This is a genomic window from Bradyrhizobium sp. Ken64, assembly GCF_055807555.1.
Genome location: NZ_JBVVPA010000005.1, coordinates 113,589 through 224,904, shown reverse-complemented (window position 1 = coordinate 224,904; position 111,316 = coordinate 113,589). Strand labels below are relative to the sequence as shown.

The window sequence follows — 111,316 nt, the reverse complement described above, 5'->3', positions numbered from 1 at the left end:
CATAGCGGTTGAACAGCGGCGGGAAAATCCGGAGCGGGATCGCGGCCGCGATAAAGCGGGGATTCGACGTCAGCGCCGAAATGATGCGGTTGCCGAGCTTGCGCGCGACCTCGCTGTCCGGCGCCAATTGCTCGTTGCGCTTGACCATCGCCGACTGCGAGCCGGCGGTGGAGCGCCCGTCCTCCCACTCGCTGGCGTCCATGGTGCGGCGGAAATCCGCCACATCATCCTTGCTCAGAACGCCAGGCAGGCAGGTCAACATGATCAGAACTTCGCCGTCGTGATGAGGTAGAACGCCCGCCCCGGCGCGACCGCGACGAACGGCACCGCGCTGCGATAGAGCGTGTCGTAATAGAGCTTGTTGGTGAGGTTCTGGGCGTAGAACTTCATCGTCCAGTTCTTGTCGATCTTCTTCTCGACGAACGCGTCGAAGCGCCAGTAGCTCGGCAGCTCGTTGCCCGTATTGGCAGCGAACGTGCCGCCATACACCTTCGAACGGTACACCGCCTGACCGCCAAGCTCCCAGCCGTCGTCGAACTTGTACTTGGTCAGCATGCTGAACGACTGATGGGCCACGTTGGCAAGCTGCAGGCCGAGATTTGAGGCAACACCGCTCTGCGTGACCTTCGATTGCATCAACACCAAGCCGCCGAAGATGCTCCAGCGATCGGTGATCTTGCCCTCGGCCTCCATATCGATGCCTTGGATCCTGTAGGCAGCGCCCGAAGTCAGCAGGCCGCTGACGGTTTCGCGCGCATTGTCCTTCGTGGTCTGGAACAGCGCGGCGCTGACCAGCAAATGGCGATCCGCCAGCTCCCATTTGGTGCCGAGCTCGGCTGCCTTGTTGCGCTCCGGCCCGAGCAGGATAGCCGTGTTGGCGGGAATGCCGCCGTAATCGGTGCCGGTCGCGTCAAGCTCCGATCCGAACGGATTGGCCGAGGTCGCATAGGCCGCATAAAGGCTGCCGATCGACATCGGCTTGTAGACCAGGCCGACGTTGTAATTCACGAGATCGGCGTTCTGCTTCAGATAGGCTGCGTTGGTCGACGAGCTCTGGCTGTAGCCATCGTAGCGCACGCCGCCATTGACGATGATCGTGTCCTGCCAGTTCGCGGTGTCCATGACGTAGACGCTGCTGGTGTTGACGCCATAGCGCGTCGGATTTCCGACCAGCGACGGCGTGTTGCTGAAGGGAATGTAGGTGTACTGCGGCGAGTAGAGGTTGACCCCCGTGACCGCCCCGCTGCTGGTCGAGCCGCCGCCGAACAGTTCCGATGAGAGGCCGGTGTAACGATCGATCGAGATGTTCTCGTTCGAATATTCGACGCCGAACACCGCGGTGTGCTTGATCCCGCCGGTGTCGAGCTTGAACGTGGCCTCGTTCTGGTTGGCCCACACGTCCACGTTCTGGTAGCGGCTTTGCGCACTGGCCGTCGTGGTCCAGAGCAGCGGATTGGAGCTGGTCGTGTTCGGGTTCTGCGGCAGCGTGCCGATATAGTTCAGCAGCGAATGCTCGCCGCGCACCTTGCTGCTCAGCGTGATGGCCTCGTTGACCTTGTACTCGATCGTGCCGGTGCCGAAATCCTGCCGCGCGGTCTGGAAGTCGCGGTTGAGGAAGCCGTACCAGTTGCCACGCGGAATGCCGGCCGAGGTCACCGGCACGTTGCCCTGCTTGTAGTAGGGCACGCCGAAATCAGGGTAGCCGCTGAGGTCGGTGTGGACGTAGTTCGTCGTGATCTTGATGTCGTTGGTCGGGGTGTACTTGGTGGAGATGAAGCTGCCCCAGCGATTGTCGGTCACGTAATCGCGGCCGGCGACGTTGGCGTCCTGAAACAGGCCGCCGGCGCGCACCGAAAAGGCGGGATCGATGACCTGGTTGACATCGAGCGTGACCCGCTTGGTCCTGTCGGTGCCGAACTCGGTATCCATTCGCTTGAAATTGACGTCGCCAGCCTGCTTGGTGACGATGTTGATGGCGCCGCCGGCAGTGCCGCGGCCGGCGTAGGACGACGCCGGGCCGCGCAGGATCTCGATCTGCTCGGTGAAGAAGTTCTCGCGGATCGAGACCGCGGGATCACGGATACCGTCGATGAAGACGTCGTTGCGTGCATCGAAGCCGCGAATGAAGAAACGGTCTCCGAACGCGTTGCCGCCTTCCCCCGATCCCAGCGTCACGCCGGCGGTCGAGCGCCCGATCTCCTTCAGCGTCGTGGCGTTCTTGTCCTCGAGCACTTCCTTGCTGAGCACGGTGATGGTCTTCGGCGTGTTCAGCATCGGCTCGGGAAATTTGCCGGAGGCCTGGACGTGGTCGACCTTGTAGGGCGCCGCCGGATCGGAATACGGATTGCGGTCGACTTCGCCGGCGGGGACGGTAGGAGCGGTCTGCTGCGCCGCCTGCTGCCGCTGCGCGGCGCGGCGAAGCGCGTTGCGCGCGCGGACCTGATCCGCCGTCGGCTTCGAAGCGACCGGACGCGGACGCGCGACCGGCGCATCGACCGTTACCGGCGGCAGGTTCGACTGCTGCGCCTCCGCGCCGCTCGACACCGATGCTGCCGCGATCAGGCCCGCGACAGCGGAGACCTTCTTGCCGGAAACGCTCGTGAACTTTTCATCGAATGCTGCGACCGAACGCAACGACTTCGGTGCGACCACCTGCCCCATTACCAAACACGCCCCATATTCCTGTTCGCCCATTCACTTCGATGAGCGATTGGAGTGTTGGTATCGGCCGCAAAATAGCGGGTCAATGCGAGTAAGCCGCGAGAACCCTTGAATAAGTCCAGATCAAAGCGATTCTAAATTGCAGTTTCAAACCGTTCTAAATCGAGATTGGATTAGTTCTAAAGAGAGCGCGAAAATGCTGCGAAATCCGGCGGTCGCGCGCGCATCGTCAATCGCTGCTCGGCGGCTTCATCAGCGAGAACAATTCATCGACGGTCTTCCGCGCCACCGCGCGCACGCGATCGCTATCGTCCATGCCAGCGATGTTGACGCCGTTGACGACGGCTCTGATCTCGTCGCGGAAGTCAGTGAGAAAGCGCAAGGGATCACGCTGCTCGTTAGCGACGCGTGCGATCAGTCCCGTGATCAGGATCTGACACGCGATCAGCTTGCCGTTCAGTTCGTCCATTCTGCGCTCCCGTTGTGGCGCGCCGATATGACCGATGCCGGTTTTCCTGACAACCGAAACGACCTCCGCACGATTTAGAACCGTTCTTGCGAGCCGTCGCCTCGCGGCCCATGCACGGCGCCGCTCAGTCCAGAGCACACCGCTTTCGAGCATTGCACAAACTTTGCACGCTGATCGTTCCTGACGGGAGAATGCAGCACTGCACACCGTAGTGACACGGAGCTGCCTAACCGGTGCAAAGCTTTCCAATTGTTTAGGATTCTCAACCGATAGTGCTGTTTACACTGGAACTTGGCGTGTATTATACAGGCGCGCTGGAACCCTATGATTGCCCCATAATTCGTAGTTTAAGGCATAAGAGCCGACACGAGACGATATGAAAAAGTCCCGGCCGATCCTCTGGATTCTGATCATCGCGGCCGTGGCCTCCGCGGGTTACTATGGTTGGCAGAAGTTCGGCTCGCCCGACGCCGGAAAAACCCAGACCGCGCAGAAGGGGCCGCAGCGCCCGCCCGCCGTCCCCGTGAGCGTTTCGCCGGTCCAGACGGTGGACTTTCCGGTATATCTGACCGGTCTCGGCACGGTTGCGGGCTTCAACACCGTCCAAGTCCGGACCAGGGTGGACGGCCAAATCGACAAGATCGCCTTCACCGAAGGCCAGATCGTCAAGGAGGGCGAGCTCCTCGCCTCGATCGATCCCCGCCCCTATCAGGCCACGCTCGACCAGGCCAAGGCCAAGAAGGCCCAGGACGAGGCAAATCTGGCCAACGCCAATCTCGAGCTCCAGCGCGCCATGAAGCTCGGCGAATTCGCCACCGCGCAGCGGGTCGATACCCAGCGCTCCACGGTCGCCCAGCTCACCGCGCAAATCGCGGCCGACGAAGCTTCGATCTCCAACGCGCAGACCCAGCTTGACTACACCCAGGTCAAGGCGCCGATCACCGGCGTCGCGGGCCTGCGCCAGGTCGACGTCGGCAACATCGTCAATTCCTCGACGCAGACCGGCATCGTCACAATCTCGCAGGTCGAGCCGATCTCGGTGATCTTCACCGCGCCGGAGGATCAGCTGCCCTATATCAGCGAGGGCCAGAAGGCCGGCGCGCTCAGGGTGATCGCCTTCACGACCGACGGCAAGAAGACGCTGGCAGATGGCAAGCTCGCAGTCATCAACAACCAGGTCGACACCAGCAGCGGCACGATCCGGCTCAAGGCGGTGTTCGACAACAAGGACCATGCGCTGTGGCCCGGGCAGTCGGTGTCGACCCGCCTGCTGGTACGCACCCTGAAGGATGCGACCGTTGTCCCGGATGACGCGGTCCAGCACTCCACCAACGGCCTCTACGCCTATACCGTCAATCAGGACAACAAGGCTGAGGTGCACAAGATCAAGGTCAGCTACGCCATCGACGGACGTTCGGTCGTCGACGAAGGGCTCACGCCCGGGCAGCAGGTAATCACCGGCGGCCAATTCAAGGTCCAGCCCGGAAGCCTCGTCTCCACGGCCGTGGCGAGTACGGATCCGGCCCAGAACAAGGTTCGACGGGAATGAACGCGGGCGGGATTTCGGCACCTTTCATCCGTTATCCCATCGGCACCTCGCTGCTGATGGCCGGCATTCTCTTCGTCGGTCTCGTCGCCTATCCCCTGCTGCCCGTCGCGCCCCTGCCGCAGGTGGACTTCCCGACCATCCAGATCACCGCCAATCTGCCGGGCGGCAGCCCGGAGACCATGGCCTCGTCGGTGGCCCAGCCGCTCGAACGGCAATTCGCCCAGATCCCGGGCATCGCCCAGATGACCTCGACGAGCTATCTGGGCACCGCGTCGATCACCATCCAGTTCGACCTCAACCGCAGCATCGACGGCGCCGCCAACGACGTGCAGGGCGCCATCAACGCAGCGAGCGGTCAGCTGCCGAAGAACCTGCCCTCGCCGCCGACCTACCGCAAGGTCAACCCGGCCGACGCGCCGATCCTGCTGTTGTCGGCAACCTCCGAGACAATGCCGCTGACCAGCGTCAGCGACGCGGTCGATGCCCAGCTCGCCCAGCAGATCAGCCAGCTCTCGGGCGTGGCGCAGGTCTTCATCGGCGGCCAGCAAAAGCCCTCCATCCGCATTCAGATCGACCCGGCGAAACTCGTCGCCAAGGGCCTGTCGATGGAGGACGTGCGCAGCCAGATCGCGATCACCACGGTCGACAGCCCCAAGGGCAACATTGACGGCCCGAAGCGTGCCTACACGATCTACGCCAACGACCAGCTCACCCAGGCCAAGGACTGGAACGACGTCATCATCGCCTATCGCAACGGCGGTCCCTTGCGTATCCGCGACATCGGCCAGGCGGTCAGCGGCCCCGAGGACGCCAAGCAGGCGGCCTGGGCCAACGGCAAGCGCGGCGTGTTCCTGGTGGTGTTCAAGCAGCCCGGCGCCAACGTCATCGAGACCGTCGATCGGATCAAGGCGACGTTGCCTCGCCTCGTCGCAGCGATCCCGCCCGCGATCAAGATCGAGGTGATCAGCGACCGCACCACCACGATTCGCGCCGCGGTCGAAGACGTCCAGTTCACGCTGCTACTGACCATTGCGCTGGTGGTCATGGTCATCTTCATCTTCCTGCGCAGCTTCTGGGCAACCGTCATTCCCACCATCACGGTGCCGCTGGCGTTGCTGGGCGCCTGCGCGCTGATGTGGGTATTCGGCTATTCGCTCGACAATCTGTCGCTAATGGCGCTCACCATCGCGGTCGGATTCGTCGTCGACGACGCCATCGTGATGCTCGAGAACATCACGCGCTACATCGAGGAAGGCGAATCGCCGATGGCGGCGGCCTTCAAGGGCTCGAAGGAAATCGGCTTCACCATCGTGTCGATCAGCATCTCGCTGGTTGCGGTCCTGATTCCGCTGCTGCTGATGGGCGGGATCATCGGGCGCCTGTTCCGCGAATTCGCCGTCGTGCTGGCGATGACGATCTTCGTCTCGATGTTCGTGTCGCTGACCCTGACCCCGATGATGGCCTCGCGCTTCCTGCGCGCCCATGGCGAAGTCACCCACGGCAAGTTCTACCAGTGGAGCGAGCGCGGCTTCGATGCGATGCTGCGCGGATACGAATGGGTGCTCGACCACGCCCTGAGCTGGCGCCGCACCACGCTCGCGATCTTTTTCGCGACTCTTGCCCTGTCGGTCTATCTGTTCGTGCTGATCCCGAAGGGCTTCTTTCCGCAGCAGGACGTCGGCCTGATCACTGCGACTTCCGAGGCCTCTCAGGATATTTCCTTCAAGGCCATGCAGGAGCGTCAGGAAGCTCTCGGCAAGGTCATCATGGCGGATCCGGACATTGCCAGCGTCGCCATGGCGATCGGCGGCAGCGGGAGGGCCGGTAACAATGGCAACCTGTTCATCACGCTGAAGCCGCGCAACCAGCGCGATGCTTCCGCGCAGCAGATCATCGCGCGGCTGCGTCCCAAGCTCGAGAAGGTGTCCGGCGCCCGCCTCTACATGCAGGCGGCCCAGGACGTCCGGCTCGGCGGCCGGCCGACGCGTACGCAGTTCGAGTTCACCCTGCAGGACGCCGATCTCGCCGAGCTCAACGACTGGGCGCCGAAGATCCTCGCCAAGATGCAGACCTTGCCGCAACTGCGCGACGTCGCGACCGACCAGCAGACCCAGGGCACCACGGTTCAGCTCAAGATCAACCGCGATACGGCTGCGCGTTACGGCATCCAGCCGCAGCTGATCGACGACACGCTGTACGACGCCTTCGGACAGCGCCAGGTCACGCAGTATTTCACCCAGCTCAACACCTACAAGGTGATCCTCGAGATCCTGCCGGAGATGCAGGGCAGCCTCGAGAGCCTGAACAAGCTCTACCTGAAATCTCCGCTGACCGGCGACCAGGTGCCGCTGTCGACGTTTGCGACCTGGAGCACCGATCCGGTTCGCCCGCTCTCGATCAGCCACCAGGGCCAGTTCCCGGCGATCACGATCAGCTTCAACCTCGCCCAGGGCGTCGCGCTCGGCCAGGCCACCGAGGCCGTGCAGAAGGCGATGGCCGATCTCGGCGCGCCGCCGACGCTCAATTCGAGCTTCCAGGGTACGGCACAGGCGTTCCAGCAGTCGCTCGGCACCGTGCCGCTCCTCATCCTCGCCGCGCTGGTCGTGGTCTATCTGATCCTCGGCATCCTCTACGAGAGCTACATCCATCCGATCACAATTCTGTCGACCCTGCCCTCGGCAGGCGTCGGCGCGCTCGCGATCCTGATGGCGGCGGGCTTCGAGTTCAGCCTCATTGCTTTGATCGGAGTCATTCTGCTGATCGGTATCGTAAAGAAGAACGGCATCATGATGGTGGACTTCGCCATCGCCGCTGAGCGCGATGAGCACAAGACGCCGGCGGAATCGATCCGGCAGGCGGCGCTGTTGCGCTTCCGTCCGATCATGATGACGACAATGGCTGCCCTGCTCGGCGGCGTGCCGCTGATGCTCGGCCACGGCACCGGCGCCGAAATTCGCCAACCGCTCGGCTACGCCATGGTCGGCGGTCTGATCGTCAGCCAGGCGCTGACGCTGTTCACCACCCCGGTCGTCTATCTCTATCTCGACGAGCTCAACAACTGGTTCTCGGGCTGGGGCCGTAAGGGTGACGGCGAAGGCGACGAGACAGTCGAGCACGGCACCGTTAAGGAGGCTGCCGAGTAGCAGCTTGCACCGCGCGTCTCACGACGTTACAGCGAGGCCCCCGGTTGACGTGAACGCGGTCTTGCCATGCCCATGCAATCCAGACTTGTCGCCCTTGCCGCAGCTGTCCTGTTGTCGGCGAATGCCGCGCATGCCCAGCAGGGCGCCAAGAAGAGCGCGGCTCCCTCTGCCCCGGCGGCACAGCCCGCACCGGCTCCGACGCAACCGCAGGCTGACGGCGCTCCGGCGCAGCAGCCCGGCTGGGTCGTGCGCTGCACCAGCGTCAGCCGCGACGCGCCGCTCGAATGCGCGATGGAGCAGAACGCGGTGCTGACCAAGACCGGCCAGACCATCGTCCTGATCAACATCCGTGTCGCGCCCGACACCCGCACGCCGGTGGCGCTGCTGCAATTGCCGCTCGGCCTCAACCTTCCCATCGGCGCCAAGCTCCAGGTCGACGAGGGCAAGACGGTCGATCTCCAGATCCAGACCTGCGAGAACCGCGGCTGCTACGCCTCCACGCCGATCGCGCCGGACCTTCTTGCGACCTTGCGGTCGGGCAAGCAGCTCAAGGTCTCGTTCCAGAACATGGCCAAGGAAACGATCGCGATCCCGATGCCGCTCGGCGATTTCGCGGCGGCCTACGATAAGATCAAGTAGCGCCGCTAGAGCCATTTCCGTTCCGACGGAACGGAACGGAGCTCCAGCCTCTTCTTTTGACGCTTTTTCTCGACGCGAACCTGACGGCACCTTGCGCCCAGGCGGATGATCTGGTGACTGCCGCCGATGTTGGGGCATGCACGAGATGGCCCTAGCCGACGTAGAAGCTGCGCGCCATCCCTCTTCTGCTGCAGGCCATGGGCGGAAATCAGTCAGTCCACGCCGAGATAAGCCTTCTGCACCTGCGGGTCCTCCGCGAGCGCCGCCGCCGTGCCTGACAGCACGCTCTTGCCGACCTGGAGCACCGTGGCGAAGTCCGAGACTTCAAGCGCGAGCTCGATCGACTGCTCGGCGAGCAGTATGGTCAGGCCCTCGCGATGCAGGCGCCCGAAGGTCTCGTACATGGACTCGACCACCGCCGGCGCGAGACCGAGCGAGGGTTCATCCAGCATCAACAGCTTCGGGTCGCTCATCAGCGCGCGCCCGACCGCGAGCATCTGCCGTTCGCCACCGGACATGGTGCCGGCACGCTGGTTGCGGCGTTCCTTCAGGCGCGGAAAGATCTCGTAGACACGTTCGAGCAGCGTGGCCTGGCGCGACTTGTCGCGCAGTGGCGTTGCGCCGAGCATCAAATTATTTTCGACGCTCTGCTGCACGAACAGCCGCCAGCCTTCCGGCGACAGCGCCAGCCCCTTGCGCACGATCGCAAAGGCTCTCTCGCCGGCGATGTCATCGCCGCGAAAGCGGATCGATCCGGAATGCACGGGAATGAGGCCGGCGATCGCGTTCAGCGTCGTGGTCTTGCCGCCGCCATTGGAGCCGAGCAGCGCGACCACGCTGCCTTCGGGAACCTCCAGCGAGACGTCGGACACGCCGATGAGATCGCCGTAGCGCACCTCGAGGTGCTCGATCCGCAGCAACGGCCCGTTCATAGGTCCGGCCCGCTCATCAGTTCGACCGGCGTGTGGCCGGCGGCTGCCTTGGCTGCGCGCTTGCCGAGATAGGCCTCGATCACCGCCGGGTTGGATGTGACCTCGCGCGGCGAGCCGCGGGCGATCTCCTTGCCCTGGTGGAACACCATCACGCGGCTGGCGAGCGACATGATCACTTCCATGATGTGCTCGACGATCACGAGCGTGATGCCGGAACGATGAATGTCGCGCACGAGGTCGATGGCGAGCCTCACCTCATGGGCGTTGAGGCCGGCCATGGCTTCGTCGAGCAGAAGCACCTTCGGTTCGGTTGCCAGCGCCCGCGCGATCTCCAGCCTCTTGCGACCGGGCGTGCCGAGCGAGCGCGCCGGCGCATCCGCAAGCCTGATCATGCCGACGCGCTCGAGCACCGCGCGCGCTCTGGTCTCGGCGTCCTTGCGATGCGAGGTGCGCAGGAACGCGCCGATCATGACGTTTTCCAGCACCGTCATGCCCTCAAAGGTCTGCGGCACCTGGAAGGTACGGGCAAGCCCAAGCCCGGCGCGCAGCTCCGGCGTGAAGTCGGTGATGTCGCGACCCTCGAACAGGACACGGCCCGAAGTGGTCTTGAGATCGCCAGTCAGGCAATTGAAGAAGGTGGACTTGCCCGCGCCATTCGGGCCGATCAGGCCGAGGATGTCGCCTTGCTCCAAAGTCACGGAGGCGTCGTCCACCGCCTTGAAGCTGCCGAACGCTTTTGTGATTGCGCGTGCCTCAAGGAGCATGGCCGGCTCCGGTGTCCTTTGTCGGCTTGCTGCGCCGCGTGAACAGGCTGAGCAGACCGCCGGGCTGGAAGCGCGCGATCACCACGATAATCGCGCCATAGAGCACGAAGGTGAGCCCGGCGCCCTTGCCGCCGAGCCAGCTGTTTGAGATCTCCTCCAGCGGCACCAGGATCGCGGCACCGACCAGCGGCCCGAACAGCAGCCCTGCCCCGCCCAGCGCCGCCATGATCAGGATTTTCACCGAGATCAGGATGCCGAACCCGGACTCGGGATCGACGAAGCCGAACATCATGGCATAGAGCGCGCCAGCGACGCTCGTCAGCGCCGCACTCAGCATGTAGGCGTAGAGCTTGGTACGGCTGGCGGGTGCGCCGAGCGAGCGCGCCGCACGCTCGGAATCCTTGATCGCGCGCAGGTAAAATCCCATGCGGCTGTTGGTCATCCACCAGGTGATCAACAGCGTGATCACGAGGATTGCGAGGAAGAGATAATAGTACGGCAGCGACGACAGGAACGAGAGATCGAAGATGTTGCGCGGCACGGTCGGCCCGGAGAGCCCGACGGCCGCACCGAGCCAGTCGGTGTTGGTCACGATCAGCCGCATCGTCTCGGCAACCGCGATGGTCGCCATGCTGAAATAATGGCCCGACAGGCGCAGCGTCGGCACGCCGATGATCGCGGCCAGGCCCACGGCGAGCACGATCCCACCGGGAATGCCGAACAGGGGCGACAGGCCGAACTTTGCGTAGGATCCCATCGCGGCATAAGCACCGCAACCGAAGAACACGACGTGGCCGACCGAGACCTGGCCCGCATAGCCGCCGACGATATTCCACGCGGATGCCGCAATCGCATAAAGCAGCACCAGCGCGCCCAGGCGCTGCTGGAACGGCGAGGACAGTAGCAGCGGATAGGCGATCGCAATCGCCGCGACAACCGAGAGCCAGATCAAGCGCCGCATCACAGCTTGCTCATCACATCTTCCCCATCAAGCCCTGTGGCCGGAACCAGAGGAAGAGCAGGAACAGGACATAGACGACGATGTCCTTGTAGATCGCGCCGATCAGATAGCCCGACAGCGACTCGATCACGCCGATCAGCAGGCCTGCGACAAGGGCGCCCGGCACACTGCCAAAACCGCCGAGCGACACCGTGACGAAAGCGACGATGCCGAGCGTCTCGCCGACGGTCGGCACGATGTAGAAGAAGTTCGCGATCAGCGCGCCGGCAAGCCCGGTGGCGCCGGCCGCAATCGCCCAGGCGATTGCCTGCATGGTGTCGGGACGGATGCCCATCAGTTGCGCCGCTGTTTGATCCTCCGCCACCGCCAGCATCTTCGAGCCGAGCGAGGTCCGCGTCAGCAGCAGATGCAGGCCAAGGGTGACGAGCAGCGCAACCACGCCGGCAAGCAGCCGCGAGGCCTCGATGCGCAAGCCCGCGAACGCATAGGTGCCGCCGACGATGTTCGGAGGCATCGACAGGAAGTTGGCGCCGAACCACCAGAACACGGAATAACGCAGCAATAGCGCAAGCCCGAAAGTGCCGAGGATCTGCGCCAGCATCGGCCCTTTCATGATGTCGCGGATCAGGGTGAAATAGACCAAGACGCCGACGGTCGCGAGCACCAGAGTCGCCAGCGGCGCGCCGAGGATCGGCCCTCCCCCCAACAGCGTGTAAACGACATAGGCCACGTACATGCCGAGCATGACGAAATCGCCATGCGCGAAATTGACGATGTTCATCATGCCCCAGACCAGCGTGAGGCCTGAGGAAAACAGGGCGTAGACGGCGCCAAGCAGAAGTCCGCCGACGATCACCTGCACGAGGACAAAGGACATGAGCCAGCGTTGCTCTGATCAAATCATTTCGGGAGTGGCGGGGCGCGCAGCCCCGCCTTCAAATCTCACCAGCCCTTGTAGGGCAGCACCGGCGCCTTCGCGGCGTTGGCCTTCGGCCATACCGCGGTGTAGTTCTCGCCGTCCTGGAGCTGGATGATGAGCCCGGAGGCGAGGATATTCTGGCCCTTGTCGTCGAACTTCACGCCCTTGTAGCCCATCATCAATTGCTCGGGCTTCAGATCGGTCGCCTTCAACGCGGCCTGGATCTTCGCCGGATCGGTCGAGCCGGCGCGGTCGATCGCGTCGGCCAACACGAAGAAGCCCTGCATCTGGCGGCCGACGGTGTCGTCCATCTCCTCGCCGCTCTTCTTCTTGTACATGTCGGCGATAATGGCCGATGGCGAGCCGGCCGGCCCCACCGACCATGACGAACGGTTGAAGACGCCTTGCGATATCTTGCCGACCGCCTTGATGAAGGAGGGATCGGAATAGCCGGCGTCGTCGGCCAAAAGCACCGCCGGCTTGTAGTCGAGCGACTGCATGGTCTTGGCGAACAGGATCGCATCCGACGTGTAGCTGATCATGATGATCACGTCGGGCTTCTTGTCCTTGAGCTGGAGGACCTGGCCCTGAACATCGGTCGCGTTGACGGGATAGGCCACGTCAACCGCGATGGCCTGGCCCTTCTCCTTGAAGGCGGCGCTGATCGTGTTGGCGACCGAGGTGCCGTATTCGGTGTTGTCGTGAACCAGCGCGATTGCATCGGTCTTGGCGCCTTGCGCCTTGATGTCGGCGAGGAAATCGACATAGGCCTTGGCGAAGTCGGTGGCGATCGGCGTGGTGCGGAAGAACCATTTGAAGCCGCGCTCGGTGAGATTGGCGGCGACCGACTCGGAGTTCAGGAAGGGAATGCCGTATTTCTCGGCGATCGCGCTCGAGGTCAGCGTGACGCCGGACTGATAGGAGCCGAACACGGCGGCCACCTTGTCTTCCGTGATCAGGCGCAGCGCCTGGTTCTGGCCTGTCGCCGGGTTGCCCTGGTTGTCGGCGAACACGATCTCGATCTTGGCGCCGCCGAGGCCCGCAAGGCCTGCGTTCTTGGCCAGCGGCAGAGTGCCGAGCTCGGGATGAGCGCTGTTGATGATGTCCATGGCGACCTCGAGCGCCGCCTTGGCGTGCGCCCCGATCGAGGCGGTGCCGCCCGACATCGGCAGGATCGCGCCGATCTTGACGACCTTGTCCTGGGCCTGCGCGGCTGAAGCGAGCGCAAGGGACATCGCGGCCGCGCAAAGCAGCCCGGTGACGTGCTTCAATCTCATGAAATCAGACCTCCCAAAGGGTTTCCCCAACCAGATTTTTTGGAAGCCCGGCTAAGCGCCCGCTTCCGTTTGTTTATGCCTGGCGATGAGAGGATGGCATGCTGGCCCGGTACCGGCAAGTAAAACGGCTTGCCACGATGCTGCATGGACAAGCACCGATATGTGGGCCGGATCAGCGCCCTCACCCCACGGGGTCGCTCGCCCTCAGCAGCGTCGTGAAGCCGCCATGGATCATGCGCTTGCCGTCGAACGGCATGCTGTCCAACTTCAGGCGAGGGTCCGCCATCACCTTCTTGTTGACGGCGTCGCGAGTCTCCCGGTCGCGATAGACGATCCAGGAGAACACCACGATCTCATCTTCCTTGGTCATCACCGCGCGCGGAAACGAGGTGAGCTCGCCATAGGGCACGTCGTCGCCGATGCACTCGACGTAATCGAGCGCACCGTACTCCATCCAGATCGCGCAGGCCGTTTTCGCCAGCGCCTTGTAGGCCTCGATGTTGTCCTTCGGCACGGCCAGCACAAAACCATCGACATAGGGCATCAGGGATCTCCTTGGATCGTGTGTCCGAAGGACGATGCGGTGCGTGACGATCCGACCATGAAACGTGATTTTCAGATGAGGCAAACGGTCGCGCGCCGCCGCGGCGCTCCGCCGGAGCCCACGATGCCACGGCCCGCAGGTCCCATGTGGACCGCAAAACATCCCTGCGTCGCAGCGCTTGCCAGCCCACAGCCGAGCGGGTAGAAACCCTCCACGCCTGAGCCGTGATTTGCGCGATAAGTGCCATCGGCCGCAGCCGGACAAATCAACAAGTCTTTGAATTTGTTCGGCTATTCCGTTGGGGAATGGTGTAACGGTAGCACAACAGACTCTGACTCTGTTTGTCTAGGTTCGAATCCTAGTTCCCCAGCCACCGCAGGTTAAGCAGCTCACAATCAGACCGTCAGAGGTTGCGCTCTCTTTGAGCGGTGCCGCTAAATCACGATGCGATCGAAGTCGGCGGCGATCCGCGTGTTTGGAAAAACGCTTGTCGCTTCGGCCAGAATCTCTTCGTCGCGATACCGCCCGGACATGTGATTCAGCACGAGTTGCCCGACGTTGTTCGCGGCGGCAAATGAAGCCGCCTCGCGTGCGGTGAGGTGGCCATAGTCCCGTGCGGTCGCGGCGTCGCGCTCGAGGAAGGTCGCCTCGATCACCAGCAGATCGGCGTCGGCTACATGTTTGGACAGACCGTCGGTGGTTTCGGTGTCGCCGATCAGCACGAGTTTCCTGCCGCCGCTCGGCGGCCCCATGACGTCTTCGGGATCAATCGTGCGGCCGGCGATCACGACTGGTCGTCCCGCGGCCAGTTCTCCGCGCATCGGCCCATCGGGAACACCGAACTCGGCGAGGCGCGCCCGCTCAAGATGGCGGCGTGCCGGACTCTGGAAGCAAAAACCAAAGCTGTCGGTGTCGCGGTGGCGAACCGGAAAGCAATCGATGGTGAAGTCGCCGGCGTCGATAACCTGTCCTTCGGCCAGCGGTGCGAATTCCACAGGGATCGGCGCCCTGCCCGCGCCCCACAGCCCGGCAAGCATGCGGATGACGATGTCGAGCGTGCCCTGCCCTCCATGAACGGTCATCGCGTCGGATTGCTGGCGCAACCCCAGCGTCGAGAAGAGACCGGGGATGCCAAGCACGTGATCGAGATGGGCATGCGTCAGCAGGATGCGGTCAAGCCGCCGAAATCCCGTGCCGCTGCGGAGCAACTGGCGCTGCGTGCCCTCGCCGCAATCGATGAGGACGCGCTTGCCCCCTGCCTCCACGAGGAGAGCGGGATGGTTGCGCTCCGCCGACGGAACGCTAGCCGAAGTCCCAAGGAATGTCAGGGCGAACATGCTCGTCAGTATCCAGGCTTCACCGCCCCCAATGCCACGTGAGCAGCAGCGCGTACAGAGCCCATCGATCCCGCATAGACCGCGGCAGGAAGCGCGTATCCCGCGATCTGATGGCCAGGCGCCGCCTCCGGCCCCCGACCGGCGGACAGATCTGGTTCCCGTTGCGCGGCCTCCTCATCCTATCCGCCAAATTGCATGCTCGATATTCGGATCGATTTGCAGCCGAACGACATCGACGCGGCGATGCAAGACAATGGAGATCGTGATGCCGCCCGGATTGACCGCCACTGACTGGGACTACGGCTCGATCAGCACATTGCTGAGCGCCCTGCACGCGCGCAAGCTTTCTGCGTCGGAGTTGATCGAGCATACGATCGCGCGCATCGAGGCGCTGGACGGGCGGATCAATGCCGTCATCGTTCGCGATTTCGATCGCGCACGAGACGCCGCGCGCGCCGCCGATACCGCGCTTGGCCGGGGCGAGCGCCTGCCGTTGCTCGGCATCCCCGTGACCTTGAAAGAACCGTTCAACGTCGCCGGCCTGCCGACGACATGGGGCTTTCCGCATTTCAAAGATTTCCAACCGGCGGGGGACGCCCTTGTCGTCTCGCGGTTGAAGGCGGCGGGTGCTGTCATCATCGGCAAGACCAATATCCCGATCGGCCTCAGAGATTTCCAGAGCTACAATGAGATCTACGGTACGACGAACAATCCGTGGGATCTCGGCCGATCGCCCGGCGGCTCTTCAGGCGGATCGGGCGCGGCGCTGGCTGCGGGATTCGGACCGCTCTCGATCGGCTCTGATATCGGCGGTTCGATCCGGGTGCCCGCACATTTCTGCGGTGTATTCGGACACAAGCCGACCCTCGGCCTGGTCCCGCTGCGCGGATACAGCCTGCCGCCAGCGCCGCCCGTTGCCGGCCAGGGTGATCTCGCCGTCGTCGGACCGATGACGCGCACCGCCTCGGATCTTGCGCTCGCCCTCGACGTGATCGCCGGCCCCGACGAGACGCGCGACGGGATCGGCTATCGTCTTGCGCTGCCCGCCCCGCGACACGACCAGCTCAGGGATTTCAGGATTCTCGTGATCGATACGCATCCGTTGATGCCGACGGGCGATCCCGTCCGTTCCGCCATCGGGCGGTTGTCCGAACGGCTCGAACGATCAGGCGCACGGGTTTCGCGGTCGAGTGCGTCGCTGCCCGACCTCGCTGAATCCGCACGGCTCTACATGAAGCTCTTGAACGCGGCGCGAAGTCCGCGCCTGACACCGGCCGCCCTCGCAGAGGCGCAAGGAGTTGCCGCGGCACTCTCGCCCGACGACCGCAGCCTGCAGGCCGAGCGCGCGCGCGGCTGGGCCATGGTTCATCGTGAATGGCTGGCGACCGATGCGGCGCGCTTGCGGCTGCAGCAACGATGGCAGGAGCTGTTCCGCGATTTCGACGCAGTGATCTACCCGGCCGCGGCCGTCCCGGCCTTTCCACAGGACCAGTCCGAGCCGTTCGACGCGCGGCAACTGGATATCGACGGACAGCTCTACAACTATGCCGATGCGTGCTTCATCTGGGCAGACCCCGCTTCGACCTGCGGACTGCCTGCAACGGCCGTTCCGATCGAGCGCACGCCATCGGGCCTGCCGATCGGCGTCCAGATCATCGGACCTTATCTCGAGGACCGCACCACGATTGCCCTCGCCGGACTGATCGAACGCGAGTTCGGCGGCTTCGTCCCGCCGCCGTCGTTGGCTGCCACGCAACCCGTCAAATGATCGGGGCGAAGACGCCAACGGTCGTCATGTTCTTTCAGTCGACTGCGCCTCGACCGCCTGCACGGCGACACTCGCGACCTGCTGCAATGCCTCGCGGTCGGTGCCCGAGGACGCCATCACGCCCATGCCGACCGAGACGGCCGAGACGTAGCGCGCGAGTGCCGCGGGATCCGAGGTCGGCTTGAGATCGCCTTCGGCCTTGGCGCGAACAAAACGATCGCGAAGCTGGTCCTCGTTCTGGGCGCGACGGGCGGCGAGCTCGAAGGGGACGCTCTCTGATCCGGTGCCGCATGCAATGCCGCCCTGCACGAGCAGGCAACCGGGCGGGTTGGCGGGATCGGTCTGCTTGTCGGCGATGCCCATCAACATCCGCTCGGCGACTTCGCGGGCGGTGGGTGCCGCGACCACCTCGTCCATCCAGACATTGCGCAGTTTTGTATAGCGGTCGAGCGCGGCCTTCAGCAGCCCTTCCTTGTTGCCGAAACAGGCATAGAGGCTGGGCGGATTGATCCCCATGGCTTCGGTCAACTGAGCGATCGTGGCACCCTCATAGCCATGGCGCCAAAACACTTCCATCGCCTGATCCAACGCCCTTTCGGCGTCGAATTCGCGGGGGCGTCCCATGCCCATGTGCCTGTTCTCCTCGAAATCGGCGTCGTCGCTGACCTAACGCCTGATCCTATCTATTTGTTCTCGCTTTATTTTCTCTTCCGCTTGCCAACTCTTGCGGTAAGGGGCTACAATTTTCTTAGTGAATGGTACATAAGTATCTTGCGCTGCGGTATCCAGCTCCACATCTGTAGTGAACACTACATATCTGGAACGCGCAAATGCATCCCTCCCAAAACACTGCCCAAAATGCTCGCCGCACCGGCCGTTTCCGCCGCCTCCTCGGCGGCGTGGCCATCGTGGGCGCCCTCGCCGTGGCCGGTTCGATTGCGACCGGCCATTACTTTCGTGCCGCCCAGGCGACCGCGACGGCCGCCGCGGCCGAGCAAGCCGTCCCTGTCACGATCGCGCTGATCGAACCAAGGCAGACCGTGCTGTGGGACGACTTCTCCGGCCGGCTCGAGGCCATCAACCGCGTCGAGCTTCGCCCGCGCGTCGCGGGTGCGATCCTTGCGACCAACTTCACCGAAGGCGCGCTGGTGAAGGCAGGCGACATCCTGTTCAAGATCGACCCGGCACCCTACGCGGCCGAGGTCGACAAGGCCGCGGCGCAGCTCGAAGCTGCGAAAGCGCGCGTGGTGTTCACGCAGAATGAACTCGAGCGCGGCGCGCAACTCGTCGGCAACGCCGTCGTGACGCGGCGCGACTATGACCAGCGCGACAACGCCAACCGCGAGGCCATCGCCAACGTGAAGGCGGCCGAAGCGACGCTCCAGACCGCAAAGCTCAATCTCGATTACACCGAGGTGCGTGCGCCCGTGGACGGCCGCGTCGGCAAGATCGAAATCACCGTCGGCAATCTCGTCGCCGCCGGCACCGCCTCTCCGGTGCTGACTTCGCTAGTCTCGGTCAACCCGATCTATGCGTCATTCGATGCGGATGAGGAGCTGGTGGTGCGGGCGTTGAACTCGATTTCCGAGGTCTCCGGCAAGCGCGGCAATCTCGACCAGATCCCGGTCGCGATGGCGACCTCCGGCGGCCTCGCGGCGAAGGGCCACATCCAGCTCATCGACAACCAGGTCAACGGCCAGAGCGGCACCATCCGTGTCCGCGCGGTGTTCGACAACGAGGACGGGCGCCTCATCCCCGGCCAGTTCGCCCGCGTGCGCATGGGCCAGCCCAAGCAGCAATCGCTCGTGATGATCGATGAGCGCGCGATCGGCACCGACCAGGACAAGAAGTTCGTGATGGCGGTCGGCGACGACAGCCGTGCGGTCTATCGGCCGATCACGCTCGGCGGCGCGGTCGATGGCTTGCGCATCGTCACCGCGGGCCTGAAGTCCGGCGACCGTATCGTGGTCAACGGCCTGCAGCGCGTGCGTCCCGGCGCCCTCCTCAAGACCGAGGTCGCGGCGATGGGCGCGCGTGGGCCGCAGCAGGCCTCCAACCACAGCAACCAGGACGTGGTGCAACGCTAGCATTCTCCGCTTCCGGAGCGCGCGGGCAGCGCGAACCGGAATGTCGAATTCGTTGAACTACCAGGACATCACTTCTGGATTTCCGGGTTTGCGGGCTTGGGCCCGCGCCCGGGAATGACGGGAGAGCTGTCTCTCGCGCAGGGGCAAAGCCATGAATCTCTCGAAGTTCTTCATTGATCGTCCGATTTTTGCCGGTGTGCTGTCGGTCCTGATCTTTCTCGCGGGCCTGATCTCGCTGTTCGCGATGCCGATCTCGGAATATCCCGACGTCGTGCCGCCCTCCGTCCTCGTGCGCGCGACCTATCCCGGCGCCAATCCCAAGGTGATCGCCGAGACGGTGGCGACTCCCATCGAGGAGCAGATCAACGGCGTCGAAGGCATGCTCTACATGTCGAGCCAGGCCACCACCGACGGCGCGATGACGCTGACGGTGACGTTCCGCCTCGGCACCGACCCCGACAAGGCGACGCAGCTGGTGCAGAACCGCGTGCAGCAGGCCGAGCCGCGCCTGCCGGCCGTGGTGCGCCAGCTCGGCATCATCACCAAGAAGTCGTCGCCCGACCTCACCATGGTCGTGCATCTCTTGTCGCCCAACGGCCGCTACGACATGACGTATTTGCGCAATTACGCCGTGCTCAACGTAAAGGACCGCCTTGCACGGATCGACGGCGTCGGCGACGTCCAGCTCTATGGCGCTGGCGACTATTCGATGCGGGTCTGGGTCGATCCGCAGAAGGCCGCCGAACACGGACTGACTGCGAGCGACATCGTCAAGGCGATCCAGGCGCAGAACGTCGAGGCCGCTGCCGGCGTAGTCGGCTCCTCCCCGAACATCAAGGGCATCGACCTGCAACTGTCCGTCAATGCCGAAGGGCGGCTCGCGAATGAAGAGCAATTCGGCGACATCGTGGTCAAGACCGGTACGCGTGGCGAAGTCGTGCGCTTGCGCGACGTCGCCCGCATCGAGCTCGGCGCGTCCGAATACGGCCTGCGCTCGCTGCTCGACAACAAGCAGGCAGTGGCGATCCCGATCTTTCAGGCGCCCGGCTCCAACGCGCTGGAGATCTCCGATCACGTCCGTGCCACCATGGCCGAGATCAAGAAGAACATGCCGGAAGGCGTGTCCTACCAAATCGTCTACGACCCGACCCAATTCGTCCGCTCGTCGATCGAGGCGGTGATCCACACGCTGCTGGAGGCGATCGCGCTGGTGGTGCTGGTGGTGATCCTGTTCCTGCAGACCTGGCGCGCCTCGATCATTCCGCTGCTGGCCGTGCCCGTGTCGATCGTCGGCACCTTCGCCGTGATGCACGTATTCGGCTTCTCCATCAACGCACTCAGCCTGTTCGGCCTCGTGCTTGCAATCGGCATCGTCGTCGACGACGCCATCGTCGTGGTCGAGAACGTCGAACGCAACATCGAGGGAGGGCTGTCGCCGCGCGACGCCACCTACCAGGCGATGCGCGAAGTGTCGGGGCCGATCATCGCGATTGCGATGGTGCTGATCGCGGTGTTCGTGCCGCTCGCCTTCATCTCCGGCCTCACCGGGCAATTCTACAAGCAGTTCGCTCTGACGATCGCGATCTCGACGGTGATTTCCGCCGTCAACTCGCTGACGCTGTCGCCGGCGCTGTCGGCCTTGCTGCTCAAGGGACACAACGAGCCGAAGGACCGGCTGACGACCATCATGGAAAAGGGCCTCGGCTGGTTCTTCCGCGGCTTCAACAAGGTGTTCACACGCTCGTCGGAGAATTACAGCGGAACCGTCACCAAGGTGATCTCGGGCAAGGCCGCAGTGATGGGGCTCTATGTGGTGTTGGTCGGCGTGACCGCGCTCCTGTTCCAGCAGGTGCCGAGCGGCTTCGTGCCGGGCCAGGACAAGCAATACCTGGTCGGCTTCTCGCGGCTGCCCGACGGTGCATCGCTCGATCGCACTGAAGAGGTGATCCGCAAGATGAGCGACATCGCGCTGACCCAGCCCGGTGTCGAGAGTTCCGTCGCCTTTCCGGGCCTGTCGATCGCCGGCTTCACCAACTCCTCCAATGCCGGCATCGTGTTCTCCACGCTCAAGCCGTTCGACGAGCGCAAGAATCCTTCGCTCAGCGGCCCCGCGCTCGCGGCTGAGCTGAACAAGAAATATGCCGGCATCCAGGAAGCCTTCATCGCCATGTTCCCGCCGCCGCCGGTCAACGGCCTCGGCACCATCGGCGGCTTCAAGCTGCAGATCGAGGACCGTGCCGGTCTCGGCTATGAGGCGCTGAACGAGGCGACCAAGGCGTTCATGGCGGCGATGCAGAAGGCGCCGGAGATCGCCGGCGTGTTCTCGAGCTTCCAGGTCAACGTGCCCCAGCTGTTCGCCGACATCGACCGCACCAAGGCGCTCCAATTGGGCGTGCCCGTGACCGAGGTGTTCAATACGCTGCAGATTTACCTGGGCTCCTACTACGTCAACGACTTCAACAAGTTTGGCCGCACCTATTCGGTCCGGGTGCAGGCCGACGCGCCGTTCCGCGCGCGCGCCGACGACATCCGGCAGTTGAAGGTGCGCTCGTCCTCGGGCGATATGGTGCCGCTCTCGGCGCTGTTGAGCGTTCGCCAGAGCGCCGGACCCGAGCGCGCGATCCGTTACAACGGCTTCCTGTCCTCCGATATCAACGCGGCGGCTGCTCCCGGCTTCTCCTCCGGACAGGCGCAGGAGGTCGCGACGCGGATCGCGGCGGAGACGCTGCCGCCTGGCTTTGCCTTCGAATGGACCGACCTGACCTATCAGGAGTTCATCGCCGGCAATTCCGGACTGTGGGTGTTCCCGCTGGCGATCCTCCTGGTCTTCCTGGTACTGGCCGCGCTCTATGAGAGCCTGACCCTGCCGCTCTCGATCATCATGATCGTGCCGATGGGTCTGCTGGCTGCGATGTTCGGAGTCTGGATCTCCAAGGGCGACAACAACGTCTTCACCCAGATCGGTTTGATCGTGCTCGTGGGACTCTCGGCCAAGAACGCGATCCTGATCGTCGAATTCGCGCGCGAACTCGAATTCGCAGGCCGCACGCCGATCCGGGCCGCGATCGAGGCGAGCCGGCTGCGGCTGCGTCCAATCCTGATGACGTCGATGGCGTTCATCATGGGCGTCTTGCCGCTGGTGCTGTCTACCGGCGCAGGTTCGGAGATGCGGCGCGCCATGGGCGTCGCCGTGTTCTCCGGCATGATCGGCGTCACCGTATTCGGTCTGTTCCTGACGCCGGTGTTCTATGTGCTGCTGCGGACCGTCACCGGCATGAAGCCGCTGACGCATCACGGCAGCGACACCCGCGCGGCGCCGGTGCAAACCGTCGGGCATTAGATCAGGGAAATTCCCGACAGCAACAACAGAACGAGCACGGTCTTGCGAAAGACCGTCTCGTTGACCTTGTGGAACGCGATCACGCCGAGCGCGGAGCCTGCGAACAGCGCCGGCAGGCTCACCGCGAGATCGACGAAGACTTTTGACGACAGATCCTGATGTCCGACCAGCAGCGCGATCGCGAACAGCTGCATCGCGGCGATGAACGGCTGCACCAGGCCACGCTGTTCGCTCTTGGGCATACCGCGCATGTCGCACCAGATCGTCGGAATCGCGCCGGGCATCGCCGTCAACCCGCCGACCAGTCCTCCCCCGAACCCGATCAACGCGACCCAGTGCCGCCCGACCGCCGCGCCGGCCGTCACCAGCGTCGGCCGCAGCAGCATGTAGGCGGCGTAGAGCGCAACGATGATGCCGAAGCCGCGCCGGAGCAGATGCGTATCCGTGCTCTGGAGCAGCGACACCGCAATGGGAACGCCGATCAAGCCACCGACGATCAGCAGCAGACTGCCTTCCCAGCGAATATTGCGCCGAAGCGCCCACAGATTGGTGGCCTGCACGCCGATGCTGCACGCCATCATCAGCGGCACGGCTTCGAGCGGCTGAAACACCCGGAGCAGGATGGCGCCCGCCACCGCGGAAAAGGCAAAGCCCGAGAGCCCGGAGACGAAGGCGCCGGCGAACACGGCAACGCTGAGCAGCATCAGAGTCGTGACATCAGGCACAATCCGCCCTCCGGGTCAGTCGTACGGAATTTGCGAGACAGGGACCCCGGCGCTCTCCGTGCAGACGGCCGGCTCAAGTGGAGCCGACGGATGCATCCCGTAAGCGTGAGATTGCTCCAGCATCGCGAGGCCGACCAGTTGGAGAGCAACGAGCGCCGCGGTCAGCGCGATCGCGACGATGCTGACGTCACGCACGTTCGAATTTGGGGTGGCCGGCCGTGCGCTCGCGCGGATCAACTCCGTTGGCATTTTCAAAAGTATCCTCTTCACGGGAGACGTGCATAATTTCATTCAGACACGGCGCTTCGTGCGGCTGGTCCAGCAGGTGGCGATAGCGCCGCAACACGCGCTGCGCGTCGATTTCCCGCTGCGCGCGGAGTATCGCGCCTATGCGGGCGACGATATCGCGGAACCTGCCTGTCAGAACTGGTGACCCCGTTCGCATGACAATCTCCTCTCAACCTGTTCGAGAGATTGACGGGATCCACTTCCGCCTGCAGTGAGTTGCTTCACACGAATGCCTGACCCGTCGAACAACAGACCGTGTGATGTTCAGTAGAATAGAGCGCAGAACAACGCGTCATTCGATCGAATGACGCGCGATAACTTTCAAATGATGCTTCTGATTGAACCTATTGCGAGCTGCAGCGACTCGCCCGCGTTTTTGAACGCATCTCAGTGCACGAGCGGATTGGAGAATCCAGCAGCGAGCTTGACGAGATCGGCCTGACGAGAAACGCCGGTCTTGGCGAACACGCGATGCAGATGCGTCTTCACCGTCGTCTCCGCGATGCCGAGCGCAACCGCCGTCTCCGGCACGCCGCCGACATCGACGATCGACTGCAAGACCCTCAGTTCCGCAGGCGTGAGTTGGAAGGTGTGGTCAATGAGTCCGGCACTCGAGCGGCCGTCGAGTTCCGCCTTCCAAATGAACAAGGCTCCGATGGCCGAACTTCGCTCGGCCACACCCTCGCGCAGCAATGACGGCAGCGCGATCACGTGCGCGACATAGTAAGAACCGTCATGCGACATCAGCGGAATTTTCCGTCCCGAAGATGCCGCCGACGCGACCTCGCTTGTGTCACGGAAAATATCGCGCAGGGCTGAATTTGCAGCGGAGGATCTTGCCACCAGCCGGCCCGAGATAGACCGCAGGACATCGTCGACGGCCAGGATCGTGTCCGCAGCCGGATTCCTGTGGACGATATGACAGGTCGAATCGAGCAGGATGACACCGGCATTCAGTCGGTCCACGACGTCGGCGAGCGCGATCGCCCGCTGCTGCTTCCGCTCGATCGCCCGGTTGATCAAGAGCGCCCGGCTCGCATGCGGAGCCAGGAACTGCATCCGCGCCCGCTGCTCGGCGTCGAGCATCTCCCTGCCGGGGATCACGGTCATCAGCATCGGACACGGCGACTTCGACTGCTCCAGCACCACATTGGCGACGTCGACGCAGCCCTGGGGGCGCAGCCATTCCTGGTAGAAGCGGCCGCGGCGATATTCGTCGAAATCCACGAGATCGGGGATGTTCCGCACCTCGCCATAGCGCGGAAGCCGAGCGAGCGGGTCGTACCGGGCGTAGGTCTCCGCATAGAGCTGAATGTAGTGCGGATCAACCCCGCAATAATAATGCGTCGCGCCTGATTTGCTGACCGGGTCCTTCGAAATCAGACCACAGGCCTGGCTGCCGATGAAAGCATTGAGCTTGACAACGACCTCGCTCCACAACTCCGGCTGGAGACCCGCGTCATAGATAGTCTCGATCAACTCGGACGGTTTTGGAGGTCGGGGCATCGGAAGAGCCAATGGTGACACATGGAGATGGCGACATGTTCTTCATGCCCGGCGGCTCCTGTGAGTCTGGCGATGGAGCGAAAGGTTCAATCCTGAGGGCCCAATTGGCAGCCTAGTTGATCAGCGGATTGGAGAATCCTGCCGCGAGCTTGACGAGATCGGCCTGACGCGAAACGCCCGTCTTGGCGAACACGCGATGCAGATGCGTCTTCGCCGTCGTTTCTGCGATACCGAGCGCGACCGCCGTCTCCGGGACGCCGCCAACCTCGACGATCGACAGGAACACGCGCAGCTCGGCCGGTGTAAGGTCGAAGGTCCGCGCGATCAATTCGCCGTAGGACTGTCCGCCGATCGATACTTTGCGCAGGAGCAGCGCACCGACGGCATCGACCACCCGCTCGCTACCGTCCCGGAGGACCGAAGACAGCGGCAGGATGTGCGCGACGTAGCGCTCGCCCGAGGGCGAAAGCAGCGAAAACGCCTGCCCCTTTGCGGCAAGCAGGGCAGTTTCATTGCGGGTCGCGAACGCTTCCCGCAGCGTCTGATTGGCCTCCGCACTGCTGGTCACCAATTGCCCGGCAACGGACCGAACCACATCGTCGGCCGCAAGCAAGACGTGCCCTGCGGAATTCGCGTGCACCACCCGGCAGAATCCATCGAGCAGGAAGATGCCGCAGGCCAGATTGTCCAGGACCTCCGCCAACGCCGTCGCCAACGTCAGTTGCGAGGTCATGGCGCGGTTGATCAACAACGCACGGCTGGCGTGCGGGACGATCAGCGAGAGGCGGTGCTTCATCACCGGATCCACCATCCGGCGGCCCGACAGCACCGTCATCATCACGGGGCAGCTCGCATTCGAATTGTCGAGCACGACGTTGGCCGCATCGCTGCAACCCTGCGGCCGCATCCATTCCTGGTAAAAGCGTCCGCGCCGATATTCATCGAAATTGACGAGATCCGGAATGCTGACGATCTGGCCGTGCGGCGGCAGGACGGTCAGCGGATCGAACTTCGAATGCGTCTCGGAATAGAGCTGGATATAGTGCGGGTCCGCCCCGCAATAATAGTGCGTGACGCCGAATTTGCTGATGGAATCCTTGGAAAACAGTCCGCAGGCCTGGCCGCCGACGAAGTCGCGGATGCCGGTGACGACGTTGTGCCACAGCGAAGGATCGAGTCCGGCATCGTAGATGGCCTCGACGAGGTCGGGCAGCTTCCGCGGTCCGTGCATGGCTATAAATGGCCTGGGTGATCAATATCACCAAGCATACCACAACCTCAGCATGCGGCATCCTCCGATCGGAGGACGCCGGCCGGGCAACGAACGGATATCCATTCGGGTGCTACTGATGCAGAGTCGCGATACCGCACCGGGACGCTCACATCTCGTCCCAGCCGACCTTCTCCACATTCTCCGACCAGACCGCGGCGCGATAGATCTCGCGCCCGTCGGTGTCTCTGACCCGGATGCAGGCATCGCGGCCGCGCAAATCGTCGCGCCAGACGAACAGGTGGCTTGCCATCTCGTTGGCCACCACGAATGTCGCTTCGGGGCATTCGAACACCATGCCACCCGGATCGATCTTCACGATATTGCCGAGCATAAGATCAAAGAAAAAACGGCGCATGCAACACTCCAACTGCGGGCGGCGCACGCCCGTGCCGTCTCCAATCGGCATTTGACTGAAATTCAATCGCGCACGGTCACGGCATGTCACCGCTCCTGACGTCACTCGGAGTGGCGCCATAGGTTCGCCGGAAGCAGCGGTTGAAATAGGAGAGATCGCCGAAGCCGACATCGTAGGCGATCGAGCTGACCGTCCGCTCGGCGTATCCGGGTTCGCGCAACATGCGATGCGCACGCTTGACGCGCTGTTCGATCAGGAAGGACGAGAACGTCTTGCCGTCGGCCTCGAACAGGCGCTGGAGATAGCGCGGCGTCACGCCGAGCTCCTGGGCGACCGTGGCCACCGACAGGTCCTGCCGCCAGCAATTGTTGGCGATGGAGACTTTCGCCTTCTGCAGCCGTGCCGCCTTGACGCCGCGGCGCCCGGCCAGCTCCCGCGGCTCGTTGGTGGCACCGAGGACCATTGCCAGAAGATCGTGCAGATGCCCGACCCCGAGCTGGCGCAAATTGGGCATCGCGAACGCCTTCTCCCGCACCAGCGTCACCGCGTAATCGACCAGCAATCGAAGTCCCGTCGAGCTCTCCGGCATGACACGCATCACGGCGTCATCGACGTCCACGATCATCGGCGCCAGCACGCGTCTCGGCACACGGAGCGAGAAACAGCTGCCCAGCGACAATCGCTCGAACGTCGTGACGTCCTCCGCGCTGGTCAAGACCGCCTCTCCCGCACGAAGGCTCAGATCGTGTCCCCGCTCGGATATCCCAAGCACGCCAGATCGATTCACGATCAGGGCCAGGCTGTCGTCCCCATCGGCAACCAGATGCTTGGTGCGAACGACGCGCGCTCCGCACAATCCTCCGATCAGCAATTGGGCTTCCGGCAAGACGTGGGACGTGAAGCTCGCCGCGAACGGCTTTCCTTCCCTCACCTCGACCTCCGCCTTCAACACCCCGCGGCAATAGAAATCGCGAAGCAGCGGGATACGCTCGTTTTCGGGAATTTCGTTCGTTGAAACGTTAATAACTGAAAAATCAAACTGGCTCACTGCAATCCTCCAACCGACGAGCAGGTCCGGCCACGCGCTGTCGTTTCCTCACACTCGCGTTCGATGCCGTCGCGGTATCGCTTCGCGGCGCTTGCTGCTCTTCACTTTTCTGGAAGCGATATACGAAAGTATCAAATGACTCGCGTCCTGCATTCGGAGGACACGGGAGCTCGGCTCATCACAATGGATTGAGATTGCGGCACATACCCGGCGAACCATGTGAAATGGATCACAAGGTATCGTCACCGTCGTTCGTTCGAGGCGCGAATGGAACGGCAAAGCCGGTGGCAATCTTGACCAGATCGGCCTGCCTGCCGGCGCCGGTCTTCTCGAACAGGCGGCCGAGATGCGTCTTCACGGTCGTTTCGGCGATGCCGAGCTTTGCCGCAATGTCGGGAACGCCGCCGATCTCGATAATGGCCATCAATACGCGCAGTTCTGACGGTGTCAGCCTGAAGGCCGCAGCGATCGCATCGGCTGCGAGCCATGTCGCCGCCGATGCCTTCTGCACGAACAGCACCGTGGCTGCAGCATCTCGCGATGGACTGCGATCGCGCTTCAAGGGAAAAGCGTGGAGCAGATAGTGCTGCCCATCAACTGATGTCGCAAGCTCGATCTGACGGCGGGCAGCGGAACGAGTTTCTCGGCCGGCATCGATTCCGCACAGGCCGCGGAATATTTTGTCGGTCTGGGTGTTGCGGGCGACGATCCGGTCTCCGACCATTGTGAGCAGGTTGGCATCGGCGAACAGCCCGCGGCATGCTGCGTTGGCATGCACGACCCGACCATCTGCGTCGAGCAGGCAGATCGCCGTGCTCAGCCCATCCAAGACATCTGCAAGGTCGTCCACGGTATGCGAGCGGGCCCTGATCTGGCGGCCCATGATCCTGGCGCGCTGGAGGTGCGGAGCAAGCAGCCGCATGCGCTCACGCATCGGCTCGTCAACGAGTCCGTGCGACCTGTGGCGCAACACCTGCAGAATCGTGGTGCGCGTGGCCGACGTCTCGATAGCGACGGTTGCAAGGTCTATCGCTCCTTGCGGTTCCACCCACTCGCGATAGAAGCTCGTTGCCAGGAAATCCGCATGAGGCATGATGTCGGCTACGCCGATCGTCTGCCCCGCTGCGAGCGTGAGATGACGATCGAGCAGAGGGTCGAGCTCCACATATCGGTCGCGATAAAGCTGGCGGAAGCGGGATTCGGTGCCAAAATGCTCCTGGATCTCGATCGAAAGCCTGGCTCTGTCCCTGGACAGGATGGTCGCGGCACATCCGCCGACGAAATGCGCAACCCGTTCCAGCACCCCGCTGCGCAGCGCGGGATCGACCGCCGCGTCGTAAATCGCGCCGACGAGGGACGAGAACCGATTTGCGTGGAGGATTGTCATCGGCCGGACGACGCAATCCGCGTATGGCTCGGGCGTGCGAGAAAGATCGCTATCCGGGGACTGGCGAAGGAGACGGGCCGTTCAATGGCCGGCTTCGACGGGGAGAAAACGTTGCAACGAAATGCTGGAATATCGAACATCGTCCTTGCGTAACGTCAACTGCAGGATGCGGCTTGGACGTTTTCGCCAAAGACTAGGATAAAAGCGAACAGCGCGCGGACTGTGTGCGATGAGTCACGCGTGCGATCAGTCAGGCGTCGGTCGCGCTGCAGAACCCTGTCGCCACCGATCCCCTGGGCCTCGCATGCGGCTCCGGCAATTTACTTGCGATTCTCCTCGCAGAATTTCAGCGCCGCCAGCGCTTCACCGGCACGCGGCACCTGCATCTCGATGCTGTCGTCATCATCGTCCTCGAAATCGAGCGAGAGACGCTTGGCCTTGGACAGCCGGTCCATCATGGACTGATCGTATTCGAAGATGCCGCGAACGGTGGTCTTGTCCATGACCTCCCACTTGGCCTTCTTCATGATATCGGCGTCGTCGGTACCGACGTCAGCCCGGAGGATCTCGCCGACCTTGTCCCACTCCCAGCCGTCATAGATCATCACGATGACGATAGCTTTCTCGGAATAGGTGATGACGATGACGTAGTCCCGGTTCTCGTCTTGCTTGTCCTTGTAGCCGCGGCTCGCATTGCAATGTGCGTCCTGCGTGCGCTTCTCGATGGTCCAGTCGCCAACCTTGGATTGTTGCGCCTGCACCGGACTTGCGGTCAAAGCGACGGCGCCCAAGGCGCCGGCCAGCAACCCGGCGGCGAGGAGAAATCGTTTCATGTCAGCCTCCAGCGTGTTCCCCGGACCGAGATGACCACCTCTGCCGGTGACCCGCAAGGGCTTCGGCGACCGCGTAGGGCGCTGCCCCTGCCCTACTCCCGCCGCGGCACGATCGCGATCGGGGTGAAGGTGTAAACCTCCTCGCCGTTCTGGTTGAACATCGTCCATTTCACCAGCGCGATGCCCTGCGGCTTCGATTTCGACGGCGTCAGGCTCATGACCTCCCCGACCAGATGCAGGCGGTCATCGGGCCGTACCGGGATGGTCCAGCGCAGCCCGTCAACGCCGGCGCCGATCAGCGGATGCGGGCCGAAGGGGCGGGTCTGGATCGCAAGGCTCATCGCAATCGCGGCGGTGTGCCATCCCGAGGCAGCGAGACCCCTGAACAGGGTCTGCTTGGCGGCTTCGTGGTCGAGATGCATCGGCTGCGGATCGAACTCGGCCGCGAACCGCTTGATGTCGGCCTCGGTGACATGAACTTCGGGGGATTTGAACTGCATTCCAATGGTGAGATCGTCGAACCACTCGATCCGCGCCATGATTTCGCCTCGCAGTGTGATGCGCCGCCTCGCGGCTAACAGGATTGAGCAAGAGCGGGATGTAGCGGCTCCGCAGCGCACAAACCAGCCCGGGTTCCCCCACGAAACCCGTTTCCAGATGCGACGAAACACGCCTGAAACAGATCGTCGGTTATCTGGTTGTCAAAATCATACAGGGACGGCCACGATGCAATTCTTCCTCAACCTGATCTGGGATTATTCCTGCTGTCAGCACCTCGTCGCCCTGCCGCCGCAGGAGGACGAGCTATGATCGAGCTGATCTCGGCCTTGCTCGCGCTTTGCAGCGTCGGCGTTTTTGCAGCGCACGCGGTGGATGCCTATCGCACCACCCATTACTGATAGCCTTGACTAATAGCCTTGCACTGACAGCCTTGCCCTAGAACGGCCGCCGGTAGAAATGTTCAGAATGCGTTGCGGGCGGAAACCTGTTGGCGAGCGCGAGAGCTCCCCTTTCGTCCGTTTCGAGCGCGATCTTCTGCGCGAGCATCACGTCGCCGGGAACGAGAAAGCCTGACGGGACGAAGCACCACCCCATCGCCGCATTGCCGGCCGCGTCGATCTCATGGACATTGGCGGCCGTGCCATAGTGGATGCGATAGGTCTTGCCGGTATCACAGCCGACGACATCGAAATGCCGGTGCTGCTCGAATTGCGCGCGCTGCGCCGGCGACAGCCATTCGGCCAGAAGCCGGCGGCCGCGGGCATCCGGCGTGTTCTCGCCGAAGAAGCGCCGATAGAGTTCGCGTAGCGCATGCAGACGCGCACGCGCCGGCGCGCGGAGCCAGACTGCCGCGATCATGAGCAGCTCAGATCAACCGCCGACCAGGCGGGGATAGAACAGCGTTTCCTGCGCGGTCGGGTCAAACGATCGGATCCGGGTGACTTCGCCGGGTCCGGTTCGCAGCGCGGCGGTGAAGCCCGCTCCGGTGAGCTCCCGAAAGCGCCGTTCGGCCCGCGCCAGCGCTTCGGCATTGCCAGGATCAAACTCGTGGCGCGTGTCGCCAGTCTGGTCCATCACGATCTGGGTTGCCATGTTGAGTCTCCTCATGCCCAGCCCTGTTCGATCAAAGCAAACCTCGTGCCGTCGGTTCCAGTTGGCAACAACTTTCTCTTGCCGGCGCATCACGCCTTGCTGAGCTGCTCAACGCGAGGCGGCCGCTCCTCCGCCCTCGTCGATCTGCCGTCCCATCAGGGCGATCGCTTTCTGATAAACGCCGGCGGCATTCCAGGCTTCGATGGCGGCGAAATTCGGCTCGCCCGGCTGGTAACCGGCTCCTGCGCGCCAGCCATGGGCCTTGAGGAAATTCGCCGTCGAGTTCAGCGCATTGGCGGCAACTTCGAGATTGCCGGTGCCGTAGGCCAGGATGTTCTTGGGCATGAACTGGGTCTGGCCGACTTCGCCGTGCATCGAGCCGCGGGTTGCCCCCGACAGCGTGCCGCGATCGATCAGCTTCAGCGCCGCATAGAGCTGGTCGGTGAAGAATTCGGGACGGCGGCAGTCGTAGGCGAGCGTCGCAATCGAGGAGAGCATGTTCTGGTTGCCGCGCTGGCTGCCGAACCCGGTCTCCATGCCCCAGATCGCGATCAGCGGCCCCGGCGGAACGCCATAGCGCTGCTGGATCGAGGCGAACAAGGCGCCCTGCGACTGCTTGAGCTGGCGCCCCTTGGCGACGATGGTAGTGGCGCCGCGCTTGGCGAGGAATTGGTCGAGTGTCAGCGAGAAGCTGCGCTGGCCGCGGTCGGCCGCGATGGTGGCACTGGCGTAATTGGTCTGCATCAGCGCCCCGAGCGCGGTCTGGCCGACGCCTTTGCCCTGCGCTTCCGCACTGAACTCGCGCTTCCAGGCCTCGAAGCCGGCCGGCGAACTGCCGCATTGCGCGGCGTGGGCGGCGGGCGAGAGGCAGCCGAGCAGCGTCATCGCCCCGAAAACCGCCGCAGTTACAGTTCTGCCCCTGATCATGTCCAATGTCCTCTCTCTGGCGCGATCCAATGCCCGAGCTTACCCGGACGAAGGCGCCGACTCCATGGCGTGATCATACGACAGTTCCAGTCCGTCCAAATTGCCCTCCTTTCGCCACTTGTCGAGCAGCCGCAGGAATGCCACCGGCCCGCGCCAATACTGGCTGTTTCTCGCCGCGATCGGATCGAACACGCCTTCATTGTTGTAATAGCCGGGCGTGCATTCGGCGAGATAGGTCTGGCGTCCGAGCGCGGCTTTGACCACCTCCTCGACCCAGGCGTTTTCGGCCGCCAGCGTCGGCTCGAGGGTTCGCGCCTTGCGCTTGCGCACTTCGGCGATCACGTAGGCGATGTGCTGCGACTGCTCGTCAATGATGTGCGGGAAGTTGGCGCTCTGGCCGGCCTGCACCATGACGATCAGGAAGCAGTTCGGGAAGCCGCGGCTGTAGAAGCCGTGCATCGTCTTGACGCCGTCGCGCCAGCGCTCGGACAGGCTCACGCCGTCACGGCCGTAGACCTCGAAGCCCATGCGGCGGGCGTAGTCGGTGCCGACCTCGAAGCCGCTGGCATAGATCAGGCAGTCGAGTTCGTAGGCGTGGCCGTCGACCACGACCGCGTTCTCGGTGATGCGATCGACGCCCTGTCCCCTGGTGTCGACGAGATGCACGTTGGGGCGATTGAAGGTGTCGAGATATTCGTCGTGGAAACACGGCCGCTTGCAGAAGGCCTTGTACCAGGGTTTCAACGCCGAAGCCGCCGCCTCGTCCTTAACGATCGCATCGACGCGCGCCCGGATCTCTTCCATCTTGCGATAATCGGCCTGCTCGATGACCTTGAGCGCCTCCTCGATCGAGGTCACCGGCTGCTTCTGGCGGCGCGGCGCCAGCAGGATCTCGCCGAGCAGGCCGGTCCAGCCGTCCTGCACCAGATCCTGTTCGAATGGCTCGCCCGAGATCACCGCCGTGAAATTGTCCATGCGCTCGCGCTGCCAGCCAGGCCTGAGCCCCTGCGCCCAGCTCTGATCCGTCGGGCGGTCGTCGCGCACGCCGATCGCTGACGGCGTACGCTGGAAGACGTAGAGCTCCTTGGCCGAGCGGCCGAGATGCGGCACGCATTGCACGGCCGTGGCGCCGGTGCCGATGATCCCGACGCGTTTGTCGCCAAGACCGGTCAGACCACCTTCGGCCGTCCCTCCGGTGTAGGCGTAATCCCAGCGGCTGGTGTGGAAGCTGTGTCCCTTGAAGTTTTTGATACCGGGAATGCCCGGCAGCTTCGGACGGCTCAGTGGGCCTCCAGCAAGGATGACGAAGCGCGCGCGGATGCAATCACCGCGATCGGTCTCGACCAGCCAACGTGCCTCGTACTCCTGCCATTCCATGCGCGTGATGACGGTCTGAAACAGCGCGCGCTCGTAGAGATCGAAGTGACGGCCGATGCGGCGCGAATGTTCGTAGATCTCGGGGGCTCGCGCATATTTGCGCACCGGCATGTAGCCGGTCTCTTCCAGTAACGGCAGGTAGATGTAGCTCTCGGTATCGCAGGCCGCACCAGGGTAGCGATTCCAGTACCAGGTGCCGCCGAAATCGGCGGCCTTTTCCACGACCCGGAAATCATCGATGCCGGCCGCGCGCAGGCGCGCGCCGCACAGAAGGCCGCCGAAGCCGCCGCCGACGATCAGCACCTCGGTCTGTTCGCTGACGGCCTCGCGCGCAAATCCGGAATTGGCCCAGGGATCGTCGAGATAGCGCCCGAATTCGCCGCTCACCTCGACATATTGCGCCTTGCCTTCGGCGCGCAGGCGGCGATCGCGCTCATCGCGATAGCGCGCACGAAGTGCGGCAATGTCGATTGTAGATTCGCCGGCTGCACCGGTCTTGTGTCTTTCCGCTGACATCGATTTCCTCCCCGGCGGACACTGCTTCGCCGGCAGCTCGCATCACTTAGCCCTGAAAAAGTGACGCATGCAATCGCGTCTCTCGCTTTTTGCGTGAACGTCGCGTGGCGTTCCGCTAACCTCAAGCGCACATCACAAGCGCACGCCGCGCAACGACGTGGCGGTCCGGAGGAGACGATGCAGGGATTGATGATGGACATGCCGCTCCTGATCAGCGGCCTGATCCAGTATGCCGCCGATTATCACGGCGAGGCTGAGGTCGTCGCCCGCGAGATCGAGGGCGACATCCATCGCTACACCTATGCCGACGCCCATCCGCGCATCAAGCGCATGGCATTGGCGCTCAAGAGACTCGGCATGATGCCCGGCGACCGCGTCGGCACGCTGGCCTGGAATACGCACCGGCATTTCGAGATGTTCTATGCCGCGCCGGGCATGGGCTATGTGCTGCACACCGTCAACCCGCGGCTATTCCCCGAGCAGCTCGTCTACATCGTCAATCACGCCGAGGACCGGCTGCTGTTCATCGACCGCGCCACGCTGCCGATCGTGGAGGCGATCGCGCCGCAGCTCAAATCGATCGAAGCTTATGTCGTGATGTGCTCGCGCGAGCGCATGCCGGAGACCAGGCTTGCCAACGTCCATTGCTACGAGGATCTGCTGGACAACGAGAACGACGCCGGATTTGCCTGGCCGGAGTTCGACGAAAAGTCGGCGTCCACCATCTGCTACACCTCGGGCACGACGGGTAACCCGAAGGGCGTGATCTATTCGCACCGCGCCGCGATCCTGCAGACCATGGTCTCCTGCAATTTCGACTTTCTGCCCGGGCACCTGGAAGGCGTGCGCGAGGTGATGATGCCGATGGCGCCGCTGTTCCACGGCAATGGCTGGAACATGCCGTTCACCGCGCCCTATACCGGCTCGAAGCTGGTGCTGCCCGGCCGCAATTACGAGCCGGACAAGCTCTACGAGCTGCTCGAAGGCGAGAAGGTGACGCTGTCGGCGGGCGTGCCGAGCTTCTGGCTGATCCTGCTAGACTGGCTCGGACGCACCGGCAACAGGTTCTCGACACTTCGTGCAACATTGTCGTCAGGCTCGGCGCCGCCGCGCGCGATGGTCGAGAAGCTCAAGCGCGAGTATGACATCGACTACGTCCAGGCCTGGGGCATGACGGAAGCCTTGGGTTGCTCGATGCCCGGCTTGCGGCCGGGCTCCGAGCATCTCGACGACAAGGAGAAGTTCGACCGCCGCCAGGTGTCCGGCCGCGCCTGTTTCGGTACCGCCTTGCGGATCGTCGACGACGGCGGCAACGAGCTGCCGCGCGACGGCAAGAGCGTCGGCCATCTGCGCGCGCGGGGCCCGTGGGTTGCGTCCGGCTACATGAAGCTCGACGAAGGCCTCGACCGCGACGGCTGGCTGATCACCGGCGACATGGCCGTGATCGACCCACAGGGCCACGTCACGCTGACCGACCGCTCCAAGGACGTGATCAAGTCCGGCGGCGAATGGATCTCCTCGATCCAGCTCGAGGACGTTGCCTTGTCTCACCCCGATGTGCTGCAAGCCGCCGTGGTCGCGATCAACCATGAGAAATGGCAGGAGCGGCCTCTGCTCCTCGTCGTCCGCAAGAAAGGCGCGACGGTCGACGGCAAGACGCTGCTCGACCACATGCGTCCGAAGATCGCGAGTTGGTGGATGCCCGACGCCGTCGAGTTCATGGACGAATTCCCGATGACCGGCACCGGCAAGGTGCTCAAATCGGCGCTGCGCGAGAAATTCAGAGAGTATCGCGTCGCGTGAGCCGATCGCGCCCGGCCTGTCCATCGATCAAGGAGACAAAGATGCTCTACCCGATGTCGCCCAAAGTCGTCGAGCTCAAGCGCAAGCTCGAAAGTTTCATGGACCGGCACATCTATCCGAATGAGGAGCGCTTTTATCGCGAGGCGGAGGAGCTGGGGCCCTGGAAGGTCTATCCTGTCGTCGAGGAGCTGAAGCCGCTGGCGCGCGCTGAAGGCCTCTGGAACCTGTTCCTGCCGGACTCCGGCCACGGAGCAGGCCTGACCAATCTCGAATATGCGCCGCTCTGCGAGGTCATGGGCCGCTCGCATCTCGCCCCCGAGGTCTTCAACTGTTCGGCGCCGGACACCGGCAACATGGAGGTTCTGGAGCGCTATGGCACGGAGAAGGACAAGGAGCGCTGGCTGAAGCCGCTGCTCGCAGGCGAAATCCGCTCCTGCTTCGCCATGACCGAGCCTGCCGTCGCCTCGTCCGATGCGACCAACATCGAAAGCTCGATCGTCCGCGACGGCGACCATTACGTCATCAACGGCCGCAAATGGTACACCACCAACGCGACCGACCCACGCTGCAAGATCTGCATCTTCATGGGCAAGACCGATCCTGACAATGCGGACCGCCACAAGCAGCAATCCATGATCCTGGTGCCGATGGACACAGCGGGCGTCGAGGTCAAGCGTGCCCTGCCCGTGTTCGGCTTCTACGGCGTGCCCGATCGCGCCTCCGAGGTCGTCTTCACCAATGTACGCGTGCCCAAGGAGAACATGCTGCTCGGCGAGGGCCGCGGCTTCGAGATCGCGCAAGGGCGCCTCGGCCCCGGCCGTATCCACCACTGCATGCGGCTGATCGGGCTCTCCGAGCGCACGCTGGAGAAGATGTGCCGGAGGGTGCGCAGTCGCGTCGCCTTCGGCAAGCCGGTCTCCGAGCAGACGGTGACGCAGGAACGCATCGCGGAATCCCGCATCATGATCGAGCAGGCCCGGCTGCTGACGCTCAACGCAGCCTACGCGATGGACACCGTCGGCAACAAGGTGGCGAAAGCCGAGATCGCGATGATCAAGGTCGCCGTGCCCAACATGGCCTGCCAAATCATCGACTGGGCGATCCAGGCCCACGGCGGCGGCGGCACGTCGAACGACTTTGGATTGACGCAGGCCTATGCGACCGCGCGTTTGCTGCGTCTCGCCGACGGCCCGGATGAGGTCCACAGGAACCAGATCGCACGGTTCGAGCTGAAGAAATATTCGAACGCTTGAAGCGAGTGATGGCAGTCGCGCCTAGTTCAACACCTCAACCGTCGCCGAACGCCCGGCCACCAGCGACATCCCGTCAGGCACATGATCCAGCGCGATGCGCACCGGGACGCGCTGGGCGAGGCGCACCCAGCTGAAGGTCGGGTTGACGTTGGCAAGCAGGCTGGCCCCCTCGGCACGGTCGCGATCCTCGATGCCGGCCGCGATGCTCTCGACATGACCCAGCAGCGTCACCTTCTCGCCCATCAGTCGGACCTGCACCTTGTCGCCGAAACGAATGCGCGCGAGTTTCGTCTCCTCGAAATAGCCTTCGACATGCAACGTGTCGGTGTCGACCAGCGCCATCACGCCCTTCCCGGCCGTGACGTAAGCACCGGGACGCAGATTCATGTTCGTAATCACGCCGTTCACGGAGGCATGCACCTCGCTGCGATCGAGGTTGAGCTGGGCGACCGCGCGGTCGGCAACGGCCTGGTCGAAGGCAGCCTTGGCCTGGAGCTGGGTCGCCAGGACCTGCTCCTGCTTCTGCTGCGACACGGCATCCGTCGTGAGCGCGCTGTAGCGCTTCAAATCGGCATTGGCCTGATCGAGCGTGGCCTGATGACCTGCCACGGACGCATCGGCCTGCCGCAGCGCCAGCGCAAATCGCTCGCGATCGATCTTGAACAGGACGTCACCGCGATGGACCTTCTGATTGTCCTTGACCAGCACCTCGGTGACGAAGCCGGACACGTCGGGCGCGACCTGCACCACGTCGGCGCGCACCCGGCCGTCGCGGGTCCATGGCTGCTCCATGTAATAGACCCAGAGCTCGCGGCCGACGGCGAGCGCGGCGACAACGGCAAGGAGCGTCAACGCGAGGCGCCCGAGCCAGGCAAGATTCCCTTTCATGCAAGGTACTCCGAGAGATAGACGACGACGCCGAGAATGCAGACGTAGATCGCGAAATCGAACAGCGCGCGGTGCCAAACTAGCCGGTAGAGATCAAAGCGCTGCATGAAACGGCGCAGCAGAGCACTCAGCCCGTAGGCGATGATGATCCACAACAGCAGCGCTGGCACGAGCACACCATAGATATCGATCACGTATCTCATGCTGCAACACTCTCGCCTGCCCGCGGCCGATAGGCCGGCGCATCCGGAAACAGGCCGCGCCTTATGCCGACGAGGCCGACCAGAGCGTCCTCGCGCGCCTTCTCATTGGGATCCTTCACCGCACGGGCCAGTGCCCGATCGACGCTTGCCAGAAGTTCGGCCGGCATTCCATCGCCCGCATATTTGCGGCAGGCGATGGCGAGCTCGTCGAGCATGTCGTCGATGACGGCAATGGTGGATGCCGCGAGCGCATAGCGGGCACGGCGCAGATCGATGATGTTGATTCCGATACGGAGCTGGACGAGGCTGTCGGTATCGCGCCGGTCGCTCTCGGAGAGGAAGGCGATGCGCTGTACGAGTAATCCGAGCCGGTGCAGCATGAGGCCTGCAAATACGGCGCGATCGCCCCTTCCGCGCCGCTCGGCGGCAACGGCGAGCGTCTTCCAGTTCGACAGCACCAAGCGATTGGCAATCCACTCCGCCCCCACCCCACGCGCGATCCGCGTCACCAACTCGGCGATGGCGACGCCGACGAAGAAGGCAACGGCGGAATTGGCGTATGACGCAAAGTCCGCGCTGTAGGTCGATTGCAGCGCCAGCAGCGTCGCCGTGTTGGCCGCGAGCGCCATGCCGGTTCCGGTCGTTGCGGGCCGTGCGATCAGGAAGCCATAGAAGAGGAACGTTGGCGCGAGCGCGGCGACCAAAACCTCGAGATGCGAGATTGCGGGCACCAGCGCAAAAAGGTAGATCGCCACGACGACAATGGCGACCAGGGACCACAGGCCAAAACTGCGGATGAAGCGCGCGGGCTCGTCCTGCGCGGCGAAGAACGAACAGGCGACGGCCGCCATCATCGGCGCCGACGCGCCGTCCGGCCAGCCGGTACCGATCCAGAACGCGCAGCAGATCAGGATGGCCGCCGCCGCGCCGGCAGCCGACCACAGGGCAAGGCCGCGATCCCTATGGCGCACCGGCGCGGCGCCTGCTTCGGATTGGAAATCCAGATCGAGCGTCGAGACGTTCCGGCTCTCGGCGATTGCTTCCGTCAGGGCGCGGCAATCGCGCGAGAGGTCGACCAGATCGCGCAGCCGCGACAACAGGCTGGTGACGATGATCCGCTCCCAGGAGGCGCTGTCGTCGAGGACCGCCTGCTGCCGTGCGATCATGGCGCGAATCCGCTCGGCCGGCTGCCGTGCGTTGGCGTCGCTGGTGATCCATTCCGCGAGATTTTCCAGGAGCCGCCTCAGCTCGGATTGCCGCCACAACGCCTCCTCGCCCAGCGCGGCGAGCCGGTCCTCGAGCGAAGCGATCACCGGCAAAAGCATCAGCATGCGCAGCCGGATTTCACCCAGTCCGACGACGGCATTGCGGTCGGTCAACCGGTCATAAGCAAGATGGGTGGAGAGCGTGTCGATTTCGACGATGTCGGTCGCAAGCTTGATGCGCTTGCCGCGGCGGGTCTCGTTCGTCCCGTGGCGCAACAGGACGACTTGACTTAGGCGCTGCGCGTCCGCCACCCAATTCTCGATGCGATTGGCAACAGCCGGCGCGACGCTGCGTGGAAGGACGATGGTCGAAACCAGACTGGCGCAGATGATGCCGAGCGAAATTTCCTCCAGCCTCGCCACCGCGGTTTCGAAAATGGCGCCCGGCTCGGATACCGAGGGAAAGCCGATCAGCGCCACCGTGTATCCGGCCAGCATGAAGACGTAGCTGCGCGGGGTGCCGTCGAGCAGCGAGAGATAAAGACAGAGCCCGACCCAGAGCGCGATGGCGAGGCACAGCAGCTCGGGTGCATCGATCAGGTTTGGAACCAGCGCCACCGTCGTGACGGCGCCGACCAGTGTGCCCATCACGCGGAAGAACGCCTTCGAGCTGGTCGCGCCCGCCAGCGGCTGCGAGGTGATGTAGACGGTTGCCATCGCCCAATATGGCCGTGGCAGATCCATCGCCAGCGCGATGACGAGCGCCAGGATCGACGCGGCGAACGTCTTCAAAGCGAAAATAAGGTCCGCGTGGCGGACCAGGAACGGTTCATTTGCGCGCATGGCTATTTCGCTTCGGCGTCGGTCTTGGCGGCTTGCCCACCGTTCTATGCGCTGGAGAGTCGCGAAGGTGACCGCAAGTTCCTCGGGGCGATATCATGCAGCAGGCTGGCCCGGCCCCCAGGCCGGCCCCGCGGCGAGGCGGGGGTTCCCGACGGCCTACTGACATCTCGGCGGACCGCTTGCGCGCAACACGCTTCCGGCGGCGACAGCCCTCGCCTCAGTTCACCACGTAGACATCCGGGTCGAAGCTTGAGCTCGGCTTCTTGAAGGCGTTGCGCAAGGCGCCCGACATCGGGACGTTGTAGTTGAGGCCGTTCGGCGGCGTCGGCGATTCCAGCCACTTCTTGTAGAGGACCTCGATCTCCTGGCTCGCGTACAGCTCCGCGGTCGCGCGATCGGCGAGCGCCTTGAACGGCGCGTCTTCCCGCCGCAGCATGATCCCGTAAGGCTCCGGCTTCGAGAACGTCTCCTCGCTGATCATGAAGAGCTGCGGCTCCTTCGAGCGCGCGATCGCGACCGCGAGCTGCACGTCGTCGAGCGCGTAGGCCTGGGCGCGATCGGTTTCCAGCAGCAGGAAGGCTTCGGCCTGGTCCTTGGCCGGCATCACGTTGATGCCGAGATTGCGCTCGGTGTTGACCTTGGCGAGCTGCGTCAGGTTGACCGAGCCGGCCACCGCCGTCACCGCCTTGCCCTTGAGATCATCGATGGTGTTGATTTTTGCGGCTTTCTTGGCCGCAAATCGCGTTGCGCTGAGGAAGTGCGTGTTGGTGAAGGCGACCTGCTTCTGGCGATCGGCATTGTTGGTGGTCGCCGAGCAATGCAGGTCGAGCGTCCCGTTGACCATCAGCGGAATCCGGTTCGACGACGTCACGGCGAGGGTATCGACGGCGATGTCGGGCATGCCGAGCTGCTTCTTCACGGCATCCACGATCCTGAGACAGATATCCATGGCAAAGCCGACCGGCTTCTGGTTGCCGTCGAGATAGCTGAATGGGACCGAGGCCTCCTGATAGCCCAGCGTGATCTTCTTGGTCTCTTTGACCTTCTGAAGCGTGCCCGACAGGTCTTCGGCGGAGGCGGCAGTCGCAAGACATGTGAGAGCCAGGACAACAGTGGGTAAACGCATCGGGAACTCCTCGAGGAGGCTCACGCCTCCATGCCGGGCGCAGCAATCGCACCGTTGATAGCGCAGGCGCGCCGCAGCCGCCAGACGAGCTTGCGTCTATCAGCTATCGCGGCTTGCGATACGGTGACTGGCGGTTTGTCTCCCTGGAGTCAGGGTGGCTCAAGCCCCAGGATGGCGCTTACGCGTCGATACCGCGCTGGACCAAGATGCGCTCGGCGCTGTCGTTCCAGACATCCATCTTGGTGATCTGGCCATTCCGGACCACGAAGCGATCAACGTAGCGGTTACCCTCGAATGAGGTCCCATCCATCCATTCGCCGTAGAGCGTGCCCACGCTATAGACCACGGTCTCGCCGTCGCCGGGGCAGACGTCGAACCGGTCCATCTTCTTCTTGACCCAGCGGTAGCGCTTGGCGTTGAAACCGGTCGGGCCGCGCGGATGATCGAACTCGCGCCCGCCGGTAAAGGTGATCACCGTGCCCGGCGCCATATAGGCCGCCGCGGCGTCCGGATCGGGGATCATCGACGCCGTGAGATAGGCTTCAACGATCCCCGCGTCAGACGACGGACCGGCTTCGGCTTTTGCGGTAGCGGACATGGTTCATTCTCCCGAGTTTGCGGAATACTAACGCCGCGCTCGGGGAATACGTGCATATATTTTGAACATTTCCGTCGCTACACTGCCGACAATCTGGAGCCGCCAAACGCGGCCGACCGCACTAAATTCCTTCCGCAAGAGCCATGACCACGCAACCCGCCTTTGACCTCATCTTTCGCAACGCCTTGCTGCGTGGTGCCGCCGACCCAATGGACATCGGCGTCACGCGCGGCCGGATCACTGCCATCGAACCCACGCTCGCCTGCGAGGCCGTCGAGGTCGATGTCGGCGGGCGGCTCGCCCTGCCCGGCTTCGTGGACAGCCACATCCATCTGGACAAGGCCTGCCTGCTCGGCCGCTGCGGGCATGATCACGGCAGCGTCTCCGAAGCGATCCGCGCCGTCTCCGGGATGAAGAAGGATTTCTCGGTCGAGGACGTCTACGCGCGCGGCGCCCGGGTGCTCGAACGTGCCATCGTCCACGGCACCACGCGCATGCGAACCCACGTCGAGATCGATCCGCGTATCGGCTTGCGCGGCTTCGAGGCGGTGAAGGCGCTGAAGCGTGACTATGCCTGGGCGATCGACCTGTCGCTCTGCGTCTTTCCGCAGGAAGGCCTCACCAACGATACCGGCAGCGAGGAGCTTCTGATCCAGGCGCTGCGCGACGGCGGCGAGGTGATCGGCGGCTGTCCCTACACGGACACCGACCCGAACGCCCATCTCGCACGCATCTTCGACCTCGCCGAGGCGTTCGACGTGGACGTCGATCTCCATCTCGATTTCGATCTCGATCCCTCCTGGTGGCACCTCGACGAGGTCTGCCGGCAGACCGAGCGGCGCAACTACGGGGGGCGCGTGGCAATCGGCCATGCGACGAAACTCTCCGCACTGCCACCGGAGCGGCTGAGGGCCGCCACCGCGCAACTCGTAAAGGCTGGCGTTGCCGTCACCGTGCTGCCGGCGACCGATCTCTATCTGATGGGGCGCGAGGCGACCCACAACGCGCCACGCGGGTTGACGCTCGCCCACAAGCTCGCCGGCGAAGGCGTGGTGTGCTCGGTCGCGACCAACAACGTGCTCAATCCCTTCACGCCGTTCGGCGACGCCTCACTGCTGCGAATGGCGAATTTCTACGCCAACGTGGCGCATGCCTCGGTCAACGACTTCGATACCTGCCTTGATCTCGTGACCGAGCTGCCGGCGCGGCTGATGAACCTGGGGGATTACGGCATCAAGGTCGGAAACCCTGCCGATCTCGTCGTGCTCGATACGCAAGACAGCCGCTTCGCGATCGCCGAGCTGCCGGATATCGTGATGGGCTTCAAGCGGGGTCGGCAGACTTTTGCACGGCAACGGCCCACTCTATTTGGCCCCGGCTCCTGATCACTCTCAATGCATATCTGCATTGAAGGGCGGCTGATTTCCGAGCAGCTTCCGTTCGATGTTACCGCTCATCGTTCCGCAATTCCGAATCCGGTAGATTCCCGGATAGTAGATTCTTGCTGATTCTCGATAGCTGCGCGCATTGCAAGTCCCGCGGTGCCGGTCATAGTAGGACCGGCACTGATGTCTGCATTCAACGGGGAAGCATCGACATGTTCAGCGCATTCAGCGACATCGACTACCAATCCAAGCGAGCGAGAACGCCCAGCGAGGCTGCCGTGAAGCGGCTCGACGGCATCGGGCACGTCCTGTCGGAGCTCGATCTGGCGGGCGTCGGGACACAGGATGACCTGACGCGCATGCTCCTGACGCTCGATACCGCCGACAAATGTATTCGATCGATCCGCGCAGAATTCCGGACCGAAGTCGCGAACGATCGGCTGGCCCGCAAGGCCGAAGACCTGATGGCGTTGATCGAACGCGCCCGCGACGAGCTCACCGGCTGTCGCACGGCAAAGTCCTGAGCAGGAGCCGCCCTATTTCTCGCGATTGATCTTCGCCAGGATTCGGTCGGCCTCGGTGCGCCAGTCGGCGCTGCGGGCGAATTCCTCGGTGCCCTTCATTCCAAACAGGCCCTCGTCGGCGAGGTCCGCCACCCAGGCTTGCCGCTCGGCAGTGCCCTGCGCGGACCACGGCGCCAGCCCCGCTTCGCGCACGGTCCCGGCGACCTCGCGTACTTCCTCGGCGCGGCGGCGGCCATGCTCGATCACGCGCTGGAAGCAATAAGCGCCCTGCTTCTCCCAATCGATCGTGGGAAAGGTTTCCGCCAATGAAGCCAGCACCGCATCCTCGACTCCATAGGCGCGCGCGGTGGTAAAGCTTTCGATGACCATGGCCTCCAGGCCCTTGATCATGACGCTGCGGCACATCTTCACCGCCGAGGAAACCCCGAGCTTGTCGCTCGCAACCTTTGCCGCAAAACCGATCGTGTTCAAAAGCGGCTCCAGCTCCCTGGCGCCGGGACCACCGAGCAGCAGCGGCACCTTGATGCGATAAGGCGGCACCGACGTCATGACCGCGCCCTCGACATAGCGTCCGGCGGCGCCATCGATCAGCGCGGCGGCGCGCTGCTTGGCGCCGGGAGACGCCGAATTGAAATCCAGGAACCAGGTGCCCTGATTGATCGCGGCCGCGCAGGCCTTTGCCACCGGCACGGCCTGGCTCGCGGTGACCGCGGAGATGATGAAATCGGATTTGGCGGTGAGCTCGGCGTGCGAGGCTGCGAGCCAGACACCGAATTTTTCAGCATGCTCCTGCAGCGAACCGCCCTGCTCGCCTCCGAGCTTGATGTCATAGGCAGAGACCTTGATGTCCTGCTGGCGCAGATCCTCGGCCAGGATCCTGCCGACCTCGCCGTAACCGACCAGTCCGATCTGCCATCGTCTTGGATCACCCGCCATCAGTTCAATCCTCGCGTCGTCTCGTCGAACAGCTCCTCGACCGCGTAGCGGCGCGGGATCAGCGCCTGCTGGAACGCATAGTCCACGATCAGCTCCAGCGGCTTCCTGTTGGCTTCGATTCCGAACGGAATAGGGTCCGGCATTGCCGCAGGTCCCGCCTGCACCTTGCTCCGCTTGAGGAGATCATAAATGCCCGAAACCACGTCAGGACGCGATTTCGCCAGCTGATCGGGCACGACCACGAGATGATTGACCGGCACGACGCCGCGACGCGCGTACCATTTGGCGGCTTCCGCGGCCGGATCGGGGAACAGCGTCTGCAGCTTGGGATCATCGGAGGCCTCGCCGAGGACGGCATCGAGCTCGCCGTCGATCAGCATCTGCAAGATCTTCTTGCCCTTCGGCGCGCGCTCGGTGGAGTCGACATATTCGGCGACGTGCGGATCCTCGAAGGTGACCCAGCGTATCTTGTCGAGATTGACGCCGTAGTCGTTGGCGAGAATGCCCCTGATCCAGGCGCCGGTCGTCGTCGTGAACGAGCGAATGCCGACCCGCTTGCCTGCGAGATCGGACGGCCCAAGCGTTCCCCGTTCCGGATTGTGGAGTGCATAGGAATGCTGGAAACGGCCGAGCATGGTGGCAGGTAGCAGCACCAGCGGCTTGCCATGCGCCTTCGCCATCAGATAGGTGACGATCGCCATCTCGCAGACGTCGAAGGCCTGCTCGCGCACCATCGGCTTGAACGCCGTATTGGTCGGCGTGTACTCGATGAAATCGAGATCGAACAGGTCGGGGCGGAGCTCGCCGCTCTTGACCGCCTGGACATGGGGGTGACTGCCGAGCACGGCCTTCAGCTTGAGACGATCCATCGGCCCACTCCGCTAATTGCTTTGGACATCCTCGGGATTGTCGACATAGACGAGCCCGGCCTTCGCCAGGGCCTCGCGCATGCTGTACATGTCGAGGCCCAGCTCGCCCGAAGCTAGCCGCGTGCGCTTGCCGCCTTCGTCCACGTTGCGCTTCTTCGCCTTCGCGGCGACCTCGGCCGCGTAGCGCTTCGGCACCACCACGACGCCGTCGTCATCGGCCACGATGATGTCGCCAGGATCGACGTTGACGCCGCCGCAGACCACGGGGACATTGACCGAGCCGAGCGTCGCCTTCACTGTCCCCTTGGCCGAGACCGCGCGCGACCACACCGGAAACTTCATCTCGTGCAGTGCCCTGACGTCGCGGCAGCCGGCATCGATGATCAGCCCCTGCACGCCGCGCGCCTGCAACGAGGTTGCGAGCAGCTCACCGAACATGCCATCGGTGTTGTCGGTGGTACAGCCGACGACGAGGATGTCGCCCTTCCTGCACTGCTCGACCGCGACATGGATCATCCAGTTGTCGCCGGGCTGCGCCAGTACGGTGACGGCGGGGCCGGCGATCGCCGCGCCGGCCCAGACCGGCCGCAGATACGGCTTCATCAGGCCGAGCCGACCATAGGCCTCGTGCACGGTCGAGACGCCGTACTCCGCCATGGCGGCGGGATCGGCTCGCTCAATGTTGCGAACGACGACCGGCTTCATGCCAGCTCCTCCGCTACCGTCGGGAACAGGCGCTGATAGGCCTCGCCATACGTCATGGGAACGCCGGTGTTACGGCTGCCCTGGATGCCGCGGTTGAGCGCGACACGCTCGTAATAACCCCACAGATGCTTCTGCGCGGCGAGGATCTGGAATGCCTCATACTTCTCCTTCCAGACCTCGTCGATCTTGAGGAGCAGGTCCGGCTTGTAATTGCACTGCTCCGGCTGGTGCGGCTCGAACAGAAACACTGGCGGCGCCGAATATTTGTACCGCGCCCCGGGCTTGTGGCCCATGGCCTGCGCGACCACGCGGGTTTCCTGCGCGAAATGCGCCGCGTTCGGATGATCGAAATTATAGGGGTCCTCCAGCGCATGCGTCAGCACGAAGCTCGGATTGAGCTCGCGGTAGATGTCGACCATGCGGTCGAAATGCGCCTCCGTCAGCTTCAGCGGATAGTCGCCGCAGTCGAAGAACTCGATCTCCGCGCCGAGCAGCTTTGCTGCGCGCTCCGCCTCATCCTTGCGGCCGGCCTTGACTGATTCCAGCGTCGCACCCTTCTCCTTCCAGGCGAACTGGCTCTCGCCGCGCTCGCCGTAGGACAAGCAGACGATCTTCATGCGATAGCCCTTCTTCGCATGCAGCGCGATGGCGCCGCCGGCGCGCCAGACGAAATCGCCGGGATGGGCGGTGACCACGAGACCTGTTTTCATGGGACAAACTCCCCTTTTCTGTTCGTCAACGTCATAAGTTCATCAAGCCGCGCGGCTTGTCGATCGCAAGCGCCGTCATTGGTCGAATTCGAACAGGCGCGCTGGATTATCGACGAGGATCTTCTGCTGATACTCCGGCTCCGGCGCGAACAGCGGGATCAGGTCGACGAGATCGCCGTCGTTCGGCATCGTCTTGACGTTGGGATGTGGCCAATCGGTGCCCCAGATGACCCGGTCGGGCGCGGACTCGACGATCTTTCGCGCAAACGGCACCGCGTCGGTGAACGGCGGACCGACCGACGACACCCGCTCCGAGCCGCAGATCTTGACCCAGCATTTCTCGTCGCGCTGCATCAGCTCGATCAGGATCTTGAACGGAAGCTGATCGAGCCCTTCGGACGCCTTCACCCGTCCCATATGGTCGATGGTGTAGCTCAGCGGCAGCCTTGTCAGCGTGTCGGCATATTCGGGCAGATCGATCGCGTCGAAATGCAGGTCGATATGCCAGTCGAGCGGCGCGACCATCGCGACGATGCGTTCGAACACCCGCTTGTCGGGAACGCCGCCGAGATGGCGGACGAAATTGAAGCGGCAGCCGCGGAAGCCGCCCTCGTGCAGCACGCGAAGTCCGCGCTCGGTGACGCTGTCGTCGATATTGGCAACCGCACGGTAGGCGCCGTTGCTCTGCGCAATGGCGTCCAGCGCCACCGTATTGTCGGTGCCGTGCACACTGGCATTGACGATGACGGCACGTTCGACGCCGAGCTTGGCATGTAGCGCGCGGAAATCGGCGAGCGGCGCATCCGGCGGCGTGTAAGAACGGTCCGGCGCGTAGGGGTATTTCGCGCCGGGCCCGAAGATGTGGCAATGCGCGTCGCAAGACAGCTTCGGCAGCTTGAACTTCGGCCTGCGCGTGTTCGGATCGGGCGGCGGAATGGTCGGCGTGTACATGGTTGCCATCAGATAAACCGCCGAACGAGACCGCGTGTTCAAGTCTTACTGCTGACGACCGGTCGTCGTCGTGCCGGCGCAGCCTGATCGGGTGCCGGCGCCTGGAACGCGGCGACGGTGGCCTGCACCAATTGCTCGATGGCGCTTGCGGCATCGCTACCGTCGGCCTCGCCGCGCGACAGGCGCGAGACGCGATCCGGCGTCACCAGCGAATAATAGAGTGCACCAAGCAGGAAGTGGCTGCGCCAGACGATGTCGGTGCGCGGGACGTGCGGCAGGCTTTCGTGAACAGCATCGATGAAGGCGTGGCTGGTGTCGTCAAAAGTCTGCGCGATGATCTTTCGCGCGACCTCATTGCCCTCTGCGGACATCACCGCGCGCAGTCGCGTGAACCGCGCCCCGCCCCCGGCAAGATCACTGCCCGAGGTGAAGGCCGGCACGACATAGGCCCGCACCACGGCTTCGAGCCGGTCCTGGAGATCGCGCACGCGCTTGGCGGCGGCGAGCAACTCTGAACGGCGCAAATTCATTGGCCCGCAATGGCGCCGGTAGATCTCCAGCAGCAGACCGTCCTTGGTCTTGAAATGATAGGTGATGCTGCCGGGATTGGCGCCGGCGGCCTGTGCGATATCGCGCACCGACACGGCGTTGAAGCCGTTGGTGGCGAACAGCTCCTCGGCCGCGGCGAGGATCGCCTCGCGCATGTTCGGCTTGCGAGCCGTTTCCTTGCTGGCGGGGTTGCGCATCATGTGATTTGTACTATCGTACAAAAGATCAGGTCTCGTCAACAAAAACCACGGGCGGCGTCCGGACGGCTCGAAAGATCGACGGCACGCAACGCTCGCAAGGAGTGCTGGAAAATGCTGGATTTCAACAAAAAGATCGGCAGCTTGATGCTGAGTGCCGGTCTTCTGCTGGGAGGCAGCGCCGCGCAGGCCGCCGACAGCTATCCGAGCAAGCCGGTTCACATCCTGGTGCCCTATGCTGCCGGTGGCGCGGTCGACGTGCTCGCGCGCACGCTCGGACAGGCGTTGACGAAGACCTGGGGCCAGCAGCCGGTGATCGACAACCGCCCCGGCGCCGGCGGCATCATCGCCTCACAGGCACTGACGCAAGCCGCCCCCGACGGCTACACGCTGATCCTGGTCGCCAGCGGTCATCCGCTCAACCAGTTCATTTATCCGAGCGTGCCCTACGACACGTTCAGGGATTTTACCGCGATCACCGAAGCCGCCTCCTCGCCGCTCGCGATCGTCGTCGCCAAGGACAGCCCCTACAAGACGCTCGGCGATCTCCTCGCTGCGGCGAAGAAGGACCCTGACAAGCTTTCCTACGGCATGTCCGGCAACGGCACCTCGGCGCATCTCGCCGGTGAGCTGTTGAGATACATGTCCGGCACCAAGATCGTCGCGATCCCCTACAAGGGCGGCGCGCCCGCGCTGACCGCCGTGATCGCGGGCGACATCCCGCTCAGCATCAATCCCCTTGCCGAAGCCATCAGCCAGATCGAAGGCGGCCCGGTGCGCGCGCTCGCGGTGACCTCGGCCGAACGCTCGAAGGCGCTGCCGAATGTTCCGACTGTCGCCGAGTCCGGCGTGCCAGGTTACGATGTTTCGGTCTGGTGGGGCGTCCTTGGCCCGGCGAAAATGCCGCCGGAGACCGTGGCGAAGCTCGAAACCGATCTGAAGGCGGCGCTGCAGGACCCGAACGTACTGTCGACACTCAGCAAGATCGGCGCAGCCCCGGTCGGCTCTTCGTCCAGGGAATTCGACGCCTACATGCATGCCGAGGCGGCCAAATGGGAGCCGGTGCTGAAGGCCGCCGATATCCGAGCGCAATGAGGTGCTTCGCATGAGGACCGACGCGCTGGACACGATCCAGCGCAGTCCGGCTGCGCGATGCGACCAAGGCGACCGCCGAGTAGGTCAATTGCGTGCGCTCGCCCGCATCTCTTCCGGCGGCGCGGGACGCCGCACGAAATTGGCGTCATCGTCGCCTCCTCCCGACGGAATCAGGATCGCGCGCTCGCGCGGCAGCGCTTCCGGCATCTCGTCGCGGATGAAGGCGATGAGCTTCTCCCTCATCTCGCAGCGAAGGTCCCAGGACTGCGGCGCATTCCTGGCGCTGACGAGGGCGCGGAGCTCGATGGTGCGCGAATCCGCATCGACTACCTGGAGATTGACCACCTCGCCGTCCCATAGCTTGGACTGCTTCACCGCCTCCTCCAACCAGCGCCGGATCCGCGGCACGTCGGCGCGATAATCGACATGGAACGCAATCACGCCGATCAGGGACGCGGTGTCGCGGGTCCAGTTCTGGAATGGCTTTTCGATAAAATAGGACAGCGGCACCACCATGCGGCGCCAGTCCCACAGCCGGATCACTACATAGGTTGAGGCGATGTCCTCGACCCAGCCCCACTCATTCTCGATGATGACCGCGTCCTCGATGCGGATCGGCTGGGTGATCGCGATCTGCATGCCCGCGATCAGATTGCTCAGCAGCGGCCGGGCGGCAAGACCAACGATGATACCCGCGGCACCGGCGGAGGCGAACAGGCTGACGCCGTATTGCCTGACCGAGTCGAACGTCATCAGCGCGGTCGACACCGTGATGATGACGATGATGATATCGGTGACGCGCTTGAAGACGCGGACCTGGGTGACGTGCTTGCGCGCGACGAAATTCTCGGTGACGTCGCGAAAGTTCAGGAGATACCGTGCCGCGCTCATATCCACGATCCGGATCGAGATCCAGCCGATCAGCGCGATGAAGGCGACGACGAACAGGCGCGTCAGCGGCGTGCGGAAGGCGTCGTCCAGCGGCGCGAGCGGCAGCACCAACGCCACGGCAGCAAGACAGAGGGCCAGCTGAGCGGGGCCCGCCGTGCGCTCGATGAACACGCGCATGAGCGGGAGGCGGGTTCCGAAAGCGCGGTTGAACAGCCAAACCGAGAGGCGATAGATCGACAGGGCCATCAGAATCGCGCCAGCGACCAGACAGAGGCCGACGAACCACGACGGTATCCACCCGAACGTCCTGTCGATGTCGGCCAAAAGGGTCTGCCGATTCATTAAAGTCCCCGCATTTGCGTCGCGCTTGCCGTTCAACGCATTGCAGCGTGGTTCGCTCCCCCGTTCGGTGCAATGCAGCATCCCTCTGGTGCAATCATCGCCGAACTGCGCTATGTCTGATCAACCATGACTCGACGGACCGGCAGCGCCGATCTTCCCCTTCACGCCGGCCGGGTTCCACCCTGGCTGGCGACCCGCATGTCTTCGCTGGGCGCGATCATCACACAGGCGATCGTCCATCACTACGGGCGCGATGCATTCCTCCAGCGGCTCTCGCACCCATTCTGGTTCCAGTCATTCGGTGCTGTGATGGGGATGGACTGGCACTCCTCCGGCATCACGACCTCCGTGATAGGCGCGCTGAAGCGGGGTCTAGGCCCGCTCCAGGATGAGCTCGGAATCTACGTCTGCGGCGGGCGTGGCCAGCATTCGCGCAAGACCCCCGACGAGCTGATGCAGCTCGGCGACCGCGTCGGCTTCGATGGCGCAAAGCTCACGCGTGCGAGTCGCCTCGTGGCGAAGGTGGATAGCGCCGCGGTCCAGGACGGCTTTGACCTTTACCTCCACGGCTTCTTCGTCACCGCCGACGCCAAATGGACCGTGGTGCAGCAGGGCATGAACGGCGACAAGCGACAGGCCCGCCGCTATCACTGGCATTCCGAGGCGCTGAAGAGTTTTGTCGATACGCCGCACAGCGCGATCGACGGACCGCTGCAAGGCGAGATCGTCAATCTCACCGACCATCGCGCCGAGATCTCGCGCGCCGCGCAGCTCGAGCTTCTGAGCGATCTTGGCCCGGATCGCATCCTTTCCGAATTCGAGCGGCTCACCGGGACTGCGCCAGAGCCCGCGCAGGGGATACTGCCGCACCTGATCATGCCCGCGCATCACGATGTGCGGCCAAAGGATGTCTTCGCGCGTCGCCTGCACGGCACACTCGCGGCCGCGGCCGAGCGCGGCCCGGTCGACTTTCCGGAGCTGCTGCTGACGCCCGGTGTCGGCGCGCGCACCGTGCGTTCGCTGGCGATGGTCGCCGAAGTGGTGCACGGCGCGCCCTACCGCTTCAATGATCCCGCCCGCTTCTCGCTCGCCCATGGCGGCAAGGACCGGCATCCCTACCCTGTTCCAATCAAGGTCTATGACGAAACCATTCGCGTGCTGAAGGGCGCGATCCAGAACGCAAAGCTCGGGCGCGAGGAAGAGATGCAGGCGATCAAGCGCCTCGACGACCAGGCGCGGCGGCTGGAGCGCACCGCGCGTGGGCCGTCAGTGGAAGAGTTCATCTCCGGAGAGCGTGCGGCCTCGCCCGATCTCGACGGTCGCTCCGTGTTCGGCTGGGAACGCGACTTGGCATCGACAAAAAAGCGGACCGGCTGAAGACCGGTCCGCGAGTTCAGCGGGAGGAACGCCGCTCTCAGGTCTCGTCGGTGCCCGACTCCTCGTCGAGCCGGTTGGCCGAGTGATCCTGATATTGATCCGTCTGGATCGACTTGCCGTCCATGCCGCGAATGTCGGAATGCTGCTTCTTGTCGCGGTTTGACAGCACCATGTTGTCGCCGATCTTCTCCTTTGGCACGTCCGTCATGGCACCCGTGCCGTCGCCCTTGCCGTGCATGCCCGATCTGAAATGCGTCTTGCTGCCATGACCACCTGGCATCGGTCTCTCCTCTTGCTTTGATCGCCCGTGCAACTCAGTGCTTCTGTTGTGCCGGCGTCGGTTTCGGGGGCTTGTGTCCGCTTTGGCCGGAATCGTTGTGCTTGTTGTGGTCGCTTTCCTGGTTGAGGCCGCCTCGGCTCACCGGGAATTCACTCTGTCGTGCCTCAGGTCTCGCTCGGTGAACGGCGGTGTCCTCCGGATTGTGGCCGAGGGCCCGCTCAAGCTCTCGCGCGTCTGGAACATCCGGCTTGCGCTCGAGGATGCGAACTTGTTGCTCGTGAGTCTTCTTGCCTTGCATGCTCGTCCTCCGGAGCTATCGGTCTCGTCGGCGCGCGCCACTGCGCGCGACGTCCTTGTCGATGCCGCCAGCGGCGTTTACATCGTTCTCGACGTCGCCTTCGATCGTGTTCTCGCCCAAGGCGTTCTCGAGGTCCTCAGGCGAGATACCGGCCATCGTTGCGCCCTTTGATCCGCCGATCATGGGATTGTCGTACAGATCCTTTTCGGTCGGTGCGTAGAGTTTGGGTTGCTTATTGCTCATGCCTTACCTGCCTCCGCCTTTTCCGGCCTCGTCATGTCTGTGGTGTGAATCGTGCTCGCCACCTCCGCCGGAAACGCGGCTGCGGTTGCGCTGCGGGTCGTCCGCCGGTGGCTTTTTCACTTCGAGCGGTGCCTTCGCATTCTCATGCGATGCGCCAGGTCCGCCCTGACGGATGCTGTTCGGTGTCTTGGTGGATGTCGACATGAGGTCCGCTCCTCAGCGATCTTGCTGATAGCCTTGGTTGGTGGTGTTCTGCTTGATGTTGCCCTGCTGCCCTTGCTGGTCCGGGTTTTGCGCACGCTGCTGGCCTCGCGGGGCAGTCGAGGACACTTGCTTGCTGTCGCCGGTTCCCTTCGGGCTTTGGCTCTCGGCGGGAACAGGTGGCATCTTGCCGGTCATGATGCTGTCTCCTGTTGTTGATCTGCGACATCGTCCGGAGGAACTCATCGCGACTTCCGATGTCCCAAAAACAACTAGAGAAACGACATGCCGTTCCTAGCGACGAATGCAGAGAAAATTTTCGCAAGCGTGTAAGTTTCAGCAGGCCGCTGGCTGCGAATGAACCATCATCGATCCGGCTGCTCCGTGACCGTCCGGCACGACAGGGAGGTTCGCGATCGCACGCAGGCCCGGTCGTTTGCGCCAGTGGATCTGAGACACGTCCACAGCAAAGCCAAGTTTCGGCCATCGCACGAACAGCGCTTCCAGAGCGCACGCGGCCTCGATCCGGGCGAGTTGATGGCCGAGGCAGAAATGGATTCCCGTTCCGAAGGACATGTGACGGTTCGGCTTGCGCGCGAGATCGAGGCTGTCGGGATGATCATGCATCGCCGGGTCCATGTTCGCGGCGGCGAGCATCACCATGACGCGATCGCCCTTGTTGAGACGCACGCCCGCGAGCTCGATATCCCGCCTCACGTAGCGCGGCTTGGAGAACTGCACGGGCGATACGAAGCGCAGGAATTCCTCCACCGCAAGTCCGACGCGGCCCCAGTCCTGCGCAAGCCAGTCGCGAACGCTGGGATTTCTGAGGAGCTCGTGGGCAGAACCGCTGATGAGATGCGTGGTGGTCTCCGAGCCCGCCGCGAGCAGCAGGAACACCATCGACACCATTTCGTCCGGCGTGATCTGGCCGCCCTCACGCTCGACCTGGACCAGCTCCGCGATCAGGCCCTCGCCGCCCCGCACGCGGGCAATCTGCAGCTGCCGTTCGAGGTAGGCTCGCATCTTGCGGAACGCAAACAGCAGGCGGAAGAAGCTGGCGACGTTCGTAAGCGAGGACATCGTATTGGCCCAGGCGATGAAGCGAGGGCGATCGGCCCACGGCAATCCGAGCAGCTCGGAGATCACCGCGAGCGGCAGGATGCGGGCATAGCGCTGGACGAGATCGGCCGGGCTTCCTGCCGAGAACAGCTCGTCGGCGAGACCGTCCGCGATGGCGCGGATGCGCGGCTCCATCGCGACGATCGCGCGGCGGCGGAAGGCCTCGTCCACGATGCTGCGCAGCCTTGTGTGGTCCGGCTCGTCCATCGTCAGCATGTTGTTGGCGATGGTCTTGACGTAGTTCGGCATCCACCAGCGCAGACCTGCGACGTCGCCATCCTCCTTGCGCAGCGTGAAATTGGTGCCGTCCTTCAGCACCTGCGCCGTGGCCTCGTGGGTCGTGGTGATCCAGACATGACCGACGAGAGGAAATCGCGCTGCGACCACAGGACCGGACATACGCAACGTTGCGATCGCCTTGGGCGGATCGCGAAAGAAGGCCTCGCTGGTGAAATCGAGGCGTGGTGCCATGTGATCACCGGAGCGGTTGATGGCGCCTCACCGAGATGGTGCCCGTCATTGCCCGCGCAAGAGGTACGGAACCTCCGCTTCGGCTTCGGTGCAGGCGTGAGAGCCGAGTCTACCCCCGCCCGGGCGAACGCGGGCCGATCTTGCGCTGCTGCTGGTTGGTGTAGGCGTCCCAATTGCTCCAGCTGCCTTTGCTGAGGCTTTGCAGGTCGGTGGTGAGCGGCCGGCGCGTGCGCTTGTCGTGATCGGCGATGGCGCGCTCGGATTGCGCGATCTTGCGCTTGAGTTCCCCGACCGCCTTCTGGGTCTGGCCGTTCCGCTTCGAAGACGCGATCTCGCCCATCGTGAAGCGCGCGGTCTCGAGCGCCTTCAGCTCGGCGCGGTTCTTCTTCAACTGAACCCGGTGCCAGGCGATGTTGCTGTCGCTGTCCGCAACCATGTGGGAACTCCGCTGATTCGTTCCCGCAGTGTATCGCGCGCCGAATCGGCGCCGCAACGGGCGTCCGGCGGCGAAAATACGGTCTTATTGCGCGAAAATTCCGGGCCTAGCGTTCGGCGAAGGCCTTTTCGACCACGAATTGGGCCGGCTCGCCGTGATTGCCCTCGATCAGCCCCCGCTCGCCAAGGAGCACGCGGGTATCCGCCACCAGCGCCGGGCTGCCGCAGATCATGACGCGGTCGTGGGCGGCTTCCAGGGCCGGCAGGCCGATATCGGAAAACAGCTTGCCCGAGGTGATGAGGTCGGTGATGCGGCCGCGATTGCGGAAGGGATCACGCGTCACGGTCGGATAGTAGATCAACTGGTTGCGGATGTACTCGCCGATCAGCTCGTCCTTCGGCAGCGTCTCGGTGATCATCTCGCCATAGGCGAGCTCCTTCACGTGCCTGCAACCGTGCAGCAACACCACCTTTTCGAACCGCTCGTAGGTTTCGGGGTCCTTGATCACGCTCAGGAACGGCGCAAGGCCCGTACCGGTGCCGATGAGGTAGAGGTTGCGGCCGTCCTCCAGATTGTCGATCACCAGCGTGCCGGTGGCCTTGCGGCTGACGATGATCTCGTCGCCTTCCTTGAGATGCTGGAGCCGTGAGGTGAGCGGGCCGTCCGGCACCTTGATCGAGAAGAACTCCAGCGTGTCCTCGTAATTGGCGCTGGCGACGCTGTAGGCCCGCAGCAGCGGCTTCTCGCCGACCTTGAGGCCGATCATGGTGAATTCGCCGTTGCGAAAGCGGAAGGTCGGGCTGCGGGTGGTCTTGAAGGAGAACAGCGTGTCGGTCCAGTGATGGACGCTCAAAACGGCTTCCTGATTGAAATTGCTCATCTCACCCTTCCGTTGCGCGTCGTGGCGGTTTTCAAGGCGGCAGCTATGCGTCGTTTGTACACGATCATTTGTATACTAATGAATAATCCGGCTTGATCCCGCGGTCAAGGCTGCCCAAGATCGGAAGCGTTGCAGTTAAGGACAAGGACCCATTCCATGGCGCATGCACCCCAGGCCACCGGACCCTCGAAGCTCGTGATCCGCAATATCGGCCTGATCCTGTCCGGCGCGCTGGAAAAGCCGATCCTGGATGGTGACACCATCGTCGCCGAGAACGGCAAGATCACCGCGATCGGCCGCTTCAAGGACCTCAACACCGAAGGCGCGACCACCATCGTCGAGGCCAACGGCACCACGGTGGCGCCCGGCCTCATCGACAGCCATGTCCACCCTGTTGCGGGCGACTGGACGCCTCGCCAGAACCAGATCGGCTGGATCGACAGCAATTTGCATGGCGGCGTCACCACGATGGTTTCCGCCGGCGAGGTGCATATGCCCGGCCGCCCGCGCGACGTCGTCGGGTTGAAGGCGATGGCGATCTTCGCACAGCGCGCATTCTGGAATCTGCGGCCCGGCGGCGTGAAGGTTCACGCCGGCGCGCCTGTGATCGAATGCGAGATGGTCGAGGAGGACTTCAAGGAGTTGGCCGCAGCCGGCGTCAAGCTGCTCGGCGAAGTGGGCCTGGGCGGCGTCAAGGACGGCCCCACCGCGCGAAAAATGGTCGGCTGGGCCCGCAAATACGGCATCCAGAGCACGATCCACACCGGCGGTCCCTCGATCCCCGGCTCGGGCCTGATCGACAAGGACGTGGTGCTGGAGGCCGACACCGACGTGGTTGGCCACATCAATGGCGGCCACACCGCGCTTCCCGACGACCAGATCCGCTGCATCTGCGAGGGCTGCAAGCGCGGCCTCGAACTCGTGCACAACGGCAATGAGCGCTCGGCGCTGTTCACGTTGCGCATCGCGCGCGAGATGGGCGATCTGCATCGCGTCATCCTCGGCACCGACGCACCGGCCGGCTCCGGCGTGCAGCCGCTCGGCATTCTCCGCATGGTCTCGATGCTGTCCTCGCTTGGCGACCTGCCGGCCGAGGTCGCGTTTTGCCTTGCCACCGGCAACACGGCGCGGATGCGCGAACTGGATTGCGGCCTGATCGAAGTCGGTCGTTCCGCCGACTTCGTCATCATGGACAAGGCGCAGCACTCGGCCGGCAAGAACATTTTGGACAGCGTCCAACTCGGCGACCTCCCCGGCATCGGCATGACCATCATCGACGGCATTGTGCGCACCCAGCGCAGCCGCAACACCCCGCCGGCCGGCAGGGTGCCGGAGGTGGTGGCGAAGTGACGCAGCCGGAGCGGCTCGCCGCTCCGCGCGGGCCCCGGAAAGCATTGAACAAGTCGCCAGCCTGCTGCGTCTAATGCAGGCAGTTCATTGCTGGGCGTCGAGGCAAACATGAAGACTGACGGCCTGGGCTCCGCATACGCCGGAGTTCGGAACGTGGCGGCGGCTCGCCGACGGCAGCGAAATCCGCTATCGCGCCAAATGGCCAGGGAAGACGTAAGGGCATCACCGCGGTTTTGCGATTTCACAACGCACGTAGGTCTGGCGCTTGCCTTGCCCGACCGGGCTGTTGTCCATCACCAGCTTGCCATCAGCGGCAATGGAAACACGGGGACTGGAACGATACTTCTCGCCCTCGCCTTCGCAAGCGAGCTTCATTTTCCAGCTGAGCTTTCCATCGGCGGTGATCTCGCTGGCGCGGCACCGGGTCTCGTACCAATAGAGGCGGTTGCCGCCCTCGATGCTCATGCGGTTGGCGCTGTCCTGGTCGCGGCAATCCTTTTTGGTTGACGCCCAGAACCCCTCATAGGCTTGCGCAGCCAGAGCGGGAGCACACTCGCCCGCCAGCACCGCACTCATACTCAGAGCCATCGCAAACCGGGTCGCCGCTCTCATACCGAAAACCCCGACAAGACCTTCACCGAGGTTAGTCGCGCCTCACCGCAGCTTGTTCAACAGCGCCATCAGCATCTCGCGTTCCTTTGGCTCGAGCGGCGCAAGCGTCTCCCGCGTGATCGAAAGCGCATTCGGCGCGACCTTTTCCGCCAGCTGCTGCCCTGCGCGCGTCAGGCTGACCAGAAGCCGCCGTCCGTCCTCGGGATCCTGGCTGGTCTCGGTGAGGCCGCGCGCCGTCAAACGATCGATCACGCCCTTGATGGTCGCCACATCCATCGCCGTTAGGCGCCCGAGCTGGTTCTGCGAGCATGGCCCGGCCTCGGCGAGCTTCGACAGTGCCGCCCATTGCGTCGGCGTAATATTGGTGCCGATCTCGCGAGAGAAGATCGCGCTGTGGCGCTGCCAGACCTGGCGAAGGATAAAGCCAACCTGCTCGTCGAGCACGTAAGGCGGCTTTGCCGGTTTGACGCTCTTCTTCGCCGCGACGCTTCTCGCCATCCGCTCGATGCCCTTGCCCTTTGCCTTCACAACGACAGATGCGCGTCGCGGATATCCGGACGCGCGTCGAGCTCGGCCATGGTGCCGCCGAAACAGATGCGGCCGCGCTCGATGATATAGGCGCGATCGGAGATCAGCCGCGCAAAATGCAGATTCTGCTCGGAGACCACGATGCTGACGCCCTCCTTCTTCATGGTCAGGATGGCCTCGACCATCTGCTCCACGATCTTCGGCGACAGACCCTCCGAAGGCTCGTCCAGCAGCACCAGCGACGGATTGCCCATCAGCGTGCGGGCGATGGTGAGCATCTGCTGCTCGCCGCCGCTCATGCGGCCGCCCGGGCGATTTTTCATCTCGCCGAGGTTGGGGAACAGCGAAAACAGCTTGTCGCGAGTCCAGTGCGGCGCGTTCGGGCGCTTCGGCTGGCGGCCAACCTCGAGATTCTCTTCCACCGTCAGGTCGGTGAAGATACGCCGCTCCTCCGGCACGTAACCAAGCCCATCCCGCACGATCTCATGCGTCGGGCGCGCCGAGACATCCTTGCCTTCGAACATGATCCGCCCCGAGCGCTGCGCGACGAGCCCGACGATCGAGCGGAACGTCGTCGACTTGCCGGCGCCATTGCGGCCGAGCAATGCCACGACTTCCCCCTCGCCGACCTCGAAGCCGATGTCGAACAGGATATGGGCCGGCCCGTAATGACTATTGAGGTCCTGCACCGTGAGCTTCATACTGATGCTCCCTCGCGATGACCGGCATCGTAAAGGAGGCCCTCGCCGAGATAGACCGCCTGCACCTGCGGATTGCCGCGGACCTCGGCCGGCGAGCCCTCGGCGATCAGCGTGCCGCGGTTGAGCACAATGATGCGGTCGGCGTGCTCGAACACCACGTCCATGTCGTGCTCGGTGAAGAGAACGCCGATCGATTTTTCCCGGGCGATCTGCGCGGTCAGCCGCATCAAATCGACGCGCTCGCGCGGCGCCATGCCGGCGGTCGGCTCGTCCATCAGCAGCAGCTTTGGCTGGTTGGCGAGCGCGACGGCGAGCTCGAGCCGCTTGAGATCGCCATAGGCAAGCTCGCCACAGGGGCGATCCGCGTAACCGCCCATGCCGACCAGCTCGAGCAGTCGCCCGGCTTCGCCGCGGTCGAAGTTCGGCGCCGAGCCCCAAAGATTGTACAATTGCTTGCCGTGCGAGATCAGCGCGACCTGCACATTCTCCCGCACCGTCATGGTCGCGAAGGTCGCGGTGATCTGGAAGGTGCGGCCCACGCCCATCCGCCAGATCTCGCGCGGCTTCCTGCCGGTTGTGTCCTCGCCGAGCAGGCGGACGTGGCCGGTATCAGGCTTGTTCTGTCCGTTGAGCATGTCGAAACAGGTGCTCTTGCCCGCACCGTTCGGCCCGATCAGCGCCAGGATTTCGCCGGCGCGCAACGAGAACGAGACGCCGCGCACGGCGTGCACGCCGCCATAGGATTTGGTCAGTCCTTCGACTGCGAGAAGTGGTGGGGCGACGCTCATTCGGCGGACTCGATCGGCTTGGCAAGCAAGGGTGATCCCGGCGGCGATGCTTTCCTGCGGCGCTGCGCCAGCATCTCCAGCATGCCGACGATGCCCTTGGGGAAGACGACGACGATCAGAACGATGAAGCCGCCTAGCACGAGTTTTGACAGATCGGTCTGGCTGACCAGCCAGATGTTCAAGGCCTTGTAGACGATGGCGCCGATCACCGCGCCCGAGACCGTTTCGACGCCGCCGAGCAGCACCATGACGAGCGCATCGACCGAGAGCGAGATGCCGAGATTGTCCGGGAAGACGCTGCCCTTGAGGTAGGCAAACAGCGCACCGCCGATGCCCGCGGTCGTGCCCGCGATCACGAAGGCCGTCCACTGGATGCGCTTGGCGTTGATGCCGACCGCTTCGCTGCGTAGCAGCGAGTCGCGCGTCGCCCTTAGCGCATAGCCGAACGGCGAGAACACCATCGCCCGCAACGCGATCGTCACGAGCGCCGCAACGCCGAGCGACAGCCAATAGAAATGCGATGGGCTCGCGGCCCAGCTCGCGGGCCAGACGCCCAGAATGCCGTTGTCACCGCCGGTGACGCTCACCCACTGGAACGCGATCGACCAGACGATCTGCGCGAAGGCGAGCGTCAGCATGGCGAAATAGACGCCGGAGAGCTGTACCGCGAAGAAGCCGAACACGGCAGCGCCCATGCAGCCGAGCAGCGGACCGAGCAAGAGGCAGACGATCATCGGCAGTCCCGCCATCTTGGCGAGGAAAGCGACGCCGTAGGCGCCGAGGCCGAAATAGGCGGCGTGGCCAAAGGAGGCGAGGCCGCCGACCGACATCAGGAAGTGCAGGCTGACGGCGAAGATCACTGAGATCGCGATCTCCGAGCCGACGGTCAGCGCATAATTGCCGGCAAACAGCGGCAGCGTCGCCGCGATGACAAGCGCTGCAAGCGCAGCAACCCGCTCGTTCGAGTTCAGCGGTCGCCAGGGATTGACGGTGAGGCCCGGTGTCTTGCGCGCCGGCGCCTCGGGCCTGCCGAACAGGCCCCAGGGCCGCACGATCAGCACCGCCGCCATCACCAGGAAGACCAGGATGATGGAGATTTTTGGAAAGATCAGGATGCCGAAGGCATTGAGCTCGGAGACCAGCACCGCTGCGACGAAAGCACCGATGATGCTGCCGAGGCCTCCGATCACCACGACAACGAAGACCTCGACGATGATGCGCAAATCCATCGCATGATGCACGGCATCGCGCGGGATCTGGAGCGCACCGCCGAGAGCGGCGAGGAAAACGCCGACCGCAAACACGCTCGTGAACAGCCATTTCTGATTGACGCCGAGCGCTGCGACCATGTCGCGGTCCTGCGTCGCTGCGCGCACCAGCACGCCCCAGCGCGTGCGCTGGAACAGGAGCCAGAGAATGCCGAGCACGACCGGGCTGAGCACGATCAGGAACAAATCATAGCTCGGGATGTTTTGGCCGAAAAAGTCGATCGCCCCCCTGAATCCGGGTGCACGGCGCCCGACGAGATCGTCTGGGCCCCAGATCAGGACGACCAGGTCCTCGACCATCAAGGTCAGGCCGAAGGTCGCAAGCAGCTGGAACAGCTCGGGCGCGTGATAGATGCGCCGGAGTAGCACCATCTCGACAATGACGCCGATCACCGCCACGGCAAGCGCTGCGATGACGATCCCGCCCCAGAAACCGAACGTCCCCGATAGGCGCTCCGTCAGCGTGAAGGCGATATAGGCGCCGATCATGTAGAAGGCACCATGCGCGAAATTCACGATCCGCGTCACGCCAAAGATGATCGACAGGCCCGACGCCACCAGGAACAGCGATGCTGCGCTCGCGAGACCGGTCAGAAACTGTACGACGTAAAAGGCCATCGGCGGTCCGGGTTAAGCATAGTTCTCAATATTGGGCTTCATCCTTCGAGACGGCGCTACGCGCCTCCTCAGGATGAGGTCCGGGACCCTCATGGTGAGGAGCGCGGCTGCGCCGCGCGTCTCGAACCATGAGGCCCCGGTCTCTCTTTGCATCAATCCTTCGGACGCAGCTTCTCGACTTCGGCATCACTTGGCAGATAGTCCGCGCCCTTCTTGTAGGACGAGTCCACCATCACGCCCTTGCCGTCCTTCAGCGCGGTCTTGCCGACATAGGCACCGAGCGTCGACTGGTGATCGATCTTGCGGAAGGTGATCTCGCCCAGCGGCGACGGCATCGACAGTCCTTCCGCCGCGGTGATCAGCTTCTCCGGATCGGTCGAATTGGCCTTCGCCAGGATCGCCGCAGCCGACTTGATGGTCTGGTAGCCGACGATCGAGCCAAGGCGCGGATAGTCGTTGTACTTGGCCCGATAGGCCTTCAGGAACGCGTCGTGCTCGGGCGTCTTGATCGAGTACCAGGGATAGCCGGTGACGATCCAGCCCTCGGGCGTCTCCTCCTTGAGCGGGTCGAGATATTCGGGCTCGCCGGTGAGGAACGAGACGACCTCGCGTCCCTTGAACAGACCGCGGGTGTTGCCCTCACGTACGAGCTTGACGAGATCCGCGCCGAAGGTGACGTTGAGGATCGCTTCCGGATTGGCCGCGGCAACCGCCTGCACCACCGGACCGGCGTCGATCTTGCCCTGCGGCGGCCACTGCTCGTCGACCCACTGGATGTCGGGCCGCTTCTCCGACATCAGCTTCTTGAATACGGCAACCGCCGATTGGCCGTATTCATAGTTCGGCGCGATCGTCGCCCAGCGCTTTGCCGGTAGCTTGCTGGCTGCTTCCACCAGCATCGCCGCCTGCATGTAATTGGAAGGACGCAGTCGGAACGTGTACTTGTTGCCCTTCGACCAGGTGATGGCGTCCGTCAGAGGCTCGGCCGCCAGGAAGAACACCTTCTTCTGGTTGGCGAAGTCGCTGACCGCAAGACCGATGTTCGACAGGAACGTACCCGTCAGCATCGCCACGCCCTCGCTCGACACCAGCTCGTTGGCCGCGGTCTGCGCATCCGCCGGCTTGCCGCCGTCGTCCTTGGAGACGACGACAAGCTTCTTGCCGTTGATGCCGCCGGCCGCGTTGATCTCCTCAACCGCGAGCTGCCAGCCCTTGCGATAGGGCTCGGTGAACGCCGGCAGCAGCGAATAGCTGTTGATCTCGCCGATCTTGATGTCCTGCGCCAGGGCCGAATGAGCCATGCCGCTTGCCAACAGCGCGAACGCCGCGCCGACAAAATAGTTCTTTGCTCGCATCCCAACCTCCACTTTTCTGAAAAGATTAACGCAGTCCGTCTTCGCCCTTGATCTCCGCAGCCGTCAGCCCGCCGACGCGCGGCAGCGGACGGCCGCTGTCGGTGACGGCGACCGCGACCATGATCTCGTTGGCGCGCGGCGCGTCGTTGATCTGCACTTCCATGCCGTCGAAATGACTGCGCACGAAGGCCGCATCCTTGTGGCCCAGCGGAATGTCCAGCGTCGTGCCGGGTCCACTGCGCTTCTTCGACGACGGGATCAGCGCAGCGCCTTTGCCCAGCACTTTACGGACCGGCGCGCCCATTTTCGGGTGAAGGATGGCGGCTGCATGCTCCAGCTCGCCGTTCTCGCCGACGGCCGCAGCCTTGCCATAGCTCTGCGCCTTGGACCCGTCGATGCCGAGCGCCGCCACCGCGCGCTTCGAGAGCAGCTCGCCGAGTTCCTCGCCAATCGCGATCAGCGGCGAAAGGTCCTCGACATACTTTCCAGCGAACGGATTCTCGATCACGGCGATCGCCGCCGCACGCCGCGTCGGCGGCGAGACCTGGCGGCCCATCTCCATCTGCGTCTCTTCGACGACGGTGACGATCTTGCGGATGATCGCGCTCATGATTGTTTCCTCAAGCCGCTTCCCTGTTCAGGCATGAACCGCGTTCTCCGGCACAAGCGGGCGCGATCGTTGCCGTTCAATATACTTGGTCCCGATAACAAGCATATCACCACAAAGCTGCAACACGGCACCCTCGATCAATCCGCGATCGAATAATTGCCGTGCACATTCCGCGCCAGATTCCAGCGCGGTGGTGATCTCGGTCTGCGACAATTCACTGACGTCACGGGTCACGAGCCGCGCGCCGAGATCGCTGTCGGGCTGAAGCTCACTCGCTGGCTTCCGGATGATGGCGGGATGCCCCGGCAGATCGACGGCATTCGCAATGATCGTCGCGGCCGCGTCGGCTTGCGACGCCGTTCCGGCCAACACGGTCACCGCATCGGCAATCCCGAGCGAAAAGCTGCGGCCGTGCCGTCCACTGGTCGCGATGCCGCGCACGGGATCATCGGCGTCCACCCTGATTGTCCGCATCACGCCGTCGCGATCGGGCCGGTCCATCAGACCGACCGAAAAATGCTCGCCGTCGCCGAGATGCAGGGCAATGTCGCCGCCATTGTTGACATAGGCTCGATCGAGCGCCGCAGCGTTCAGCATTGCGCCGAGAATCTCCTCCGCCACGGCGCCGGCAACCGCCGCCATCGACGTAATGAAGTCATCAGCGGCATAAGGCGCGACCGCGGCGTGCATGCGGCGCGCCACGACGCCTACCAGCGAGGTCCGACCCTCGACGGCAGCCCGCAACTCCGGCAGTTCCGCGCAGAGCTCGTCGAGTAATCCCGTGAAGCGCCGGGCAGCCGCCTCATAGGCTGCACGCACCTCGCTCGGCTCTCCCCTCGCCTCGACGATCAAATCAATCGGTCCATCCTGCAAATGCAGCCGCCGGCCATCTGACAGCAACGCGATTTGCGGGAGCCTTGTCATGCCCGAGGTCCCGGGATCGGGTTTTGCCAGGGCAATTGGCGGACGTCGTCGCCACGCTGAACTTCGGCGAGCGGTTTCACATAATCCATGTGCCCGCCGAGCGCCGCATAGTCCGACAGCTTCATCGTGAATTCGATCGGCGCGACCAGCGCGGGCGTCGGCACGTAACCGAATGCCCCCGCCGGCATCTGCGTCACGTCGACCATGTAGGTGATGCCGCCGCCCGGCCAGACATAGACCGGCGCGCCGCCACTGGTGACGCGCGTCAGCGCGTCCTTCACCGAGCGCGTCAGCCGCACCGGATTGTCGGTCACGCCCGCCCGCAAGGAACCACCGGCGCCGGCCATGAACAGCACCGTACACAGCGCCGGTTCGCAATTCTCCTGAATGCGCTCGACCGAAAACTTGAGGTCGTCAGGCATCTCGGTCTCGACCGGCTTCAAGGCCTCGTCGAGCACGTAATAGGACGAGTGCTCGCCGGTCGTGGAGACCATCAGCATGGAAAGACCGGCCCTGGCTTCCTTGGCGTCGAACGGTCCCAGGATTGCGAGCGGATCGGAGATATTGGTGCCGCCCCAACCTGTGCCGGGATCGGCGACCTGGAAATAGCGGCCGGGCGTCGAGCGGCGCCCCTTCATCTTGATGCCGGTGTCGGCGATGTCGAGCAGCTTGCCGGCCTGGTGCTCCGAGAGCACGCCGGTGATATGGTCGTCGACCACGACGACCTCGTCGACCTTGCCGTGCCATTGCTTGGCGAACATGCCGATCGTCGCCGAGCCGCAGCCGACGCGCATGCGCTCTTCTTTCATGCCGTTAACGATCGGCGGCTGGCCGGCCTGCACCACCACGCTCGCGCCGCCGTCGATGGTGAGTTCGACCGCCTTGCAATTTGCGAGGTCCATCAACGTGTCGCAGGTGACGCGGCCTTCCTTCTTGGAGCCGCCGGTCAGATGGTGCACGCCGCCGAGCGACAGCATCTGCGAACCGTATTCGCTGGTGGTAACATGACCGACCGCCTCGCCTTGTGCACGGACGGTCGCCGTCTCCGGCCCGAGATAACGGTCGGTGTCGATCTTCACCTTGATGCCGCAATAGGAGAAGATGCCCTCGGTGACGACAGTCACCATGTCGACGCCGTCGACCTCCGCCGAGACGATGAACGGCGCCGGCTTGTAGTCGGGATAGGTCGTTCCCGCGCCGATCGCCGTTACAAAGGTGGAAGGCTCGTGGACGATCTTGCCGTCCCAATCTTCGGTGCGGCTGAACGGAACGAGCTTGCCGCCATGCGACACGGTGCGCTCCAGGATCACATGCGGATCGACGCGGACGAGCTTGCCCTCGTGATTGGCATAGCGGTCGCAGGCGCCCGCCGCGCCCGGCTTGATGTAGCACATCACCGGACACGCATCGCAGCGGATCTTGTCGATGGCGGCGCTCGTAGGTTCAGTCACCATGTCAAAGCCAGCCGACAGTGCAGTTATCATTTGTACACGAACGATGTTGCGCGCCCTCCCGATGGCTGTCAAGCGGCGGTGCGGCGCAAAATATGCGCCTGCCGCATAAAACCTCATTTGCCTATCCGCTCTGTCCACAAAGAAGGCATTCGCGCTGCACTGCGGCATGCACGGCTTGCACGTTTGTGTACAAACGGTATCGTCGCGACGTAGATTTTGAGCGGACCTGGAATTTCGCGAAGCTTTGGCCGCGGCGCTCGACGAGCCGACTTGGGAACGAGGATGACGCAGACACCGATCCGCATCACCGTGAACGGCAGGATCCACGAGATCACTGCGGCGCGAGACACGCCGCTGCTCTACGTGCTGCGCAACGATCTCGCGCTCAACGGTCCGAAATACGGTTGCGGCCTCGGTGAATGCGGCACCTGCACTGTCCTGATCGATGGCGCGGCGGCGCGCTCCTGCGTCATTCCGATCAGTGGCTGCGCCGGCCGCGACATCGTGACGCTCGAGGGGCTCGGTACCCGCGACAAGCCGGATGTGGTGCAGCAAGCCTTCATCGACGAACAGGCCGCGCAATGCGGCTACTGCCTCAACGGCATGATCATGACCACCAAGGCGCTGCTCGCGATCAATCCGCGGCCGACCGAACATGAGGCGCTGGCGGCGCTGCGCTACAATCTCTGCCGCTGCGGCACGCATGTCGAAATCCTGCGCGCGGTGATGCGCGCGTCGGGTCAACTCGCCGGGACCGCTGATTGATGGCCTCCCCTGTTTCGAACGGAGCTGAGCTGCCGCCGGGTTCGCTCGTCGTCGTCCGCATCGTGGACGAGTGCACATCCGAGACCTTCGTCCGCATCACCGCGGACGGTTCGGTCACAGCGTACAATGGTCATGTCGATCTCGGCACCGGCATCCGCACGGCGCTTGGCCAGATCGTGGCTGAAGAGCTCGACGTCTCCTTTGCCCGCGTCGTCGTGGTGCTCGGCGATACCGCAACGGTGCCGAACCAGGGCGCCACGATCGCCAGCGAGACCATCCAGATCACCGCCGTTCCCCTGCGCAAAGCTGCCGCGCAGGCGCGTCACTTCCTCATCGCACGTGCGGCCGAGCGGCTGGAGCTGCGGGCAGCCGATCTCAGGATCGAAGATGGCCTTGTGCGCGGGCACGACAATCGCAGCGTCAGCTATGGGGAGTTGATCGGCGGAGAGACCGTTCGTCTCGAGCTTGCCGACGACGTCGCCCTCAAGCCGGTCGGCGATTACGCCATTGTCGGCCAATCGATGCCCCGCGTCGACCTGCCTGCCAAGGCCACGGGCGAGCTGACCTTCGTGCACGACATCCGAGTATCCGGCATGCTGCACGGCCGCGTGGTGCGTCCGCCCTATGCCGGCGTCGACGCCGGCCCGTTCGTCGGCACCAGCCTGATTTCGGTCGACGAATCCTCGGTGCGCGACATTCCCGGCCTCATCGCCGTGGTGCGCATCGGCGATTTCCTAGGCGTCGTCGCGGAGCGCGAGGAGAACGCAATCCGTGCGGCCGAGCAGCTTGCGGTGAGCTGGCGACCGACGCCTGAACTGACGGATCTCGCCGACGTCGAGACGGCGTTGCGTGCCAATCCATCGACGCCGCGCACGCTGATCGACAAGGGCGATGTCGATACTGCCATTGCCGTCGCGGCCAAGCCGATGCAGCGCACTTACGTCTGGCCGTATCAGATGCATGCCTCGATCGGCCCGTCCTGCGCGGTCGCCGACTTCCAGGACGGCAACATCCGCGTCTGGTCGGGCACGCAGAACCCGCACGTGCTGCGCGCAGACCTGTCGCTGCTGATCGAGCGTCCCGAGAGCGAGATCGAGGTCATCAGGTTGGAGGCCGCCGGCTGCTACGGCCGCAACTGCGCCGACGATGTCACCGCGGACGCGCTGTTGCTCTCGCGCGCCGTCGGCCGGCCCGTGCGCGTGCAGCTGACGCGCGAACAGGAACACGCCTGGGAGCCCAAGGGCGCCGCGCAGCTCATCGACGTCAATGGCGGCCTGGACGCGAAGGGCGACGTCGCCGCCTACGATCTCGCCACGCGCTATCCGTCGAATGCCGCCCCGACGTTGGCGCTGTTGCTGACGGGGCGGATATCGCCGAAGCCGGACGTCCTCCAGATGGGCGACCGCACCGCGATTCCGCCTTACGATTACGACCACATGCGCGTCGTGGCGCACGACATGGCGCCGATCGTGCGCGCGTCCTGGTTTCGCGGCGTCTCGGCCCTGCCGAACACCTTTGCGCATGAATCCTATATCGACGAAGCCGCGACTGAGGCCGGCGTCGACCCGATCGAATATCGCCTGCGGTACCTGAAGGACCAGCGTGCCGTCGATCTCGTCCACGCGGTCGCCGAGCGCGCGGGCTGGACGCCGCGACCGGTGCGCGAAGAGAAAGACGGCGAGATCGTCCATGGGCGCGGCTTTGCCTATGCGCTCTACGTCCACAGCAAATTTCCCGGCTATGGCGCGGCGTGGTCGGCTTGGGTCACCGACGTTGCCGTGAACAAGGCGACCGGCGACGTCAGCGTGACGCGCGTGGTCGCCGGGCAGGACTCCGGATTGATGATCAACCCGGACGGCGTGCGCCACCAGATCCACGGCAACGTCATCCAGTCCACCAGCCGCGCGCTGATGGAGGAGGTCTCGTTCGAGCGCGGCGCAGTCGTGGCGCGGGAATGGGGCGCCTACCCGATCATCCCCTTCCCTGACGTGCCCAAGATCGACGTGTTGTTGCTGCCGCGGCCGGACCAGCCGCCGCTCGGCGTCGGCGAATCCGCCTCGGTCCCGAGTGCGGCTGCGATTGCGAACGCGATCTTCGATGCCACCGGCGTGCGATTTCGCGAGCCGCCGTTCACACCCGAGCGCATCCTGAAGGGGCTGCACGGCGCCGCCCCAGCCACGCCGCAGGCACTGCCCGCTCCGCCTGCGCCACAGCCGTCCCGTATCTGGGAGAATCCGTTCGCCAAACGCGCCGGCATCTTCGCGACCATCGCAGCGATCTGCACCGCGGCGATCGGCATCGGCGCGGCTCTTTTGCCTGGCCGCGCCATCGCGCCGATCGCGCGGCCTGACCCATCGGTCTATTCCGCAGCGACGATCGCGCGCGGACAACAACTGGCCGCACTCGGCAATTGCGCGGAGTGCCACACCATGATCGGCGGCGCGCTCAACGCCGGTGGCCGCGCGCTGGAGACGCCGTTCGGCACGATCTACGCGACCAACATCACGCCCGACGTCGAGACCGGCATCGGCGCCTGGTCCTATCCAGCGTTCGAGCGCGCGATGCGCGACGGGCTGCATCGCGACGGACGGCAACTCTATCCCGCCTTCCCCTACACGCATTTTTCGAAGACCGGCGACGCCGACATGCAGGCGCTTTATGCCTACCTGATGGCACAGCCGGCGGTGCGCACGACGCAGCCTGCGAATACGCTCGCCTTCCCGTTCAATCTCCGTCCGCTACTTGCCGGATGGAATGCGCTGTTCCACCAGACGCGGGAGTTCAAGCCCGACCCTGCCAAGTCCGAAGTCTGGAATCGCGGCGCTTATCTCGTCGAAGGTCTCGGCCATTGCAGCGCCTGCCATTCGCCGCGCAACGCGCTCGGCGCCGAGCAGCGTGGCGCCTATCTCGCCGGCGGCTTTGCCGAGGGCTGGGAGGCGCCGCCGCTGACCTCACTCTCGCACGCGCCGATCCCATGGAGCGAGGACGAGCTTTTCGCCTATTTGCGCACGGGCCACTCGCGATACCATGGCGTCGCCGCCGGGCCGATGGCGCCGATCGTCCGGGACCTCAAAGCCCTGCCCGACCAGGACATCCGCGCCATGGCCGTCTATCTCAACTCGTTCAATGACAGCGCGACCGGGACGCCGACGCAGGACGCACTCGCGACCGGGTTAGAAGCTTCCACGCAAGTCACGATGGCGTCCTCCAGCGGCGCGCGACTCTATCAGGGCGCCTGCGCCGTCTGCCATGAGGTCGGCGGCCTGCCGCTGTTCGGCAGCCGGCCTTCGCTGGCACTCAACAGCAACCTGCACAGCGCCGCATCGGACAATCTCGTGCAAATCATCCTGCACGGCATCGCCGGGCCGGTGTCGAGCGATCTCGGCTACATGCCGGCATTCAAGAACAGCATGAGCGATGCACAGGTCGAGGAACTCGTCACGTTCCTGCGTAAGCAGTTTGCACCGGACAGGCCAGCATGGACCGGCGTGAAGGAGACGATTGCGCGTGTGAGAGCCGCCACGAACTGAGCGCTACTTCTTGTGCTCCACCGGCGGCGTGCCGTGCGTGTGGAAGGACTCAATCGTCTTCAGGCCCCACGCCTGCCCCTTCTTGCGTTCCTCTTCCGTCCACACGATCGGCTTCCAGTCGGGCGCGAGGATGAGGCGCGCGCCGGCATTGGCGACTTCGACGCGGTTGCCGCCGGGTTCGTAGACATAGAGGAAGAAGGTCTGCTGGATCGCGTGCTTGTGCGGGCCGGTCTCGATGTGGATGCCGTTCTCCAGGAAGATGTCGGCGGCGCGCAGGATCTCCTCGCGGCTGTCGAGGGCGTAGGTGACGTGGTGGAAGCGGCCGGGCGTGCCGGAGTGATCAAGCGAGTAGGCAAAGTCGTAGCTCTTGTTCGACATCGTCAGCCACATCGCCGCTTCGCGGCCGTCGTTGAGCACGATCTGCTCGGTGAGGCGGCAGCCGAGATAATTTTCGAAGAACTCGCGGTTGGCCTTGATGTCCACGGCGAGGCAGTTGAGATGGTCGAGGCGCCGGACGTTGACGCCGCGCGCGGGAAAGCGCTGCGCCTGGTTCTTCAGCGCGGGCTTCAGCTCGGGCGGCACCTGATACCATTCGGTCTCGTAATAGAGCTCGACGATGTGTCCATCGGGATCGCGGCAGCGGAAGGTCGGCCCCTGTCCCATGTCGCCGTCGATCCAGCCGATATCGAAGCCGGATCCCTTCAGCGCCGCAACGCGGCGCTCCAGCGCCTGCTGGCTGCGCGCGCGCAGCGCCATGTGCTCCATGCCCGATGTCTTCGACGCCGTCAGTTTGAGCGAATAGCGCTCATAGTCGTCCCAGCCGCGCAAATAGACCGACTCGCCCTTTTGCCCGCTGACGGTCATGCCCATCACGTCGACGAAGAACTTCAGGCTCTCGTCCGGCTTCGGCGTCAGCAGCTCCATGTGGCCGAGATGAGCGAGATCGAGGATCGGTTCGGGCTGCATGGTGTCCTCCAAGGCGTGGCTTGCGATACGCTGGACCGGATCCCGCGATCTGGCGCCGGCTGCAATCCGCTCACGCGCCGGTAGGCGGCACCAGGCTGCCGGTTCATTTGTACTAATGTACAAATGATTAGGTCTCGTCAACAAATTCGTTCCAGCCGTGTCCTACCAAGATACTACTCAATCGGTCGCCGCCAATTCGCAGCTATGCGGAAGGCGCGAGACACTTGCGCGCGGCGATTTGTCATCCTCCCCCGGTTTATCTTGACGGCGGACGCTATCTCAAGGTGTATTGTTGGGAACCCGAGCTGCAGCCAATCGCTCGGTGCGCCGGGAGTTGGGGGAAGCTCGATGGCCAAGCAGTCCGGGAGCACGGAACCGGCCGGCAGTTCGCCGGGTAAAGGCATCGCAACGATTCGCGCGGCCGGTGTCCCCGATACGCCCGTCACCAATCCCGAACGACTCGCGCGCCTCGCGCAGGAATGGACATACCTTCTGCGGGTGCGCTCGCGCTGGGCATTCGACGTCGAGTTGCGCAAATCCATCGCCGAGCGCGCCGTCAAGGACCTCGCAGGCGTGGGCGTGTCGACCAAGCGTTTGCGCGAGCTGGCCACAGCCGAACGTATCGAGATCGAGGTGCACGACTGGGATCGCACGGATGCGAGGATCTGTGCGATCCATGAAGCGGCCTGTGAAATTCCCTGGGAATATCTGCTCAGCGCCGGCACGCGCGCGGAAGGCCGTTACCACAGCACCTTGATCTCGCGCCTGTTCGACAACGGGCTCGCGCAGGTCACCCCACACCCACCGACAGGTATGCTCTTCGTCGAGAGCGCGCCCGGACGCTTCTGGGACAAGTACGAGTTCGCGGACGAGGAAAAGCGCATCAGCGTCGCGATCGGTGCGATCGACAAACCGGACAACGACAAATACCGGACCATCGTTCGCACGCCCCAGACAAGTGAGCTCGCCAAGACAATCCACGGCTCGAAGTGGGAGGCGATCCACGTCACAGGCATAGATACTCATCAGGCCGCCTGGATCGTCGAAGATTTCTACGTGGACATGAAGACGAAGAACAAGCCGCTGTTCGACACGCTCATCGAACCCACCGGACGGCTGCCAGATGGAATGATCCTTCGCGAAGGTCACGAGAGCGAGCTACCCGTTCCCTACGGCGACCTTGCCAAGATCCTCGTGGGTCCGACGCCACCCCGGATAGTGACACTCAATCTCTATTATTCCGGCGCACGCATCGCGCGCGAGCTGGTCAGAAACAAGGCCCACGTGGCGCTCGGATTTCTCGACGAGATCGACGACGAGGTGGCGGAGCTGTTCTTCCAGGCATTCTACTGGAACTGGTTTCACGGAAAGGACGGACTGATCCTTTCGATCCCGGATGCATTCCTGAAGGCTTGGGAGGCGATGCCGTCGGACAAGGTTCACGGCACGTCAATCGTGATCTGGATGGGACGAAGCATTTTCGCGCCAGGCAGCGAGTCGATCATGAAACCGGCGGCGAGATCGCGTTCCGCCAAGAAGGCGTCTCCCCGGAAGAAGAGGGCAGCCAGATGATCCCGATCCAGGTCGACCTGGACGTGGCGGAGGCAATCAACTATTCCCTCCTGCACAACAACAGGCCCTTGCTCGACAAATTGACGCTGACGCGGCTGACCCAGAAGCCAGTCGAAGCGATCACGATTCAGGTCGAACTCTGCGTCGGCGCCGAGAACTACCCCTACCGTTACACGATCCCGCTCATGGAGGAGTTGCAGCTGCCGCTGTCCTCCGACGTGATCATCCCTCTCACCGCCAGCTTGAGCCGTTCGCTGCACGAGCGAGTGCAGTCCGCCGTTTACGTCAAGGTGACGTGTGGGGGACAGACGGTGTTCGAGGACACCAGGCGCGTCACGTTGATACCCGTGGACGAATGGCTCGACGACACCAAGAACAATCCCTGGCTGCCGTCCTTCGTGTTGCCGAGGGATCCGGCGATCCTTGCGATCATCCACGCCTCCCGGCGTTACCTGGTCGGCATTCTGGACGACCCCGGCGCAGGGTTCGACGGCTACCAGCAGGGCGAACAGCACGCCGTCGATCGCCAGGTTCAGGCCATCTGGACCGCGCTCGTCAACGAATATCGTCTGCAGTACATCAACCCTCCCCCCGCCTATTCGGAGCAGACGCAGCGGCTGCGCACCCCCAGCGAGATCATCGCTTCCAACACCGGCACCTGCATCGACCTGGCGCTGTTGCTCGCCTCGTGCCTCGAATATGTCGGCATCTTCCCGGTCGTGGTATTGCTCACCGGTCATGCCTTCGTCGGCTACTGGCGGTCCGAGGAGGCGCACGATGACTTCGTGGGCGTGGCGAAGGTGCCCGCCACGGTGCCGACCGTCGGCGATGCCGCGACCCGCAATGCGGGCTTGTGCTACGTCGATCCTTACGGCTGGAGACTCACCAAGATGAGTTACGCCGAGATCATGGCCTATGTGACGTCGGGCGACCTCGTGATGCTGGAAGCCACCTACCTGACCGGTGCCTACAGCTTCAAGGACGCGCAAACCGAAGGACGGGCCAATCTGCGCAGCCAAAAGGAATTCGACAGCCTGCTGGACATCCAGCACGCACGAAGCCTGAACGTCACCCCGCTTCCGATCATCAATGAATGACGGCATCGAACATGTCACAGTTTGTTGCGGAAGACCCCGGACGTTTCCTGTCGCAGATCAAGGCGGCCGAGGATAACGATGACCTGTTTGTGCCCCTCTATGTCGATCATGACGAGAGGATGGACTCCGTAGCCGGCCTGCGCCGACGCAGGCGGCGCGCTTCCAACACACCCGACGACAACATCCTCGCGGCTTCCCTGGTCGAGGAAAACGGTGTGCTGCGATGGTATGACGGCGTTCCGGCACGCGCGGAAGCGCCGCAGCGCCGTCGTCGCGCACGGCGGGCCGGAGGGCCGCCGCCGCTTCCCGATCAGACGGTGATCCTGACCAAGGAGTTTCCAAGACTCCAGCCGAACAGGGCTGCCGCGGCCATCGGCGCCATCGACATGCGACTCAACTCCGCAATCGATGTTTCGCTGCGGTCACACATACGCCAGTTGCGGGGCGGTCCGTCCAACTTCGTCATCGACGCTGCCGATGCCCATGGACCATTCAAGGGGCGGACCCTGCTGCTGGTCCACGGGACCTTCTCGAACGCCGTCAACATGATCGGCGAGTTCCAGGCGACTGCCGATGGCCAGGCGTTTCTCGGGGCCGCCCTGAACGGACCCGACAAGTACGATCAGGTTCTCGTTTTCGAGCACGCGACCCTTGCCGTCAGCCCGGTTCTGAATGCGCTCGAGCTCGGACGCGCATTCGTCGATGCAACGGGACAAGTTGACGTCGTCGCCCATAGCCGCGGCGGCTTGATCGTGCGGTGGTGGCTGGAGGCGTTCGGCCGCTCGCTCGCCGCCACGACCCGCGTCGTGTTTGCCGGCTCGCCACTCCACGGCACCTCGCTCGCCGCGCCCGACAAGCTCCAGCACGCACTGAGCCTGCTTTCCAATATCGGTACCTTCGCCGAGAAGACGTTACAGCTCGCCGGTGGCGCCAATCCGTTCCTGTGGGTCGCCGGCAAGCTAGTCGAGGTGGTGATGACCGTCACCGGCACGCTTGCACACACGCCGCTCCTTGATGGGCTGGTCGCGCTCGTTCCGGGGTTGTTCGGGCAATCCATGATCGAGAACAATTACGAGCTCAATCTGCTGCGGCTCGGTCCTTGTACGACGCAGCCCGCCTACTTCGTCGTCCAGTCGAATTTCGAGACGGAGAATCCCGGCTGGCAGTTCTGGAAAAATTTCAGGGCGCTGCGGATCGGCGACCTGGCCGCCGACGAAATCTTTCCCAACAAGAACGATCTCGTTGTCGATACGGTCTCAATGTCGGACCTGGGAGCGACGGGCTTCCCGCTCGCGATCCAGGGCGTCGAGGATTTCGGTAACTCGCCCGACGTTTGGCACTGCAATTACTTTCGTCAGACCAGAACGATCGGCTTCATCCGGCGCAGCTTGGCCTAGGTTGCCGGCACTGACAGCTTCGTCGCATGCTCGCGGAACAGCGCACGCAATTGCCGGCGCAGCGGCACCAGCGGCTTCGACGGTGCACCGAGCTCGCCCGACGGCGCAATCAGATAGGCCTGAGCCTCGTCCTCGATGACATGTTGCGCGTAACCGGCCTTTGCAATCTGCCGCTCCAGCGCACGGGTATCGTATGAGCGCATCGCCTCACGAACTCCCTTGCGGTAGCCGGCATCGGTGAAGAACAGCGCATGTGCGAGTTCGTGCGTCAGGGTGCTGCCGTGGCCTTGGTAGATCCCGATCACGTAGAAGCGTCCGCGCAGCCGTTCGAAAAAGCGAAGCAGACGCCTCTCCTTCCGCGTGAGCGGATCGAACGCGCCGGTATAGAACGGAGCGAATGCCGTCGAAGGCACGTTGAAACCGGACCAGTCCTGATAGTAGGTGAAATTGCCGTATTGTTCCGCATACCAGTCCATGTACTGCTCTAGCGAGAAAATGCGCCCGTGGAACTCCGGCGACTCGTAGTGCTCCTGCACGCGCAGAAAGGTCGACGTCAGCTCATATTGTGTCTTGAAGCGAAGCAGGTAGATGCCCGGGCCAACCCGCTGCTTCACGATCTTTTCCGACATCCGCTACGTCTCTCTCCACGGCCGCTTCGGGCCGCACCGATTCCACTCCGCCTCTTGGCATATGGTAAACTATTCCTTAACCCACCCGCACACCAACCGGCCGGGAAAAAGCAGCATTCTCGCCGTTTCTGCCCACAAGTATGTATTGGGAACAAACCTCGCACCCGAATTGTCGCGGATTTAACGAAGCGCCGGCGCCTGCCGCTTAACCGTTTGTCCAGCGACGGCCGTGCATAGTCCGGGCAACCCGTTGCTCTTGTCAGGTTCATTCATTGTGACATCCTTTGGACGCGTGATTTCGGTTCGCGGATCGCTCGCCCGGGTCGGGCTGCTGGCTGAAAGCCGGATGCCGGTCTCGGAAGTGCGGGCAACCGTCGGCCGCTTCGTCAGTATTCGCTGCGCCAGTTCGGTCATCGTCGCGATGATCACCGAGGTGTCCTGCGAGAACCTCTCGAGCAACGACAATTTGATCGCCATCGCCTCGGTCGACCTGCTCGGCGAAATCCTCAACGCGACTGGCAAGGCCAAATTCCAGCGCGGCGTCACCAACTATCCGACCATCGGTGATTCGGTCGACCTGATCACGAGCCAGGAGCTGCGCACGATCTACGCGCCCACCGGTTCCGACCAGATCAATGTCGGCTTCCTTCAGCAGGACAGCTCCGTCGTCGCCTATGTCGACATCGAGGAAATGCTCTCCAAGCACTTTGCGGTGCTGGGATCGACCGGCGTCGGCAAATCGACCGGCGTGTCGCTGCTGCTCAACGAGATCCTCAAGGCGCGCCCGAACCTGCGCATCTTCCTGCTCGACGTGCACAACGAATATGGCCGCTGCTTCGGCGACCGCGCGCTGGTGCTCAACCCGCGCAATCTGAAACTGCCGTTCTGGCTGTTCAATTTCGAGGAAATCGTCGACGTGCTGTTCGGCGGCCGCGCCGGCGTGCCCGAGGAGCTCGACGTCCTCGCCGAGGTGATTCCGCTCGCCAAGGGCGTCTACACCCAATATCAGAACACCGACCGCATCGGCCTGAAGCGCATCGATCCCAAGCAGATCGGCTACACCGTCGATACGCCGGTGCCCTATCGCCTGGTCGATCTGATGTCGCTGATCGACGAGCGCATGGGCAAGCTCGAGAATCGCTCCTCGCGCATCATCTATCACAAGCTGATCTCCCGCATCGAAGCGGTCCGCAACGACCCGCGCTACGCCTTCATGTTCGACAACGCCAATGTCGGCGGTGACACCATGGCCGAGGTGATCAGTCATCTGTTCCGCCTGCCGGCCAACGGCAAGCCGATGACGGTGATGCAGCTCGCCGGCTTCCCGGCCGAGGTCATCGATTCCGTCGTCTCGGTGCTTTGCCGCATGGCCTTCGACTTCGGCCTGTGGAGCGACGGCGTTTCGCCGATGCTGTTCGTCTGCGAAGAGGCTCACCGCTACGCCTCCGCCGATCGCAATGTCGGCTTCGGGCCGACTCGCAAGGCGGTGTCGCGCATCGCCAAGGAAGGCCGCAAATACGGCGTCTATCTCGGCCTCATCACCCAGCGTCCGGCCGAGCTCGACGCCACCATCATCTCCCAGTGCAACACGCTGTTCACGATGCGCCTTGCCAACGAGCGCGACCAGGCGCTGCTGCGCGCCGCGGTGTCGGACGCGGCCGCGAACCTGCTCTCGTTCGTACCTTCGCTCGGCACCCGCGAAGTGCTGGCCTTCGGCGAAGGTGTCGCGCTGCCGACGCGGCTGCGCTTCAAGGAGGTGCCGCCGCATCAATTGCCGCGCGGCGAAGCGACGATCAGCAGCGTGCCCTCGGTCACCTCCGGTCACGACATGCATTTCGTCGGCGCCGTGCTCGAGCGCTGGCGCGGTGCCACCTCGCAGCGCGACGTGCCGAACGATCCGGTATTCTCGGCGCCGCCCGCGAAAACGCTCTCCAACGTCGAGGCCCCGATGCTGCAACCGTCGATGGGGCTGGATCCGGACCGCTTCTCGCTGCTGAAGAAGCCGCTGCGGTAAGGGGCGGATACCGCTTCGGCAAACTCCGCCGTCAGGCCCGCGAAAGCGGGCATCCAGTACGCCGCGGCTTCTCCGTATCCCATCGCTGTCTCTGGAATACTGGATCGCCCGATTAAATCGGGCGATGACACTGAGTGTGTGGCACGTTGAGGCGACCGCCAGCATCGACTAATGTTCGGTGCCCCCGATCCGGAAAACAAGCCAATGACAAAAACCGCCGCGCAACGCTTCCCCGCTCCCGCTCTCGATGCGCTCCCTGACGACATCCGCACACGTCTCCTCGCCGTGCAGGAGAAAAGCGGCTTCGTGCCGAACGTGTTCTTGACGCTGGCCTACCGCCCGGACGAGTTCCGCGCCTTCTTCGCCTACCACGACGCGCTGATGGAGAAGGACGGCGGCCTCACCAAGGCCGAGCGCGAGATGATCGTGGTCGCGACCTCGGCGGCCAATCAGTGCCAGTATTGCGTGATTGCGCACGGCGCGATCCTGCGCATCCGCGCCAAGAACCCCCTGATCGCGGACCAGATCGCCACGAACTACCGCAAGGCCGACATCACGCCGCGGCAAAAGGCGATGCTCGACTTCGCGATGAAGGTCTCGGCCGATGCGCAGCGGATTTCCGAGGACGATTTCACCGCGCTCGCGCCGCATGGGTTCAGCGACGACGACATCTGGGACATCGCCGCAATCTCCGCCTTCTTCGCACTGTCGAACCGGCTGGCGAATTTCACCGGCATGCGGCCGAATGACGAATTCTATCTGATGGGACGGCTGCCGAAGAAATGACCGACCGCCGAGCGCTGAAGAAACGGGTCGCCGACAAATGCAGCGGATGAGTTCCCGTTTGACGGGAACTCTGCGTTTTTGCAATCGCACACGTTTAATTAAGAATCTCACCCTCAACTAGCACAAACGCTTTGGCACAACTTGCGTAGTTTCCATCACCGGAGACGTGGATGAGTCGTGCCTGTTGAGGGGCTGCTCATGAACGTGCGGGCATTTGTTATCGCGACCTGTATTGGCACGGCTTTCTTCGCGGCCGGATACGCATGGAACTATCAGCCCGAAATCATCAACGCGAACGAGATATGGAGCATGTTCGAATCGGAGCATGGCAAGGCGCGGGCTGCCGTCTTGCGCGTCCTCGTTGCGCCGAATTCAGCTCACTTCAACGGCCTGCGAACGATCGATGCAGACCAGGCAAGATACGTATGCGGCTCCGTAAAAGCGATGGATAAAGAGAGGCAGTATGTCGAGGCCGCGTTCGTTTACACCGTCGCGATCGATTTTGCCCGTGTCGACGACGACGGCCGGATGACGTCGCAGCGCTCTGCTTACAAGCCCTGCCCAGGCGCGGCCGACGACAAGATTGCCGACCAGAACTCACTGATATCGCCAGGCGCGCTGTCGATGATCAAGACCGTCGAAAAAATGATCCCCAAGTCCAACGGCGGAACGATGGAACAACAGCTTGGCCAGCTGGCCGGACAGACAGCGGCAGTCGCGCCAGGTTCGGCGGACGCGCGGAGATCGGCCGGCACGTCGGGTTCGGCAGCCTCAGCAGGGGCTGGATGGGCACCAGCAGCCCAGCATTCAAGTTCGGGCGTGGAGGCGCGACAAGCAGATGAACTGACGTGGCGTGTCGATCAGCCTCCGGCCGCATGGCCGAATTTCCCCTCGGACCATCCGCTGGTGAAATCGGCGCAGAAGCGGACGAGCGCCGAGGCCCTGGCTTTCGCAACAGATATCGAGGCTCGCTGGGAGCAAGCCAAATCATCCGGCGTTCCGGCCAAGCGTCCTTCGCCTGAGGAGATCAAGGAGGCATGCCGCGCGCTACTTACGATCGATCCCACGGACAAGGATTATCCGCGAGCCTGGGCCGCCTTTGTGCGGCTGCGCAAAATCGATCGCGACGCCGTTGGTTGAACCGGCGTGAATCTGTCCTAGCGCTTCGCCATCAACTCGAGCGCCGGGGCAAAGCGCTCGGAGAACGTCAATGTCTTGGCATGGTGAACTGCGGCAAACGATGCCGATATCCCGGCTGAAGCGACCACGAGCAGGGCAACGGCGAAAACCAGACGGCGCATTTCGGCCTCCTATGAGAGCTCGACGACTCAAACAGATGGCACGGCTTTGTTTCAGCACGGCTTCGCGCGGACGGAAGATGGTTTCGCTCAAGAGGCTGTGATCAGGCCCGCTTTGCGGGGCCGCATGCCGGACCGACGCGAGCGTTGCGCCTAATCATCGTCAGCCGGACCGCACCAGCCGGGCAGATAGATCGCGTCCTTGCTCTTGGCTGAGGACATCGCCTTCTCGAGCGCCTTGTCGAAATTGGCATCCACGGCCTTGCGCGACAGCTTTCGGCGCAGATAATCGGCCCACAGGAATTCGGAGAAGGGGGTTATGTCCTTGGCGAAGCCGCCCATGCGGCGCAGCTCGCCGGCAAGGCTCCGGAAAGGATCGTCCTTGAGATCGACGACGGATTTGGGCAAATCGCGGAACGGTCGCCGTTCGCCCTTGGCGTCGTAGGGGTAGACCCAGCGCTTGTTGTCCATCACGCCCCAGAACGCTTCGCGTTCGACCATCCTGAGGTCGCCGACGATGGTGACCAGCACCTCCTTGACGCCCTCGTCGTGCAGCGCGCGACCGAGATGATGATGGTCGATCACGTAATAGCGCTCGTCGGGGCCATGCACGACGGGGATCATATGCTTGCCGAGCAGATCGGCCTGCTTCTTCTTGTCGTGCTCGCGCCAGCGCTTGCGCTTCTCCTTGACCTCGCGCATCCCGACCGTCATCTGCGTCGGCCGCAGCGACAGGATCGACACCGGATGCACTCTCGGTTCGCGCGTATTGGTCATGGTCGAAAGGCCCTTAACATGGTTGCAGCTGCGTGGTCAGGTTCCCTCGACTATGCCATGGGCATCGCGTCGGCAAAACGCATTAGGCCCGGCGGAGATTATTGCATCGCACCCTTCTGCATGCCCGGCACGACCGCGGTTCCGCGGTCATACGTTCGCAGCCCTGCAGGATAGTGCGAACGCGCAATGCACGTGCGCGTTGAGAAGATTTTCTGCAACGCGTTCACCACGTATGCTATCTAAAATCGCTGCTTCGGAGTGATCTCTGCACCATGACAAACCGGCGGCCCATAAGCTCGGATGATGAGCACCGGGTGCTCCAGTTCAGGCCGCGCACCTCGCCTTCCCCGACGGGCTACCGCGGCAACGCTAGCGTGCAGCAATTGCGCGTCGCGCCCGAGCCGCTCGACCTGTCGCGCTACGAGCAGCCCCGCACTGAACCGGACGATTTCCGCCATCGCATGCTCGCCAACGTCGCGGCGCTGGCCTTCACCATCGCACTGACCGCGATCGGGATCTGGCTCGCGGTGAGCATCGCCGACCTGCGCCGGACCCAGGATTGCGTGCTGATGGGCCGCCGTGACTGCGTCAAGATCACGACGCCGCACATCTAAGGAAGACGTCTGGCGAGGCGCGCCGACGGTCCTTCGGCGGAAACGGCTCAGCCGGGGCGTCCCTAGTCCTGTCCCCACACCCGCCGGCTCCATTGAACTCAGGGCGACGCTCCGATATACGGGCTCTCGACCCGGCCAGAGGGGGGTTGAGGGCGTCATCGGGGCGCGATGCCCACCCACCGTTCCACTCTGGACAATCTGAAAAATATCCGCAATCTATCAAAGGCTTAGTGATGTCCTCCACATTCGATCAGGTCGCTACGATCATCGCTGAAACCTGCGACATCCCGCGCGACACGATCACGCCGGATAGCCATGCCATCGATGACCTCGGCATCGACAGCCTCGATTTCCTGGACATCGCGTTCGCGATCGACAAGCAGTTCGGTATCAAGCTGCCGCTGGAAAAGTGGACCCAGGAGGTCAACGACGGCAAAGCGACCACCGAGCAGTATTTTGTGCTGAAAAACCTGTGCGCCCGCATCGACGAACTGGTTGCGGCCAAGGGCGCGAGCGCCTAAGGGCGCGGTCATGCAACTCGAATACTTCCACATGATAGATCGCGTCGTCGACCTCAACGTCGACGCGAAGACGATTGTCGTCGAGGCTCAGGTCCCAATGGAGAGCACCATCTTCGAGGGGCACTTCCCGGGCTATCCCCTGATGCCCGGCGTGCTCCTGATCGAATCGATGGCGCAGGCCTCCGGCTGGCTTCAGCTTGGCGTGCTCAAATTCGAGCGCATGCCGATCCTGGCTGCCGTCAAGGAGGCCAAGGTCCGCGGCTCGGTCTTCCCCGGCGATCTCATGAGCATCGAGGCGAGCCTGGCCCATCAGGGCTCGGGCTACGCCGTGACCGAAGCCAAGATCAAGGTCGGCGGCAAGCTGCGCGCGAATTCGACGCTGACCTTCACGCAGATTCCCTTTCCCCATGCGGATATGCGCGCTCACATGGACGCGGTCGCCAAACGCGTCGGCTTTCCGCAACAGGCCGTATCGCCATGACCGAGACTGCTTCGAAGCCCGCCCAGACGGAAGTCTGGATCACCGGCATTGGCCTGGCCACCTCGCTCGGAGAGGGCCTGGACGCCAACTGGGCCGCGCTTCAGGAGAAGCGCATCAATGTCGACGAGAAGGGGTTTGCGCCCTACATCGTGCACCCCCTGATGCCTGTTACCTTCGACAGCCAGATTCCGAAGAAGGGCGACCAGCGCCAGATGGAAGCCTGGCAGCGCATCGGCACTTATGCGGCCGGGCTTGCGCTCGACTCCGCCGGGATCAAGGGCAACAAGGACATCCTGTCGAAGATCGACATGGTGGTCGCCGCCGGCGGCGGCGAGCGCGATCTCAACGTCGACACCGGCGTGCTCACGGCCGAGGCCAAGGGCGCCAACGCGCCCGGTTTCCTCAACGAGCGGCTGATGAGCGATCTCAGGCCGACGCTTTTCCTGGCCCAGCTCTCCAACCTGCTCGCCGGCAACATCGCCATCGTGCACGGCATCGGCGGCACCTCGCGCACTTTCATGGGTGAAGAGGTTGCCGGCGCCGATGCCGCCCGCATAGCATTGTCGCGCATCGCCTCCGGCGAGAGCGACATCGCGTTGATCGGCGGCTCGCACAATGGCGAGCGCAAGGACCTGATGGTCCTGTACGAATTCGGCGACTTCAATCTCAAGGACAAGTTCGCACCCGTGTGGGCGCGCAAGGACCACGCCGGCTTCGCGCTCGGCTCGGCTGGCGCGTTCCTGGTGCTGGAATCGAAGGCGCATGCGGAAGCGCGCGGCGCAAAGCCATTCGCGAAGCTGTCGAGCGTCGTTGCCGACCTTGCCCGCCGCAAGACCCCCGGCGACATGGCCGCGACGCTGGAGAAGCTTTGGGCGAAGTTGCCGAAGCGCGACGGCAAGGGCGCGATCATATCCGGTGCGACCGGCGCGGAGCCGGCGACATCGGAAGAGCGCGGCTTCCTGAAGGGCCACGCCGAGTTCCCGGTGCGCTCGACCGGTACGATGTTCGGCCACACCATGGAGACGCAATTCCCGCTCGGCATCGCACTCGCCGCACTGTCGATCTCGCGCGGCGCGCTGTTTCCGCCGAACGATTCCACGGGCACCGAGATTGAAATGCAGGGAGCGCCCACCCAGATTGTGGTGGTGGGGGCCGGACACTGGCGCGGCGAAGGCATGGCGCTGGTCGAGGCAGTAAGCTAAAGCGCGTTGCGCTTCGGCAGGTTATTGTTTGGGCATGATCTTCTCGAAAAACCGCGTCACGCTTTTTCGGATCATGCTCCAGCTCAAGCGGGGATCGACATGACTGCACCACGCGACAAACTCGGGCGTCCCGTCGTCGTCGTCACCGGCATGGGAATCATGACCTCGCTCGGCAACGGCAAGACCGACAATTGGGCGAAGCTCGTCGCCGGCGAATCCGGCATCCGCACCATCACGCGCTTTCCGGTCGACGGCCTGAAAACCACGATGGCCGGCACGGTGGATTTTGTCAGCGTCGATCCGTTCTCCTCCACCGGCCTGTCCGAGCGGATGGCCGAACTGGTGACGCAGGAGGCGCTGGACCAGGCCGGCATCGGCGCCAAGGCGGATTTCCCGGGTCCTCTCTTCCTTGCGGTCGCACCTGTCGAGGTCGAATGGCCGCAGCGCCGCGAGCTCGGCCGCGCCGTCGGTAAGCCCGACTTCAATTACGACGATCTGCTGCGCATCTCCGGCGGCGGCAAGTACAGCGCCTATCACCACCGCTTCATGTTCGGTTCGGTCGCGGCCTACCTCGCGGAGACCTTCGGCACCAAGGGTTCGCCGATCTCGTTGTCGACGGCCTGCGCTTCGGGCGCGACCTCGATCCAGCTCGGCGTCGAGGCGATCCGCCGCGGCGAGACCGATGCCGCGCTGTGCGTGGCGACCGACGGCACCGTGAACCCGGAGGCGCTGGTGCGCTTCTCGCTGCTCTCGGCGCTGTCGACCCAGAACGACCCGCCGCAGGCGGCCTCCCGTCCCTTCTCCAAGAACCGCGACGGTTTTGTCATGGCCGAAGGCGCCGGTGCGCTGGTGCTCGAAAGCTATGAAGCCGCCACCGCGCGCGGCGCAAAAATCCTCGGCGTGATCGCCGGCTGCGGCGAGCTCACCGATTCCTTCCATCGCACCCGCTCCTCGCCCGACGGCAAGCCGATCATCGGCTGCATGAACAAAACGCTGGCCGATGCCGGCATGACGCCGGACCAGATCGACCACATCAACGCGCACGGCACCGCGACGCCCGAGAACGACAAGATGGAATACAATACGACGTCGGCCGTATTCGGCGATCTCGTCTCGAAGATCCCGGTCACCTCCAACAAGTCGATGGTCGGCCACACCATCTCGGCCGCCGGCGCGGTCGAGGCGATCTTCTCGCTGCTGACGCTGGAGCATCAGCGCATCCCGCCGACGATCAACTACGACAATCCGGATCCCACGATCCTGTTCGACGTCGTCGGCAACAAGGCACGCGATGCCCGCGTCACCGCAGTGATGTCGAACTCGTTCGGCTTCGGCGGCCAGAACGCCTCGCTGATCCTGACCCGCGAACCGGCCTGACCGGACGCATGGCGCTGCTTCCTGCGAGGACGAAGGCCCGCGCGCGGGAGACGGCCAAGTCGATCGGTGGAGGCCTGATCGGCGCTGCCACCGTCGGCATGTTGCGCACCACGCGATATTTCGATCCGGCCAAGACCTCGGACTTTTTCGCACGCGTCACCAAACTGATCGGCCCGCGCCTGCGCGAGCACCGCATCGGCCGCGCCAATCTCACCGCGGCGTTTCCGGACAAGTCGCCCGAGGAAATCGAATCCATCCTGATGGGCGTCTGGGACAATCTCGGTCGCGTCGGCGCCGAATTCGCCCACATGGACCACGTCTGGGATTACGACCGCGATCATCCGGAAAACAGTCGAATCGAATTGCCCAGGCGCAGCATCGAGCTGTTCGACGGCATCCGCGACGACGGCAAGCCGGCGTTGATCTTCGCCGCGCATCTGGCCAATTGGGAATTGCCGGCGCTCGCCGCCGTCGCACACGGGCTCGATGCGGCGATCCTCTACCGCCGCCCGAATATCGCCTCCGCCGACCGCATCATCCAGGAGATGCGCCAGGTCAACATGGGTACGCTGATCCCGGCGGGGCGCGACGCGCCGCTGCGGCTCGCGCAGGCGCTCAAGGACGGCAAGCACGTCGCGATGCTGATCGACCAGTATCTGACCGGCGGCGTCGAGGTCACCTTCTTCGGCCGCAAGACCCGCGCCAATCCGATGCTGGCGCGCCTGTTGCGGCAGGTCGAATGCCCGATCCACGGCGTTCGCGTCATCCGCCTGCCCGGCGGCCGCTTCACCGCCGAGATCACCGAAGAGGTCCAGCCGGTGCGCGACGCCGACGGCAAGATCGACATCCAGGGCACCACGCAGGCGATCACGAGCGTAGTGGAAGGCTGGGTCCGCGAGCATCCCGAGCAGTGGCTGTGGCTGCACCGCAGGTGGCGGTGATCTTGTTCCGTCATTGCGAGCGACTTGTCCGCCGTAGAATCCCTCTGCGGACAGATTCTGGATTACTTCGTCGCTTCGCTCCTCGCAATGACCGGCGCGATTACCTTCCCGTCTTCACCTTCGTCCACAGCCGGTTGATAACCCGCTGGGTCGCCGGATCGCGCGCCGTGATGACGAACAATTTTGCGAGCGTCGCCTCGTCCGGATAGATATTCTTGTCGTTCAGGATCTTCGGGTCGACCAGCTTCTGGCTGGCGAGGTTGCCGTTGGCGTAGGACAGGAAGTCCGTGTTCTTGGCGGCCACGTCCGGACGGTAGAGATAGTTGATCAGCTCGTAGGCTTCCTTGACGTTCCTCGCATCCGCCGGGATTGCGAGATTGTCGAAGAACATCTGCGCGCCCTCCTTCGGGATGGCGTAGCCGATCTCGATGCCGCTTTTGGCTTCGGCAGCGCGGGCGCGGGCCTGCATGATGTCGCCGGACCAGCCGACCACGAAGCAGATCTCGCCGGTGGCAAGCGCGCTTAGATATTCGGACGAATGAAACTTGCGCACGGAGGGCCGCACCTTGGCGACGACATCGGCGGCCTTGTCGAGGTCGGCCTGCTTGGTCGAGTTCGGATCGAGCCCGAGATAATTCAACGCCGCCGGAAAGATGTCGTCGGCGGAATCCAGCATGTGGACGCCGCAGTCTTTGAATTTCGCGAGGTTCTCCGGCTTGAACACGATGTCCCAGCTCTCGATCTTCGCATCCGCTCCGAGAATCTGCTTCAGCTTGGCGACGTTGTAGCCGATGCCCGTCGTGCCCCACATGTAATTGGCGGCGTAGACATTGCCGGGGTCGTAGATCGCGAGACGTTCGGTCACCACCGGCCAGGCATTGGCCAGGTTCGGCAGCTTCGACTTGTCGAGCTTCTGGAAGATGTTGGCCTTGATCTGGCGCTGGAGGAAATAGGCGGTGGGCACCACGACGTCATAGCCGGACTTGCCGGCCATCAGGCGCGTCTCCAGGGTCTCGTTGGCGTCAAAAGTGTCGTAGACCACCTTGATGCCGGTCTCCCTGGTGAAGGCCTCGAGGACGTCGGGCGCCACGTAGTTCGACCAGTTGTAGAAGTTGACGACGCGCTCCTCGGCCCCTGCGGGGGCGGAGAGCAACGTCAGCGCGGTGGCGATCGCGAGGCCAAAACCAAAGCGGCTGACGTTCGTCATCTCCCCTACCTCTTGCGCCCGCGCACCGCGTCCGACAGCCGCTCCAGCGCGGTGTCGAGCGTCTCGTCCTTCTTGGCAAAGCAGAAGCGCACCACCGAGGTCACGGGGTCCTGCTCGTAGAACGCCGACACCGGGATTGCCGCGACCTTGTAGTCCTTCACGATCCGCCAGCAGAAATCTGTGTCGCTCTCGTTCAGCCCAAGCGGGGACAGGTCGACGGTGAGGAAGTAGGTGCCCTGTGATTTCAGCACCGGGAAGCCGAGGCTCTCCAGTCCCTTGGCGAGGCGGTCCCTGCTCCGCGCCAGGTCCTTGCGCATCGACAGGAAATACTCGTCCGGCTTGCCAAGGCCGTAGGCAACGGCGGCCTGGAGGTTCGGCGCGGTGGTGAAGGTCAGGAACTGGTGCACCTTGGCGGCAACGCGCAGCAACGGCGGCGCGGCGCAGACGAAGCCGATCTTCCAACCCGTCAGCGAGAAGATCTTGCCGGCCGAGCCGACCTTGATGGTGCGGTCCCGCATGCCGGGGATGGTGATCAGCGGGATATGCTTGTGCTCGTCGAAGGTGACGTGCTCCCAGACCTCGTCGCAGATCGCGATGACGTCGAACTCCTGGCAGTAGCGCGCCAACAGCTCGAGGTCCTCGCGCGGAAACACCACCGCGGACGGATTCAGAGGATTGTTGAAGAGCACCGCCTTGGTCTTTGAATTGAAGACGCTTTTCAGCATGTCCTCATTCAGCCGCCAGTGCGGCGGCTCGAGCCGGACCAGGCGCGGAATGCCGCCGGCCTGGCGGATGATCGGCAGGTAGGAATCGTACACCGGCTGGAAGCACACCACCTCGTCACCGGGCTGGACCACGGCGAGGATGGCCGAGGTCAGGGCCTCGGTGCCGCCGGAGGTCACCATCACCTCGCTCATCGGATCGAGCTCGAGGCCGTGCCAGTGGCCGTAATGGGTCGCGATCGCCTGGCGCAGTTCCGGCAGACCCATCATCGACGGATACTGGTTGTAGCCGTTCAGCGAGGCCTCGGCCGCGGCGCGGCGGATGTCCTCAGGCCCGGGATCGTCGGGAAAGCCCTGGCCAAGATTGATGGCGGCATTGTCGCGCGCCGCCTGGGACATTGCCTCGAAGATGGTGACGGGAAGGTCCGCGAAGACCTTGTTGAGGGACGAGCTCTTGGACATCGGCGGGGTCAACCGCCGACCTTGCTGGGAAGACCCGCCGCCTTCCAGCCCAGCATGCCGCCGGCCAGATGCTTGTCGTAAGGCAGGCCCGCGGCCTGCGCCGCCAGCGAGGCCGTCACCGAACGCTTGCCCGAGCGGCAGGCGAACACGACCTCCTTACCCTCCGGATCGGGGATCGCTTTGGGATCGAAAGTCGAGAGCGGCACGACCACGCCGTAGGGATAGGCCTCAGCCTCGACCTCGTTCGGCTCGCGGACGTCGACGAGGAGGTAGCGCCCTTCCGCGACACCGTTGGAGACCTCGTCCGGGGTCAGATCCTGTACTTGATTTGCCACATCATCCTCCAACGTCGCGGGCCGCTGCCGGAGCGATCCCGGCGGCCGGCAACCTCGCCTCTCGGCCGGTGAAAATCAAGCGCTACAAAGGCTTGAGCTGCCTTGCGCAAGTTAAAGCTAAATCGCAGCGACTTGAAGCGCGACCTTCAAATGGAGGATCAGATCGTCACTTCAGATGGTGACCTGGGTGCCGACCTCGACGACGCGGCCGGAGGGGATCTGGAAATAGTCGGTGGCGTCGTTGGCGGAACGGCTGAGCGAGATGAACAACCGGTCCTGCCAGCGCGGCATGCCGGAATGGGCGGCCGGCTTGAGCGCCCTCCGCGACAGGAAGAACGAGGTCGACATGATGTCGAACTGCCAGCCGAGCTTGCGGGCGATCGCCAGCGCCTTCGGCACGTTGGGCGATTCCATGAAGCCGAACTTCAGCGTCACCTTGGAGAAGGTCGGCGAGATCTGCTCCAGCTTCACCCGCTCGGCCGGATCGATGCGCGGGGTCTGCGCGGTTTCGATGGTCAGAATGACGTTCTTCTCGTGCAGCACCTTGTAGTGCTTCAAACTATGCATCAAGGCGGTCGGGGCGCTGAGGGGATCGCTGGTCAGGAACACGGCGGTGCCGGGCACGCGCTGCGGCGGCCGCTTCTCCAGCATGGCCACGAGGTCGGCGAGCGGGAATTCGAGCTTGCGCGACTTCTCGAACAGCAGCCGGCTGCCGCGCCGCCACGTGTACATCAGGATGATCATGAGTGCGCCGAGCGCCAGCGGCACCCAGCCGCCCTCGAACACCTTGAGCAGATTGGCGGCGAGGAAGGTGAGGTCGAGGAACAGGAACGGCGCGATCAGGGCGGCAGCCGTGAACGGCGACCACCGCCAGACCTTCCAGATCACCACGAAGCCCATCAACGCCGTGACCACCATGGTCCCGGTAACGGAGATGCCGTAGGCCGAGGCCAGCGCGCTGGAGGAGCGGAACAAGAGCACCAGCAGGACCACCGCGACCAGCAGGAGCTGGTTGATGCGCGGGATGAAGATCTGGCCGGAATGGGCTTCGGACGTATGGCGAATTTCAAAGCGCGGCAACAGACCGAGCTGGATCGCCTGACGCGTCAGCGAATAGGCACCGGTGATGACCGCCTGGCTCGCGATAACAGTTGCGGCGGTCGCCAGCACGACCATGCAGCCGCGGAAAAAACCTTGCGGAAAGAGCTGGAAGAACGGGCTCACGATCGCGCCGGGGTCGCCGAGCACGAGGGCACCCTGCCCCAGATAGTTCAATGCCAGCGACGGCAGCACGATGAACAGCCAGGCGGTCTGGATCGGCCGCTTGCCGAAATGGCCGAGGTCGGCGTAGAGCGCCTCGGCACCGGTGACCGCCAGGAACACCGCGCCGAGCGTCACGAAGCCGATGATGCCGTGGTGGATCATGAAGGACACGGCGTAGAGCGGGTTCAGCGCCAACAGCACCTGCGGCTGCTGGATGATCGGGTGGATCGCCGCGATCGCGATCACCGCGAACCAGACGCACATGATCGGGCCGAAGAAGGCGGCGACGCGAGCGGTGCCGCGGGACTGCACGGCAAACAGACCGACCAGGATGATCACGGTCAGCGGTACGATGTAGGGCTCGAAGTGCAGCGTGATGTCCTTCATGCCTTCGATCGCCGACAGCACCGAGAGCGCCGGCGTGATCACGGCGTCGCCGTAGAACAGGGCGCCGGAAATGATGCCGAGCATGACGATGGTTGTTCCGCGGGTGCCGACTGCGCGCTGGGCCAGCGCCATCAGCGCCAGCGTGCCGCCCTCGCCGTTGTTGTCCGCGCGGAGCAGGATCACGACGTATTTGAGCGTCACCACGACGATGAGCGCCCACAGGATCAGGGAGAGCACGCCGAGCACCGCCGCCGGCGTCGGCAACCCCTCCGCGCCAGAAGCCGCCATCACCGCCTCGCGGAACGCGTAGAGCGGGCTGGTGCCGATGTCACCGTAGACGACGCCGATGCTGCCGAGTGTCAGCGCACCGAATCCGGCGGTGGTGTGGGCATCGCCATGCCCATTGGCCGCCGCCGTTTCCGGGGCGGAAATCGCTACGTCACTTGTCATGGGAGAGCCTGATGGCCTCTAAAAATGCTTCACTGCACAACGGCGGAGGAGCGCGCGGCTTATAGTCCTGCGCTGCCGGCATAGCCTAGCCCGATTTTGGGCCTTAGACATGCAATTTCGCATATCTCTGCCAATCGCCGTTTAGATGGTGACCTGGGTTCCGACTTCAACCACCCGTCCGGTGGGAATCTGGAAATAGTCGGTCGCGTCGTTGGCGGACCGGCTCAGCGCGATGAACAAATGGTCCTGCCAGAGCGGCATGCCGGACTGCGCCGAAGCCTTCAGCGAGCGCCGCGACACGAAGAACGAGGTCGACATGATGTCGAACTGCCAGCCCTGCTTGCGCGCGATCGCAAGCGCCTTGGGCACGTTCGGCTGCTCCATGTAGCCGAAGCGCAGGCGGACCTTGAAGAACTTGTCGCTGATCTTCTCCATCCGGAAACGCTCCGACAGGTCGACCCGCGGCGTATGCGCGGTCTCGATGGTCAGGACCACGTTGTGCTCATGCAGCACCTTGTTGTGCTTGAGATTGTGCAGCAGCGCGGTCGGCACGAAGGAGGGATCGCTGGTCAGGAAGACCGCGGTGCCCTTGACGATGTGCGGCGGCCGCTTCTCCAGGCTCCGGATCAGATCGTCCAGCGGCACCTCGATACGTCGCGTTTTCTGGATCAGGATCCCGGACCCTCGCCGCCAGGTCCAGATTGTCCCGGCCATGATCACGCCGAACAGCAGCGGCACCCAGGCGCCTTCCAGCAGCTTCAGAAGGTTCGCGCTGAAGAAGCTGATGTCGACCACGACGAAGGGCAGGATCACGGCTGCGGCCGTCGCGGCGCGCCAGTTCCACAATTTCCAGATCACGATGAAGCCCATGATGCCGTCGGCAACCATGGTGGTGGAAACCGCAATGCCGTAGGCCGAAGCCAGATTGCTGGGGGTGTGGAACAACAGCACCAGCAGCATCACACCGATCAGGAGCAGCCGGTTTACACGCGGCAGATAGATCTGGCCGGCATGAGTTTCCGAGGTGAAGCGCACCTCGAAGCGCGGCAGGAGACCGAGCTGCACAGCCTGATAGACCAGAGAATAGGCCCCTGTGATCACCGCCTGGCTCGCGATCACGGTCGCCGCGGTCGCAAGCCCGACCAGCGGCAGCACGAAATGCTCGGGCACCATGCGATAGAAAGAGTGCTCGATCGCGCTGGGATCCGACAGCACCAGCGCGCCCTGCCCGAAATAATTGATCAGGAGCGAGGGCAGCACGAAGAACATCCAGGCCGACTGGATCGGCTTGCGGCCGAAATGGCCCAGATCTGCGTAGAGCGCCTCACCGCCGGTCACCGCGAGGAACACCGCGCCCAGCGTCACCAGGCCGATCGTGCCGTGCGACAGCAGGAATTGCAGCGCGTAATAGGGATTGATCGCTGCCAGCACCGACGGATCGTCGGCGATGTGAATGGCGCCCAACACGGCAAGAACGGTGAACCAGACGACCATCACCGGCCCGAAGGCCGAGGCGACCAGCGCCGTCCCCTTGCTCTGGACCGCGAACAGCAGCGCCAGGATGAGAACGGTCAGGGGAACGACATAGTGCTCGAAGGCGGGCGTTGCGAGCTTCAGACCCTCGACCGCCGACAGCACCGAGATCGCCGGCGTGATCATGGAATCGCCGATGAACATGGAGGCGCCGACGACGCCCAGCGCCATCAGGAACCAGCTCCGCCGCCCGAGCGCGCGCTGGCCGAGCGCCATGAGGGAAAGCGTGCCGCCCTCCCCGTTGTTGTCGGCGCGCAGCAGCAGCAGCACGTATTTGGCGGTGACGACGATCAGCAGCGCCCAGAGGATCAGCGAGAGCACGCCGAGCACCATGACCCGCGAGACCGGCTGACCGTGGGCCGCGCCCCTGACGGCCTCGTGGAATGCGTAGAGCGGCGAGGTGCCGATGTCGCCGAAGACAACGCCGATGCTCCCGAGCGTCAGGCCCCAGAAACCCGAGGTGACCGGCCCGTCCGGAGCTTCGGTCGATGTGATGCTCGCCGTCATATGAAACTGGAACGCTTCTGCCCGAGAATTGATCCGGCGCCTTTTGACGGTTCCGGCGCGCCTGTCAATTGGCACATCACCATAGCAGGCGCCGGGGCGGATGCTGTGACGGCACAGCAACGGTCGCCGCCCACGCGACGACATGCCTCAGGTAAGATGGTGGCACAAGAGCCCTGAGACTTTCCGTCCCCGACTGAAGGGGGATTGGCTCTACATCCTTGTTTTGTCGTACTTTCTTCGCACGAAACGGGGTCCACTCCGCTCGAATGCGCCCTACGGCTTCAGATTCGGCGGCAGCGGCGGATCTTCGCGCATCAGGGTGATGGTCACCCGCCGGTTGGCCGCGAGCGAGGGATCGTCCGGAAACAGCGGCTGGGTGTCCGCCTTGCCGGAGACGGCAAAGACATGGGCGCCCGGCAGGCCCTCGCGTTCGAGAATCTGACGCACGGCATTGGCGCGGTCGGCCGACAGGTCGAAGGCGCCGTAGTCGCTGCGGGTCGGCACGAATCCAGCCGCGGTGTGGCCGGCGATGGAGACGCGCAGCGGCGTCGCCTTGAGCGGGACAGCGAGCTTCTCGATCAGGCGGCGGGTGCGGTCATAGGGCACCTTGGAGCCGTCGGCGAACATCGAGCGGCCGTCCTGGTCCACGATCTCGAGGTTGAGGCCCTGCTTGGTCTCCTCGAACATGATGTGCTTGGACATCTCGGTCAGTTCCGGCATGTCCTGCAACGCCTGGCGCAGCGAGGCCGCCGCCAGCGCAAAATTGCGGTCGACCTTGATCTTCGCGCCCGACGTGCGGTCACGATCCTCCTGGTCCGGCGTCGGCGTGTTGGAGGAGTCCTCGGGCTGAATGTGATCGACGTTCTTCAGCCGTGGACGGGTGGGCAGGCCGTCGGACTCGACGATGCCGGAATAGCGCGCTTCGGTCTGGACACCGAAGGCGTCGCGCATGGAGCCTGCGACGACCTTCAGCTTGTTGGCATCCTGGGTCGAGAACGCGACGAGCATCACGAAGAAGCTCATCATCAGGCCCATCAGGTCGGCGAAGGTCACGAACCAGCCGTGACCGCCTCCGTGTGAATCGCCTCGCTTCTTCTTGGCCATATCTCAAACCCCGACGCGCGGCCTCAGGCCGGCACCGGCTCGCCTTCGGCGTGGCGGTGCTTCTCGGGCAGATAGGCCAGCAGCATTTCCCGGACCAGCGTCGGGCTCTTGGAATCGCGGATCATCAGGATGCCGTCGATGATCAGCGTGCGGTTGGTCTCTTCGTCCAGGAGCTTGCCATGCAGCTTGTCGGCGATCGGGATACAGAACAGGTTGGCGACCAGCGCGCCGTAGAGAGTGGCGAGCAGCGCGGTCGCCATGAACGGGCCGAGCTTTGACGGGTCGGTCATGTTTGCGAACATCTGCACCATGCCGATCAGCGTGCCGACCATGCCGAAGGCGGGCGCGCAGTCGCCGATGGCGCGGTAGATCTTGCTGCCTTCGTCCAGATGCATCAGGAAATTGTCGCGGTCGCGCTCGAGATTGTCGCGAATGAAATCGAGGTCGTAGCCGTCGGCGACGTAGCGGATGCCTTTGGCGAGGAACGGCTCGTCGGTCTCGACCTTCTCCAAACCCACCGGGCCCTGCTTGCGGGCGATCTCGGCGATACGGGCGAGCTCGTCGACCAGATCATGCGCCGACAGACGGCTCATCGTGAAGGCAAACTTGGCGCCGAGCGGCAGGCCGTGGATCAGCGTCGAGAGCGGAAAGCGGATCATGGTCGCAGCGGTCGAGCCGCCGAAGATGATGATCATCGCATGCTCGGAAATGAACATGTGGAGATCGCCGCCCAGCAGCATCATCGTCGCGATGACGACAATGCCCGCCACGAGCCCGATGCTCGTCATGATATCCATGGGAGACTCCAACGCGAACGCAACAACGGCCGTCCTGGCCGATGGCGCGGCCCAACCCCGAACCGCATCGGAACCCTAGTGAGCCGCGATTAAAGACGCGTAAAGGTTAAGTTGAGCCGGCGCGCCTGGCGGCCGCAGCGCGCTGAAAGGCGCCGGCTTTTGCCGAGTGCCGACAGGCATTTCAATCTTTTGCTAACCATACGGCATCGCGCGCACCCCATCACTCAAGGCCGTGCGCGCGCGAAACCGTCGGCTGCGCTGCCGCGATGTTTGGCGAGCCGGACCGAACTGCCCTGTTCCTGATGGGACAGGGCAACCCGTGAGCGGCGTCGCAGCCGTAGATCGTTCCAGTCCCGCCGTTAGTGAATCTCCGCCGAGCGCTTCAGTGCGGCCTTCAACTTCTCCAGCGAGAAGTCGGGGCTGCGGGCGATCTCGAGGATCGGCGTCTCGCGGCGGCCGCAGAGCTCGGCGGCGTCGGGCAGCTTTGCGGCGATATCCTGCGGAATCACGATGGCGCCGTGCTGGTCGGCGTGGATCAAATCGTCCGACTTCACGGTCATGCCGGCAACACGCACCTCACCGCCAAAGCTCTCGGCATGCACCCATGCATGCGACGGGCCGATCGAGCCGGCCAGCGCCTGGAAACCCGGTGCCCATTGCGGGATGTCGCGGATCGAACCGTCGGTGATGACGCCGAGGCAGCCGAGCGCCTTGTGCACGTTGCTCTGCACCTCGCCCCAGAACGCTCCGTAGCCGACGTCGGGACCGTCGATGTCCTGGATCACCGAGATGCGCGGACCGTGGCCGGTCCCGACATATTCGTAATATTCGATGCGACGCTTGGACTGCTCTTCCGGCGGCAGCGAATTTTTCAGCACCGAGCGGATCGCGACCGTGCGGGCGTAGCCGACGATCGGGGGCAGATCGGGAAATGGGCAGACCAGCGGCTTGGTGGTGTAGCCGATCAGCCGGCGCTCGGGCGCCACGATCTCCATGGCATTGCAGATCGTCGGGGTGTCGTAGCGGCCCAGCGCTTCGAGGACGGAAGCGGGCAGCGGCCCGGTCGCGTTATTCGTCACGGCGTTCTCTCCCAGATTGGCGGCCGCTGTTGGCGCGGTGCCGCCTGCACCGGGCGATATAGCCGAGATCGGGCCTCAACCCAACTCAGGGCGCCTCATGGCAGATATCCAAGTCTTGCTGCTTAAGTGGCTTGGGCTCAGTGCCTCGCTGCTTGGTGCCTTGCCGTTCAGTGCAGCCGGTCGGGCCGGTCATCGTCCCGCGGCGGCTCCGACAGGTTTGTCAGCGTCGGTGCCGACGGCGGCGACGAGACCTCGCCTCCCGCCGGCGCGGTGGTTTCCAACGCGCGCGCCTGGTCGCGATAGGATTTGTAGCCGAGCGGCAAAGCGAGCAGATACAGCACCGTGCCGATCGACAGCACGTGCCAGGGATAGGCGATCAGGATCGCGATGAAGACGATCACCGCAACGAACGCAGGCAGCACCAGTTCGGGCGGCACGCGCATGCGCTTGGTCTTGCCGGAGAACACCGGCAGGCGCGACACCATCAGGAAGGCGATCAGCAGCGTATACGCAGCCGTCACCGCCGCAGGCAGCCGGCCGAGCTCGAGAAACGCGACATAGATCGGCAGCAGCACCGTGATCGCGCCGGCCGGCGCCGGCACGCCGGTGAAGAAATTGGCGGCGAAGGCCGGCTTGTTGGGATCGTCCATGGTGGCATTGAAGCGCGCCAGGCGAAGGCCACCGGAGATCGCGAATACCATGGCGGCAATCCATCCGGCATTGCCGAGCTCGTGCAGCTGCCAGAAATACAGCATCAGGCCGGGCGCCACGCCGAAATTGACGAAGTCGGCGAGGCTGTCGAGCTCGGCGCCGAACTTCGACTGCCCCTTGATCATGCGCGCGATACGGCCGTCGATGCCGTCGAGTGCCGCCGCGAACACGATGGCGTAGACCGCGAGCGACATCCGCCCCTCGATCGAGAGCCGGATCGAGGTCAGGCCGGCGCAAATCGCCAGCAGAGTGATGACGTTGGGCACCAGCATCCGCACCGGGATGGGGCGGAACCGCCGGCGGCGCACGTCTGGATCTCTAGAGTCGTAGGGCGTCATGGCTCGTCCTCACCTTGGGGCGAGATATAGCAAGCCGCGTTCCCCTCCGCCATTGCGGCGGAAGGCCCCTCGGGCCGACTTATTGGTTAATTGGAGCAGTAAGCGCGACTCGGGTCGTCTCCGGCGAGATCGGCCAGAATCGTCTCACCGGCGATCGCGGTCTGCCCTTCCGAGACCAGCGCCTTGGTGCCCAGCGGCAGATAAACGTCGAGCCGCGAGCCGAAGCGGATCAGGCCGAAGCGCTCGCCGGCGCCGATCGCCTGCCCCTCCTTGACGAAGCAGACGATGCGCTTGGCGACGAGCCCGGCGATCTGGATCACGCCGATCCGCGCCGTCGGCGTCGTGATCACCAGCGAGTTGCGCTCATTGTCCTCGCTCGCCTTGTCCAGCTCGGCATTGATGAACAGGCCGGGGCGGTAGGCGATACGGTCCACCCTGCCCGCGATCGGGCTGCGGTTCACATGGCAGTTGAACACACTCATGAACACCGAGATGCGCGGCAGCGGCCGGTCGCCGAGCCCGAGTTCGGCCGGCGGCAGCGCCATGGTGATCATCGAGACGCGGCCGTCGGCCGGCGACACCACGAGCCCCTCGCGCACCGGGGTCACGCGCACGGGGTCGCGGAAGAACAGCGCGCACCACACGGTCAGGATGGTGCCGATCCAACCCAACGGCGACCAAAGCCAGAACAGGACCAGGCTTGCCAGCGCAAAGCCGCCGATGAAGGGATAACCCTCCTTGTGGATCGGCGGGATCTGACGCTGGATCGAATCGAGAATGGACATCGCTATCTGCCGCTCAGGGTTGATGGCGCAGGTCGTCCCGCGCGGTGGTGTTGTTTAGGCCAGAGTTGGGACCGGAGACAAGGTCACTCCGCCGCCGCAGGCGCCGTGAGGACATCCGCAACCGGCGGTGGCTCCCGATTGGGCGCCTCGCCGGAATCGGCCATCCTGGCCAGTTTCTCGCGCGCCGCCTCGGCCTCGCGCTGCCTGTTCCACATGCTGGCGTAAAGTCCCCCCTCCGCGAGCAGTTTTGCGTGGGTGCCGCGCTCGGCGATGCGGCCCTGGTCCAGCACGATGATCTCGTCGGCGCCGACGATGGTCGAGAGCCGATGGGCGATCACCAGCGAAGTGCGGTTCTTCGCCACGCGCTCGAGCGCGCCCTGGATCTCGTGCTCGGTGTGGGTGTCCAGCGCGGAAGTCGCCTCGTCCAGCACCAGGATCGGCGGCGCCTTCAACACGGTGCGCGCGATCGCGACTCGTTGTTTTTCGCCACCGGACAGTTTCAGGCCACGCTCGCCGACCTGGGTCTCGTAGCCTTTCGGCGCCATGCGGATGAAACGATCGATCTGCGCCAGCTGTGCCGCCTGCTCGACCTCGGCATCGCTGGCGTCCCAGCGACCATAGCGGATGTTGTAGCGGATGGTGTCGTTGAACAGCACGGTGTCCTGAGGCACCATGCCGATGGACGCGCGCAAGCTCGCCTGCGTGACTTCGCGAATGTCCTGGCCGTCGATCAGGATCTTGCCGCCGGAGATGTCATAGAGGCGAAACAAAAGGCGTGAGATGGTCGACTTGCCCGCACCTGACGGGCCGACGATCGCGACCGTCTTGCCGGCCGGCACCTCGAAGCTGATGCCCTTGAGGATCGGGCGGGACGGCTCATAGGCAAAGCGCACGTCCTCGAAACGCACATTGCCCGCGGAGACCACCAGCGGCTTCGCGCCCGGCGCGTCCTTGATCTCGGCCTCGCGCCCCAGCACGTTGAACATCTTCTCGATGTCGATGATCGCCTGCTTGATCTCGCGATAGACCATGCCCATGAAGTTCAAGGGCTGGTAGAGCTGGATCATCATGGCGTTGACCAGCACGAAATCGCCGACCGTATTGGTGCCGTTGCGCACGCCGATCGCGCACATCAGCATGGTCGCGGTCAGCCCCAGCGTGAAAATCACGGCCTGCCCGGTGTTGAGCACGGCAAGCGAAGTGTAAGCCTGGACGCTCGACTCCTCGTAACGCGCGACCGATCGGTCGTAGCGCTGCGACTCGCGGGTCTCGGCGCTGAAATATTTGACGGTCTCGTAGTTGAGCAGCGAGTCGATCGCCTTGGTGTTCGCCTCGGTGTCGGCATCGTTCATCTTGCGGCGGATGCCGATCCGCCACTCGGTCGCGATGTAGGTGTAGTACATGTAGACCGCGACAGTGACGAGGGTCGCGAGCACGTAGCGCCAATCGAACTGCCACAGCAGCACCGCCATCAGCAGCGAGACCTCGACGATGGTCGGGATCAGCTGCAGGATCACCATGCGCACGATGACCTCGATGCCCTCGCGGCCGCGCTCGAGCACGCGCGTCAGGCCGCCGGTCTTGCGCTCCAGGTGGAAACGCAGCGACAGCTCGTGCATGTGGATGAAGGTGATGGTGGCGAGCTTGCGCACCGCATGCATGGCAACGCGCGCGAAAATGCCGTCGCGCCATTGCGTCAGCACTGCCATCACGATGCGCATCACGCCGTAGCTGGCGGTCAGCAGCAGCGGCGAGGCGATCACCCAGAGGTGCCAATTGTCGGCCTGGACCGGCGCGGTGTTGGCGCCGGTCAGCGCGTCGGTCGCCCATTTGAAGCTGAAAGGAACCGTCAGCGTGATCAGCTTGGCGGCGAGCAGCAGCACCATCGACCAGACCACGCGCATCTTCAGGTCGAAACGGTCGCCCGGCCAGATATAGGGCCACAGATGCGCCAGCGTGCCCATCAGCGTGGCCCGCTCCAGCGGCCCCCCGGCGGGATCAGGAACGTTGGGGCCGGCGGGCGATTGAACTTGGTCCATCAAGAAGCCTGAAAAGCCCGTCGGATGCGGGCTGTGTTGCCATTAAGGATTTTCGTTTGTCATATAGAGCCTTACCGATGCCCATGCACCCCGCCAGATGGCGAATCTTCGATTGTTCGCCGCCGTTTACCGGTAGATTTCCGGAAGTCCCGAATCACCGATTGGGCTTGACGCCTCTTCGCTGCAATGCATCATGGCACCAATGAGCACGATCAAAACCGTCTGTGTCTATTGCGGCTCCGGCCCAGGAACCAATCCCCGTTTCACCGAAGGCGCCAAGGCGTTCGGCAAGGCGCTCGCCGAGAACAACATCCGCCTCGTCTATGGCGGCGGCTCGCTCGGCCTGATGGGTTCGGTCGCGACCTCCGTGCTCGATCACGGCGGCACCGTCACCGGCATCATTCCCGAATTCCTCCGGAAGCGCGAGAACGCGCTGACCCGCGTGCAGGAGATGATCGTCACTCCAGACATGCACGAGCGCAAGCGGCTGATGTTCGAGCGCTCCGACGCCTTCGTGGCGCTGCCGGGTGGCGTCGGCACGCTGGAGGAACTGGTGGAGCAGCTGACCTGGAAACAGCTCGGCCGTCACGCCAAGCCGGTGCTGCTCGCCAATATCGACAATTTCTGGGAGCCGCTGTTCTCGCTGCTGTCGCACATGCGCCAGACCGAGTTCATCCGCGCCGGCCTCTCGGTCGACATCCTCAAGGCCGATCGCATCGAGGAGATCTTGCCGAAGCTGAAGGCCGCCGTGGCACAGCTCGCTGACGCAGAAAAGCAGCTTGCCCCGGAAGTCGCGCGCAAGCTTTAGTCCGCAGGAAACGTCACCGCCTCGATCCGGTTGCCATCGGGGTCGACGACGAAGGCTGCGTAATAACGCACACGATCGTGCGGGCGGATACCCGGCGCGCCGTCGGACGCGCCGGCGGCGGACAGCGCTGCAGCGTGAAATGCATCGACCTCGGCGGTCGTCCTGGCCCGGAGGCAGATATGCACGCCGCTCTCCGGCGTGACGTGCGGCATGCCCTCGCGCAGATTGATCCAGAATTCGGGATAGGCCTTGCCAAAGCCGATCGTCCGCGGTCGCGTGACGACGCGCGTGAGCCCGAGCGCCCCGAGCGTTGTTTCGTAGAATTTTGCTGAGCGTTCGAGATCGCTGACGCCGACGGAGATGTGGTCGATCATGGGTCGCGCTTCCCCTCTCTCCTCGTCATTGCGTTCCTGGCGCCATGTCCCCTACGCCGGCGCACCCGACTTCACCAGCTTGTAGATCACCGAATCCATCAGGGCCTGGAACGAGGCGTCGATGATGTTGGGAGAGACGCCGACCGTGGTCCAGCTGTCGCCGTTCTCGTCTTCGCTCTCGATCAGGACGCGCGTGACCGCGCCGGTGCCGCCGTTGAGGATACGGACGCGATAGTCGATCAGCGTCAGGCCTTCGATATATTTCTGGTACTTGCCGAGATCCTTGCGCAGCGCGACGTCGAGCGCGTTGACGGGACCGTTGCCTTCGGCCGCCGAGATCAGATGCTCGCCGGCAACGTCGACCTTGACCACCGCCAGCGCCACGGTGACGCGCTCGCCATGCGAATTGTAGCGCTGCTCGACATTGACGTCGAACTGTTCGACCTCGAAATAATGCGGCACCTTGCCGAGCGTGCGCCGCGCCAGCAGCTCGAACGAGGCGTTGGCGGATTCATAGGCATAGCCTTGCGCCTCGCGCTCCTTCAATTCCTCGACCAGCCGCGACAGCTTCGGATCGCTCTTCTCATAAGCGATGCCGGCGCGGTCGAGCTCGGCAATGACATTGGAGCGGCCGGCCTGATCGGACACCAGCACCTTGCGGTGATTGCCGACCAGCTCCGGCAAGACATGCTCGTAGGTCTGCGGATCCTTCAGCACGGCGGAGGCATGGATGCCGGTCTTGGTGACGAAGGCGCTCTCGCCGACATAGGCTGCATGCCGGTTCGGCACGCGATTGAGCATGTCGTCGAGCGTGCGCGACACCTTGACCATAGTTGCGAGCTTCTCCGCCGTGACGCCGATCTCGAAAGCGTCGGCAAACTCGGCCTTCAGCTTCAAGGTCGGGATCAGCGAGCAGAGATTGGCGTTGCCGCAGCGCTCGCCGAGGCCGTTCAGCGTGCCCTGGATCTGCCGCGCCCCCGCGCGCACCGCGGCGAGCGAATTCGCCACCGCCTGCTCGGTGTCGTTATGGGCGTGGATGCCGAGATGATCGCCGGGGATGCGCTTCGCCACTTCGGTAACGATGGCCTCGATCTCATTCGGCATGGTGCCGCCGTTGGTGTCGCACAGCACCACCCAGCGCGCGCCGGCTTCATAGGCGGCTTTCGCGCAGGCGAGCGCAAAACCGGAATCCTCGTTGTAACCGTCGAAGAAATGCTCGCAGTCGAGCATCACCTCGCGGCCGGCGGCCTTGGCCGCCGCGACGCTGTCGCGGATCGAGGCGAGGTTCTCCTCCTTCGTCGTCTCCAAGGCAACGCGCACCTGATAGGCCGACGACTTCGCCACGAAGCAGATGGCGTCGGCCTTGGCTTCCAGGAGCCCGGCCACGCCGGGATCGTTGGAGACCGAGCGCCCCGCCCGACGTGTCATGCCGAACGCAGTGAAGCGCGCATGCGAAAACTTCGGCTTGGTGCCAAAGAACTCGGTGTCGGTCGGATTGGCGCCGGGATAGCCGCCCTCGACATAGTCGATGCCGAGTTCATCGAGCATCTGAGCGATGATTTGCTTGTCGGTCAGCGTGAAATCGACGCCATTGGTCTGCGCACCGTCACGCAGCGTGGTGTCGAACAGATAGAGACGCTCCTTGCTCATTGCAGCGCTCCCGTCGCGGGTCCGCTGCCCAGCGTCTTCTGCATTGTGGTGTTGGCCAGCCACTCGTCGTTGACGGTGATGCTGTTGCGCTGCATGGCGACATAGCCGCGCTTGGCGAAAAAGCCCTGCGCGTTGTCGCTGGCGTCGACCGTCAGCTTGTCGGCGCCGCGGCCGCCCGCAAGCTTTTCCAGCGCATCGACGAGCATCGTCGCGAGGCCCTGCCCGGCCACGGCCGGATGCACATAGAGCATGCGGATGTGATCCTTGCCGCGCAGCGACGCAAAGCCCACCGGTGATCCCTCCAGCGTTGCGATCAGCGTCAGGTCGGAGGCGAGCCCCTTCCCGAATTCTTCGTCCTCGGCCGCGGCCATCCAGGCCTGCTGCTGCGCTTCGCTATAGTCCTCGCCGGTCAGCTCTTCGATGCTGGCCGTGAAGATCGCGGCGAGAACCGGCACGTCCTCCGGCAGGAAGGGCCGCAAGCCGGGCTTTGGGAGCGCTTGTGCCATCGTCTTCACCACATCCCATAGAGTTTCAGCGCCAGCGCCACGGCGGCGCCGAGCAGCAGGATTTTCAGCGCGATGTAATAGAACCAGTGCCGCGGAAAAGGCGTGTCGGGCCGCTTCATCGTGCGACCTCCCACGTGGTCCCTTCCTTGGAGTCCTTGATCGCAATGCCCATCGCGGCAAGCAGATCGCGGATACGGTCGGACTCGGCAAAGTCCTTGCGCGCACGCGCCGCCGTCCGCTCCGAGATCAGGCGCTCCACTTCCTTGGCATCGACGCCGCTCGCCTGCTGCTTGCGTCCTTCCCACTGCGCGGCACTCTCGGAGAGAAAGCCGAGCAGACGCAACGAACCCGCGAGAGCACCAACGTCGCTGCCGCGCAAGCCATGCAGCGCCGCGATGGCCAGCGGCGTGTTGAGGTCGTCGAGCAGCGGCTCGATCACTGACGGGGCGGGCTTGCCGGGTACGACCTCAGCCGCAACCCGATACCAGTCGTCGAGCGTCCTGGCGCTCTCCTCCAGCGACTTCATCGTCCAGTCGATCGGCGAGCGGTAATGCGTCTTGAGCATATTCAGGCGCAGCACTTCGCCCGGCCAGTCCGCGAGCAGCTCGTGAATCGTGACGAAGTTGCCGAGCGATTTCGACATCTTCTCACTCTCGACCTGCAGGAAGCCGTTATGCATCCAGTAGTTCGCCATGCGCTCCCGATGGAAGGCGCAGCATGTTTGTGCAACCTCGTTCTCGTGATGCGGAAACACGAGATCGATGCCGCCGCCATGGATGTCGAAGTGCTCGCCGAGATGCTTCCAGGCCATGGCCGAGCACTCGACGTGCCAGCCCGGGCGACCCTGCGCGGCGACGCCGGCCGGTGACGGCCATGACGGCTCGCCGGGCTTGGACGGCTTCCACAGCACGAAGTCGGTGTTGCCCTTCTTGTAGGGCGCGACATCGACGCGGGCGCCGGCGACCATCTCGTCCAGCGAGCGATTGGACAGCGCGCCATAGCGCGGCAGCCCGGCATCGGCCGCGTTCATCGCCTGCGGCGAGAACAGCACGTGATCCTCCGCAACGTAGGCGAAGCCGCCGGCGACCAACCGCTCGATGATCTCGCGCATCTCGCCGATATGCTCAGTGGCGCGCGGCTCGACGTTCGGCCGCAGCGCGCCGAGTGCGTCGACGTCGGCGTGAAACTGCTTGCCGGTCTGCTCCGTGACTTTCCGGATCGCCTCGTTTAGCGGCAGGCCGGGGAAATCACGCGCGGCGCGGTCGTTGATCTTGTCGTCGACGTCGGTGATGTTGCGGACATACTTGACGTGCGCCTCACCGTAGAGATGGCGCAGCAGCCGGAATAGCACGTCGAACACGATCACCGGCCGGGCATTGCCGATATGGGCGAAGTCATAGACCGTCGGTCCGCAGACATACATGCGGACGTCCTTGGCATCGAGCGGCACGAAGGTGCGCTTTTCCCGGCTCAGCGTATCGTAGAGGCGCAATTCCATAAGGATACCCGTCGGCTGTTGGCCGGGCGTCCAGTGCTCTCAATGGTTTTGAGAAAAGACGGCTCCAGCCAGCGAATCGCTAGCTCGTAATCTCGCGGCAAATGGCGCAAATGAGGAGGAGACCGTTCATAACGGAACATATGGGCTATGAGGCGGCCCCGCGTCAAGAGAGCCGCGAAAATGCCGTTTTATCTCCGCAATGCGCAGCCGCTACGGCTAGATGGTTCAGATCCTTAACCATTTGAGCCCATTCTGGAACTGGCAGTTCCTGTTTTTTGCCCCCGGTGTTTTCATGCGATCATTGCTCGCGCTCATTTCCTGCGCCTCCATCCTTGTCGTTTCCAGCGCTCTCGCCGAGACCCGCGTCTTCATCATCCCCAACCAGGCGGATGGCTACGGCGTCGATCAGTGCCTGGCCAAAAGCGACAAATGCGGCGCGCAGGTCGCCCGCACCTACTGCCAGTCACGCGATTTTGCCCAGGCTTCGGCCTATCGCCGGGTCGATCCCGACGAAATTACCGGCTCTGTCCCCAAATCCGGCGCAAACTGCTCCCATGGCCATTGCGATGAATATGTCGCAATCACCTGCCAGCGCTGAATTCGCTCGGAACTGGCGTACCTTAGGCCCAATCGCTGGCCTCTGAAACGACGTGACGATGCCGCAGGAAGCGGCTATGGGAGGGCGCGCTTCGGCCCCCCACATCACGCGTGGCCGTGACCTCGCTAGAATGGCGGATATGCCTGAATTTTTGTTTCTCTCCCGTGCTCGCTCGATCCTTGCCTGCGCCGTGCTCTTGAGCACGGTCGCGCTCGCCACTAACGCGTTCGCACAGGCCGGCCCGCCGGGACCGCCACCTCAGCCTGGCCAGAACGGGCTCGGACCCAACCCGATGTGCGCGCGCCTGGAAGGCCAGCTCGCCGGTCTCGATCGTGGCGGCGGCGGTGATCCCGCGCGCGAAGACCAGATCCGCCGGTATCAAGAGTCCCAAAGCAAGCAGCAGGCCGAGCTCGACCGCGTCACCATGCAGGCCAAGCGCATGGGTTGCGATTCCTCCGGCTTCTTCTCGCTGTTCAGCGGCCAGTCGGCGCAATGCGGTCCGGTCAACACCCAGATCCAGCAGATGCGCGCCAATCTGGACCAGATCACCGGCAATCTCGAACGCCTGCGCGGCGGCGGTCCCGGCGGCTTCAGCCCCGAGCGTGACAACCAGCGCCGCTCGGTGCTGGCAGCGCTGGCGCAGAACAATTGCGGCCCGCAATATGCCAACGCCGCACAGTCGCAAGGCGGCGGCAACTTCCTGAGCAATCTGTTCGGCGGCAACAACCCCAACAATCCGCAAGGCGTGCCGCCCTCCGATCTCGGCCCGCAATCAGGCACCTATCGCACCGTGTGCGTGCGCACCTGCGACGGCGCTTATTTCCCGGTCTCGTTTGCGACCGTGCCGGCGCGCTTCCCCGACGACGAGAAGACCTGCAAGGCGCTGTGCCCGGCCGCCGAAGCCGTGCTCTACACCCATCGCAATCCCGGCGAGGACATGAACTCCGCGGTCTCCACCAGCGGCCAGCCCTACACGGCGCTGCCGACCGCGTTCAAATTCCGCAGCGAGTTCAATCCATCCTGCTCCTGCAAGGCGGCGGGCCAGACCTGGGCCGACGCGCTCAAATCCGCCGACGACAAGGCCTCGGCCGAGCAGCAGGGTGACATCATCGTCACCGAGGAGAGCGCCAAGAAGATGCAGCAGCGGCAGCTCAACAAGGGCACGCCTGCGAATGCCAAGAAGGGCGCGGCCCCGGCGACGACGACGGCTGGCGCCCCGGCAGCAACGCCGCCGGCGGACGCCCCTGCGACCTCGTCCGAGAACAAGCCGATCCGTTCGGTCGGCCCGAGCTTCCTGCCGCAACAGCAGAAGTAGGTCGCTCTTCCCTTCTCCCCCTGCGGGAGAAGGTGGCGCAAAGCGCCGGATGAGGGGTTCGATCCGCGCTCACACGTGCACACGAGTACGCCGAGACAGACCCCTCACCCGAATGAGTTCGCTTCGACAGCGAAGCTGCCCTCTCCCGCAAGGGGCGAGGGCACAATAACGCCGATCTCGCTTGTGGAAACGGCAGCGCAAGCGCCAGCTCACCCCTCGAACGCGTCGATCGAGGCTTTGCTCCCACGCGACACCAGCGTCTCGTCCGGGGCGGCGAGCTGCTCGCCTTTGTCGCGAAAGCGGTTGGTGATGGGATAGCGGCGGTCGCGGCCGAAATTCCTGGCCGTGACCTTGACGCCGGGCGCGGCCTGGCGGCGCTTGTATTCGGCGACGTTGAGGAGATGATCGATGCGGGTGACCGTCTCGCGGTCGAAGCCAGCGGTAATGATTGTCTCGAGCGGCTCTTCGCGCTCGATCAGACGCTCCAGGATGGCATCGAGCACGTCGTAAGCGGGCAACGAATCCTGGTCGGTCTGGTTCTCGCGCAGCTCCGCTGTCGGCGGACGCGTGATGATGTCGGGCGGGATCACCTCGCCGGCCGGCCCCAGCGCCCCCTCGGGCTTCCACGAATTGCGCAAGCTTGCCAGCCGAAACACCTGCGTCTTGTAGATGTCCTTGATCGGATTGAAGCCGCCATTCATGTCGCCGTAGAGCGTGGCGTAGCCGACCGACATCTCCGACTTGTTGCCTGTGGTCACCACCATCAGGCCGGTCTTGTTGGAGATCGCCATCAGCAGCGTGCCGCGGGTGCGGGCCTGGAGATTCTCCTCGGTGATATCGGGCGGCAGATTCTTGAAGACGCCGGACAGGATGGTCTCGAACCCGGTCACCGCTTCCGCGATCGGCAGAACCTCGTAGCGGATGCCGAGATGGCCGGCGAGCTCGCCGGCGTCCGCGATCGAGTGTGCCGCAGTGTAGCGATAAGGCAGCATCACGCCGTGCACCTGATCGGCACCCAGCGCATCGACCGCGATGGCAGCGCACAGCGCGGAATCGATGCCGCCGGAAATCCCGAGCAGAGCGCCGGGAAAGCCATTCTTGGCGACGTAGTCGCGCAAGCCCAGCACGCAGGCCGCGTAGTCGGCGTGGTCGCCCTCGGGCTGCGCGGCGATCGGACCGGTACAGCGCCAATCGTCGCCGCTTCTCGTGAAGCGCAGTGTGGTGATGCTTTCCGCGAACGCCGGCAATTGCGCCGCGAGCGAAAGGTCGCCGTTGAGCGCGAAGGAAGCTCCCTCGAACACCAGTTCGTCCTGGCCGCAAACCTGGTTGAGATAGACCAGCGGCAGGCCGCTCTCGGTGACGCGCGCGACCGCGACCGACAACCGCACGTCGGCCTTGTTGCGGGCGTACGGAGATCCGTTCGGCACAAGGATGATCTCCGCGCCGGTCTCGGCCAGCGTCTCGACCACATTCTCGTAGTCCTCGGACTCCTCCAGCCAGATGTCCTCGCAGATCGGCACACCGATGCGCACGCCGCGCACGGTGACGGGGCCGGCCGCGGGACCGCGCGAAAACAGCCGCTTCTCGTCGAACACGCCGTAATTCGGCAGATTGCATTTGAAGCGCAAGCCAGCGATACGGCCGCCATCGAGCAGCGCACAGGCGTTGTAGAGCCTGCCCTCCTCGACCCAGGGCGTGCCGATCAGCATGGCCGGCCCGCCATCTGCGGTCTCGCGCGCCAGCGCTTCGATCGCAGCGCGGCAGGCGGCCTGAAACGAAGGCTTCTGCACCAGATCTTCCGGCGGATAGCCTGCGATGAACAATTCCGGAAACAGCACGAGATCGGCGCCATCGGCGGCTGCCTGCACGCGCGCCGCGCGCGCTTTCGCGGCATTGCCCTCGATGTCGCCCATGGTCGGATTGAGCTGGGCGAGCGTGACCGCGAATGCGTTGAGACGTTCGGTCATGGCGCTCCGATCAAAGCATGATCCGGAAAAGTGTGAAGCGGTTTTCCGAAAAGATCATGCTCAAAAAACAGTCTAAAGCGCGACGTGCGCTCTAGAGGAATCCCAATCGCTCGATGATGGCGATGATCCAGAACGCGCCGGCCATCAGCAGCGCAACACCGACCGCGGCCGAGCCCATGTCCTTGACCCGTCCGATCTGCTTGTCGTGATCCATGGTCAGCCGGTCGGCAAGCTTCTCGATCGCAGTATTGAGCAGCTCGACCACCAGCACGAACGCGACCGCGCAGATCAGCTCGACCGCGCGCATCGCGGTCGCGCCGACGAACCACGCAAGCGGCAGCGACACGAGGAGCGCAACGATCTCCTCGCGGACGGCCTGCTCCGAGCGGAACGCAAAGGCCAGACCGTTACGGGAATTGATCGTGGCCTTCCAGATTCGTAGCAAGGTCTCAGAGCCCCGCTGCGGCGGGCATCGGCCTGACTTTGCCGGCGCGTTCCTGCTTGAGCAGTTCTGCGACCAGGAAAGCCATGTCGATGGATTGCTCGGCATTGAGCCGGGGATCGCAGACCGTGTGATAGCGGTCGTTGAGATCCTCATCGGTGATCGCGCGGGCGCCGCCGAGGCACTCGGTGACGTCCTGGCCCGTCATCTCCAGATGCACGCCGCCGGCATGGGTGCCTTCCGCGGCGTGGATCGCGAAGAACGACTTCACCTCGGACAGGATGCGGTCGAACGGCCGCGTCTTGTAACCCGACGTCGAGGTGATGGTGTTGCCGTGCATGGGATCGCACGACCAGACCACCACTTTTCCCTCGCGCTTCACGGCGCGGACCATGTTCGGCAGGTGCTCGCCGATCTTGTCGGAGCCGAAGCGGCCGATCAGGGTCAGCCGGCCCGGCTCGTTGTCGGGATTGAGCACGTCGATCAGCTTCAGCAGCTCGTCGGGCTTGAGCGATGGGCCGCATTTGAGCCCGATCGGATTCTTGATGCCGCGGAAATATTCGATATGGCCGTGGTCGAGCTGGCGGGTGCGGTCGCCGATCCAGATCATGTGACCCGAGGTCGCGTACCAGTCGCCGGTGGTGGAATCGACCCGGGTCATGGCCTGCTCGTAGCCGAGCAGCAGGGCTTCGTGGCTGGTGTAGAAATCGGTGGCGCGCAGCTCCGGGTGGGCCTCGAGATCGAGGCCGCAGGCGCGCATGAAATTGAGCGCGTCGGAGATGCGGTCGGCCAATTCCTTGTAGCGGCGGGACTGCGGCGAGTCCTTGAGGAAGCCGAGCATCCACTGATGCACGCTGCCGAGATTGGCGTAGCCGCCGGTGGCGAACGCACGCAGCAGGTTCAGCGTCGCCGCCGACTGGCGATAGGCCATCAGCTGGCGCTGCGGATCAGGGACGCGCGCTTGCTTGGTGAAGGCGATGTCGTTGACGATGTCGCCGCGATAGCTCGGCAGCTCGACACCGTCGATCTTCTCCATCGGCGAGGACCGGGGTTTTGCGAACTGGCCGGCGACGCGCCCGACCTTCACCACCGGGACGGCACCGGCATAGGTCAGTACCACCGCCATCTGGAGCAGCACGCGGAAGAAGTCGCGAATGTTGTTGGCGCCGTGCTCGGCAAAGCTCTCTGCGCAGTCGCCGCCCTGCAGCAGGAAGGCCTCTCCGGCCGCGACCCGCGCCAGCGCCTTCTTCAGATTGCGCGCCTCGCCCGCGAACACCAGCGGCGGAAAGGTCGCAAGCTGCGCCTCGACGTCGGCCAAGGCCTTGGCGTCGGGATAGTCGGGCACCTGTAGCACCGGCTTGCTGCGCCAGGATTCGGGCGTCCACCGCTCGGACATCGCAATCTCTCCGTGAAGCAAAAAGCACAACCTGATCTGTGGGTTGCGAGGGTCGCCTTATACACAGGCTGGCCACCGGCCGCCAGTTGTAAATCCGTTTGGCACCGCAAAGCCTTGCGGGGAAAGCCAAATTCGCATTTGCTGGGAAACGGATTGGAAACTGGCAAGATACCTTCGGCCCATGGGCGTGGCACTGGACGACGTTTTCATCGACGAGATCAGCTTCCCGGCGACCGACGGGTATGCGCTGACCGGCACGCTATTCCTGC

Annotated in this window: 106 protein-coding genes and 1 tRNA gene (2 of these 107 only partly in view); 33 read left to right on the top strand and 74 right to left on the bottom strand. The window is 63.9% G+C overall.

Features of this window, described 5'->3' with window-relative positions; translation table 11 throughout:
- The 3 genes from AC0L2F_RS11385 to AC0L2F_RS11375 all read right to left on the bottom strand — a co-directional run.
- Positions 1 to 262, bottom strand: partial view of a Fe2+-dependent dioxygenase gene (locus AC0L2F_RS11385; protein WP_473248421.1) — the start only. Its footprint begins 428 nt before the window's first position; only the first 262 of its 690 coding nucleotides appear in the window; it begins with the start codon at positions 260 to 262; its stop codon lies off the left edge, out of view.
- Between the two features lie 2 nt (positions 263 to 264).
- The gene (locus AC0L2F_RS11380; protein ID WP_473248420.1) at positions 265 to 2,661 is read right to left on the bottom strand and encodes a TonB-dependent receptor; all 2,397 of its coding nucleotides are present in this window, start codon (positions 2,659 to 2,661) and stop codon (positions 265 to 267) included.
- 229 nt (positions 2,662 to 2,890) lie between these two features.
- A complete protein-coding gene (locus AC0L2F_RS11375; RefSeq protein WP_007609012.1) occupies positions 2,891 to 3,130 on the bottom strand; it encodes a hypothetical protein in 240 nt (79 codons plus the stop codon).
- Positions 3,131 to 3,506: 376 nt separating this feature from the next.
- Here AC0L2F_RS11375 and AC0L2F_RS11370 point away from each other — a divergent pair, with 376 nt between their 5' ends.
- The 3 genes from AC0L2F_RS11370 to AC0L2F_RS11360 all read left to right on the top strand — a co-directional run bounded on the left by AC0L2F_RS11370 (position 3,507) and on the right by AC0L2F_RS11360 (position 8,461).
- Complete coding sequence (locus tag AC0L2F_RS11370; RefSeq protein ID WP_473248419.1) at positions 3,507 to 4,679, top strand: efflux RND transporter periplasmic adaptor subunit; 1,173 nt, start codon at positions 3,507 to 3,509, stop codon at positions 4,677 to 4,679.
- Complete coding sequence (locus AC0L2F_RS11365; RefSeq protein WP_007609008.1) at positions 4,676 to 7,822, top strand: multidrug efflux RND transporter permease subunit; 3,147 nt, start codon at positions 4,676 to 4,678, stop codon at positions 7,820 to 7,822. The genes AC0L2F_RS11370 and AC0L2F_RS11365 overlap by 4 nt, the downstream gene beginning before the upstream one ends.
- Before the next feature lie 66 nt (positions 7,823 to 7,888).
- Entirely contained in the window at positions 7,889 to 8,461 is a 573-nt protein-coding gene (locus AC0L2F_RS11360) for an invasion associated locus B family protein (RefSeq protein ID WP_473248418.1), read from the top strand.
- A gap of 212 nt (positions 8,462 to 8,673) precedes the next feature.
- On the opposite strand, the gene AC0L2F_RS11355 is transcribed toward AC0L2F_RS11360, so the two are convergent.
- The 6 genes from AC0L2F_RS11355 to AC0L2F_RS11330 form a co-directional block, all read right to left on the bottom strand.
- Complete coding sequence (locus tag AC0L2F_RS11355; RefSeq protein ID WP_007609005.1) at positions 8,674 to 9,393, bottom strand: ABC transporter ATP-binding protein; 720 nt, start codon at positions 9,391 to 9,393, stop codon at positions 8,674 to 8,676.
- Positions 9,390 to 10,157 (bottom strand): ABC transporter ATP-binding protein, encoded by a 768-nt coding sequence (locus AC0L2F_RS11350; RefSeq protein WP_473248417.1) that lies wholly within the window; start codon positions 10,155 to 10,157, stop codon positions 9,390 to 9,392. The genes AC0L2F_RS11355 and AC0L2F_RS11350 overlap by 4 nt, the downstream gene beginning before the upstream one ends.
- A complete protein-coding gene (locus AC0L2F_RS11345) occupies positions 10,147 to 11,118 on the bottom strand; it encodes a branched-chain amino acid ABC transporter permease (RefSeq protein ID WP_007609002.1) in 972 nt (323 codons plus the stop codon). Before AC0L2F_RS11345 ends, AC0L2F_RS11350 begins: the two co-directional genes overlap by 11 nt.
- Before the next feature lie 13 nt (positions 11,119 to 11,131).
- Positions 11,132 to 11,995 carry a branched-chain amino acid ABC transporter permease gene (locus AC0L2F_RS11340; protein WP_473248416.1) on the bottom strand — a complete coding sequence of 288 codons (864 nt, stop codon included), beginning with the start codon at positions 11,993 to 11,995 and terminating at the stop codon, positions 11,132 to 11,134.
- A 65-nt stretch (positions 11,996 to 12,060) separates the two neighbouring features.
- Entirely contained in the window at positions 12,061 to 13,314 is a 1,254-nt protein-coding gene (locus tag AC0L2F_RS11335; RefSeq protein WP_473248415.1) for an ABC transporter substrate-binding protein, read from the bottom strand.
- Positions 13,315 to 13,495: 181 nt separating this feature from the next.
- Complete coding sequence (locus tag AC0L2F_RS11330) at positions 13,496 to 13,858, bottom strand: DUF1428 domain-containing protein (protein ID WP_473248414.1); 363 nt, start codon at positions 13,856 to 13,858, stop codon at positions 13,496 to 13,498.
- A gap of 299 nt (positions 13,859 to 14,157) precedes the next feature.
- Between AC0L2F_RS11330 and AC0L2F_RS11325 the strand changes: the two genes are divergently transcribed.
- Positions 14,158 to 14,231, top strand: a tRNA-Gln gene (locus AC0L2F_RS11325).
- 61 nt (positions 14,232 to 14,292) lie between these two features.
- Here the strand turns inward: AC0L2F_RS11325 and rnz are convergent.
- The gene (rnz, locus tag AC0L2F_RS11320) at positions 14,293 to 15,195 is read right to left on the bottom strand and encodes a ribonuclease Z (RefSeq protein WP_473248413.1); all 903 of its coding nucleotides are present in this window, start codon (positions 15,193 to 15,195) and stop codon (positions 14,293 to 14,295) included.
- A 265-nt stretch (positions 15,196 to 15,460) separates the two neighbouring features.
- Between rnz and AC0L2F_RS11315 the strand changes: the two genes are divergently transcribed.
- A complete protein-coding gene (locus tag AC0L2F_RS11315; protein ID WP_473248412.1) occupies positions 15,461 to 16,963 on the top strand; it encodes an amidase in 1,503 nt (500 codons plus the stop codon).
- Between the two features lie 24 nt (positions 16,964 to 16,987).
- On the opposite strand, the gene AC0L2F_RS11310 is transcribed toward AC0L2F_RS11315, so the two are convergent.
- Positions 16,988 to 17,593: a TetR/AcrR family transcriptional regulator gene (locus AC0L2F_RS11310; RefSeq protein ID WP_473248411.1), complete on the bottom strand. Its 606-nt coding sequence runs from the start codon at positions 17,591 to 17,593 to the stop codon at positions 16,988 to 16,990.
- A gap of 200 nt (positions 17,594 to 17,793) precedes the next feature.
- Here AC0L2F_RS11310 and AC0L2F_RS11305 point away from each other — a divergent pair, with 200 nt between their 5' ends.
- Together AC0L2F_RS11305 and AC0L2F_RS11300 are read left to right on the top strand one after the other, a co-directional pair.
- The gene (locus AC0L2F_RS11305; RefSeq protein WP_473248410.1) at positions 17,794 to 19,050 is read left to right on the top strand and encodes an efflux RND transporter periplasmic adaptor subunit; all 1,257 of its coding nucleotides are present in this window, start codon (positions 17,794 to 17,796) and stop codon (positions 19,048 to 19,050) included.
- A gap of 151 nt (positions 19,051 to 19,201) precedes the next feature.
- Complete coding sequence (locus AC0L2F_RS11300) at positions 19,202 to 22,390, top strand: efflux RND transporter permease subunit (protein WP_473248409.1); 3,189 nt, start codon at positions 19,202 to 19,204, stop codon at positions 22,388 to 22,390.
- Here AC0L2F_RS11300 and AC0L2F_RS11295 read toward each other — a convergent pair.
- Complete coding sequence (locus AC0L2F_RS11295; protein WP_063992823.1) at positions 22,387 to 23,115, bottom strand: sulfite exporter TauE/SafE family protein; 729 nt, start codon at positions 23,113 to 23,115, stop codon at positions 22,387 to 22,389. The two genes, AC0L2F_RS11300 and AC0L2F_RS11295, sit on opposite strands and share 4 nt — an antisense overlap.
- A gap of 178 nt (positions 23,116 to 23,293) precedes the next feature.
- Here AC0L2F_RS11295 and AC0L2F_RS11290 point away from each other — a divergent pair, with 178 nt between their 5' ends.
- On the top strand, positions 23,294 to 23,548 hold the full coding sequence (locus tag AC0L2F_RS11290) for a hypothetical protein (RefSeq protein WP_198287885.1): 255 nt from the start codon (positions 23,294 to 23,296) through the stop codon (positions 23,546 to 23,548).
- 242 nt (positions 23,549 to 23,790) lie between these two features.
- Here the strand turns inward: AC0L2F_RS11290 and AC0L2F_RS11285 are convergent, their stop codons facing one another.
- From AC0L2F_RS11285 to AC0L2F_RS11235, 11 genes are all read right to left on the bottom strand, one after another.
- On the bottom strand, positions 23,791 to 24,909 hold the full coding sequence (locus AC0L2F_RS11285) for a helix-turn-helix transcriptional regulator (protein ID WP_473248408.1): 1,119 nt from the start codon (positions 24,907 to 24,909) through the stop codon (positions 23,791 to 23,793).
- A 112-nt stretch (positions 24,910 to 25,021) separates the two neighbouring features.
- Positions 25,022 to 26,140: a helix-turn-helix transcriptional regulator gene (locus AC0L2F_RS11280; protein WP_473248407.1), complete on the bottom strand. Its 1,119-nt coding sequence runs from the start codon at positions 26,138 to 26,140 to the stop codon at positions 25,022 to 25,024.
- Between the two features lie 148 nt (positions 26,141 to 26,288).
- On the bottom strand, positions 26,289 to 26,537 hold the full coding sequence (locus AC0L2F_RS11275; protein WP_007608973.1) for a DUF6894 family protein: 249 nt from the start codon (positions 26,535 to 26,537) through the stop codon (positions 26,289 to 26,291).
- A 76-nt stretch (positions 26,538 to 26,613) separates the two neighbouring features.
- Entirely contained in the window at positions 26,614 to 27,585 is a 972-nt protein-coding gene (locus AC0L2F_RS11270; protein ID WP_007608966.1) for a helix-turn-helix transcriptional regulator, read from the bottom strand.
- Positions 27,586 to 27,814: 229 nt separating this feature from the next.
- Positions 27,815 to 28,972: a helix-turn-helix transcriptional regulator gene (locus AC0L2F_RS11265; RefSeq protein ID WP_063992826.1), complete on the bottom strand. Its 1,158-nt coding sequence runs from the start codon at positions 28,970 to 28,972 to the stop codon at positions 27,815 to 27,817.
- A gap of 320 nt (positions 28,973 to 29,292) precedes the next feature.
- Complete coding sequence (locus AC0L2F_RS11260) at positions 29,293 to 29,805, bottom strand: hypothetical protein (RefSeq protein ID WP_007608964.1); 513 nt, start codon at positions 29,803 to 29,805, stop codon at positions 29,293 to 29,295.
- A 92-nt stretch (positions 29,806 to 29,897) separates the two neighbouring features.
- Positions 29,898 to 30,344, bottom strand: coding sequence for a MaoC family dehydratase (locus tag AC0L2F_RS11255; protein ID WP_007608960.1), 447 nt, complete (start codon positions 30,342 to 30,344; stop codon positions 29,898 to 29,900).
- A gap of 397 nt (positions 30,345 to 30,741) precedes the next feature.
- The gene (locus AC0L2F_RS11250) at positions 30,742 to 31,164 is read right to left on the bottom strand and encodes a hypothetical protein (RefSeq protein WP_007608959.1); all 423 of its coding nucleotides are present in this window, start codon (positions 31,162 to 31,164) and stop codon (positions 30,742 to 30,744) included.
- A gap of 12 nt (positions 31,165 to 31,176) precedes the next feature.
- Entirely contained in the window at positions 31,177 to 31,398 is a 222-nt protein-coding gene (locus tag AC0L2F_RS11245) for a hypothetical protein (RefSeq protein WP_007592399.1), read from the bottom strand.
- Positions 31,399 to 31,506: 108 nt separating this feature from the next.
- Entirely contained in the window at positions 31,507 to 32,325 is an 819-nt protein-coding gene (locus AC0L2F_RS11240) for a lytic murein transglycosylase (protein WP_007608958.1), read from the bottom strand.
- Positions 32,326 to 32,364: 39 nt separating this feature from the next.
- A complete protein-coding gene (locus AC0L2F_RS11235; protein ID WP_473248406.1) occupies positions 32,365 to 34,218 on the bottom strand; it encodes a flavin-containing monooxygenase in 1,854 nt (617 codons plus the stop codon).
- Between the two features lie 177 nt (positions 34,219 to 34,395).
- Here AC0L2F_RS11235 and AC0L2F_RS11230 point away from each other — a divergent pair, with 177 nt between their 5' ends.
- Complete coding sequence (locus AC0L2F_RS11230) at positions 34,396 to 36,021, top strand: long-chain fatty acid--CoA ligase (protein ID WP_473248405.1); 1,626 nt, start codon at positions 34,396 to 34,398, stop codon at positions 36,019 to 36,021.
- Positions 36,022 to 36,062: 41 nt separating this feature from the next.
- On the top strand, positions 36,063 to 37,274 hold the full coding sequence (locus AC0L2F_RS11225; RefSeq protein ID WP_473248404.1) for an acyl-CoA dehydrogenase family protein: 1,212 nt from the start codon (positions 36,063 to 36,065) through the stop codon (positions 37,272 to 37,274).
- Between the two features lie 21 nt (positions 37,275 to 37,295).
- Here AC0L2F_RS11225 and AC0L2F_RS11220 read toward each other — a convergent pair whose 3' ends face one another.
- The 5 genes from AC0L2F_RS11220 to AC0L2F_RS11200 all read right to left on the bottom strand — a co-directional run bounded on the left by AC0L2F_RS11220 (position 37,296) and on the right by AC0L2F_RS11200 (position 42,137).
- Positions 37,296 to 38,162, bottom strand: a complete 867-nt coding sequence (locus tag AC0L2F_RS11220; RefSeq protein ID WP_473248403.1) for an efflux RND transporter periplasmic adaptor subunit — start codon at positions 38,160 to 38,162, stop codon at positions 37,296 to 37,298.
- The gene (locus AC0L2F_RS11215; RefSeq protein WP_007608941.1) at positions 38,159 to 38,365 is read right to left on the bottom strand and encodes a DUF1656 domain-containing protein; all 207 of its coding nucleotides are present in this window, start codon (positions 38,363 to 38,365) and stop codon (positions 38,159 to 38,161) included. The genes AC0L2F_RS11220 and AC0L2F_RS11215 overlap by 4 nt, the downstream gene beginning before the upstream one ends.
- Positions 38,362 to 40,413: an FUSC family protein gene (locus AC0L2F_RS11210; RefSeq protein WP_473248402.1), complete on the bottom strand. Its 2,052-nt coding sequence runs from the start codon at positions 40,411 to 40,413 to the stop codon at positions 38,362 to 38,364. The genes AC0L2F_RS11215 and AC0L2F_RS11210 overlap by 4 nt, the downstream gene beginning before the upstream one ends.
- Positions 40,414 to 40,630: 217 nt before the next feature.
- Positions 40,631 to 41,539: an amino acid ABC transporter substrate-binding protein gene (locus tag AC0L2F_RS11205; RefSeq protein ID WP_007608938.1), complete on the bottom strand. Its 909-nt coding sequence runs from the start codon at positions 41,537 to 41,539 to the stop codon at positions 40,631 to 40,633.
- A 178-nt stretch (positions 41,540 to 41,717) separates the two neighbouring features.
- Positions 41,718 to 42,137: a nuclear transport factor 2 family protein gene (locus AC0L2F_RS11200; protein ID WP_473248401.1), complete on the bottom strand. Its 420-nt coding sequence runs from the start codon at positions 42,135 to 42,137 to the stop codon at positions 41,718 to 41,720.
- Between the two features lie 143 nt (positions 42,138 to 42,280).
- On the opposite strand from AC0L2F_RS11200, the gene AC0L2F_RS11195 reads away from it, so the two are divergent.
- On the top strand, positions 42,281 to 43,522 hold the full coding sequence (locus AC0L2F_RS11195; protein ID WP_473248400.1) for an amidohydrolase family protein: 1,242 nt from the start codon (positions 42,281 to 42,283) through the stop codon (positions 43,520 to 43,522).
- A gap of 212 nt (positions 43,523 to 43,734) precedes the next feature.
- Positions 43,735 to 44,046, top strand: coding sequence for a hypothetical protein (locus AC0L2F_RS11190; RefSeq protein ID WP_007608928.1), 312 nt, complete (start codon positions 43,735 to 43,737; stop codon positions 44,044 to 44,046).
- Between the two features lie 12 nt (positions 44,047 to 44,058).
- Here the strand turns inward: AC0L2F_RS11190 and AC0L2F_RS11185 are convergent, their stop codons facing one another.
- The 6 genes from AC0L2F_RS11185 to AC0L2F_RS11160 all read right to left on the bottom strand — a co-directional run bounded on the left by AC0L2F_RS11185 (position 44,059) and on the right by AC0L2F_RS11160 (position 48,966).
- A complete protein-coding gene (locus AC0L2F_RS11185) occupies positions 44,059 to 44,982 on the bottom strand; it encodes a DUF1932 domain-containing protein (protein WP_473248399.1) in 924 nt (307 codons plus the stop codon).
- Positions 44,982 to 45,851, bottom strand: coding sequence for a substrate-binding domain-containing protein (locus AC0L2F_RS11180; RefSeq protein ID WP_473248398.1), 870 nt, complete (start codon positions 45,849 to 45,851; stop codon positions 44,982 to 44,984). Before AC0L2F_RS11180 ends, AC0L2F_RS11185 begins: the two co-directional genes overlap by 1 nt.
- A 12-nt stretch (positions 45,852 to 45,863) precedes the next feature.
- Positions 45,864 to 46,556, bottom strand: coding sequence for a 4-carboxy-4-hydroxy-2-oxoadipate aldolase/oxaloacetate decarboxylase (locus AC0L2F_RS11175; protein WP_473248397.1), 693 nt, complete (start codon positions 46,554 to 46,556; stop codon positions 45,864 to 45,866).
- A complete protein-coding gene (locus tag AC0L2F_RS11170; protein ID WP_473248396.1) occupies positions 46,553 to 47,266 on the bottom strand; it encodes a PIG-L deacetylase family protein in 714 nt (237 codons plus the stop codon). The genes AC0L2F_RS11175 and AC0L2F_RS11170 overlap by 4 nt, the downstream gene beginning before the upstream one ends.
- A 75-nt stretch (positions 47,267 to 47,341) precedes the next feature.
- Positions 47,342 to 48,226: an amidohydrolase family protein gene (locus AC0L2F_RS11165; protein ID WP_473248395.1), complete on the bottom strand. Its 885-nt coding sequence runs from the start codon at positions 48,224 to 48,226 to the stop codon at positions 47,342 to 47,344.
- Between the two features lie 29 nt (positions 48,227 to 48,255).
- Positions 48,256 to 48,966, bottom strand: coding sequence for a TetR/AcrR family transcriptional regulator (locus AC0L2F_RS11160; protein ID WP_007608919.1), 711 nt, complete (start codon positions 48,964 to 48,966; stop codon positions 48,256 to 48,258).
- A 111-nt stretch (positions 48,967 to 49,077) separates the two neighbouring features.
- On the opposite strand from AC0L2F_RS11160, the gene AC0L2F_RS11155 reads away from it, so the two are divergent.
- On the top strand, positions 49,078 to 50,058 hold the full coding sequence (locus AC0L2F_RS11155; RefSeq protein WP_473248394.1) for a tripartite tricarboxylate transporter substrate binding protein: 981 nt from the start codon (positions 49,078 to 49,080) through the stop codon (positions 50,056 to 50,058).
- A gap of 84 nt (positions 50,059 to 50,142) precedes the next feature.
- On the opposite strand, the gene AC0L2F_RS11150 is transcribed toward AC0L2F_RS11155, so the two are convergent.
- The gene (locus AC0L2F_RS11150) at positions 50,143 to 51,291 is read right to left on the bottom strand and encodes a mechanosensitive ion channel family protein (protein ID WP_473248393.1); all 1,149 of its coding nucleotides are present in this window, start codon (positions 51,289 to 51,291) and stop codon (positions 50,143 to 50,145) included.
- A 126-nt stretch (positions 51,292 to 51,417) separates the two neighbouring features.
- Here AC0L2F_RS11150 and AC0L2F_RS11145 point away from each other — a divergent pair, with 126 nt between their 5' ends.
- On the top strand, positions 51,418 to 52,668 hold the full coding sequence (locus tag AC0L2F_RS11145; protein ID WP_473248392.1) for a DUF763 domain-containing protein: 1,251 nt from the start codon (positions 51,418 to 51,420) through the stop codon (positions 52,666 to 52,668).
- A gap of 37 nt (positions 52,669 to 52,705) precedes the next feature.
- Here the strand turns inward: AC0L2F_RS11145 and AC0L2F_RS11140 are convergent, their stop codons facing one another.
- The 8 genes from AC0L2F_RS11140 to AC0L2F_RS11105 all read right to left on the bottom strand — a co-directional run bounded on the left by AC0L2F_RS11140 (position 52,706) and on the right by AC0L2F_RS11105 (position 56,599).
- The gene (locus AC0L2F_RS11140) at positions 52,706 to 52,948 is read right to left on the bottom strand and encodes a hypothetical protein (protein WP_007608914.1); all 243 of its coding nucleotides are present in this window, start codon (positions 52,946 to 52,948) and stop codon (positions 52,706 to 52,708) included.
- A 34-nt stretch (positions 52,949 to 52,982) separates the two neighbouring features.
- Positions 52,983 to 53,246 carry a hypothetical protein gene (locus AC0L2F_RS11135; RefSeq protein ID WP_007608913.1) on the bottom strand — a complete coding sequence of 88 codons (264 nt, stop codon included), beginning with the start codon at positions 53,244 to 53,246 and terminating at the stop codon, positions 52,983 to 52,985.
- Between the two features lie 15 nt (positions 53,247 to 53,261).
- Positions 53,262 to 53,489, bottom strand: coding sequence for a hypothetical protein (locus AC0L2F_RS11130; protein WP_473248391.1), 228 nt, complete (start codon positions 53,487 to 53,489; stop codon positions 53,262 to 53,264).
- Between the two features lie 3 nt (positions 53,490 to 53,492).
- Complete coding sequence (locus AC0L2F_RS11125) at positions 53,493 to 53,693, bottom strand: hypothetical protein (RefSeq protein WP_473248390.1); 201 nt, start codon at positions 53,691 to 53,693, stop codon at positions 53,493 to 53,495.
- 12 nt (positions 53,694 to 53,705) lie between these two features.
- The gene (locus AC0L2F_RS11120; RefSeq protein WP_007608911.1) at positions 53,706 to 53,888 is read right to left on the bottom strand and encodes a hypothetical protein; all 183 of its coding nucleotides are present in this window, start codon (positions 53,886 to 53,888) and stop codon (positions 53,706 to 53,708) included.
- Between the two features lie 138 nt (positions 53,889 to 54,026).
- Complete coding sequence (locus AC0L2F_RS11115) at positions 54,027 to 55,283, bottom strand: cytochrome P450 (RefSeq protein ID WP_473248389.1); 1,257 nt, start codon at positions 55,281 to 55,283, stop codon at positions 54,027 to 54,029.
- 109 nt (positions 55,284 to 55,392) lie between these two features.
- Complete coding sequence (locus tag AC0L2F_RS11110) at positions 55,393 to 55,719, bottom strand: hypothetical protein (RefSeq protein WP_007608909.1); 327 nt, start codon at positions 55,717 to 55,719, stop codon at positions 55,393 to 55,395.
- Between the two features lie 106 nt (positions 55,720 to 55,825).
- Positions 55,826 to 56,599, bottom strand: a complete 774-nt coding sequence (locus AC0L2F_RS11105; protein ID WP_007608907.1) for a ferredoxin--NADP reductase — start codon at positions 56,597 to 56,599, stop codon at positions 55,826 to 55,828.
- Positions 56,600 to 56,755: 156 nt separating this feature from the next.
- Here AC0L2F_RS11105 and AC0L2F_RS11100 point away from each other — a divergent pair, with 156 nt between their 5' ends.
- Positions 56,756 to 57,949, top strand: a complete 1,194-nt coding sequence (locus AC0L2F_RS11100) for an amidohydrolase family protein (RefSeq protein ID WP_473248388.1) — start codon at positions 56,756 to 56,758, stop codon at positions 57,947 to 57,949.
- Between the two features lie 222 nt (positions 57,950 to 58,171).
- Here the strand turns inward: AC0L2F_RS11100 and AC0L2F_RS11095 are convergent, their stop codons facing one another.
- The 9 genes from AC0L2F_RS11095 to AC0L2F_RS11055 form a co-directional block, all read right to left on the bottom strand.
- Positions 58,172 to 58,561, bottom strand: coding sequence for a hypothetical protein (locus tag AC0L2F_RS11095; RefSeq protein WP_473248387.1), 390 nt, complete (start codon positions 58,559 to 58,561; stop codon positions 58,172 to 58,174).
- A gap of 42 nt (positions 58,562 to 58,603) precedes the next feature.
- Positions 58,604 to 59,059, bottom strand: a complete 456-nt coding sequence (locus AC0L2F_RS11090) for a MarR family winged helix-turn-helix transcriptional regulator (RefSeq protein ID WP_035974947.1) — start codon at positions 59,057 to 59,059, stop codon at positions 58,604 to 58,606.
- Between the two features lie 26 nt (positions 59,060 to 59,085).
- Positions 59,086 to 59,790, bottom strand: coding sequence for an ABC transporter ATP-binding protein (locus AC0L2F_RS11085; protein ID WP_007592446.1), 705 nt, complete (start codon positions 59,788 to 59,790; stop codon positions 59,086 to 59,088).
- On the bottom strand, positions 59,787 to 60,578 hold the full coding sequence (locus tag AC0L2F_RS11080) for an ABC transporter ATP-binding protein (protein WP_473248386.1): 792 nt from the start codon (positions 60,576 to 60,578) through the stop codon (positions 59,787 to 59,789). The genes AC0L2F_RS11085 and AC0L2F_RS11080 overlap by 4 nt, the downstream gene beginning before the upstream one ends.
- Positions 60,575 to 62,464 carry an ABC transporter permease gene (locus AC0L2F_RS11075; RefSeq protein WP_473248384.1) on the bottom strand — a complete coding sequence of 630 codons (1,890 nt, stop codon included), beginning with the start codon at positions 62,462 to 62,464 and terminating at the stop codon, positions 60,575 to 60,577. The genes AC0L2F_RS11080 and AC0L2F_RS11075 overlap by 4 nt, the downstream gene beginning before the upstream one ends.
- Positions 62,465 to 62,616: 152 nt before the next feature.
- Positions 62,617 to 63,819, bottom strand: a complete 1,203-nt coding sequence (locus AC0L2F_RS11070) for an ABC transporter substrate-binding protein (protein ID WP_007608885.1) — start codon at positions 63,817 to 63,819, stop codon at positions 62,617 to 62,619.
- A 25-nt stretch (positions 63,820 to 63,844) separates the two neighbouring features.
- Positions 63,845 to 64,429: an amino acid synthesis family protein gene (locus AC0L2F_RS11065; protein ID WP_473248383.1), complete on the bottom strand. Its 585-nt coding sequence runs from the start codon at positions 64,427 to 64,429 to the stop codon at positions 63,845 to 63,847.
- A gap of 27 nt (positions 64,430 to 64,456) precedes the next feature.
- On the bottom strand, positions 64,457 to 65,353 hold the full coding sequence (locus tag AC0L2F_RS11060; RefSeq protein WP_473248381.1) for a UPF0280 family protein: 897 nt from the start codon (positions 65,351 to 65,353) through the stop codon (positions 64,457 to 64,459).
- Positions 65,350 to 66,807 (bottom strand): 6-hydroxynicotinate reductase, encoded by a 1,458-nt coding sequence (locus tag AC0L2F_RS11055; protein ID WP_179950116.1) that lies wholly within the window; start codon positions 66,805 to 66,807, stop codon positions 65,350 to 65,352. Before AC0L2F_RS11055 ends, AC0L2F_RS11060 begins: the two co-directional genes overlap by 4 nt.
- Positions 66,808 to 67,089: 282 nt before the next feature.
- Between AC0L2F_RS11055 and AC0L2F_RS11050 the strand changes: the two genes are divergently transcribed.
- Entirely contained in the window at positions 67,090 to 67,572 is a 483-nt protein-coding gene (locus AC0L2F_RS11050) for a (2Fe-2S)-binding protein (protein WP_007608875.1), read from the top strand.
- Positions 67,572 to 71,102, top strand: coding sequence for a molybdopterin cofactor-binding domain-containing protein (locus AC0L2F_RS11045; protein WP_473248380.1), 3,531 nt, complete (start codon positions 67,572 to 67,574; stop codon positions 71,100 to 71,102). Before AC0L2F_RS11050 ends, AC0L2F_RS11045 begins: the two co-directional genes overlap by 1 nt.
- Before the next feature lie 3 nt (positions 71,103 to 71,105).
- On the opposite strand, the gene AC0L2F_RS11040 is transcribed toward AC0L2F_RS11045, so the two are convergent.
- Positions 71,106 to 72,068: a catechol 2,3-dioxygenase gene (locus tag AC0L2F_RS11040; protein ID WP_473248379.1), complete on the bottom strand. Its 963-nt coding sequence runs from the start codon at positions 72,066 to 72,068 to the stop codon at positions 71,106 to 71,108.
- A 348-nt stretch (positions 72,069 to 72,416) separates the two neighbouring features.
- Here AC0L2F_RS11040 and AC0L2F_RS11035 point away from each other — a divergent pair, with 348 nt between their 5' ends.
- From AC0L2F_RS11035 to AC0L2F_RS11025, 3 genes are read left to right on the top strand one after another with little or no spacing between them, the layout of a single operon-like run.
- Entirely contained in the window at positions 72,417 to 73,640 is a 1,224-nt protein-coding gene (locus AC0L2F_RS11035) for a hypothetical protein (protein WP_473248378.1), read from the top strand.
- Positions 73,637 to 74,737 (top strand): transglutaminase-like domain-containing protein, encoded by a 1,101-nt coding sequence (locus AC0L2F_RS11030; RefSeq protein WP_473248377.1) that lies wholly within the window; start codon positions 73,637 to 73,639, stop codon positions 74,735 to 74,737. The genes AC0L2F_RS11035 and AC0L2F_RS11030 overlap by 4 nt, the downstream gene beginning before the upstream one ends.
- 11 nt (positions 74,738 to 74,748) lie before the next feature.
- Positions 74,749 to 76,134: an esterase/lipase family protein gene (locus AC0L2F_RS11025; RefSeq protein WP_473248376.1), complete on the top strand. Its 1,386-nt coding sequence runs from the start codon at positions 74,749 to 74,751 to the stop codon at positions 76,132 to 76,134.
- On the opposite strand, the gene AC0L2F_RS11020 is transcribed toward AC0L2F_RS11025, so the two are convergent.
- Positions 76,131 to 76,763: an ABC transporter ATP-binding protein gene (locus tag AC0L2F_RS11020; RefSeq protein ID WP_473248375.1), complete on the bottom strand. Its 633-nt coding sequence runs from the start codon at positions 76,761 to 76,763 to the stop codon at positions 76,131 to 76,133. The genes AC0L2F_RS11025 and AC0L2F_RS11020 overlap by 4 nt on opposite strands.
- A 274-nt stretch (positions 76,764 to 77,037) precedes the next feature.
- On the opposite strand from AC0L2F_RS11020, the gene AC0L2F_RS11015 reads away from it, so the two are divergent.
- The 3 genes from AC0L2F_RS11015 (at position 77,038) to AC0L2F_RS11005 (ending at position 80,703) form a co-directional block, all read left to right on the top strand.
- Complete coding sequence (locus tag AC0L2F_RS11015; RefSeq protein ID WP_007608866.1) at positions 77,038 to 78,777, top strand: ATP-binding protein; 1,740 nt, start codon at positions 77,038 to 77,040, stop codon at positions 78,775 to 78,777.
- A gap of 204 nt (positions 78,778 to 78,981) precedes the next feature.
- Entirely contained in the window at positions 78,982 to 79,563 is a 582-nt protein-coding gene (locus AC0L2F_RS11010) for a peroxidase-related enzyme (RefSeq protein WP_473248374.1), read from the top strand.
- A 198-nt stretch (positions 79,564 to 79,761) separates the two neighbouring features.
- The gene (locus tag AC0L2F_RS11005) at positions 79,762 to 80,703 is read left to right on the top strand and encodes a hypothetical protein (RefSeq protein ID WP_473248373.1); all 942 of its coding nucleotides are present in this window, start codon (positions 79,762 to 79,764) and stop codon (positions 80,701 to 80,703) included.
- Between the two features lie 17 nt (positions 80,704 to 80,720).
- On the opposite strand, the gene AC0L2F_RS11000 is transcribed toward AC0L2F_RS11005, so the two are convergent.
- Positions 80,721 to 80,864 (bottom strand): hypothetical protein, encoded by a 144-nt coding sequence (locus AC0L2F_RS11000; RefSeq protein WP_007608861.1) that lies wholly within the window; start codon positions 80,862 to 80,864, stop codon positions 80,721 to 80,723.
- Positions 80,865 to 81,014: 150 nt separating this feature from the next.
- Positions 81,015 to 81,638 (bottom strand): ParB-like protein, encoded by a 624-nt coding sequence (locus tag AC0L2F_RS10995; RefSeq protein ID WP_007608860.1) that lies wholly within the window; start codon positions 81,636 to 81,638, stop codon positions 81,015 to 81,017.
- 272 nt (positions 81,639 to 81,910) lie between these two features.
- Here AC0L2F_RS10995 and AC0L2F_RS10990 point away from each other — a divergent pair, with 272 nt between their 5' ends.
- The 6 genes from AC0L2F_RS10990 to AC0L2F_RS10965 all read left to right on the top strand — a co-directional run bounded on the left by AC0L2F_RS10990 (position 81,911) and on the right by AC0L2F_RS10965 (position 86,774).
- On the top strand, positions 81,911 to 82,252 hold the full coding sequence (locus AC0L2F_RS10990; protein WP_007608858.1) for a hypothetical protein: 342 nt from the start codon (positions 81,911 to 81,913) through the stop codon (positions 82,250 to 82,252).
- 233 nt (positions 82,253 to 82,485) lie between these two features.
- Entirely contained in the window at positions 82,486 to 82,773 is a 288-nt protein-coding gene (locus AC0L2F_RS10985; RefSeq protein ID WP_007592476.1) for an acyl carrier protein, read from the top strand.
- Between the two features lie 10 nt (positions 82,774 to 82,783).
- A complete protein-coding gene (locus AC0L2F_RS10980; RefSeq protein ID WP_007608856.1) occupies positions 82,784 to 83,254 on the top strand; it encodes a 3-hydroxyacyl-ACP dehydratase FabZ family protein in 471 nt (156 codons plus the stop codon).
- Entirely contained in the window at positions 83,251 to 84,456 is a 1,206-nt protein-coding gene (locus AC0L2F_RS10975) for a beta-ketoacyl-ACP synthase (protein ID WP_007592478.1), read from the top strand. Before AC0L2F_RS10980 ends, AC0L2F_RS10975 begins: the two co-directional genes overlap by 4 nt.
- 99 nt (positions 84,457 to 84,555) lie before the next feature.
- Positions 84,556 to 85,833, top strand: a complete 1,278-nt coding sequence (locus tag AC0L2F_RS10970) for a beta-ketoacyl-ACP synthase (RefSeq protein ID WP_007608847.1) — start codon at positions 84,556 to 84,558, stop codon at positions 85,831 to 85,833.
- An 8-nt stretch (positions 85,834 to 85,841) separates the two neighbouring features.
- Positions 85,842 to 86,774, top strand: coding sequence for a lipid A biosynthesis lauroyl acyltransferase (locus tag AC0L2F_RS10965; RefSeq protein ID WP_007608845.1), 933 nt, complete (start codon positions 85,842 to 85,844; stop codon positions 86,772 to 86,774).
- A gap of 100 nt (positions 86,775 to 86,874) precedes the next feature.
- Here the strand turns inward: AC0L2F_RS10965 and AC0L2F_RS10960 are convergent, their stop codons facing one another.
- The 11 genes from AC0L2F_RS10960 to AC0L2F_RS10910 all read right to left on the bottom strand — a co-directional run bounded on the left by AC0L2F_RS10960 (position 86,875) and on the right by AC0L2F_RS10910 (position 100,493).
- Positions 86,875 to 87,981 (bottom strand): polyamine ABC transporter substrate-binding protein, encoded by a 1,107-nt coding sequence (locus tag AC0L2F_RS10960; RefSeq protein WP_473248372.1) that lies wholly within the window; start codon positions 87,979 to 87,981, stop codon positions 86,875 to 86,877.
- Positions 87,982 to 87,986: 5 nt separating this feature from the next.
- Positions 87,987 to 89,165, bottom strand: coding sequence for an aminotransferase (locus AC0L2F_RS10955; RefSeq protein ID WP_063992863.1), 1,179 nt, complete (start codon positions 89,163 to 89,165; stop codon positions 87,987 to 87,989).
- A gap of 8 nt (positions 89,166 to 89,173) precedes the next feature.
- Entirely contained in the window at positions 89,174 to 89,500 is a 327-nt protein-coding gene (locus tag AC0L2F_RS10950) for a rhodanese-like domain-containing protein (RefSeq protein WP_007608840.1), read from the bottom strand.
- A 171-nt stretch (positions 89,501 to 89,671) separates the two neighbouring features.
- Entirely contained in the window at positions 89,672 to 91,600 is a 1,929-nt protein-coding gene (locus tag AC0L2F_RS10945) for a potassium transporter Kup (protein ID WP_007608837.1), read from the bottom strand.
- Between the two features lie 141 nt (positions 91,601 to 91,741).
- A complete protein-coding gene (locus AC0L2F_RS10940; RefSeq protein ID WP_007608836.1) occupies positions 91,742 to 93,640 on the bottom strand; it encodes a potassium transporter Kup in 1,899 nt (632 codons plus the stop codon).
- Between the two features lie 273 nt (positions 93,641 to 93,913).
- Positions 93,914 to 94,744 carry an OmpA/MotB family protein gene (locus AC0L2F_RS10935; RefSeq protein ID WP_007608835.1) on the bottom strand — a complete coding sequence of 277 codons (831 nt, stop codon included), beginning with the start codon at positions 94,742 to 94,744 and terminating at the stop codon, positions 93,914 to 93,916.
- A gap of 23 nt (positions 94,745 to 94,767) precedes the next feature.
- On the bottom strand, positions 94,768 to 95,541 hold the full coding sequence (locus AC0L2F_RS10930; protein WP_007592499.1) for a motility protein A: 774 nt from the start codon (positions 95,539 to 95,541) through the stop codon (positions 94,768 to 94,770).
- 359 nt (positions 95,542 to 95,900) lie between these two features.
- Positions 95,901 to 96,620, bottom strand: a complete 720-nt coding sequence (locus AC0L2F_RS10925) for an RraA family protein (protein WP_473248371.1) — start codon at positions 96,618 to 96,620, stop codon at positions 95,901 to 95,903.
- 167 nt (positions 96,621 to 96,787) lie between these two features.
- Complete coding sequence (locus AC0L2F_RS10920; RefSeq protein WP_007608833.1) at positions 96,788 to 97,669, bottom strand: CDP-alcohol phosphatidyltransferase family protein; 882 nt, start codon at positions 97,667 to 97,669, stop codon at positions 96,788 to 96,790.
- 86 nt (positions 97,670 to 97,755) lie between these two features.
- On the bottom strand, positions 97,756 to 98,460 hold the full coding sequence (locus AC0L2F_RS10915) for a phosphatidylserine decarboxylase (protein WP_473248522.1): 705 nt from the start codon (positions 98,458 to 98,460) through the stop codon (positions 97,756 to 97,758).
- Between the two features lie 77 nt (positions 98,461 to 98,537).
- Positions 98,538 to 100,493: an ABCB family ABC transporter ATP-binding protein/permease gene (locus tag AC0L2F_RS10910; protein ID WP_007608830.1), complete on the bottom strand. Its 1,956-nt coding sequence runs from the start codon at positions 100,491 to 100,493 to the stop codon at positions 98,538 to 98,540.
- A gap of 202 nt (positions 100,494 to 100,695) precedes the next feature.
- Here AC0L2F_RS10910 and AC0L2F_RS10905 point away from each other — a divergent pair, with 202 nt between their 5' ends.
- On the top strand, positions 100,696 to 101,301 hold the full coding sequence (locus AC0L2F_RS10905; RefSeq protein WP_007608828.1) for an LOG family protein: 606 nt from the start codon (positions 100,696 to 100,698) through the stop codon (positions 101,299 to 101,301).
- Here AC0L2F_RS10905 and AC0L2F_RS10900 read toward each other — a convergent pair.
- The 4 genes from AC0L2F_RS10900 to cysS all read right to left on the bottom strand — a co-directional run bounded on the left by AC0L2F_RS10900 (position 101,298) and on the right by cysS (position 105,329).
- Positions 101,298 to 101,675, bottom strand: a complete 378-nt coding sequence (locus tag AC0L2F_RS10900) for a VOC family protein (protein WP_007608827.1) — start codon at positions 101,673 to 101,675, stop codon at positions 101,298 to 101,300. The genes AC0L2F_RS10905 and AC0L2F_RS10900 overlap by 4 nt on opposite strands.
- A gap of 51 nt (positions 101,676 to 101,726) precedes the next feature.
- Positions 101,727 to 103,325 (bottom strand): citramalate synthase, encoded by a 1,599-nt coding sequence (gene cimA / locus AC0L2F_RS10895; RefSeq protein ID WP_473248370.1) that lies wholly within the window; start codon positions 103,323 to 103,325, stop codon positions 101,727 to 101,729.
- Positions 103,322 to 103,831 carry a GNAT family N-acetyltransferase gene (locus AC0L2F_RS10890; RefSeq protein WP_473248369.1) on the bottom strand — a complete coding sequence of 170 codons (510 nt, stop codon included), beginning with the start codon at positions 103,829 to 103,831 and terminating at the stop codon, positions 103,322 to 103,324. Before AC0L2F_RS10890 ends, cimA begins: the two co-directional genes overlap by 4 nt.
- A gap of 115 nt (positions 103,832 to 103,946) precedes the next feature.
- The gene (gene cysS / locus AC0L2F_RS10885) at positions 103,947 to 105,329 is read right to left on the bottom strand and encodes a cysteine--tRNA ligase (protein WP_473248368.1); all 1,383 of its coding nucleotides are present in this window, start codon (positions 105,327 to 105,329) and stop codon (positions 103,947 to 103,949) included.
- 292 nt (positions 105,330 to 105,621) lie between these two features.
- On the opposite strand from cysS, the gene AC0L2F_RS10880 reads away from it, so the two are divergent.
- Both AC0L2F_RS10880 and AC0L2F_RS10875 read left to right on the top strand, forming a co-directional pair.
- Entirely contained in the window at positions 105,622 to 105,927 is a 306-nt protein-coding gene (locus AC0L2F_RS10880; protein ID WP_007592521.1) for a hypothetical protein, read from the top strand.
- Positions 105,928 to 106,057: 130 nt separating this feature from the next.
- Positions 106,058 to 107,242 carry a DUF2865 domain-containing protein gene (locus AC0L2F_RS10875; protein WP_473248367.1) on the top strand — a complete coding sequence of 395 codons (1,185 nt, stop codon included), beginning with the start codon at positions 106,058 to 106,060 and terminating at the stop codon, positions 107,240 to 107,242.
- A 209-nt stretch (positions 107,243 to 107,451) separates the two neighbouring features.
- Here AC0L2F_RS10875 and AC0L2F_RS10870 read toward each other — a convergent pair whose 3' ends face one another.
- The 3 genes from AC0L2F_RS10870 to AC0L2F_RS10860 all read right to left on the bottom strand — a co-directional run bounded on the left by AC0L2F_RS10870 (position 107,452) and on the right by AC0L2F_RS10860 (position 111,047).
- Positions 107,452 to 109,209: an NAD+ synthase gene (locus tag AC0L2F_RS10870; protein ID WP_473248366.1), complete on the bottom strand. Its 1,758-nt coding sequence runs from the start codon at positions 109,207 to 109,209 to the stop codon at positions 107,452 to 107,454.
- A 91-nt stretch (positions 109,210 to 109,300) separates the two neighbouring features.
- Positions 109,301 to 109,654, bottom strand: a complete 354-nt coding sequence (locus AC0L2F_RS10865) for a diacylglycerol kinase (RefSeq protein ID WP_473248365.1) — start codon at positions 109,652 to 109,654, stop codon at positions 109,301 to 109,303.
- A gap of 4 nt (positions 109,655 to 109,658) precedes the next feature.
- On the bottom strand, positions 109,659 to 111,047 hold the full coding sequence (locus tag AC0L2F_RS10860; protein ID WP_063992871.1) for a class II 3-deoxy-7-phosphoheptulonate synthase: 1,389 nt from the start codon (positions 111,045 to 111,047) through the stop codon (positions 109,659 to 109,661).
- Between the two features lie 181 nt (positions 111,048 to 111,228).
- Here AC0L2F_RS10860 and AC0L2F_RS10855 point away from each other — a divergent pair, with 181 nt between their 5' ends.
- Positions 111,229 to 111,316, top strand: partial view of an alpha/beta hydrolase family protein gene (locus AC0L2F_RS10855; RefSeq protein ID WP_473248363.1) — the 5' portion only. It continues 809 nt past the right edge of the window; 88 of the gene's 897 nt are visible here — the first part of the coding sequence; the start codon lies at positions 111,229 to 111,231; its stop codon lies beyond the right edge, outside the window.

What these genes read in the sequence shown, in the direction of transcription:
- AC0L2F_RS11380 (WP_473248420.1), bottom strand. Translation starts at nt 2,661, where the DNA reads ATGGGGCAGGTGGTCGCACCGAAGTCGTTGCGTTCGGTCGCAGCATTC.
- AC0L2F_RS11375 (WP_007609012.1), bottom strand. Translation starts at nt 3,130, where the DNA reads ATGGACGAACTGAACGGCAAGCTGATCGCGTGTCAGATCCTGATCACG.
- AC0L2F_RS11370 (WP_473248419.1), top strand. Translation starts at nt 3,507, where the DNA reads ATGAAAAAGTCCCGGCCGATCCTCTGGATTCTGATCATCGCGGCCGTG.
- AC0L2F_RS11365 (WP_007609008.1), top strand. Translation starts at nt 4,676, where the DNA reads ATGAACGCGGGCGGGATTTCGGCACCTTTCATCCGTTATCCCATCGGC.
- AC0L2F_RS11360 (WP_473248418.1), top strand. Translation starts at nt 7,889, where the DNA reads ATGCCCATGCAATCCAGACTTGTCGCCCTTGCCGCAGCTGTCCTGTTG.
- AC0L2F_RS11355 (WP_007609005.1), bottom strand. Translation starts at nt 9,393, where the DNA reads ATGAACGGGCCGTTGCTGCGGATCGAGCACCTCGAGGTGCGCTACGGC.
- AC0L2F_RS11350 (WP_473248417.1), bottom strand. Translation starts at nt 10,157, where the DNA reads ATGCTCCTTGAGGCACGCGCAATCACAAAAGCGTTCGGCAGCTTCAAG.
- AC0L2F_RS11345 (WP_007609002.1), bottom strand. Translation starts at nt 11,118, where the DNA reads ATGCGGCGCTTGATCTGGCTCTCGGTTGTCGCGGCGATTGCGATCGCC.
- AC0L2F_RS11340 (WP_473248416.1), bottom strand. Translation starts at nt 11,995, where the DNA reads ATGTCCTTTGTCCTCGTGCAGGTGATCGTCGGCGGACTTCTGCTTGGC.
- AC0L2F_RS11335 (WP_473248415.1), bottom strand. Translation starts at nt 13,314, where the DNA reads ATGAGATTGAAGCACGTCACCGGGCTGCTTTGCGCGGCCGCGATGTCC.
- AC0L2F_RS11330 (WP_473248414.1), bottom strand. Translation starts at nt 13,858, where the DNA reads ATGCCCTATGTCGATGGTTTTGTGCTGGCCGTGCCGAAGGACAACATC.
- rnz (WP_473248413.1), bottom strand. Translation starts at nt 15,195, where the DNA reads ATGTTCGCCCTGACATTCCTTGGGACTTCGGCTAGCGTTCCGTCGGCG.
- AC0L2F_RS11315 (WP_473248412.1), top strand. Translation starts at nt 15,461, where the DNA reads ATGCCGCCCGGATTGACCGCCACTGACTGGGACTACGGCTCGATCAGC.
- AC0L2F_RS11310 (WP_473248411.1), bottom strand. Translation starts at nt 17,593, where the DNA reads ATGGGCATGGGACGCCCCCGCGAATTCGACGCCGAAAGGGCGTTGGAT.
- AC0L2F_RS11305 (WP_473248410.1), top strand. Translation starts at nt 17,794, where the DNA reads ATGCATCCCTCCCAAAACACTGCCCAAAATGCTCGCCGCACCGGCCGT.
- AC0L2F_RS11300 (WP_473248409.1), top strand. Translation starts at nt 19,202, where the DNA reads ATGAATCTCTCGAAGTTCTTCATTGATCGTCCGATTTTTGCCGGTGTG.
- AC0L2F_RS11290 (WP_198287885.1), top strand. Translation starts at nt 23,294, where the DNA reads ATGCTGACGTCACGCACGTTCGAATTTGGGGTGGCCGGCCGTGCGCTC.
- AC0L2F_RS11285 (WP_473248408.1), bottom strand. Translation starts at nt 24,909, where the DNA reads ATGCCCCGACCTCCAAAACCGTCCGAGTTGATCGAGACTATCTATGAC.
- AC0L2F_RS11280 (WP_473248407.1), bottom strand. Translation starts at nt 26,140, where the DNA reads ATGCACGGACCGCGGAAGCTGCCCGACCTCGTCGAGGCCATCTACGAT.
- AC0L2F_RS11275 (WP_007608973.1), bottom strand. Translation starts at nt 26,537, where the DNA reads ATGCGCCGTTTTTTCTTTGATCTTATGCTCGGCAATATCGTGAAGATC.
- AC0L2F_RS11265 (WP_063992826.1), bottom strand. Translation starts at nt 28,972, where the DNA reads ATGACAATCCTCCACGCAAATCGGTTCTCGTCCCTCGTCGGCGCGATT.
- AC0L2F_RS11260 (WP_007608964.1), bottom strand. Translation starts at nt 29,805, where the DNA reads ATGAAACGATTTCTCCTCGCCGCCGGGTTGCTGGCCGGCGCCTTGGGC.
- AC0L2F_RS11255 (WP_007608960.1), bottom strand. Translation starts at nt 30,344, where the DNA reads ATGGCGCGGATCGAGTGGTTCGACGATCTCACCATTGGAATGCAGTTC.
- AC0L2F_RS11250 (WP_007608959.1), bottom strand. Translation starts at nt 31,164, where the DNA reads ATGATCGCGGCAGTCTGGCTCCGCGCGCCGGCGCGTGCGCGTCTGCAT.
- AC0L2F_RS11245 (WP_007592399.1), bottom strand. Translation starts at nt 31,398, where the DNA reads ATGGCAACCCAGATCGTGATGGACCAGACTGGCGACACGCGCCACGAG.
- AC0L2F_RS11240 (WP_007608958.1), bottom strand. Translation starts at nt 32,325, where the DNA reads ATGATCAGGGGCAGAACTGTAACTGCGGCGGTTTTCGGGGCGATGACG.
- AC0L2F_RS11235 (WP_473248406.1), bottom strand. Translation starts at nt 34,218, where the DNA reads ATGTCAGCGGAAAGACACAAGACCGGTGCAGCCGGCGAATCTACAATC.
- AC0L2F_RS11230 (WP_473248405.1), top strand. Translation starts at nt 34,396, where the DNA reads ATGCAGGGATTGATGATGGACATGCCGCTCCTGATCAGCGGCCTGATC.
- AC0L2F_RS11225 (WP_473248404.1), top strand. Translation starts at nt 36,063, where the DNA reads ATGCTCTACCCGATGTCGCCCAAAGTCGTCGAGCTCAAGCGCAAGCTC.
- AC0L2F_RS11220 (WP_473248403.1), bottom strand. Translation starts at nt 38,162, where the DNA reads ATGAAAGGGAATCTTGCCTGGCTCGGGCGCCTCGCGTTGACGCTCCTT.
- AC0L2F_RS11215 (WP_007608941.1), bottom strand. Translation starts at nt 38,365, where the DNA reads ATGAGATACGTGATCGATATCTATGGTGTGCTCGTGCCAGCGCTGCTG.
- AC0L2F_RS11210 (WP_473248402.1), bottom strand. Translation starts at nt 40,413, where the DNA reads ATGCGCGCAAATGAACCGTTCCTGGTCCGCCACGCGGACCTTATTTTC.
- AC0L2F_RS11205 (WP_007608938.1), bottom strand. Translation starts at nt 41,539, where the DNA reads ATGCGTTTACCCACTGTTGTCCTGGCTCTCACATGTCTTGCGACTGCC.
- AC0L2F_RS11200 (WP_473248401.1), bottom strand. Translation starts at nt 42,137, where the DNA reads ATGTCCGCTACCGCAAAAGCCGAAGCCGGTCCGTCGTCTGACGCGGGG.
- AC0L2F_RS11195 (WP_473248400.1), top strand. Translation starts at nt 42,281, where the DNA reads ATGACCACGCAACCCGCCTTTGACCTCATCTTTCGCAACGCCTTGCTG.
- AC0L2F_RS11190 (WP_007608928.1), top strand. Translation starts at nt 43,735, where the DNA reads ATGTTCAGCGCATTCAGCGACATCGACTACCAATCCAAGCGAGCGAGA.
- AC0L2F_RS11185 (WP_473248399.1), bottom strand. Translation starts at nt 44,982, where the DNA reads ATGGCGGGTGATCCAAGACGATGGCAGATCGGACTGGTCGGTTACGGC.
- AC0L2F_RS11180 (WP_473248398.1), bottom strand. Translation starts at nt 45,851, where the DNA reads ATGGATCGTCTCAAGCTGAAGGCCGTGCTCGGCAGTCACCCCCATGTC.
- AC0L2F_RS11175 (WP_473248397.1), bottom strand. Translation starts at nt 46,556, where the DNA reads ATGAAGCCGGTCGTCGTTCGCAACATTGAGCGAGCCGATCCCGCCGCC.
- AC0L2F_RS11170 (WP_473248396.1), bottom strand. Translation starts at nt 47,266, where the DNA reads ATGAAAACAGGTCTCGTGGTCACCGCCCATCCCGGCGATTTCGTCTGG.
- AC0L2F_RS11165 (WP_473248395.1), bottom strand. Translation starts at nt 48,226, where the DNA reads ATGGCAACCATGTACACGCCGACCATTCCGCCGCCCGATCCGAACACG.
- AC0L2F_RS11160 (WP_007608919.1), bottom strand. Translation starts at nt 48,966, where the DNA reads ATGATGCGCAACCCCGCCAGCAAGGAAACGGCTCGCAAGCCGAACATG.
- AC0L2F_RS11155 (WP_473248394.1), top strand. Translation starts at nt 49,078, where the DNA reads ATGCTGGATTTCAACAAAAAGATCGGCAGCTTGATGCTGAGTGCCGGT.
- AC0L2F_RS11150 (WP_473248393.1), bottom strand. Translation starts at nt 51,291, where the DNA reads ATGAATCGGCAGACCCTTTTGGCCGACATCGACAGGACGTTCGGGTGG.
- AC0L2F_RS11145 (WP_473248392.1), top strand. Translation starts at nt 51,418, where the DNA reads ATGACTCGACGGACCGGCAGCGCCGATCTTCCCCTTCACGCCGGCCGG.
- AC0L2F_RS11140 (WP_007608914.1), bottom strand. Translation starts at nt 52,948, where the DNA reads ATGCCAGGTGGTCATGGCAGCAAGACGCATTTCAGATCGGGCATGCAC.
- AC0L2F_RS11135 (WP_007608913.1), bottom strand. Translation starts at nt 53,246, where the DNA reads ATGCAAGGCAAGAAGACTCACGAGCAACAAGTTCGCATCCTCGAGCGC.
- AC0L2F_RS11130 (WP_473248391.1), bottom strand. Translation starts at nt 53,489, where the DNA reads ATGAGCAATAAGCAACCCAAACTCTACGCACCGACCGAAAAGGATCTG.
- AC0L2F_RS11125 (WP_473248390.1), bottom strand. Translation starts at nt 53,693, where the DNA reads ATGTCGACATCCACCAAGACACCGAACAGCATCCGTCAGGGCGGACCT.
- AC0L2F_RS11120 (WP_007608911.1), bottom strand. Translation starts at nt 53,888, where the DNA reads ATGACCGGCAAGATGCCACCTGTTCCCGCCGAGAGCCAAAGCCCGAAG.
- AC0L2F_RS11115 (WP_473248389.1), bottom strand. Translation starts at nt 55,283, where the DNA reads ATGGCACCACGCCTCGATTTCACCAGCGAGGCCTTCTTTCGCGATCCG.
- AC0L2F_RS11110 (WP_007608909.1), bottom strand. Translation starts at nt 55,719, where the DNA reads ATGGTTGCGGACAGCGACAGCAACATCGCCTGGCACCGGGTTCAGTTG.
- AC0L2F_RS11105 (WP_007608907.1), bottom strand. Translation starts at nt 56,599, where the DNA reads ATGAGCAATTTCAATCAGGAAGCCGTTTTGAGCGTCCATCACTGGACC.
- AC0L2F_RS11100 (WP_473248388.1), top strand. Translation starts at nt 56,756, where the DNA reads ATGGCGCATGCACCCCAGGCCACCGGACCCTCGAAGCTCGTGATCCGC.
- AC0L2F_RS11095 (WP_473248387.1), bottom strand. Translation starts at nt 58,561, where the DNA reads ATGAGAGCGGCGACCCGGTTTGCGATGGCTCTGAGTATGAGTGCGGTG.
- AC0L2F_RS11090 (WP_035974947.1), bottom strand. Translation starts at nt 59,059, where the DNA reads ATGGCGAGAAGCGTCGCGGCGAAGAAGAGCGTCAAACCGGCAAAGCCG.
- AC0L2F_RS11085 (WP_007592446.1), bottom strand. Translation starts at nt 59,790, where the DNA reads ATGAAGCTCACGGTGCAGGACCTCAATAGTCATTACGGGCCGGCCCAT.
- AC0L2F_RS11080 (WP_473248386.1), bottom strand. Translation starts at nt 60,578, where the DNA reads ATGAGCGTCGCCCCACCACTTCTCGCAGTCGAAGGACTGACCAAATCC.
- AC0L2F_RS11075 (WP_473248384.1), bottom strand. Translation starts at nt 62,464, where the DNA reads ATGGCCTTTTACGTCGTACAGTTTCTGACCGGTCTCGCGAGCGCAGCA.
- AC0L2F_RS11070 (WP_007608885.1), bottom strand. Translation starts at nt 63,819, where the DNA reads ATGCGAGCAAAGAACTATTTTGTCGGCGCGGCGTTCGCGCTGTTGGCA.
- AC0L2F_RS11065 (WP_473248383.1), bottom strand. Translation starts at nt 64,429, where the DNA reads ATGAGCGCGATCATCCGCAAGATCGTCACCGTCGTCGAAGAGACGCAG.
- AC0L2F_RS11060 (WP_473248381.1), bottom strand. Translation starts at nt 65,353, where the DNA reads ATGACAAGGCTCCCGCAAATCGCGTTGCTGTCAGATGGCCGGCGGCTG.
- AC0L2F_RS11055 (WP_179950116.1), bottom strand. Translation starts at nt 66,807, where the DNA reads ATGGTGACTGAACCTACGAGCGCCGCCATCGACAAGATCCGCTGCGAT.
- AC0L2F_RS11050 (WP_007608875.1), top strand. Translation starts at nt 67,090, where the DNA reads ATGACGCAGACACCGATCCGCATCACCGTGAACGGCAGGATCCACGAG.
- AC0L2F_RS11045 (WP_473248380.1), top strand. Translation starts at nt 67,572, where the DNA reads ATGGCCTCCCCTGTTTCGAACGGAGCTGAGCTGCCGCCGGGTTCGCTC.
- AC0L2F_RS11040 (WP_473248379.1), bottom strand. Translation starts at nt 72,068, where the DNA reads ATGCAGCCCGAACCGATCCTCGATCTCGCTCATCTCGGCCACATGGAG.
- AC0L2F_RS11035 (WP_473248378.1), top strand. Translation starts at nt 72,417, where the DNA reads ATGGCCAAGCAGTCCGGGAGCACGGAACCGGCCGGCAGTTCGCCGGGT.
- AC0L2F_RS11030 (WP_473248377.1), top strand. Translation starts at nt 73,637, where the DNA reads ATGATCCCGATCCAGGTCGACCTGGACGTGGCGGAGGCAATCAACTAT.
- AC0L2F_RS11025 (WP_473248376.1), top strand. Translation starts at nt 74,749, where the DNA reads ATGTCACAGTTTGTTGCGGAAGACCCCGGACGTTTCCTGTCGCAGATC.
- AC0L2F_RS11020 (WP_473248375.1), bottom strand. Translation starts at nt 76,763, where the DNA reads ATGTCGGAAAAGATCGTGAAGCAGCGGGTTGGCCCGGGCATCTACCTG.
- AC0L2F_RS11010 (WP_473248374.1), top strand. Translation starts at nt 78,982, where the DNA reads ATGACAAAAACCGCCGCGCAACGCTTCCCCGCTCCCGCTCTCGATGCG.
- AC0L2F_RS11005 (WP_473248373.1), top strand. Translation starts at nt 79,762, where the DNA reads ATGAACGTGCGGGCATTTGTTATCGCGACCTGTATTGGCACGGCTTTC.
- AC0L2F_RS11000 (WP_007608861.1), bottom strand. Translation starts at nt 80,864, where the DNA reads ATGCGCCGTCTGGTTTTCGCCGTTGCCCTGCTCGTGGTCGCTTCAGCC.
- AC0L2F_RS10995 (WP_007608860.1), bottom strand. Translation starts at nt 81,638, where the DNA reads ATGACCAATACGCGCGAACCGAGAGTGCATCCGGTGTCGATCCTGTCG.
- AC0L2F_RS10990 (WP_007608858.1), top strand. Translation starts at nt 81,911, where the DNA reads ATGACAAACCGGCGGCCCATAAGCTCGGATGATGAGCACCGGGTGCTC.
- AC0L2F_RS10985 (WP_007592476.1), top strand. Translation starts at nt 82,486, where the DNA reads ATGTCCTCCACATTCGATCAGGTCGCTACGATCATCGCTGAAACCTGC.
- AC0L2F_RS10980 (WP_007608856.1), top strand. Translation starts at nt 82,784, where the DNA reads ATGCAACTCGAATACTTCCACATGATAGATCGCGTCGTCGACCTCAAC.
- AC0L2F_RS10975 (WP_007592478.1), top strand. Translation starts at nt 83,251, where the DNA reads ATGACCGAGACTGCTTCGAAGCCCGCCCAGACGGAAGTCTGGATCACC.
- AC0L2F_RS10970 (WP_007608847.1), top strand. Translation starts at nt 84,556, where the DNA reads ATGACTGCACCACGCGACAAACTCGGGCGTCCCGTCGTCGTCGTCACC.
- AC0L2F_RS10965 (WP_007608845.1), top strand. Translation starts at nt 85,842, where the DNA reads ATGGCGCTGCTTCCTGCGAGGACGAAGGCCCGCGCGCGGGAGACGGCC.
- AC0L2F_RS10960 (WP_473248372.1), bottom strand. Translation starts at nt 87,981, where the DNA reads ATGACGAACGTCAGCCGCTTTGGTTTTGGCCTCGCGATCGCCACCGCG.
- AC0L2F_RS10955 (WP_063992863.1), bottom strand. Translation starts at nt 89,165, where the DNA reads ATGTCCAAGAGCTCGTCCCTCAACAAGGTCTTCGCGGACCTTCCCGTC.
- AC0L2F_RS10945 (WP_007608837.1), bottom strand. Translation starts at nt 91,600, where the DNA reads ATGACAAGTGACGTAGCGATTTCCGCCCCGGAAACGGCGGCGGCCAAT.
- AC0L2F_RS10940 (WP_007608836.1), bottom strand. Translation starts at nt 93,640, where the DNA reads ATGACGGCGAGCATCACATCGACCGAAGCTCCGGACGGGCCGGTCACC.
- AC0L2F_RS10935 (WP_007608835.1), bottom strand. Translation starts at nt 94,744, where the DNA reads ATGGCCAAGAAGAAGCGAGGCGATTCACACGGAGGCGGTCACGGCTGG.
- AC0L2F_RS10930 (WP_007592499.1), bottom strand. Translation starts at nt 95,541, where the DNA reads ATGGATATCATGACGAGCATCGGGCTCGTGGCGGGCATTGTCGTCATC.
- AC0L2F_RS10920 (WP_007608833.1), bottom strand. Translation starts at nt 97,669, where the DNA reads ATGACGCCCTACGACTCTAGAGATCCAGACGTGCGCCGCCGGCGGTTC.
- AC0L2F_RS10910 (WP_007608830.1), bottom strand. Translation starts at nt 100,493, where the DNA reads ATGGACCAAGTTCAATCGCCCGCCGGCCCCAACGTTCCTGATCCCGCC.
- AC0L2F_RS10905 (WP_007608828.1), top strand. Translation starts at nt 100,696, where the DNA reads ATGAGCACGATCAAAACCGTCTGTGTCTATTGCGGCTCCGGCCCAGGA.
- AC0L2F_RS10900 (WP_007608827.1), bottom strand. Translation starts at nt 101,675, where the DNA reads ATGATCGACCACATCTCCGTCGGCGTCAGCGATCTCGAACGCTCAGCA.
- cimA (WP_473248370.1), bottom strand. Translation starts at nt 103,325, where the DNA reads ATGAGCAAGGAGCGTCTCTATCTGTTCGACACCACGCTGCGTGACGGT.
- AC0L2F_RS10890 (WP_473248369.1), bottom strand. Translation starts at nt 103,831, where the DNA reads ATGGCACAAGCGCTCCCAAAGCCCGGCTTGCGGCCCTTCCTGCCGGAG.
- cysS (WP_473248368.1), bottom strand. Translation starts at nt 105,329, where the DNA reads ATGGAATTGCGCCTCTACGATACGCTGAGCCGGGAAAAGCGCACCTTC.
- AC0L2F_RS10880 (WP_007592521.1), top strand. Translation starts at nt 105,622, where the DNA reads ATGCGATCATTGCTCGCGCTCATTTCCTGCGCCTCCATCCTTGTCGTT.
- AC0L2F_RS10875 (WP_473248367.1), top strand. Translation starts at nt 106,058, where the DNA reads ATGGCGGATATGCCTGAATTTTTGTTTCTCTCCCGTGCTCGCTCGATC.
- AC0L2F_RS10870 (WP_473248366.1), bottom strand. Translation starts at nt 109,209, where the DNA reads ATGACCGAACGTCTCAACGCATTCGCGGTCACGCTCGCCCAGCTCAAT.
- AC0L2F_RS10860 (WP_063992871.1), bottom strand. Translation starts at nt 111,047, where the DNA reads ATGTCCGAGCGGTGGACGCCCGAATCCTGGCGCAGCAAGCCGGTGCTA.